Source organism: Amycolatopsis sp. NPDC104863, assembly GCF_055582965.1.
In genome coordinates, this window is record NZ_JBVJOW010000001.1 from 10192 (window position 1) to 122905 (window position 112714).

The 112714-nt window shown below is 72.5% G+C and carries 96 protein-coding genes, 3 pseudogenes and 1 riboswitch (1 of these 100 cut by a window edge); of the genes and pseudogenes, 54 read left to right on the forward strand and 45 right to left on the reverse strand.

Translation table 11 applies throughout. The features are described from left to right. Positions 1 to 118 precede the first annotated feature (118 nt). The 4 genes from ACZ63J_RS00075 (at position 119) to ACZ63J_RS00090 (ending at position 2352) form a co-directional block, all read left to right on the forward strand. Positions 119 to 610 carry a helix-turn-helix domain-containing protein gene (locus tag ACZ63J_RS00075; protein WP_465340100.1) on the forward strand — a complete coding sequence of 164 codons (492 nt, stop codon included), beginning with the start codon at positions 119 to 121 and terminating at the stop codon, positions 608 to 610. 58 nt (positions 611 to 668) lie between these two features. After that, positions 669 to 1352 (forward strand): SGNH/GDSL hydrolase family protein, encoded by a 684-nt coding sequence (locus ACZ63J_RS00080; RefSeq protein WP_465400683.1) that lies wholly within the window; start codon positions 669 to 671, stop codon positions 1350 to 1352. Positions 1353 to 1414: 62 nt separating this feature from the next. Then, positions 1415 to 1747, forward strand: a complete 333-nt coding sequence (gene cmtR, locus ACZ63J_RS00085) for a Cd(II)/Pb(II)-sensing metalloregulatory transcriptional regulator CmtR (RefSeq protein ID WP_465314459.1) — start codon at positions 1415 to 1417, stop codon at positions 1745 to 1747. Beyond that, positions 1744 to 2352 carry a cation efflux transmembrane domain-containing protein gene (locus ACZ63J_RS00090; RefSeq protein WP_465400682.1) on the forward strand — a complete coding sequence of 203 codons (609 nt, stop codon included), beginning with the start codon at positions 1744 to 1746 and terminating at the stop codon, positions 2350 to 2352. Before cmtR ends, ACZ63J_RS00090 begins: the two co-directional genes overlap by 4 nt. Here ACZ63J_RS00090 and ACZ63J_RS00095 read toward each other — a convergent pair. Both ACZ63J_RS00095 and ACZ63J_RS00100 read right to left on the reverse strand, forming a co-directional pair. Further along, positions 2309 to 4408, reverse strand: coding sequence for a prolyl oligopeptidase family serine peptidase (locus tag ACZ63J_RS00095; RefSeq protein WP_465400681.1), 2100 nt, complete (start codon positions 4406 to 4408; stop codon positions 2309 to 2311). The two genes, ACZ63J_RS00090 and ACZ63J_RS00095, sit on opposite strands and share 44 nt — an antisense overlap. After that, positions 4405 to 5631 carry a metal-dependent hydrolase family protein gene (locus ACZ63J_RS00100; RefSeq protein WP_465400680.1) on the reverse strand — a complete coding sequence of 409 codons (1227 nt, stop codon included), beginning with the start codon at positions 5629 to 5631 and terminating at the stop codon, positions 4405 to 4407. Before ACZ63J_RS00100 ends, ACZ63J_RS00095 begins: the two co-directional genes overlap by 4 nt. 173 nt (positions 5632 to 5804) lie before the next feature. On the opposite strand from ACZ63J_RS00100, the gene ACZ63J_RS00105 reads away from it, so the two are divergent. The 3 genes from ACZ63J_RS00105 (at position 5805) to ACZ63J_RS00115 (ending at position 9791) form a co-directional block, all read left to right on the forward strand. Continuing rightward, the gene (locus ACZ63J_RS00105; protein WP_465400679.1) at positions 5805 to 7115 is read left to right on the forward strand and encodes an NAD(P)/FAD-dependent oxidoreductase; all 1311 of its coding nucleotides are present in this window, start codon (positions 5805 to 5807) and stop codon (positions 7113 to 7115) included. Positions 7116 to 7162: 47 nt separating this feature from the next. Further along, entirely contained in the window at positions 7163 to 8383 is a 1221-nt protein-coding gene (locus ACZ63J_RS00110) for a PucR family transcriptional regulator (RefSeq protein WP_465400678.1), read from the forward strand. 115 nt (positions 8384 to 8498) lie between these two features. Then, entirely contained in the window at positions 8499 to 9791 is a 1293-nt protein-coding gene (locus tag ACZ63J_RS00115) for an MFS transporter (protein WP_465400677.1), read from the forward strand. Positions 9792 to 9800: 9 nt separating this feature from the next. Here the strand turns inward: ACZ63J_RS00115 and ACZ63J_RS00120 are convergent, their stop codons facing one another. Next, complete coding sequence (locus ACZ63J_RS00120; RefSeq protein WP_465400676.1) at positions 9801 to 10610, reverse strand: class I SAM-dependent methyltransferase; 810 nt, start codon at positions 10608 to 10610, stop codon at positions 9801 to 9803. A gap of 73 nt (positions 10611 to 10683) precedes the next feature. Here ACZ63J_RS00120 and ACZ63J_RS00125 point away from each other — a divergent pair, with 73 nt between their 5' ends. After that, entirely contained in the window at positions 10684 to 11262 is a 579-nt protein-coding gene (locus tag ACZ63J_RS00125; RefSeq protein ID WP_465400675.1) for a TetR/AcrR family transcriptional regulator, read from the forward strand. On the opposite strand, the gene ACZ63J_RS00130 is transcribed toward ACZ63J_RS00125, so the two are convergent. Next, the gene (locus ACZ63J_RS00130; protein ID WP_465400674.1) at positions 11255 to 11662 is read right to left on the reverse strand and encodes a cupin domain-containing protein; all 408 of its coding nucleotides are present in this window, start codon (positions 11660 to 11662) and stop codon (positions 11255 to 11257) included. The genes ACZ63J_RS00125 and ACZ63J_RS00130 overlap by 8 nt on opposite strands. Before the next feature lie 440 nt (positions 11663 to 12102). Here ACZ63J_RS00130 and ACZ63J_RS00135 point away from each other — a divergent pair, with 440 nt between their 5' ends. From ACZ63J_RS00135 to metF, 4 genes are all read left to right on the forward strand, one after another. Continuing rightward, a complete protein-coding gene (locus ACZ63J_RS00135) occupies positions 12103 to 14973 on the forward strand; it encodes an AfsR/SARP family transcriptional regulator (RefSeq protein WP_465400673.1) in 2871 nt (956 codons plus the stop codon). Next, on the forward strand, positions 14970 to 15230 hold the full coding sequence (locus tag ACZ63J_RS00140) for a hypothetical protein (protein ID WP_465400672.1): 261 nt from the start codon (positions 14970 to 14972) through the stop codon (positions 15228 to 15230). Before ACZ63J_RS00135 ends, ACZ63J_RS00140 begins: the two co-directional genes overlap by 4 nt. 37 nt (positions 15231 to 15267) lie before the next feature. After that, a riboswitch (cobalamin riboswitch) is annotated at positions 15268 to 15504 on the forward strand. 113 nt (positions 15505 to 15617) lie between these two features. Beyond that, on the forward strand, positions 15618 to 17933 hold the full coding sequence (gene metE, locus ACZ63J_RS00145) for a 5-methyltetrahydropteroyltriglutamate--homocysteine S-methyltransferase (RefSeq protein WP_465400671.1): 2316 nt from the start codon (positions 15618 to 15620) through the stop codon (positions 17931 to 17933). After that, positions 17930 to 18853 carry a methylenetetrahydrofolate reductase [NAD(P)H] gene (metF, locus tag ACZ63J_RS00150; protein WP_465400670.1) on the forward strand — a complete coding sequence of 308 codons (924 nt, stop codon included), beginning with the start codon at positions 17930 to 17932 and terminating at the stop codon, positions 18851 to 18853. The genes metE and metF overlap by 4 nt, the downstream gene beginning before the upstream one ends. 23 nt (positions 18854 to 18876) lie before the next feature. Here the strand turns inward: metF and ACZ63J_RS00155 are convergent. From ACZ63J_RS00155 to ACZ63J_RS00165, 3 genes and pseudogenes are all read right to left on the reverse strand, one after another. Beyond that, positions 18877 to 19495: pseudogene (locus tag ACZ63J_RS00155) on the reverse strand (response regulator). A 32-nt stretch (positions 19496 to 19527) separates the two neighbouring features. Next, a complete protein-coding gene (locus ACZ63J_RS00160; RefSeq protein WP_465400669.1) occupies positions 19528 to 20718 on the reverse strand; it encodes a sensor histidine kinase in 1191 nt (396 codons plus the stop codon). An 874-nt stretch (positions 20719 to 21592) separates the two neighbouring features. Continuing rightward, a complete protein-coding gene (locus tag ACZ63J_RS00165; RefSeq protein ID WP_465400668.1) occupies positions 21593 to 23047 on the reverse strand; it encodes an alpha/beta hydrolase in 1455 nt (484 codons plus the stop codon). 213 nt (positions 23048 to 23260) lie between these two features. Between ACZ63J_RS00165 and ACZ63J_RS00170 the strand changes: the two genes are divergently transcribed. After that, positions 23261 to 24502 carry a prolyl oligopeptidase family serine peptidase gene (locus tag ACZ63J_RS00170; RefSeq protein WP_465400667.1) on the forward strand — a complete coding sequence of 414 codons (1242 nt, stop codon included), beginning with the start codon at positions 23261 to 23263 and terminating at the stop codon, positions 24500 to 24502. An 8-nt stretch (positions 24503 to 24510) separates the two neighbouring features. Here ACZ63J_RS00170 and ACZ63J_RS00175 read toward each other — a convergent pair whose 3' ends face one another. Next, entirely contained in the window at positions 24511 to 25431 is a 921-nt protein-coding gene (locus ACZ63J_RS00175) for a LysR family transcriptional regulator (protein WP_465400666.1), read from the reverse strand. A 70-nt stretch (positions 25432 to 25501) separates the two neighbouring features. Here ACZ63J_RS00175 and ACZ63J_RS00180 point away from each other — a divergent pair, with 70 nt between their 5' ends. Beyond that, on the forward strand, positions 25502 to 26437 hold the full coding sequence (locus ACZ63J_RS00180) for an SDR family NAD(P)-dependent oxidoreductase (protein ID WP_465400665.1): 936 nt from the start codon (positions 25502 to 25504) through the stop codon (positions 26435 to 26437). Beyond that, positions 26434 to 27273 (forward strand): SDR family NAD(P)-dependent oxidoreductase, encoded by an 840-nt coding sequence (locus ACZ63J_RS00185; RefSeq protein WP_465400664.1) that lies wholly within the window; start codon positions 26434 to 26436, stop codon positions 27271 to 27273. The genes ACZ63J_RS00180 and ACZ63J_RS00185 overlap by 4 nt, the downstream gene beginning before the upstream one ends. A 3-nt stretch (positions 27274 to 27276) precedes the next feature. Here the strand turns inward: ACZ63J_RS00185 and ACZ63J_RS00190 are convergent. Continuing rightward, positions 27277 to 27531: pseudogene (locus ACZ63J_RS00190) on the reverse strand (IS630 family transposase); the annotation flags it as partial. A 132-nt stretch (positions 27532 to 27663) separates the two neighbouring features. Between ACZ63J_RS00190 and ACZ63J_RS00195 the strand changes: the two are divergent. Beyond that, positions 27664 to 28185: a hypothetical protein gene (locus ACZ63J_RS00195; RefSeq protein WP_465400663.1), complete on the forward strand. Its 522-nt coding sequence runs from the start codon at positions 27664 to 27666 to the stop codon at positions 28183 to 28185. Between the two features lie 85 nt (positions 28186 to 28270). Then, positions 28271 to 29331: pseudogene (locus ACZ63J_RS00200) on the forward strand (IS630 family transposase). Here the strand turns inward: ACZ63J_RS00200 and ACZ63J_RS00205 are convergent. Continuing rightward, positions 29328 to 29879, reverse strand: coding sequence for a TetR/AcrR family transcriptional regulator (locus ACZ63J_RS00205; RefSeq protein ID WP_465400662.1), 552 nt, complete (start codon positions 29877 to 29879; stop codon positions 29328 to 29330). The pseudogene ACZ63J_RS00200 and the gene ACZ63J_RS00205 overlap by 4 nt on opposite strands. A 61-nt stretch (positions 29880 to 29940) precedes the next feature. On the opposite strand from ACZ63J_RS00205, the gene ACZ63J_RS00210 reads away from it, so the two are divergent. Next, a complete protein-coding gene (locus tag ACZ63J_RS00210; protein ID WP_465400661.1) occupies positions 29941 to 30774 on the forward strand; it encodes an SDR family NAD(P)-dependent oxidoreductase in 834 nt (277 codons plus the stop codon). A gap of 84 nt (positions 30775 to 30858) precedes the next feature. Continuing rightward, complete coding sequence (locus tag ACZ63J_RS00215; RefSeq protein ID WP_465400660.1) at positions 30859 to 31245, forward strand: hypothetical protein; 387 nt, start codon at positions 30859 to 30861, stop codon at positions 31243 to 31245. Between the two features lie 80 nt (positions 31246 to 31325). Here ACZ63J_RS00215 and ACZ63J_RS00220 read toward each other — a convergent pair whose 3' ends face one another. Beyond that, complete coding sequence (locus ACZ63J_RS00220; RefSeq protein WP_465400659.1) at positions 31326 to 34439, reverse strand: RHS repeat-associated core domain-containing protein; 3114 nt, start codon at positions 34437 to 34439, stop codon at positions 31326 to 31328. A 224-nt stretch (positions 34440 to 34663) separates the two neighbouring features. Between ACZ63J_RS00220 and ACZ63J_RS00225 the strand changes: the two genes are divergently transcribed. From ACZ63J_RS00225 to ACZ63J_RS00235, 3 genes are read left to right on the forward strand one after another with little or no spacing between them, the layout of a single operon-like run. Then, on the forward strand, positions 34664 to 35644 hold the full coding sequence (locus ACZ63J_RS00225) for an ArsR/SmtB family transcription factor (RefSeq protein WP_465400658.1): 981 nt from the start codon (positions 34664 to 34666) through the stop codon (positions 35642 to 35644). A gap of 37 nt (positions 35645 to 35681) precedes the next feature. Then, positions 35682 to 36146 carry a hypothetical protein gene (locus ACZ63J_RS00230; RefSeq protein WP_465400657.1) on the forward strand — a complete coding sequence of 155 codons (465 nt, stop codon included), beginning with the start codon at positions 35682 to 35684 and terminating at the stop codon, positions 36144 to 36146. 31 nt (positions 36147 to 36177) lie between these two features. Next, a complete protein-coding gene (locus ACZ63J_RS00235; RefSeq protein WP_465400656.1) occupies positions 36178 to 36528 on the forward strand; it encodes a hypothetical protein in 351 nt (116 codons plus the stop codon). Between the two features lie 51 nt (positions 36529 to 36579). Here the strand turns inward: ACZ63J_RS00235 and ACZ63J_RS00240 are convergent, their stop codons facing one another. Then, on the reverse strand, positions 36580 to 37038 hold the full coding sequence (locus ACZ63J_RS00240; RefSeq protein WP_465400655.1) for a glycogen operon protein GlgX: 459 nt from the start codon (positions 37036 to 37038) through the stop codon (positions 36580 to 36582). Between the two features lie 80 nt (positions 37039 to 37118). On the opposite strand from ACZ63J_RS00240, the gene ACZ63J_RS00245 reads away from it, so the two are divergent. The 3 genes from ACZ63J_RS00245 (at position 37119) to ACZ63J_RS00255 (ending at position 41677) form a co-directional block, all read left to right on the forward strand. Continuing rightward, positions 37119 to 37853: a TetR family transcriptional regulator gene (locus ACZ63J_RS00245; protein ID WP_465400654.1), complete on the forward strand. Its 735-nt coding sequence runs from the start codon at positions 37119 to 37121 to the stop codon at positions 37851 to 37853. Between the two features lie 78 nt (positions 37854 to 37931). Next, positions 37932 to 38861 carry a trypsin-like serine peptidase gene (locus tag ACZ63J_RS00250; protein WP_465400653.1) on the forward strand — a complete coding sequence of 310 codons (930 nt, stop codon included), beginning with the start codon at positions 37932 to 37934 and terminating at the stop codon, positions 38859 to 38861. A 56-nt stretch (positions 38862 to 38917) separates the two neighbouring features. Continuing rightward, positions 38918 to 41677 carry an AfsR/SARP family transcriptional regulator gene (locus ACZ63J_RS00255; RefSeq protein ID WP_465400652.1) on the forward strand — a complete coding sequence of 920 codons (2760 nt, stop codon included), beginning with the start codon at positions 38918 to 38920 and terminating at the stop codon, positions 41675 to 41677. Positions 41678 to 41687: 10 nt separating this feature from the next. Here the strand turns inward: ACZ63J_RS00255 and ACZ63J_RS00260 are convergent, their stop codons facing one another. Further along, complete coding sequence (locus ACZ63J_RS00260; protein ID WP_465400651.1) at positions 41688 to 42338, reverse strand: TetR/AcrR family transcriptional regulator; 651 nt, start codon at positions 42336 to 42338, stop codon at positions 41688 to 41690. A gap of 92 nt (positions 42339 to 42430) precedes the next feature. Here ACZ63J_RS00260 and ACZ63J_RS00265 point away from each other — a divergent pair, with 92 nt between their 5' ends. The 3 genes from ACZ63J_RS00265 to ACZ63J_RS00275 all read left to right on the forward strand — a co-directional run bounded on the left by ACZ63J_RS00265 (position 42431) and on the right by ACZ63J_RS00275 (position 47131). Beyond that, the gene (locus ACZ63J_RS00265) at positions 42431 to 43315 is read left to right on the forward strand and encodes an SDR family NAD(P)-dependent oxidoreductase (protein ID WP_465400650.1); all 885 of its coding nucleotides are present in this window, start codon (positions 42431 to 42433) and stop codon (positions 43313 to 43315) included. A 99-nt stretch (positions 43316 to 43414) separates the two neighbouring features. Further along, positions 43415 to 44158: a hypothetical protein gene (locus ACZ63J_RS00270; protein ID WP_465400649.1), complete on the forward strand. Its 744-nt coding sequence runs from the start codon at positions 43415 to 43417 to the stop codon at positions 44156 to 44158. 216 nt (positions 44159 to 44374) lie between these two features. Next, positions 44375 to 47131 (forward strand): AfsR/SARP family transcriptional regulator, encoded by a 2757-nt coding sequence (locus tag ACZ63J_RS00275; protein WP_465400648.1) that lies wholly within the window; start codon positions 44375 to 44377, stop codon positions 47129 to 47131. On the opposite strand, the gene ACZ63J_RS00280 is transcribed toward ACZ63J_RS00275, so the two are convergent. Both ACZ63J_RS00280 and ACZ63J_RS00285 read right to left on the reverse strand, forming a co-directional pair. Continuing rightward, a complete protein-coding gene (locus ACZ63J_RS00280; protein WP_465339988.1) occupies positions 47128 to 47304 on the reverse strand; it encodes a hypothetical protein in 177 nt (58 codons plus the stop codon). The genes ACZ63J_RS00275 and ACZ63J_RS00280 overlap by 4 nt on opposite strands. A 95-nt stretch (positions 47305 to 47399) precedes the next feature. After that, on the reverse strand, positions 47400 to 48188 hold the full coding sequence (locus ACZ63J_RS00285) for a GAF and ANTAR domain-containing protein (RefSeq protein WP_465400647.1): 789 nt from the start codon (positions 48186 to 48188) through the stop codon (positions 47400 to 47402). A 181-nt stretch (positions 48189 to 48369) separates the two neighbouring features. Between ACZ63J_RS00285 and ACZ63J_RS00290 the strand changes: the two genes are divergently transcribed. Next, positions 48370 to 48750: an STAS domain-containing protein gene (locus tag ACZ63J_RS00290; protein ID WP_465400646.1), complete on the forward strand. Its 381-nt coding sequence runs from the start codon at positions 48370 to 48372 to the stop codon at positions 48748 to 48750. Positions 48751 to 48818: 68 nt separating this feature from the next. Here the strand turns inward: ACZ63J_RS00290 and ACZ63J_RS00295 are convergent, their stop codons facing one another. Beyond that, complete coding sequence (locus ACZ63J_RS00295) at positions 48819 to 50324, reverse strand: phosphodiester glycosidase family protein (protein ID WP_465400645.1); 1506 nt, start codon at positions 50322 to 50324, stop codon at positions 48819 to 48821. Between the two features lie 97 nt (positions 50325 to 50421). On the opposite strand from ACZ63J_RS00295, the gene ACZ63J_RS00300 reads away from it, so the two are divergent. Then, positions 50422 to 51261 carry an LLM class F420-dependent oxidoreductase gene (locus tag ACZ63J_RS00300; RefSeq protein WP_465314488.1) on the forward strand — a complete coding sequence of 280 codons (840 nt, stop codon included), beginning with the start codon at positions 50422 to 50424 and terminating at the stop codon, positions 51259 to 51261. Positions 51262 to 51264: 3 nt separating this feature from the next. Here ACZ63J_RS00300 and ACZ63J_RS00305 read toward each other — a convergent pair whose 3' ends face one another. After that, on the reverse strand, positions 51265 to 52158 hold the full coding sequence (locus ACZ63J_RS00305) for an isocitrate lyase/PEP mutase family protein (RefSeq protein WP_465400644.1): 894 nt from the start codon (positions 52156 to 52158) through the stop codon (positions 51265 to 51267). 27 nt (positions 52159 to 52185) lie between these two features. Beyond that, positions 52186 to 53166: a substrate-binding domain-containing protein gene (locus ACZ63J_RS00310; RefSeq protein ID WP_465400643.1), complete on the reverse strand. Its 981-nt coding sequence runs from the start codon at positions 53164 to 53166 to the stop codon at positions 52186 to 52188. Positions 53167 to 53248: 82 nt separating this feature from the next. On the opposite strand from ACZ63J_RS00310, the gene ACZ63J_RS00315 reads away from it, so the two are divergent. Then, positions 53249 to 54103 carry a LysR family transcriptional regulator gene (locus ACZ63J_RS00315; RefSeq protein ID WP_465400642.1) on the forward strand — a complete coding sequence of 285 codons (855 nt, stop codon included), beginning with the start codon at positions 53249 to 53251 and terminating at the stop codon, positions 54101 to 54103. A gap of 1 nt (position 54104) precedes the next feature. On the opposite strand, the gene ACZ63J_RS00320 is transcribed toward ACZ63J_RS00315, so the two are convergent. Both ACZ63J_RS00320 and ACZ63J_RS00325 read right to left on the reverse strand, forming a co-directional pair. Then, entirely contained in the window at positions 54105 to 55676 is a 1572-nt protein-coding gene (locus ACZ63J_RS00320) for an amidase (protein WP_465400641.1), read from the reverse strand. Between the two features lie 55 nt (positions 55677 to 55731). Then, a complete protein-coding gene (locus ACZ63J_RS00325; protein ID WP_465339998.1) occupies positions 55732 to 56226 on the reverse strand; it encodes an ATP-binding protein in 495 nt (164 codons plus the stop codon). A 150-nt stretch (positions 56227 to 56376) separates the two neighbouring features. On the opposite strand from ACZ63J_RS00325, the gene ACZ63J_RS00330 reads away from it, so the two are divergent. From ACZ63J_RS00330 to ACZ63J_RS00340, 3 genes are all read left to right on the forward strand, one after another. Further along, positions 56377 to 57399, forward strand: coding sequence for an LLM class flavin-dependent oxidoreductase (locus ACZ63J_RS00330; RefSeq protein ID WP_465400640.1), 1023 nt, complete (start codon positions 56377 to 56379; stop codon positions 57397 to 57399). An 82-nt stretch (positions 57400 to 57481) separates the two neighbouring features. Next, a complete protein-coding gene (locus ACZ63J_RS00335) occupies positions 57482 to 58402 on the forward strand; it encodes an ABC transporter substrate-binding protein (protein WP_465340001.1) in 921 nt (306 codons plus the stop codon). Between the two features lies 1 nt (position 58403). Further along, positions 58404 to 59729 (forward strand): NtaA/DmoA family FMN-dependent monooxygenase, encoded by a 1326-nt coding sequence (locus ACZ63J_RS00340; protein ID WP_465400639.1) that lies wholly within the window; start codon positions 58404 to 58406, stop codon positions 59727 to 59729. A 403-nt stretch (positions 59730 to 60132) separates the two neighbouring features. Here ACZ63J_RS00340 and ACZ63J_RS00345 read toward each other — a convergent pair whose 3' ends face one another. Beyond that, positions 60133 to 60963, reverse strand: a complete 831-nt coding sequence (locus ACZ63J_RS00345) for a TIGR03620 family F420-dependent LLM class oxidoreductase (RefSeq protein ID WP_465400638.1) — start codon at positions 60961 to 60963, stop codon at positions 60133 to 60135. Between the two features lie 96 nt (positions 60964 to 61059). Here ACZ63J_RS00345 and ACZ63J_RS00350 point away from each other — a divergent pair, with 96 nt between their 5' ends. Further along, complete coding sequence (locus tag ACZ63J_RS00350; RefSeq protein ID WP_465400637.1) at positions 61060 to 61956, forward strand: LysR family transcriptional regulator; 897 nt, start codon at positions 61060 to 61062, stop codon at positions 61954 to 61956. On the opposite strand, the gene ACZ63J_RS00355 is transcribed toward ACZ63J_RS00350, so the two are convergent. After that, entirely contained in the window at positions 61934 to 62302 is a 369-nt protein-coding gene (locus tag ACZ63J_RS00355; protein ID WP_465400636.1) for a VOC family protein, read from the reverse strand. The two genes, ACZ63J_RS00350 and ACZ63J_RS00355, sit on opposite strands and share 23 nt — an antisense overlap. 64 nt (positions 62303 to 62366) lie before the next feature. On the opposite strand from ACZ63J_RS00355, the gene ACZ63J_RS00360 reads away from it, so the two are divergent. Further along, positions 62367 to 62813 carry a MarR family winged helix-turn-helix transcriptional regulator gene (locus ACZ63J_RS00360; RefSeq protein ID WP_465400635.1) on the forward strand — a complete coding sequence of 149 codons (447 nt, stop codon included), beginning with the start codon at positions 62367 to 62369 and terminating at the stop codon, positions 62811 to 62813. Positions 62814 to 63160: 347 nt separating this feature from the next. After that, positions 63161 to 63721, forward strand: coding sequence for a hypothetical protein (locus ACZ63J_RS00365; protein ID WP_465400634.1), 561 nt, complete (start codon positions 63161 to 63163; stop codon positions 63719 to 63721). 60 nt (positions 63722 to 63781) lie between these two features. Here ACZ63J_RS00365 and ACZ63J_RS00370 read toward each other — a convergent pair whose 3' ends face one another. Both ACZ63J_RS00370 and ACZ63J_RS00375 read right to left on the reverse strand, forming a co-directional pair. Beyond that, the gene (locus ACZ63J_RS00370) at positions 63782 to 64384 is read right to left on the reverse strand and encodes a response regulator transcription factor (RefSeq protein ID WP_465340010.1); all 603 of its coding nucleotides are present in this window, start codon (positions 64382 to 64384) and stop codon (positions 63782 to 63784) included. Further along, positions 64381 to 65517, reverse strand: a complete 1137-nt coding sequence (locus ACZ63J_RS00375; RefSeq protein WP_465400633.1) for a sensor histidine kinase — start codon at positions 65515 to 65517, stop codon at positions 64381 to 64383. Before ACZ63J_RS00375 ends, ACZ63J_RS00370 begins: the two co-directional genes overlap by 4 nt. 108 nt (positions 65518 to 65625) lie before the next feature. Here ACZ63J_RS00375 and ACZ63J_RS00380 point away from each other — a divergent pair, with 108 nt between their 5' ends. Genes ACZ63J_RS00380 through ACZ63J_RS00395 form a run of 4 tightly spaced genes read left to right on the forward strand, consistent with a single transcriptional unit; the run spans position 65626 to position 69545 of the window. Beyond that, complete coding sequence (locus ACZ63J_RS00380; RefSeq protein ID WP_465314503.1) at positions 65626 to 66510, forward strand: ABC transporter ATP-binding protein; 885 nt, start codon at positions 65626 to 65628, stop codon at positions 66508 to 66510. Between the two features lie 16 nt (positions 66511 to 66526). Continuing rightward, positions 66527 to 67246: an ABC transporter permease gene (locus ACZ63J_RS00385; RefSeq protein WP_465400632.1), complete on the forward strand. Its 720-nt coding sequence runs from the start codon at positions 66527 to 66529 to the stop codon at positions 67244 to 67246. A gap of 32 nt (positions 67247 to 67278) precedes the next feature. Next, positions 67279 to 68721 (forward strand): alpha/beta hydrolase, encoded by a 1443-nt coding sequence (locus tag ACZ63J_RS00390; RefSeq protein WP_465400631.1) that lies wholly within the window; start codon positions 67279 to 67281, stop codon positions 68719 to 68721. A gap of 50 nt (positions 68722 to 68771) precedes the next feature. Further along, complete coding sequence (locus tag ACZ63J_RS00395; protein ID WP_465400630.1) at positions 68772 to 69545, forward strand: hypothetical protein; 774 nt, start codon at positions 68772 to 68774, stop codon at positions 69543 to 69545. 42 nt (positions 69546 to 69587) lie between these two features. On the opposite strand, the gene ACZ63J_RS00400 is transcribed toward ACZ63J_RS00395, so the two are convergent. From ACZ63J_RS00400 to ACZ63J_RS00420, 5 genes are read right to left on the reverse strand one after another with little or no spacing between them, the layout of a single operon-like run. After that, positions 69588 to 70229 (reverse strand): YopT-type cysteine protease domain-containing protein, encoded by a 642-nt coding sequence (locus ACZ63J_RS00400; RefSeq protein WP_465400629.1) that lies wholly within the window; start codon positions 70227 to 70229, stop codon positions 69588 to 69590. Positions 70230 to 70234: 5 nt separating this feature from the next. Continuing rightward, a complete protein-coding gene (locus ACZ63J_RS00405) occupies positions 70235 to 70666 on the reverse strand; it encodes a hypothetical protein (RefSeq protein WP_465400628.1) in 432 nt (143 codons plus the stop codon). A 2-nt stretch (positions 70667 to 70668) separates the two neighbouring features. After that, positions 70669 to 71196 (reverse strand): DUF2589 domain-containing protein, encoded by a 528-nt coding sequence (locus ACZ63J_RS00410; RefSeq protein WP_465400627.1) that lies wholly within the window; start codon positions 71194 to 71196, stop codon positions 70669 to 70671. Between the two features lie 13 nt (positions 71197 to 71209). Next, positions 71210 to 71665, reverse strand: coding sequence for a DUF2589 domain-containing protein (locus ACZ63J_RS00415; protein WP_465340020.1), 456 nt, complete (start codon positions 71663 to 71665; stop codon positions 71210 to 71212). Beyond that, entirely contained in the window at positions 71662 to 72321 is a 660-nt protein-coding gene (locus tag ACZ63J_RS00420; protein WP_465340021.1) for a DUF2589 domain-containing protein, read from the reverse strand. Before ACZ63J_RS00420 ends, ACZ63J_RS00415 begins: the two co-directional genes overlap by 4 nt. Before the next feature lie 251 nt (positions 72322 to 72572). On the opposite strand from ACZ63J_RS00420, the gene ACZ63J_RS00425 reads away from it, so the two are divergent. The 3 genes from ACZ63J_RS00425 (at position 72573) to ACZ63J_RS00435 (ending at position 74844) form a co-directional block, all read left to right on the forward strand. Further along, positions 72573 to 72848, forward strand: coding sequence for a hypothetical protein (locus ACZ63J_RS00425; RefSeq protein WP_465340022.1), 276 nt, complete (start codon positions 72573 to 72575; stop codon positions 72846 to 72848). A 137-nt stretch (positions 72849 to 72985) separates the two neighbouring features. Continuing rightward, complete coding sequence (locus tag ACZ63J_RS00430) at positions 72986 to 73837, forward strand: phosphatase PAP2 family protein (RefSeq protein WP_465400626.1); 852 nt, start codon at positions 72986 to 72988, stop codon at positions 73835 to 73837. Beyond that, positions 73834 to 74844, forward strand: coding sequence for a YdcF family protein (locus ACZ63J_RS00435; RefSeq protein WP_465400625.1), 1011 nt, complete (start codon positions 73834 to 73836; stop codon positions 74842 to 74844). The genes ACZ63J_RS00430 and ACZ63J_RS00435 overlap by 4 nt, the downstream gene beginning before the upstream one ends. 34 nt (positions 74845 to 74878) lie before the next feature. On the opposite strand, the gene ACZ63J_RS00440 is transcribed toward ACZ63J_RS00435, so the two are convergent. The 3 genes from ACZ63J_RS00440 to ACZ63J_RS00450 form a co-directional block, all read right to left on the reverse strand. Next, the gene (locus ACZ63J_RS00440; protein WP_465400624.1) at positions 74879 to 75679 is read right to left on the reverse strand and encodes a polysaccharide lyase family 7 protein; all 801 of its coding nucleotides are present in this window, start codon (positions 75677 to 75679) and stop codon (positions 74879 to 74881) included. A gap of 187 nt (positions 75680 to 75866) precedes the next feature. Next, entirely contained in the window at positions 75867 to 76316 is a 450-nt protein-coding gene (locus ACZ63J_RS00445; protein WP_465400623.1) for a hypothetical protein, read from the reverse strand. 40 nt (positions 76317 to 76356) lie between these two features. Beyond that, on the reverse strand, positions 76357 to 77466 hold the full coding sequence (locus tag ACZ63J_RS00450; protein ID WP_465400622.1) for an NADH:flavin oxidoreductase: 1110 nt from the start codon (positions 77464 to 77466) through the stop codon (positions 76357 to 76359). Positions 77467 to 77560: 94 nt separating this feature from the next. Between ACZ63J_RS00450 and ACZ63J_RS00455 the strand changes: the two genes are divergently transcribed. Then, positions 77561 to 77932, forward strand: coding sequence for a MerR family transcriptional regulator (locus ACZ63J_RS00455; protein WP_465400621.1), 372 nt, complete (start codon positions 77561 to 77563; stop codon positions 77930 to 77932). Here ACZ63J_RS00455 and ACZ63J_RS00460 read toward each other — a convergent pair. After that, positions 77877 to 78827, reverse strand: coding sequence for an NADP-dependent oxidoreductase (locus ACZ63J_RS00460; RefSeq protein ID WP_465400620.1), 951 nt, complete (start codon positions 78825 to 78827; stop codon positions 77877 to 77879). The genes ACZ63J_RS00455 and ACZ63J_RS00460 overlap by 56 nt on opposite strands. 81 nt (positions 78828 to 78908) lie before the next feature. On the opposite strand from ACZ63J_RS00460, the gene ACZ63J_RS00465 reads away from it, so the two are divergent. Further along, entirely contained in the window at positions 78909 to 79442 is a 534-nt protein-coding gene (locus ACZ63J_RS00465) for a TetR/AcrR family transcriptional regulator (protein WP_465400619.1), read from the forward strand. Here the strand turns inward: ACZ63J_RS00465 and ACZ63J_RS00470 are convergent. Next, a complete protein-coding gene (locus ACZ63J_RS00470; protein ID WP_465400618.1) occupies positions 79439 to 80308 on the reverse strand; it encodes an NmrA family NAD(P)-binding protein in 870 nt (289 codons plus the stop codon). The genes ACZ63J_RS00465 and ACZ63J_RS00470 overlap by 4 nt on opposite strands. 86 nt (positions 80309 to 80394) lie before the next feature. Between ACZ63J_RS00470 and ACZ63J_RS00475 the strand changes: the two genes are divergently transcribed. Beyond that, positions 80395 to 81081: a TetR/AcrR family transcriptional regulator gene (locus ACZ63J_RS00475; RefSeq protein ID WP_465400617.1), complete on the forward strand. Its 687-nt coding sequence runs from the start codon at positions 80395 to 80397 to the stop codon at positions 81079 to 81081. Here ACZ63J_RS00475 and ACZ63J_RS00480 read toward each other — a convergent pair. Beyond that, entirely contained in the window at positions 81071 to 83314 is a 2244-nt protein-coding gene (locus ACZ63J_RS00480; RefSeq protein WP_465400616.1) for an RICIN domain-containing protein, read from the reverse strand. The genes ACZ63J_RS00475 and ACZ63J_RS00480 overlap by 11 nt on opposite strands. Positions 83315 to 83866: 552 nt before the next feature. Between ACZ63J_RS00480 and ACZ63J_RS00485 the strand changes: the two genes are divergently transcribed. Then, complete coding sequence (locus ACZ63J_RS00485; protein ID WP_465400615.1) at positions 83867 to 84106, forward strand: hypothetical protein; 240 nt, start codon at positions 83867 to 83869, stop codon at positions 84104 to 84106. A 418-nt stretch (positions 84107 to 84524) separates the two neighbouring features. Beyond that, positions 84525 to 87359 carry a PQQ-dependent sugar dehydrogenase gene (locus ACZ63J_RS00490; protein WP_465400614.1) on the forward strand — a complete coding sequence of 945 codons (2835 nt, stop codon included), beginning with the start codon at positions 84525 to 84527 and terminating at the stop codon, positions 87357 to 87359. A 54-nt stretch (positions 87360 to 87413) separates the two neighbouring features. Here ACZ63J_RS00490 and ACZ63J_RS00495 read toward each other — a convergent pair whose 3' ends face one another. Continuing rightward, positions 87414 to 87857, reverse strand: coding sequence for a hypothetical protein (locus tag ACZ63J_RS00495; RefSeq protein ID WP_465400613.1), 444 nt, complete (start codon positions 87855 to 87857; stop codon positions 87414 to 87416). A 138-nt stretch (positions 87858 to 87995) separates the two neighbouring features. On the opposite strand from ACZ63J_RS00495, the gene ACZ63J_RS00500 reads away from it, so the two are divergent. Further along, positions 87996 to 89495, forward strand: a complete 1500-nt coding sequence (locus tag ACZ63J_RS00500; protein ID WP_465400612.1) for a serine hydrolase domain-containing protein — start codon at positions 87996 to 87998, stop codon at positions 89493 to 89495. 11 nt (positions 89496 to 89506) lie between these two features. On the opposite strand, the gene ACZ63J_RS00505 is transcribed toward ACZ63J_RS00500, so the two are convergent. Continuing rightward, entirely contained in the window at positions 89507 to 90070 is a 564-nt protein-coding gene (locus ACZ63J_RS00505; protein ID WP_465400611.1) for a hypothetical protein, read from the reverse strand. Between the two features lie 28 nt (positions 90071 to 90098). Here ACZ63J_RS00505 and ACZ63J_RS00510 point away from each other — a divergent pair, with 28 nt between their 5' ends. Both ACZ63J_RS00510 and ACZ63J_RS00515 read left to right on the forward strand, forming a co-directional pair. Then, positions 90099 to 90509: a winged helix-turn-helix transcriptional regulator gene (locus tag ACZ63J_RS00510; RefSeq protein ID WP_465400610.1), complete on the forward strand. Its 411-nt coding sequence runs from the start codon at positions 90099 to 90101 to the stop codon at positions 90507 to 90509. An 11-nt stretch (positions 90510 to 90520) separates the two neighbouring features. Continuing rightward, on the forward strand, positions 90521 to 91570 hold the full coding sequence (locus ACZ63J_RS00515; protein WP_465400609.1) for a hypothetical protein: 1050 nt from the start codon (positions 90521 to 90523) through the stop codon (positions 91568 to 91570). On the opposite strand, the gene ACZ63J_RS00520 is transcribed toward ACZ63J_RS00515, so the two are convergent. The 7 genes from ACZ63J_RS00520 to ACZ63J_RS00550 form a co-directional block, all read right to left on the reverse strand. Next, positions 91470 to 92888, reverse strand: a complete 1419-nt coding sequence (locus tag ACZ63J_RS00520; protein WP_465400608.1) for a caspase family protein — start codon at positions 92886 to 92888, stop codon at positions 91470 to 91472. The two genes, ACZ63J_RS00515 and ACZ63J_RS00520, sit on opposite strands and share 101 nt — an antisense overlap. After that, complete coding sequence (locus ACZ63J_RS00525) at positions 92889 to 93239, reverse strand: effector-associated constant component EACC1 (protein WP_465400607.1); 351 nt, start codon at positions 93237 to 93239, stop codon at positions 92889 to 92891. A 20-nt stretch (positions 93240 to 93259) separates the two neighbouring features. After that, on the reverse strand, positions 93260 to 94471 hold the full coding sequence (locus tag ACZ63J_RS00530; RefSeq protein WP_465400606.1) for a cytochrome P450 family protein: 1212 nt from the start codon (positions 94469 to 94471) through the stop codon (positions 93260 to 93262). A gap of 1 nt (position 94472) precedes the next feature. Then, on the reverse strand, positions 94473 to 95345 hold the full coding sequence (locus ACZ63J_RS00535; RefSeq protein ID WP_465400605.1) for a TauD/TfdA dioxygenase family protein: 873 nt from the start codon (positions 95343 to 95345) through the stop codon (positions 94473 to 94475). 24 nt (positions 95346 to 95369) lie between these two features. Next, positions 95370 to 103853 carry an amino acid adenylation domain-containing protein gene (locus ACZ63J_RS00540; RefSeq protein ID WP_465400604.1) on the reverse strand — a complete coding sequence of 2828 codons (8484 nt, stop codon included), beginning with the start codon at positions 103851 to 103853 and terminating at the stop codon, positions 95370 to 95372. Further along, on the reverse strand, positions 103850 to 107626 hold the full coding sequence (locus ACZ63J_RS00545; RefSeq protein ID WP_465400603.1) for a non-ribosomal peptide synthetase: 3777 nt from the start codon (positions 107624 to 107626) through the stop codon (positions 103850 to 103852). The genes ACZ63J_RS00540 and ACZ63J_RS00545 overlap by 4 nt, the downstream gene beginning before the upstream one ends. A 237-nt stretch (positions 107627 to 107863) precedes the next feature. After that, positions 107864 to 108568, reverse strand: a complete 705-nt coding sequence (locus tag ACZ63J_RS00550; RefSeq protein ID WP_465400602.1) for a glycosyltransferase family protein — start codon at positions 108566 to 108568, stop codon at positions 107864 to 107866. 95 nt (positions 108569 to 108663) lie between these two features. Here ACZ63J_RS00550 and ACZ63J_RS00555 point away from each other — a divergent pair, with 95 nt between their 5' ends. Next, complete coding sequence (locus tag ACZ63J_RS00555; protein WP_465400601.1) at positions 108664 to 109857, forward strand: glycosyltransferase; 1194 nt, start codon at positions 108664 to 108666, stop codon at positions 109855 to 109857. A 4-nt stretch (positions 109858 to 109861) separates the two neighbouring features. Here ACZ63J_RS00555 and ACZ63J_RS00560 read toward each other — a convergent pair whose 3' ends face one another. Next, entirely contained in the window at positions 109862 to 111505 is a 1644-nt protein-coding gene (locus tag ACZ63J_RS00560; protein ID WP_465400600.1) for a beta-1,3-glucanase family protein, read from the reverse strand. Positions 111506 to 111945: 440 nt separating this feature from the next. Here ACZ63J_RS00560 and ACZ63J_RS00565 point away from each other — a divergent pair, with 440 nt between their 5' ends. Next, positions 111946 to 112714, forward strand: partial view of an endo alpha-1,4 polygalactosaminidase gene (locus ACZ63J_RS00565; RefSeq protein WP_465400599.1) — the 5' portion only. The gene runs 59 nt beyond the window's last position; only the first 769 of its 828 coding nucleotides appear in the window; its start codon is at positions 111946 to 111948; its stop codon lies beyond the right edge, outside the window.

The window sequence follows — 112714 nt, forward strand, 5'->3', positions numbered from 1 at the left end:
CGTCTACGGTTTCCCCCCGCGCGCTTCCCGTTCGCCTCTCGGCGGGGAACCGCGGGGGGGGGAGGCGATTTTTTCTTTTTCCCCCCCGCGTCCGCCACACCGACGGAGAGGGGCGATGGTGCAGCTGGATGCCGGTGCCTACCAGCAGATGCTCGGCGAGGAGCTCCGCCGGCTGCGCGAGGAACGCGGCCTGACCCGCCGGGACCTCAACCACCGGCTGCACAGCGACCTTTCGCTGCAGACCCTCGCCACCTACGAGCTCGGCACCCGGCAGTGCTCGGTCGTCCGCCTGGTGGAGCTGTGCCTGGCGCTGGAGGTGTCTCCCGAAGCCCTGCTCGCCCGGGTCGGCGAGCGCTACTTCGGCACCTTCGACGCCACGGAGTCGACCGGGGTCCGGGTCGACCTGCGCCGCGTCGTCCGCGCGCAGCACCAGGACCTGGCGCCGTTCCGCCGCTGGGCCGAGGGCAAGCTCGCCGAGTGCGGCGCCGGCGACGCCCCGCAGGAGGTGCACCTGGACCCCGCGGCCCTGGAGCGGCTCGCGGAGCTCTGCGGGACGACGACCGCGAACCTGCTCACCCGGATCCGCTCCCTGTCCGACCCCGTCGGCTGACCCATCCGGGACGCGCCCGGCGCCGAACTCCCGCGGAGGCGATCGAAAGGACTGTGCGGTGCCGAGGCGGACTTGGTCGGGCCGGCTGCTCGACGTGGCTTCCGTCGTCGTCCCCGGGATCGGCCGGGTCCGGGCGCAGAAGGAGCCGTTCGCGCGGGCCTGGGCGGAGGGCAACCGCACCGCGCTCGGCTCGGGACTTCCACTGTGGGTCGCGCTCGGCGACTCGATGACCCAGGGCATCGGCTCGGCGGAGGTGGGCGGCGGCTGGGTCCCGCGGCTGAACGCCCGGCTCGACGAGCCCTTCGCGGTGGTCAACCTGTCGGCGTCCGGCGCCCGGGTCGCCGACGTCCTCGGCGACCAGCTGCCCCGGCTGCTCGCGCTGCCTTCGCCGCCGGCTCTGGTGACGGTGCTGGTGGGCGCGAACGACATGCTGACCCGGGCTCGCCGCCGCGGAGTCGTGGCCGGCTTCGCCGAACTGCTCGCCCGGCTCCCCGCCGGGCGTTCGGTGGTCGCCACCCTGCCCCAGGGCAACACCGAAGCGCGAGCGGTCAACGCGCTCCTCGACGCCGCGGGAGCCCGGGGCGACATCCGCGTCGCGGACCTGCGCGGCGGGGCACTGGGGCCGCTGCGCGGCAGCCTCGCCGACGACTGGTTCCACCCCAACGACGTCGGCTACGCGCGGATCGCGGGACTCTTCGAAGGCCCGGTGCGCGCCGCGGTGTCCCCAGGCCGGCCGGACTGAAGCCGGCTCAGGCAAAAGAGACCGGTTGTCGTCATGTCAGCGTTCGCTGTACTGTTCTCTGTGTGCTGACCTGTGAGACCCGTGAATCGGCGCTCGCCCGCCTGGGCCGGGCGCTGGCCGACCCGACCCGCTGCCGGATCCTGGTCGCCCTGCTCGACGGCGTCAGTTATCCCGGCCGGCTCGCCGCCGAGCTGGAGCTGAGCCGCTCCAACGTTTCCAACCACCTCGCCTGCCTGCGCGGCTGCGGGCTGGTCGTCGCCACCTACGAGGGCCGCCAGGTCCGCTACGCCCTCGCCGACCGGCACCTGGCCCGGGCCCTGCGCGAACTGGTCCAGGTCGTCCTCGCTGTCGACCCCGCCGAGCCCTGCCTGGACGACGAAGCGGTGGACCGGTGACGTCCGTCGCCGAGGACCGCCGCGTGGTTTTGACCCGGCGGATCCGGCTCCTGGTCGCCGCGACGATCACCTACAACGTCCTCGAAGCGGTCGTCGCGCTCGCCGCCGGCACCGTGGCCTCCTCGACGGCGTTGATCGGGTTCGGGCTGGACTCGGTCATCGAAGTCGCGTCCGCCGCCGCGGTCGCCTGGCAGTTCTCCGGCGCCGATCCGGAAGCGCGCGAACGGACCGCGCTGAGGGTGATCGCGGTGTCGTTCTTCGCCCTCGCCGCCTACGTCACCGTCGAGTCCGTGCGGTCCCTGCTGGGCACGGACTCCGCCGGGCACTCCACGGCCGGCATCGTGCTGGCCGCCGTCTCCCTGCTGGTGATGCCGTTCCTTTCCCACGCCCAGCGCCGCGCCGGCCGGGAACTCGGCTCGGCCAGCGCGGTGGCGGACTCGAAGCAGACGCTGCTGTGCACCTACCTCTCCGGTGTGCTGCTGGCCGGGCTGCTGCTCAACGCGCTGTTCGGCTGGTCGTGGGCCGACCCGGTCGTCGCCCTGGTCATCGCGGCGGTGGCGGTCAGGGAAGGGCGGGAGGCCTGGCGCGGCGACCACTGCTGCTGAGCGGCCGCGGCGTCATCCCCAGTTGTTTCATCACGAAGGCGAGCCACGAGGTGTGCTCCTCGATGGCCACGTCCTTGTCGGTGGCCCAGCCGTGGCCGACGTCGCGCCAGATCCGCAGCAGGACCGGGTTCGGCCCGGCCGTGGCGGCCTGCAGCCGCGCGGCGAACTTGCGGGCGTGCCACGGCGGGCACCGCGGGTCGGTGTCGCCGGCGTCGAGGTAGACCGCCGGGTAGTCGACGCCGTCCCGGACCAGGTGGTACGGCGAAAGCGAGGCGAGCCGCCGGACGTCGTCCGGGTCGTCGAGGTCGGCCAGCTCGAGGTCGACGACGAACCGCCCGTAGCCGTCCCGGGTCGCCCCGATGGCGTCCAGGAACGGCACTCGCGGCACCGACACCGCCCACAGCGCCGGCCGGAGCGTGGCCGCCACCCCGGCCAGCAGCCCGCCGTTCGAGCCGCCGCTCACGGCGAGCAGGCCGGGGCTCGTGACCCCGGTGGCGACCAGGTCTTCGGCGATCGCGTGCAGGTCCTCGTAGCAGTTCTTCTTGTTCTTCTGCCGGCCCTGCTCCCACCACTCGCGGCCGAACTCCCCGCCACCGCGCAGGTGGACGTGCACCAGCACGCCGCCCGCGTCCACAAAGGACGACATCGGGCCGGGGAAGACCGGGTGCCACGGCGCGTTGAACCCGCCGTAGCCGAAGACCAGCGCCGGGCGGGGACGGTTGAGCCGCAGGTCGGTGCGCCGGACGAGGTGGTAGGGGACCCGCGTCCCGTCCGGTGACGTGGTCCAGCCGTCCTCGACGACCGTGTCCGGGATCGTGGTCCGAGGTGCCGACAGTTCGTCCACAGTGGACCCGAGGCGGTGCCGGTAGTAGCCGGCCGACGTCGTCAAGGTCGTGAACGCAAAAGCGTATTCGTCGTCGAGACCTTCGGGGTACAGGGCCATCATCGGGAACGGCAGCTCGACCACGGCGCCGCGGCCGGGCAGCGGCACGTGCCCGGCCAGGGCGCCCTCGGCGGTGAAGATCCGGACCTGGCTGTAGGTGTCGTCCAGCCCGAGGACGTAGAGGTGGTCACCGACCGGCGTCACCGACCTGAGTGCGACGCGGGACTCGGGCACCAGTTCGTCCCAGGTGGACGGATCCGACGGTGTCGGGTTGTCCAGCGCGATCGCGACCACCCGGCCGCGAGGCGCGCCGAAGTCGGAGACGGCGATCCAGCGGTCGCCGACGAGGTGCCCGTACAGGCTGCCCACGGACGCGTCGGTGACGAACGGCCGCCAGACCGGCTCGGGCGACCCGTCCAGGTCGGCCACCGCGACCGGGAGCGGCGCGAGGAGGTGCTGGACGGCGATCGCACGCTTGCCGTCGGTGGAGAACACGACGGTCCGGTAGTCCTGGTCGGGCAGCCACGGCGCGTCGACCGTCGTGGTCTCGCCCGAACCGGGCCGGTACAACAGGACTTCATGGCGCAGGTCGGTGTTCTCGCCGAGCATGGCGGTGTACACGAACCCGCTGGAGTCGGGCAGCCACCGCGCCCCGCCGGTCCAGTTGTCGAGCAGCGGCTGGGAAGGCGCGGGCAGCCGTTCGCCGCTCTCGGCGTCGATCAGGCGGATCGTGTTGCGTTCACTGCCGTCGTCGCAGACGCCGACTGCGATGTACCGCCCGTCCGGCGACGCGGTCACCCAGGAGACGAACGGCGGTTTCCCCGGGTTCTCCTGGGCCGCGTCGAAGAGCACCTCGCCGTCGCCGAAGCGCTCGTCGGAGAGGACCACCCGCGCCTGCGTCGCGCCTTCGGGGATTTCGCTGCGGACCCACCGCCGTCCGGCGGGCGCCGGGTACGACCCGGACCGCGCGGTGAAGAAGTGCCGGACGCTCTCCCGGAGCGTGGCGAAGTGCGGCCAGTCGTGGACGTAGGAGTCGGCGAGGGCGGCCTGCTCGTCCTGCCACTGCCGGACTTCGGTGCTGCTTTCTTCGAGCCACTGGTACGGGTCGGGGAAGTCGACACCGGCGACCCGGACGACGCCCTCCGTCGTGCGGGTCGCGGGGTAGGCGCTCACCGGACGTCCTTGACCACGCGGCCGCGCTGCAGGACGACCTGCACCTGCGAAGGGTCGTCGAAGACGAGCGGGTTCGCCAGGGGATCACTCGCGAACACCGTCAGGTCGGCGAGCTTGCCGGGCTCGATCGTGCCGACCTCGCCGTCGATCCGCAGGACACGGGCGTTGTCCCGGGTCGCCGAGACGAGCGCCTGCATCGGCGACTCGATCTCGCTGCGGAGCACGAGCTCGTGACCGCGGTGGTCCTGGTTCGGCCCGATGTAGTCCGAGCCCGACCCGATGAGCACACCGGCCGCGCGGGCGGCGCGGATGGCGTCGGCCTGGCCGTCGATGACGTCGCCGACGCGTTCACCGATGTGCGCGGGCAGCCCGGCCTCGGTCGAGTCCTTGAGCAGGGCGTGCGCCACGGCCAGTGTCGGCACCAGGGCGACACCCTTCTCGGCCATGTGCGCGGCCATCTCCGCGTCGACCGCCGAACCGTGCTCGACACACTGCGCGCCGGCGTCGATCGCGGTGCGCAGGCCGGCGTTGTTGTGGGCGTGGACCGTCACGTAGGTGCCGCGCGCCCGCGCCTCGGCCACGGCCGTGGCGATCTCGTCGTAGGTGAACTGCGTGTCGCTCAGTTTGTCGTGGCGGGACACCACACCGCCGGTGACGCACATCTTGAGGAAGCCCGCGCCACGGCGGAACGCCTCCCGGGCGTTGCGGCGCACGGCGTCCGGGCCGTCGGAGAGCAGGGACAGCGCGACCAGGCCGGGGATCTGGCGGGCGGCCCAGTCGTCGGCGGAGTCCCACTCCGCGCCGAGGTACCCGTGCCCACCGGTCTGGGCGAGGATCGGTCCACAGTGGAGGATGCGCGGGCCGGGGATCCGGCCGTCCGCGACGACTCGGGCGAGCCCGTCGTCGATGCCGCCGGTGTCCCGCACGGTCGTGAAGCCCGACTCCAGCGTCCGGCGGCAGTTGGCGAACATGTCGGCGGCGATCTCCGCGACCGACAGCTGCCGCGACGTGCTCAGCTTGTCCAGGTCGCTGGACAGGCCCAGGTGGACGTGCGCGTCGATCAGCCCGGGCGTGACGTGACACCCCGAAAGGTCGAGGACGTCCGCGCCGGCGGGTGGTGTCCCGCCCACCGCGGCGATCCGGCCGTTTTCGACCAGGACGGCCTGGCCGGAGACCGGATCCGCGCCGGTCCCGTCGATGACGGTCGCTCCTGCGAGCCACATGCCGTACTCCCGTCCGTGCGTGGGTGACGTCCTCCCACTCTCGGCCGTGACCACCGGCCGGGCCAATTGACATCCGTTGCCCGCTGCAGGCCCGGATCGCGACAGGTGTCGGGCGACGGCGGCCGCCGGACCCCGCACACTGGGTCGCGGGGAGCACCGGGAGGACGTGGACGATGAGCTCGGAAGACAGCGCGGACGTCGTGGTGGTCGGCGCCGGCGTGATCGGGGCGGCGATCGCGCTGGAACTGGCCAGGGCGGGCCGCCGGGTCGTGGTGGTGGACCGCGCGAGCGGCGCCGGGCAGGGCTCGACGAGCGCTTCGAGCGCCGTCGTGCGCTACAACTTCTCCACTCTCGCCGGGGTGACCGCCGCCTGGGAGGCGCACTTCTGCTGGTCGGCGTGGGCCGAGCACCTCGGCCACGACGTCGGCGCCCTGGCCCGGTTCGAACGCAGCGGCCTGGTGATGCTCGACGTCGAAGCCGCGCCGCGGGCCGGCTGGCTGCCGCTGTTCGACCAGGTCGGCGTGCCCTACACGGAGTGGGACAGCGCCACCCTCGCCGAGCGCGTGCCCGGGATCGACACCGGCCGCTACTGGCCGCCCAAGCGTGTCGACGACGAGGCGTTCGGGGCCGACGCCACGGAGACCCTCGGCGGTGTCTACACCCCCGACGCCGGGTACGTCACCGATCCGCAGCTCGCCGCGCTGAACCTGGCCGCGGCGGCCGGGCGGGAGGGCGCGCAGTTCCGGTTCCGCGCGACCGTGTCCGGGGTGGAGTCCCGCAGCGGCCGGGTGAGTGCCGTGGTCCTCGCCGGTGGCACGAAGATCTCCGCGCCCGTCGTGGTCAACGCCGCCGGGCCGTGGTCGGGCAAGCTCAACACCCTCGCCGGGGTCGGGGCGGACTTCACGATCGGCGTGCGGCCGCTGCGGCAGGAGGTCGCCCACGTGCAGGCGCCTGAGGGGTACCACCCGCCCGGCGGTGTCGGCCCGGCGATCGCGGACATGGACCTGGGCACCTACTTCCGCGGTGAGGTCGGCGGCGGCCTGCTCGTCGGCGGCACCGAGCCCGCCTGCGACCCGCTGCAGTGGCTCGACGACCCCGACGACGCCGGCCCGCACCCGACCATGGCCGTGTTCGAAGCCCAGGTGACGCGGGCGGCGCGCCGGCTGCCCGGGCTGCGCGTGCCCAACCGGGCCCGCGGGGTCGTCGGGGTGTACGACGCCGCCGACGACTGGACGCCGATCTACGACCGCACCGAGCTGCCCGGCTTCTACGTCGCGATGGGCACCAGCGGCAACCAGTTCAAGAACGCCCCCGTCGTCGGCCGGCTCATGGCGACGCTGGTCGAGCGGGTCGAGGCGGGCGCCGACCACGACACCGAGCCCGTTCGCTGCAGGGGTGTCCACACCGGCCTGGAGATCGACCTCGGCGCGTTCTCCCGCAAACGCCCGCGCAACACCGGCAGCTCGGGCACGGTGCTGGGCTGAGCGCTCCCCGCTCGGCTACCGTGGGCGGCGGCCGGGAAGGGAGCGCCGTGTCCGATCGCGATCTCCAGTCCATCGTGGACGAACTCGCCGAGCGCCTCCAGCGGTCGGTCGCGATCGACGACCCCGCCATCCGGCTGCTCGCCGCGAGCCGCCACTTCGGGGACGAGGACGCCGTGCGCGTCACGTCCGTCCTCAACCGGTCGGTGCCGCCGGAGATCGTCGACCACATCCTCGCCCAGGGCATCGCGCGCTGGGTCGCGCCCGGTGTGGTCGACGTCGAGGGCGCGATGCCACGGTTGTGCGCGCCGGTGCGGTGCAACGGCATGCTGCTCGGGTACCTCTGGCTGATCGACAAGGACGGCACGTTCACCGACGAGGAGACGGCGGCCGCGGGCGAGGCCGCCGCCACCGCGGGCGCGATGCTGCTGCGCCGGCTGCTGCTGCACGAACGCTCGAAGGCGCGGCAGGAAGGCATCCTGCGCGAGCTCGTCTCCGGCGACCTCGCGGTGCGCACGCAGGCGATCGAAGACCTGCGTGCCGAACAGCTCTTCGGCGCCGAGAGCACCTGCTTCACCGTGCTCGCCGTGCAGGGCCCGGCGTCGGGGACGGCCGCCGCGCCGCAGGAGGTCGCGTTCGAGGCGGCGGTCGAAGACGGGGTCCGCGCGGTCACCGACGACGTCGCGCTGATGGCGGCGAACCGGTCGCGGGCCTGGATCCTGCTCGTCCAGCGCGTTCCGCCGTCCCGCGGCCTGGTCGACGCGGTCGCCGAGCGGATCACCGCCCGCTTCCGGCGCCTCGGCGACGAGACCGCGCGGCCGGTCTTCGGGCTCGGCGGCACGGTGGCGAACCTCGGCGAGGTCGTCACGTCCTACCAGCAGGCGCTGCTCGCCGCACGGGCGGCACTCCTGTTGCCCGGCACCGGGAACCTCGCCCGCTGGGGTGAGCTGGGCCCGTACGAGCTCCTGCTGAAGCTCCCGGCCGAGGACCTGCTCGACGCGTCTTCGGTGCCGGCGCTCACCGCGGTGGAGCAGGAGGACACCCACCACGTGCTGATGACGACGCTGACGGAGTTCTTCGACCACGCCGGGAACATCCAGCGCACGGCCGACTCCCTGCGGGTCCACCGCGCGACGCTGTACCAGCGGCTGAAGCGGATCGAGCAGATCACCGGGTGCAGCCTGGACTCCGGGGACGACCGGCTCGTGCTCCACCTCGGGCTCAAGCTGCGGGTCCTCGCCGCCGCGTACCGCGACCACCCGGGCCGCTGAGGAGCGACGAACGTCGCCTTCCCGTCCCGCCGGACGCGACATCCGGCGATGGCCGGTGACCGGGCCGCCACCGCACACTCGAACGACTCTGGCGAGCACCACCCATGGAGGCGTGATGAGCGTGCTGTCGTCCGATCGGGTCCGCACCACCAAGATGCGGCGAGGAGTCGTGTTCGCCTCGTCGGTGGGGAACTTCGTGGAGTGGTTCGACTTCACGCTGTACGGCTACACCGCCGGGGTCCTCGCCCTGACGTTCTTCCCGCCGGGCGACCGGACCGCCGCGCTGCTCGGCACGTTCGCCGTCTACGGCGTGGCCTTCGTCGCCCGGCCGCTCGGCGCGGTGGTGTTCGGCCGGATCGGCGACCGCCGCGGCCGGCGCAGCGCGCTCAGCCTGTCGATCATCCTCATGGGCGCCGCGACCGCGCTCATGGGTCTCCTGCCGGGATGGTCGTCCGCCGGTGTTCTCGCTCCGGTGCTGCTGCTCGTCTGCCGCCTGGTGCAAGGGTTTTCCGCGGGCGGGGAGTACACCGGGGCGCTGACGTTCACCGTCGAGCACGCGCCCGACGGCCGTCGCGCGTGGTACATGGGCCTGGTCGGGTCGTCCACGATGCTCGGCGCGGTGGGCGCGACGGCGGTGGCGCTGGTGTTCCGGTCGGCGTTCGGCGACCGGTTCGCGACCGACGGCTGGCGGTGGATGTTCGTCCTCGCGGGACTCGTCGCGGTGGTCGGCCTGGTGCTGCGCCTGCGGGTCGAGGAGAGCCCGGTCTTCACGGAGATGCGCGCGCAGGCGGCGCCGGCCAAGCCGTTCCGCGAGCTGGTGCGCGGGCACTGGCGGACGCTGCTGGTGCTGTTCGTGTACTTCGCGGTGCTCGGCCTGCTGACCCACATGTTCCTCGGGTACCTGCCGACGTACCTGAGCGAGGCGATCGGGATGCCGAGCGGCACGGTGCTCGCGCTGACCACGGCGGCGAACCTCGTTTCGGTCCCGGTGACGCTGGTTCTGTGCGTCCTCGCCGACCGCCACGGCCGTCGCGGCCAGGTCCGGCTGGGCGCGGTCGCGGCGGTGGTCCTCGTCGTGCCGGCGTACCTGCTGATCGGCACCGGCAACCCGGTCGCCGTCGTGGTCGCGCTGCTGGCGTTCGTGTTCGCGGTGTGCCTGCTCCAGATGGGCGCGCTGTCGGTGCTCGAGCTGTACCCGGCGAACGTCCGGTTCAGCGGGATGGCGTTGCCGTACAACGTGGCGTACGCGGTTTTCGGCGGCACGGCGCCGTTGGTGAGCGAACTGCTGGTCGACGGAACCGGGGCGCTGATCGCGCCGGCGGTCTACGCGAGCGTCGTGGCGCTGATCGCGTTGCCGGTGCTGGTGAAGGGGATCCCGGAGACGAAGGGCGCGAGCCTGCGCGCGTGAGCGGGCGGGCTACCGGGTCCGGTCGTAGGTGTGCAGGACCATGGCCCGGTGCCCGCCGGGCACGACGTCGAACACCTTGAGGAACGCCGACATCGCGCCGCGGGTGCGTCGTGCCGCTTCACTGACGAGCGAGATCTCGTGGTGGGTGGCGGGTTCCGTGACGGCCCGGGTCAGGTCCACAGTGGACGACCGGAACCCGGCCCCGGCCGCCCGCATCGTCGCCTGCCGCCCGGCGACGCGGGCCACCCAGGGCGCGACCGTGTCCGCGACGACCGCGTGCCGCGGCGCGGGATGGCCGAGGGCGCCGGCGACGGTGGCCCGGACGCCGTCGGGGGAGAGGTACATCAGCAGGCCCTCGGCGAGGACGAGCAACGGCCGTCCGCGCGGGATCCCGGACCACCACCCGGGCTCGGTGACCGACGTCGCGATCGTGGTGACGCCGTCCCGTTCGGGGTAGAGCCGGCGGCGCAGCTCGACCACCGGCTCCTGGTCGACGTCGTACCAGGCGACACCGGGCCCGGGATCGAGGCGCAGCACCCGGCTGTCGAGCCCGCAGCCGAGGTGCAGGACAACGGCGTCGGCGTGCCGGCCGAGGAACGCGCGGGCGGCGTCGTCGATCAGCCGCGCGCGGGCGCAGATCACCGGCAGGTTCCCGGAGAGCTTCTTCATCGCGGCGGGATCGTGCTCGATCTCGCCCAGCAGCCCCGCGGCGTGCTCGTCGCCGAGGATCGGCCACGGCGACGCGGCGTCCTGGGCGTGCAGGTACAGCGTCATGAGCATCGTCTGCTGCTCTTCGCGCAGGGTCACCCGGTCGGCCATGGTCCCGAGCATGCCCCATCCGGCGCGCCCCGGCAGAGCGCCGGACCCGGCCGGGCCGTATTACGATCACCGGATGTCGGAAGGCGGCGGGAGCGAGCGGCGGCCGCTGCGCCGGGACGCCGCCGCCAACCGCGAGCTGCTGCTCGCCGCGGCCGTGACCTCCGTGCTGCGGCACGGGTCCGGCGTCTCCCTGGCCCAGATCGCCACCGAGGCCGGCGTCGGGATCGCCACGCTCTACCGGCGTTATCCGTCGCGGGAGGCGCTGTTCGAGGACCTCCAGAAACGGGCCTTCCGCCTGGTGATCGACCTCGTCAAGGAGATCGAAGCGCGGGACCTCGCCGGCATCGACGCGCTGCGCGTGTTCCTGGAACGCACGGTCGAGCACGGGTCGCAGCTGGTCCTGCCGCACCACGGCGCGCCGGTGTCGCGCTCGGCCGAGACCGCGCGGCTCGAAGGCGAGCTGCACGGGCGGATCTCGGCCATGATCGAACGCGGGGTCCGCGACGGCACCGTGCGGCCGGACCTGGGCCTGCAGGACGTGATCATCTTCGGGTCCATGATCGCGCTCCCGCTGCCCGCGGTCGACGACTGGCCCGCCCGGATGGCCCGGCAGATCGGGTTCTTCATCGACGCCGCGGGCCGCGTCAGCTGAGCATTTCCGTCCGGTAGCGGTCGGCCAGCTCGAGGGCTTTCTCCTGGCGCTCGCGGATTTGAGCGTCGTCCAGCCGAGGCGGCGGCGTCGTCCGGGACTCGAGGCGGTCGCCGACCTCCAGGAAGAACTCCTCCTGGCCGGCCGGGGTGCACAGGCACAGCATGCGGGCGGCGCGGCCGGACTCGTTGCGGAAGAAGTGCGGGGCGTTGGCCGGGATGTTGACGGTCGTGCCCGCGGTCGCGGTGACGGTCTCGCCGCGGAAGGTGAACCGGATCTCGCCGTCGAGGATCGTGAACATCTCCTCGAAGTCGTGCCGGTGCGGCGGGGGCCCGCCGCCGTCCGGGACGTGCATGTCGATCAAGCAGTACCGGCCGCCGGTCTCGGCGCCGGTGACCAGCATCGAGTAGGTGTCGCCGGCGAGGAAGACCTGCGCGACGCCGGGGCGTCGCGGTCCACCACGGTCAGCCGGCGGTCCGGGTCGTCCGGGGGGATCGTCATGAGCGGGTCCTTTCGACCGGGCGAAGTGGAGCCGTGAGTGTCGGATCCGAGCGTAGGCAGATCCGGGAGCCCCTGCAGAACGACGGCGTTTTCCCTCAAGAGAAGTGGAGGAAACGCTATCGTTTGAGCAGTGGACATCCTCGGCCTCGGTCGGGCACGACAACGGCGGCTCGGACCCTTTCTCGCCGCCTGACGGTTCACATGCCGGTCATCGTTGATCTCCTCCCGGTCGGCTCGGGTGCCGGTCGCCGGGGAGCCTGGCAGTGCCCGCTGCAGTCGCACTGCAGTCGCGGGGAACGGGGCCGGTCGAGGTAGTCTCGACCCCGGGAGGAGGGCGTTTGCATGCCCGATGTTCGGTTCGGTGTGCTCGGCCCGCTGACGGTCTGGCGCGGTGGTGACGTCGTCGAAGTGGGCCCCGAGAAGTCGCTTCGGGTGCTCGGGGTGCTGCTCCTGCACGCGAACCAGCGCGTCGACCGCGACCGGATCATCGAGGGCGCCTGGTGCGGAACGCCGCCGAGGAGCGCCGTCAACCTCGTCCAGAAGTACGTCGGGGACGTGCGCCGCTCGCTGGACCTCGACGACGGCTCCCTGCAGACGGTCGGCACCGGGTATCTGCTGCGCGTGGGCTCCGACCAGCTCGACAGCGCCCAGTTCGCCTCCGGGCTCGCGCTCGCCCGCGAGACGAAGAGCGAAGGCGACCTGACCGCGGCCCGGAAGTACCTCGCCGAAGCGATGGCGCTGTGGCGCGGACCCGCCTTCAGCGGCATCGACACCCCCGCGGCGACCACCGAACGCGCCCGGCTGGACGAGTACCGCTTCGGCGCCCTGGAAGACCTCGCCGAGCTCGATTTGCTGCGCGGCGAGCACGCGCTGGCCATCCCCGAGCTGTCCCGGCTCGCCGCCGAGCACCCGTACCGCGAGCGGGTGCGGGAGCTGCTGATGACCGCGCTCTACCGCAGCGGCCGCCAGGGTGACGCCCTCGCCGTGTTCGAGGAGATCCGGCGGCTGCTGGCCGACGAGCTCGGCGCCAGTCCCGGGCACGGGCTGCAGCGCGTCCACGCCCGGATCCTGCGCGCCGACCCCGAGCTCGACCTGGTCACCCCGGCCGCGGACCGGCGGCCGATCGCCCAGCTGCCGGCCGACATCCCCGACTTCACCGGCCGCGCCGGGCCGTTGGGGGAGCTGCGCGGCCTGCTGGCCCAGCGGCGGCTCGCGGTCATCGCGGGCCCGCCGGGCACCGGGAAGTCGGCGCTGGCGGTGCGCGCGCTCCACCACGCGCGGGACGCGTTTCCCGACGGCCAGCTCTACCTCGACCTCGCCGGCACCTCCGAGGTGCCCCGCGACCCGGCGATGATGCTGGCCGAACTGCTGCGCGCGCTCGGCGTCACGGACGCGGTCATGCCGCCCGGCCTGCACGAACGAGCCGCCCTCTACCGGTCGCGGCTGGCCGACCGGCGGATGGTGGTGCTGCTCGACGACGCCGCGGGCGCCCAGCAGGTGCGGCCGTTGCTGCCGCCGTCGGGCGGGTGCGCCGTGGTGGTCACGAGCCGGCAGCGGCTGGCCGGCCTCACCGGCGCCCAGCACGTCGAGCTGGACGTCCTGTCCGCCGAAGACGCGCGCGCCCTGCTGGTCCAGATCGTCGGCGAGGAGCGCGTCGAGCGGGAACCGGAGTCGGCGGCGGCGATCGTCGAGCTGTGCGGGCACCTCCCGCTGGCCATCCGGATCACCGGGGCCAAGCTGGCCGGGCGGCGCGCGTGGACCCTGCGGGTGCTGCGTGACCGGCTCGAGGACGAGTCCCGGCGCCTGCGCGAGCTGAGCGTCGGGGATCTCGACGTGCGGGCCAACTTCGACCTGAGCCTGCGCCTGCTGCCCGACGAGGCCGTCCGGGCGTTCCGGCTGCTGGGCCTGCTGGGGCCGGAGACCCTGCCCGCGTGGGTGGTGGGGGCGCTGCTCGGCGGGCCGGACGCGGACGACGTCCTGGAGCTGCTGGCCGACGCCTACCTGGTGCGGCTCGTGACCACCGACGACGCCGGGCAGCCCCGGTACCGGCTGCACGACCTCCTGCGCACGTACGCGGCGAAGGGCGCGGAAGACCACTACCCGGTCGAGGACCGGCGCGCGGCGGTCGAACGGGTGCTGGCCGCGTGGCTCGCCCTCGCGGAGCAGGCCAGGGATCTGTTCTACCCCAGCCTGTTCCAGCCGACCCCGGGCTCGTCGCCGCGCTGGTCCCCGGACTACAAGGTCGTCGAGGCCATCGCGTGGTTCGACGCCGAACGCGGGACGCTGCTGCGGATGATCCAGCTCGCGGCGGACTGGGGCCTGGCCGGCCTGGCGTGGGAGCTGGCGGCCGCCGCCGTCCCGTACTACGACCACCGCAGCCTCTACCAGGACTGGAACCGCAGTCACCAGATCGCGTTGGCGGCCACGCGAGCGTGCGGCGACGCCCACGGCGAGGCGGCGTTGCTGCAGGGCCTCGGCCAGGTGCACATCTACCTCGACGAGATGGACGAAGCCCGCGACGACCTGGGCCGCTGCCGGGAGCTGTACCGGGACATCGGCGATCGACGCGGTGAAGGACTCGCGCTGGCCAGCCTCGGAACCGTGCACCGGGTTCTCGGCGAGCTCGACGCGGCACTGGCCGTCGACAAGGAGGCGCTGGCCCACCTGGTGGCGTCCGGGCACCGGCAGGCGGAGGCGCAGATCCGCACCGCGATCGGCATCATCGGCTTCGAGCAGGGCACCGAGGACGCGGGCCAGTGGATCGAGCAGGGCCTGCGGACCGCCCGGCAGCTCGGCGACCGGCACCGGCAGGCGGTGATCCTCCGCACGGTCAGCCGCTACCACCTGGGCATCGGCGACACGGCCGCGGCGCTGCACGACCTCACCGAGGCGTTGACGATCTTCACCGAGATCAGCGACGAGCGCTGCGGCGCGTACGCCGACCAACGCCTCGGCGGAATCTACGCGGAGCTCGGCGACCGTTCCCGAGCCGACTCCGCCCTGCAGCGCGCGGCGCACGTCTTCCGGCTCAACGGCGACCGCAGCAACGAAGCGGCGTGCTGGCAACAGCTCGGCGAGCTGGAGAGCGAACTCGGCGACGCACCGGCGGCCCGTCACCACCTGGGCTTGGCGGTAGAGCTGTGGCGGGCCCTCGGGTTGCCCGAGCGCGCGTCAAGTGTGCAAGCCACGCTTGACGCGGTGGCCGGGGGATGACGGAGCTGAAGGCCGGGCTGAACCGGCTGGTTTCGGCCCGGGTGACGGACTTCGGCAGGACGGTGAACATCGCCGAGGTCGGCTTTTCCCGTGGTGGCGTCGAAACCCGGCTGCACGCGCAGTGCCCGTTCCGGCAGGTCACCGAGCGTTTCCAGGCCGTCGAGCACGTCGTCGAGGCGGCGACCCTGGGGCGCGCGGGGACGATGACGCTGGAGTTGACGGACGCCGTCGTGATCGAGGTCTTCCCGGATCCGTGATCCGCTCCGAGCCGCGTTCGCCCCTTCCCGGAGGCGCTACAGTGGCGGGGCAGCTGGTTCGGTCTCCGCGAGCAAGGTGGCGGTGACCGAGGCAAGAGGGAACCCGGTGCGAATCCGGGACTGCCCCGCAGCGGTGAGTGGGAACGACCGCCGTCAGTCTCCGCGGAGACGAGCACTGAGCCCGACCGGCTTGGGAAGCGACGGCCAGTAGGAACCCGGCGCACGCGCCGGACTGCCCGCGAGTCCGAAGACCTGCCCGCTGTGCACCTCACGACCGTGGGGTGCTGGCTGCGACCTCGCGGGCAGGTCATGCCGAGCCGGACCGGAGACGGTCTGGCTTGTCGTGCGCTCCCGCAGGTCCACGCGGACTCGCGAAGGAGAGCCCCCGTGACATCGACCACCCCGACCAGCCGCGCGACCGTGCACGGCTACCCGCGCCAAGGCGCCGACCGGGAGCTCAAGAAGGCGATCGAGGCCTACTGGAAGGGCCGGATCAACGCCGACGCCCTGCTCGGCACCGCCCGTGAGCTGCGGCTGCGGAACCTGACGGAACTGCGCGACGCCGGGATCGACGAGATCCCGAGCAACTACTTCTCGCTCTACGACCACGTGCTGGACACCTCGGTGCTCCTCGGCGCGGTCCCCGAGCAGCACGTCACCGCCGTCCCGGACGCCACGACCCCGGCCGGCCGGCTCGACCGCTACTTCGCCATGGCGCGCGGCACCGCGGACGCGCCGCCGATGGAGATGACGAAGTGGTTCGACACGAACTACCACTACCTGGTGCCCGAGCTCGGCCCGGACACCCGCTTCACGCTCGACCCGGCCAAGCCGCTCGAAGAGTTCGCCGAGGCGCTCGCGCAGGGCGTGACCACCCGTCCGGTGCTCGTCGGCCCGGTCACTTTCCTGTTGCTGGCCAAGGATCCGACCGGCACCGAGGGCTTCCGGCCCCTGGACCTGCTCGACCAGGTCGTCCCGCTCTACGCCGACCTGCTGCGCCGGCTGCGTGAGGCGGGCGCGGAGTGGGTCCAGCTCGACGAGCCCGCGCTTGTCACCGACCAGCCGGCCGAAGTGCTGGCGAAGGTCGCCGAAACCTACGCCACGCTGACCGCCGAGCCGGTCCGCCCGAAGATCCTGCTCGCGTCCTACTTCGACCGCCTCGGGGACGCGTTGCCGGTGCTGGCGTCCTCGGCGGTCGAGGGCCTGGCCGTGGACTTCACGAACAACGCCGCGGCCACCCTCGACGCCCTGGCCGCCGCGCCCGGGATCCAGGACAAGCGCCTGGTCGCGGGCGTCGTCAACGGGCGCAACATCTGGGCCGCCGACCTCACCGCCGCGCTGTCCACCGTCGGCACGCTGCTCGGGCTCGCCGGCTCCGTCGACGTGGCCGCGTCCTGCTCGCTGCTGCACGTGCCGCTGGACGTCGCCCTCGAGACCGATCTGGACCCCGAGATCGCCGGCTGGCTGTCCTTCGCGCGGCAGAAGCTCGCGGAGATCGTCACGCTCCGCCGTGGCCTGACCGAAGACCGCGGCGCCATCAGCGACGTCCTGCAGGTGAACGCCGACCGGCTGGCCGCCCGGGCGGCGTCGCCGATCGTGCGGGTGCCGGCCGTGCGCGACCGGGTCGCCGCGGTCACCGACGCCGACGTGCGCCGCACGAGCCCGTACGGCAAGCGCCGCCAGGCCCAGCAGGACCGGTTGCACCTGCCCGAGCTGCCGACCACCACGATCGGCTCGTTCCCGCAGACCGCCGAGCTGCGCCAGGCCCGCGCGGCCCTGCGCTCGGGCAAGCTCGACCAGGACGCCTACCGCGAGGCGATGCGCGCCGAGGTCCGCGCGGTGATCGCCGAGCAGGAGCGGATCGGCCTGGACGTGCTGGTGCACGGCGAGCCCGAGCGCAACGACATGGTGCAGTACTTCGGTGAGCAGCTCACCGGGTTCCTCGCCACCCAGCACGGCTGGGTCCAGTCCTACGGCACCCGGTACGTCCGGCCGCCGCTGATCGTCGGCGACGTGGCCCGCCCCGCGCCGATGACCGTCGAGTGGGCCACCTACGCGCAGAGCCTGACCGAGAAGCCGGTCAAGGGCATGCTGACCGGGCCGGTCACCATGCTGGCCTGGTCGTTCGTGCGTGACGACCAGCCCGAGGGCGACACCGCCCGCCAGGTCGCTCTCGCCCTGCGCGACGAGGTAGTCGACCTGGAGGCGGCGGGGATCTCGGTGATCCAGGTCGACGAGCCCGCGCTGCGGGAGACGCTGCCGCTGCGCACCGCCGACCGCGCCGCGTACCTGGACTGGGCGGTCGCGTCGTTCCGGCTGTCGACCGCGGGGGTGCGTGACGACACGCAGATCCACACGCACATGTGTTACGCCGAGTTCGGCGACGTCCTGCAGGCGATCGTCGACATGGACGCCGACGTGATCAGCCTGGAGGCGGCCCGCTCGGCCATGGCGATCGTCGCCGACCTCGCGCGCGCCGGCTACCCGAACGAGGCCGGCCCGGGCGTCTGGGACATCCACTCGCCGCGGGTCCCGTCGGTCGAGGAGATCGCCGGGCACCTGCGCGTCGCGGCCGGCGCGTTCCCGGCCGACCGGTTGTGGGTCAACCCGGACTGCGGGCTCAAGACCCGCGGGTACCCGGAGGTGCGGGCCACCCTGGCCAACCTGGTCGAGGCCACCGGACAGCTGAGGGCACGGGCGTGACGAGCACTTCACCGCGGCGGGCGGCCACCCCGCCCGCCGCGGTTCCCGCGCGGGTCCGCGACCGCCTGGCCGCCGGAAAACCGGTGCTCTCACTGGAGTTCATGCCGCCGCGCCCGACCGACGACGCGGAGCGGATCTGGCAGAACGTCCGCAAGCTGGAGTCGCTGCGGCCGGGTTTTGTGTCCGTCACCTACGGGGCGGGCGGGTCCACCCGGGACAACACGATCGCCGTCGCCCGGCGGATCGCCACGGAGACCACGATGCTCCCGGTAGTTCACCTGACGGCGGTGGACCATTCGGTGCGGGAGCTGCGCTCGTTCGTCGGCGCGCTGGCCGACGCCGGGGTGGTCAACGTCCTGGCGCTGCGCGGAGATCCCCCCGGCGACGTCGACGGCGAGTGGGTCCGCCACCCGGAAGGCCTGACGTACGCGAGTGAGCTCGTGACGCTGCTGCGCGAGCACGGCGACTTCTGCGTGGGCGTGGCCGCGTTCCCGCAGCGGCACCCGCGGTCGGTGTCGCTGGAGCAGGACACCGCGCACTTCGTGGCGAAGTGCCGCGCGGGCGCGGACTACGCGATCACGCAGATGTTCTTCGACGCGGACGACTACCTGAGGCTGCGGGACCGCGTCGCGGCGGCGGGGTGCACCACACCGATCATCCCGGCGCTGATGCCGGTCACGACCATGCGGACGATCGCCCGCTCCGAGCAGCTGTCCGGCGCACCGTTCCCCGCCCACCTGGCGGCGCGGTTCGAGGCGGTCGCGGACGATCCCGCGGCTGTCCGTGCGCTGGGCATCGAGCAGGCGAGGCTGCTGGCCCAGCGGCTGCTGGCCGAAGGTGCGCCCGGGCTGCACTTCATCACGTTCAACTTCGCCCTGGCGACCAGGGAGGTGGTCGCCGAGCTCCCGGTGTTCGCGTAGTGCCCTCGTGCGCGGCCGGACCGCTAGCGCACCAGGCCGGATTCCCAGGCCCACACGGCGATTTCCGTGCGGTTGCGGGCCCTGATCTTGCGCTGGATCGAGGCGAGGTGGGTCTTGACGGTCGAGAGCGAGATCGTCAGCTCCTCGGTGATCTCGGCGTTGGTCCGGCCTCTCGCGATCGCCTGGGTGACGTCGAGCTCGCGCTGGCTCAGCGCTGGGTCGGCGCGGCGAGCGCGTCTTCGGGTCGGAGACCCGCTGAAGTGGGACAGCAGCCGCGTGGTGATCGACGGCGAGACCAGCGCCTCGCCGTTGGCGGCCGCGTGCACCGCTTCGACCAGCAGTCCGGGCCCGGCGTCCTTCAGGAGGAAACCGCATGCTCCGGCGCACAGCGCTTCGTGGACCAGCTCGTCGAGGTCGAACGTCGTGACGACCAGCACCCGCAACGGGTTCTCGACATCCGGGCCCGCCAGCCGGCGGGTCGCGGCGAGGCCGTCGACCACCGGCATGCGGATGTCCATCAACGTGACGTCGGGGGCGCAGCTCCTGGGCCAGCTCCACGGCCTGCTGGCCGTTTTCCGCTTCGCCGATGACCTCGATGTCGGCAACGCGCTCCAGGATCAGCCGGAACCCCGTGCGCACCATCGCCTGGTCGTCGGCGAGCAGGACTCGCAGCGTCACCGGGCACCCTCCTCTTCCGGCGGCGAGGCCGCCGTTCCCTTCGGCAGGGGGAGCTCGGCGAGAACGCGCCAGCTGCGCTCCCCGTGTTCCCCGGCCATCAGCGTGCCGTCCAGTGCGGCGATCCGCTCGCCCATTCCGATCAGGCCGTACCCGCCGGGCGCGCGACGCACGCGGCCCGGGCGGAGACCGTCGTTGGTCACTTCGACCCGCAGGTGCCGGCCGTGGTCGGCGGGCTCGACCACCACGGTGACGTGGCGGGCGTCCGAGGCGTGCTTGCGGACGTTGGTCAGCGATTCGAGCACCACCCGGTGGACGGTCGAGACGGTTTCCGGCGTGACGGTGAGGTCCGCCAGGCCGGGCGCGAGCCGCACTGTGACGCCCTCGTCGTCGCCGACTGCGGATTCGATCGTGCCGATCAGGTCGCCGGCGGTGACCGGTGAGGCGTGTCCGGGGCTGCGCAGCATGATGACCAGCCGCCGCACGGCGCCGAGGGCTTCGGTGCCCGCGTGCTCGATCTCCTTGATCAGGTCGCGCTCGGGGCCGTCGGCCAGGATCACGCCGGCGGCCTGGGTGCGGACGACAACCCCGGTGATGTGGTGGGCGACCAGGTCGTGCAGCTCCCTCGCCAGCTCGAGCCGCTCCCGGTTGCGCGCAGCGGCCAGCGCGGCTTCGCGGCGGGCGTCGCCGTCACGGAGGATCAACCCGACCATGACGCTGCACCCCCACAAGAGGGCCCACAGCACCGACACGGTCAGTGACGCGGGCGAATCGCCGTAGCGCAGCAGCGGGGCGAAGGCCATCGCGAGCCCCCCGAGCACCGCGAGCACGGCGGCGAGTGTCCTCGGCAACCGGTGGCACGCCGCCCCGACCAGCAGCATCAAGGCCACGATCTCAGGATCCCCGTCAACCGCGGCGGCCGGTCTGACCAGGAAGCCCACGGCGCTGCCGGCCAGCGAGAGCGCGATCCCCGATGCGGCCAGCACGGCGGTCCGCTCGGGGAAGCGACGCCGCAGCAGCGCGGGCACGGCCAGCGCTGCCCCGATCAGGAAGTAGGAGAGTTCGCCTGCGGGGGCCGGTCCCCGCAGGATCAGGTGGCGCAGGAGCTGGTCGATGTTCAGGCCGGCCAGGACAACGATCTCGGCGATCACCAGACCGCGGACCGGCTTCGGCGCAGTGGTCGGGAGCACGTCGGTGATCGTCCTTCCTGGGTGGATGGCTCGGGTGATCATTCTGACCGGTGGTGGGGAGCGGGACCACCGGCACCCTGTCACCGGCGGGGAGCTCACGCTGGACGGTTGGAGAGTTGGGTTGGGGGTCGTGGTGGTGGGAGTTCGCTGATTCGTTGTGTCACCGGCGGTTCCTGCCTGGAGATGACTGGGTGGGCGGGGTTCAGGGCGGTGGCGGGGTGCGGGACCTGCGGGACCACTCGGCACCATGCCGCCAGCGGCGACTCGGAGCTGGACAGACGGAAGGTCGCCGAGGAGTTCCCGGGGCGGTGGCCGGTGGTGGGCTGCCGGGCCAGCAGCGCCTGCCGCCGGCGGCGACCCGCGCTGGGCGGTGGAAGGTCGCCGATGAGCTGCTATCGAGGGTCGTGGTGATGGGAGTTCGGTGATCTGGTGTGTCACCGGCGGCTTCCTGCTCGGTGATGGCTGGGAACGGTTCGGGCCGGTGGCGGGGCGCGGGATCACTCGGCGCCTTGCCGCCGGCGGTGACTGCGCGCTGGGCGGCCGGATGGTCGCCGACGTGTTGCTCGTCGAAGGTCGTGGTGGTGTAGTCGGCGATTCGTTGCGTGTCGGCGGTTTCTGGCTGGCGATGACTGGGAGCAAGGCGATGGCTGGCGGTGGAGTGCCGGGCCACCGGCACCTGGCACCGGCGGCAGGTGCCGCGCTGGGCGGCCGGATCGTCGCCCACGAGTCCCTCGTCGGAGGCCGCGGTGGCGGGAGCTTGGTGATCCGCGATGCCACCGGTGGCTTCCCTGCCCGGAGGCGACTGGGCGGAAGGGTCCGGGGCGACGGCCGGAGGCGGAGTGCCGGATCATCCGGCACCCCGCCACCGGCGTGCTCACTGAGGTTTGGCCGCGCAAGCCAGGTCGTGGTCTGGGAAGCGGCCCGTGGTCAGGTAGGCCGTCGCCGCGGTGTTGGCGCATTCGTTTGCCACGTATGGGTAGACCCCGTGGCCTCCCGCGTCGACCGTGACCATGCGGGCTCGGTCGCCGAATGCCTGCCGCAGCTGGACTGCGCCTGCCAGGGGTGTTGCCGGGTCTCGCTGGTTCTGCAGCATCAACACGTTTGATGGGCCCTGGTTGCCGATGCGGACCGGTGCTTCGGTGGGTTCCGGCCAGAATGCGCAGGGCTGGACGTTGGCCCCTGCCGCGCCGAACATCGGGTGGCGGAGGCGGTCGACCGCGACCGCGGCCTGGTAGGTGGCCACCGACCTCGGCCACCGTGAGTCGGCGCAGATGGTGTAGTAGCGGCCGGAAATCACGTTGTCCGCGTCGGGGGTGGTGCCGTCGCCGGGCAGCGGGGGGAGTGGACCACCCGTGTCGAGCGCTTGCCAGATCTGGGCCACGAGCGGCATTCCGGCGTTGCTGAAAAGGAAACCGTAGGTGGCCATGCGGAACGACGGGCCGTCGATGCCCTGGGCGGGCGTCTTGTCGAGCCGGGCGGCCAGCGCGAAGTACTTCGCGGTGACCTGCGAGGGTGTGCTGCCCAGGTGGTAGGTGCTGTCCTGGGCGGCGGCGAACTTCGCGAAGTCCGGGAACCGGTCGTCGAAGCCCTGGGCGTAGAGCCGGTCGTTCGCGAAGTCCCACCCGGTCGGGTGCACGTTGCTGTCGAGCACGATCCGGTCGCCGCGCCGCGGGAACAGGGTGGTGTAGACCGCGCCGAGGTAGGTGCCCCACGAGTAGCCGGCGAAGGAGATCTTCTGCTGGCCCAATGCGGCGCGGATGCGGTCCATGTCGCGGGCTACGTCGGCGGTGCTGACGTGCGGCAGCATCCACGCGGTCTTCGAAGCCGCGCATTGACGGGCGATGGCCTGGGACTGCTCGGCCCGCTTCGTCACGTCGGCGGCGTTGCGCGCGTACGGCGGAACGTTGCCGACTGCTTGCTGCTCCGGTGTCAGGTCGCACGTGACCGGGGTGCTGTGCCCGAACCCGCGCGGGTCGAACCCGATCAGGTCGTAGCTGTCCAGCACGCTTTGCGGCAGCTTCGCCGCCGCCAGTTCGGCGGGGAACTTCAGCCCGGCAGAAGGGCCGCCCGGGTTGGTCAGCAGCACTCCGCGCCGCTGCTCCGGGTGCTTGCTCGCCAGCCGGGAGATCGCGACGTCGATCTGCCGGCCGCCGGGATCTGCGTGGTCCAGCGGAACCTTGATCGTCGAGCACTCCAGGCCGGGCGCCGCGGCGTCGGCCGGGCAAGGCCCCCACCGGACCCCGCCCGGCGACGCCCCCGCCGGCACTCCCGCGAGTATTCCGGCCCCCACCACGCCGATCGCGAGCACGATCGACCACGTCTTCCTCATGCGAACCTCTCCTGGCTGCGGGCGGTGAACGCTTTCCATCTTGGTGATCGGGGCTCGGGCGGACATCGATCGCGCGAATGGTTTCGGAGCAGTTTCGTATCGGCCAAAGGGACTAGACACAGAAATCGGCCCGAGTTCCTCCGACAGAACCTCGAATCGTCGCGGCCGGAGAACTACCGTTCGACAGGAAGATCCACGGACGAAGGAGTTCGCATGGACAAGGTGTTCGGCCGTCGCGCCGCGCTGGTCGCCGGCGCGGGAGCCACCGTCGGCCTCGCGGTGCCCGGCCTGGCCCACGCCACCGGAACCGGCCGCGCCGGGTTCACCCTCGACGCGGAAACGCTCGACGGCGGTGAGCAGGTCACGTCGGTCACGCTCGACACGGCCCGCGTCGGGCCGATCGACCCCGCGAGCCTCACCACCGGCACGTTCGGCGTGCACGCCAAGGCCACCAGCCCGATCGGCACCGGCGGCCAGGACATCGGCTACGACCTCGACCGGCCCGTGACGGCCGCGCGGCTCGACCGCCGTGGGAACATCGTGCTCGAACTGCGGCACGGCGAAGGCGAAACCGGCGGCGGAACCCTCGGTTACATCAACAGCAAGAGCCGCAACGTCCGGCTGGACCTGGTCTACACCATCACCCAGAACACGCAGATTCGGCAGCGCCACGGCCGGCCGATCTCGTTCACCGGGTTCACACAAGGCCATCTGGCCAACCCCGAAGTCGACGCTTTCACCTACCACGCCTCACGTTCCGGCATGAAGTACCGGCTGTACTCGCCGCCGGAGCGCCACGGCAGGCGCCCCTTGATCGTCTGGCTGCACGGCGGCGGCGAAGGCGCTTCGCTGCCCGACAACTACTACGACAACGAGACGACCCTGCGCGCCAACCGCGGAGCGCTGGGTTTCGCGACCCGGGAAGCGCAAAAGATCTTCGACGGCGCCTACGTCGTCGCGCCGCAGTGCACGGCCGCCTGGATGGATGACGGCCCGCGTTTCGCCCCGCTCATCCGGGAAATCGCCGGGGACATCCTCCGCACGCGGCCGGTCGACCCGTCGCGGGTGTACGTCGTCGGCTGCAGCAACGGCGGGTACATGAGCCTGAAGATGACCACGGTCTACCCGGGCACGTTCGCCGCGTCGGTCCCGATCTGCGGAGTCGTGGCCGGCCGCGAGGAAGGCGACCCGCCGCTGGTGCCCGACGCCGAGCTGGCCGCGATCCGGACCCCGACCTGGCTGGTGGCCTCCCGCGACGACGACACGGTGGATCCCCAGGCCAACAGCGTCCACGCGCACGACCTGATTCCCCGGTCCGAGCTGACGCTTTACGACCACGTCGTCTGGAACGGCCACCAGTTCCCGGGGCACTGGTCGTGGATCTACGTGGCCCGCAACGACCCGAGCGTCGGCGGCACCCATGTCTGGCAGTGGATGTCGCGCAAGCGTCGCTAGCCGGACAGTCACTGCGCCTGGGCGACCGTTTCCGACGCCGCGACGCGCAACGCGGCGACAACACGCGCAGCCGCGTCCGAGAGGGGCCGCGGCAGGTGGGCGAGCACGATGCGCCGCTGCTCTCCCGGGCCGCCGTGGACCGGCAGCACCCGGACCCCGGGCGGCACCACCGGGTCGAGCGCGCCCGGCACCGTGGTGATGCCGCAGCCGGCCGCGACCAGGTGGAGCTTGGCCAGCCAGTCGCGGGCCGTGTGGGCGATCTCGGGGCGTTCGTCGAGTCCCGGCCACACGCCCAGCACGCGGTCGTCGCCCGAACCCGCGATCCAGCGCTGCCCGCGCAGGTCGGCGACGTTGATGAAGTCGCGGCGGGCCAGCGGGTGGTTCGCCGGCACCGCCACGTGCAGGCTGCGCTCGGTCAGCGTGTGCAGGGCCAGCGCCGGGGTCTCGGTGTCCGGCGGGCGGAACGGCGGCGCCGAAGCCAGCAGGGCCAGGTCGACGGTGCCGGCGCGCAGGGCGCGGACCAGCGCCGGGGTGCCGCCTTCGCGGCTGAGCACCGTGATCGCCGGGTGGGTGCGCCGCAGTGCGGCCAGTGCCCGCGGCAGCAGGGAGGCGCCGGCGGTCGGGAACCAGCCCAGCCGGACCGTGCCCTCCTCCGCGGGCAGCCCGGCGAGCTCGCGGGCGGTCGCGTCCAGCTGGTCGAGCACGTCGGCGGCGCGGCGCACCACGATCCGCCCGGCCGAGGTGAGCCGCACGCCGTCGTGGCGCCGCTCCAGCAACGGCGCGCCGGCCGCGCGTTCCAGGGACGCGATCTGCCGCGAGACCGCGGACTGGGTGTAGCCCAACGCGGCGGCCGCGGCGGTGAGCGTGCCGCGCTCGGCGACCTCGCGGAACACCCGCAGCGCGGTCAGCGACGCATCGGTGAAGGCCATGACGTAACTGCATACCAGGTGTGCGGATCTTTCGCTTTCGGCATGGCCGGACCGGACCTAGCGTGGAGTCATGGACCTGATCAAGACCCCCTTCGGATTCCGCAGCACCGCGGCCGAGGTCGCCGCGGGCGCCGACCTGACCGGCCGGCGGGCCGTGGTGACCGGCGCGTCCTCCGGCCTCGGTGTCGAGACCGCGCGTGCCCTGGCCGCCACCGGCGCCGAGGTCACCCTGGCCGTCCGCGACGTCGAGGCGGGCGACCGCGCGGCCGCGGACATCACCGCGACCACCGGCGCCGCGGTGCGTGTGGCGCCGCTGGACCTCACCGACCCGGCGTCGGTCGACGCGTTCACCACCGCCTGGGACGGCCCGCTGCACGTCCTGGTCGCCAACGCCGGTGTGATGGCCACCCCCGAGAAGTACACGCCGCAGGGCTGGGAGTGGCAGTTCGCCACCAACCACCTGGGGCACTTCGCCCTGGCCACCGGCCTGCACGGCGCGCTGGCCGCCGACGGCGCCGCCCGGATCGTGGTGGTCAGCTCCACCGGCCACCAGCAGTCGCCGGTGGTCTTCGACGACGTCCACTTCGCCTTCCGGCCTTACGATCCGTGGCTCGCGTACGGCCAGTCCAAGACCGCGAACGTGCTCTTCGCCGTCGAAGCGACGCGCCGCTGGGCCCGTGACGGCATCACCGCGAACGCGCTGATGCCCGGCGCGATCTACACGAACCTCCAGCGCCACACCGGCGGCCGCGGCAGCGGCAAGGTCCCGCCCGAGCTGATCAAGACGCCGGAGCAGGGCGCGGCGACGTCGGTCCTGCTCGCGACGTCACCCCTGCTCGACGGCGTCGGCGGCCGCTACTTCGCCGACTGCAACGAGACCGAGACCATCGACCGCCGCGGCGACGCGGCGCCGCTGCACGGCGTCGCCCGGTACGCGCTCGACCCCGCAGGCGCCGAGCGCCTCTGGACCCTGTCGGAAACCCTGCTCGCCAAAGGAATCGCATGACCGGCAAAGTCGCTCTTGTCACCGGCGCCACCCAGGGCCTGGGTCTCGCCCTCGTCGAAGGGCTCGCCGCCCGGCTGTCCACTGAGGACACCGTCTACCTGACCGGCCGCGACGCCGGGAGGGTCGCGCAGTCCGTCGAAGCTCTCCCCGCCGGCGGCGCCCGGGTGCGCGGCGAGGTCCTCGACGTCGCTGATCCGCACGCCACCGACCGGTTCGCCGCGCAGCTGGGGGAGCGGCACGGCGGTGTCGACGTCGTGTTCGGCAATGCCGTCATGCGGGTCGGTCCCGACGACGATCCGCGCGCGGTCGTCGGCGCCTACGCCGAGGTCAACAACTTCGGCACCACCCGGCTGTTGCGGGCGTTCGCGCCGCTGCTGCGGGACGGCGGCCGGTTCCTCGTCGTCGCCAGCTCGTACGGCACGCTGAACCACCTCGCGCCCGCGCTGCACGACCGGTTCGACGGTCTGTCCTCTTTGGACGAGGTCGACAAGCAGGTGGCGGCCTGGCGCGACGCGGTCGCCGACGGCAGTGCCCGCGGCGGCGACTGGCCCGGGTTCGTCAACATCCCGTCCAAGATCGGCCAGGTCGCGGCCGTGCGCGCCCTCGCCGCCGGCCGGCGCGACGACGACCTCGCGCGGGACATCCTCCTCGCCGCTGTCTGCCCGGGCATGATGAACACCCCGACGTCCGCGCTGTGGTGGGACGTGAGTGACGCGCCGAGTCCCGCCCAAGCCGCGGAAACCTTGCTGGACCTCGTGTCCGGGCCGGTCGACCCCGCGCACTACGGCGAGCTGGTCCGCGACGGCGAGGTGGTGCCCTGGGCCCCGTGGCGGTGACGGCTAGTGTCGCGCGTCTGGGGTTCGTTGACGGGTGGTGTGGGGCAGGATCTCGTCGGCGGTTTTGGTCCAGGTGAACGGGTGGCAGCGGTTGTTCCTGCCGTCGATGAAGCTGCGGATCGCGGTGATGAGTTGTTTGACGTTGTCGAAGGATCCGCGGCGGATCGCCTGGCGGGTGATGCCGAAGAAGACTTCGACCAGGTTGAGCCAGGAGCCCGAGGTGGGCGTGAAGTGCAGCGTGATCCTCGGGTTCCGCAACGGCACTCAGTCGAGTAGGTGGCCGCATCGCTCGTAGGTCCACCCGTTCTTCCGGTCCAACCCGCGACCAGCCCAGACACATACTCCCGGGCCCGAGCCCCCTCCCAGTGCCCATCTGGTACAAAGCTACCCATGGACCTCGGGCGCCTGATCCGCGAGTACCCGATCGACAACAGGCGGCGCGGCAAGAACGGGCTTGTCTTACTTGGCACGGGCGTGGTGTTCCTTGCCATCGGCATCCCACTTCTCCTCGCCGACGCCAACCGCACCTACGGACCGGGACAGAGTCCGCCCTCAGGGCCAAACTTCATCGTCGGCGGCCCTCTCGCTCTAGGCCTCCTGGGGATCCTCTTCGGCCTCGTCATGCTGATCCGAGTGCTGCAGACTCGGGGCCACCTGATCGAACTCCACGAGCGGGGCATTGTCCGGCGCACCGGTCGAACCGAGCTGCCGATCCCGTGGGCCGAAATCTCCTCGGTAGCAGTCCAGGGCGAAGAACGGAAAGGACCCGGCCACGCTCTCGGAATCGAATTCCGCTGCGCTGTCGCTTTGCGCAATGGCCAGCGATTCGCATTCACCAGCTATACTGAAAATGCGACCGAGCTGGCAAGGAAGATAGCCTCGGCCGTTCCCGGAGGAACAACTTCGGGATAAGTCACGAGCGCACTCGACCGGCGTCGCGGTACTAGTGTTGTGCGTCGTTAGTTGGTTTATGGTTGCGGGTTTGCGATGATGGTTCATGCCTTCGTCAGTGTTGTTGGTCGGTGACGAGGACCGTGTGGTCCTGGAGTCGTGGGCGCGGTCGCGGGCGATCCGGGCCAGTCATGTCGAGCGGGCCCGGATCGTGCTGGCGGTCGCCGATGGGAACGGGACCGCGGCCACTGCCCGGCTGGTCGGGGTTTCCGTCCGACGGTGATCAAATGGCGCGACCGTTTCGCCGAGCACGGTCTGGTGGGATTGGACGACGAGCCTCGCGCGGGCCGGCCGAAGACCATCGACGACGCCTCGATCATCGCGGCGACGCTCGTGCCGCCGCCGGAGACGTTGGCGGTCACGCACTGGTCGAGCCGGCTTCTGGGCCGGCACCTCGGGATTGGGGACGCGACCGTGGCCCGGGCGTGGCGCAAGTATCACGTGCAGCCCTGGCGACTGCAGACGTTCAAGTTCTCCACCGACCCGGAACTGGAGGCCAAGGTCCACGACGTGGTCGGGCTGTACCTGAATCCGCCGGAGAAAGCCCTGGTGTTGTGTGTGGACGAGAAGTCCCAGATCCAGGCACTCAACCGCACAGCGCCGATGCTGCCGCTGCGCCCCGGGCTGCCGGAGAAAGCCACCCACGACTACAAGCGTAACGGAACCACGATCTTGTTCGCCGCTCTGGAGATCGCCATCGGCAAAGTCACCGACCAGTGCTACGACCGGCACGGCAAAGCAGAGTTTCTCGATTTCCTCAAGAAAGTGGCCAAGGCTTACCCGCGCCGCGAACTCCACGTCGTGCTGGACAACTACCACACCCACAAACACGCCGACATCAACGACTGGCTGGCCAGGAACCCGAGGATCACGCTGCACTTCACGCCCACCTCGGGCTCCTGGCTCAACCTGGTCGAAGTCTTCTTCGGCATCACCCGCCAGGCGATCCGCCGCGGATCCTTCGACAACGTCAAACAACTCATCACCGCGATCCGCAGCTTCATCGACGGCAGGAACAACCGCTGCCACCCGTTCACCTGGACCAAAACCGCCGACGAGATCCTGCCCCACACCACCCGTCAACGAACCTCAGACGCGCGACACTAGAAGCTCTTCACCAGCGCGGTGATGATGCGGGCGGCCGCGTCCTCGGCGGTGGTTCCCCAGTCCCAGTGCGGTTTGTGCAGGCGCAGCGACACGAGGCCGTGGTAGGCCGACCACAGCAGGAGCGCCGAGCTGAACGGCGTCTCCGGGTCGGCCGTCGCGACGAGCTCGACGATCCGGTTCTGCAGCCGCGGGCCGGTGGGCGCGCGGGTTTCCGGGACGGGGTCGCCGCTTTCGAAGAGCAGCTGGTACGCGCCGGGGTGGGCCAGGCCCCAGCGGACGTAGGCCTGGCCGGCCGTCACCAGGCGGTCCGCCTGTTCCGGCGTCGCGGTGATCGCCGCTTCGACGTGCTCGACGAGGTCGGTGTAGACGGCGTCGAGGATCGCCGAGCGCAGGTCGGCTTCCGCGGGGAAGTGCCAGTACACCGCGGACGGCGCGACCCCGCACTCGCGGGCGATGGACCGCAGGGAGGGCACGGCGAGGGCCTGCGGTTCGGCCAGCTTCGCCACGGCGGCGGCGACCAGCTCGGCGCGGAGGTTCCGGGTGACCATCTCGCCATTGAACACGTGTTCAGGTACAGTCCGCTACTGAACACATGTTCAGGAGGTGGCAGTGAAGACGATCTTCGTGACCGGCGCGTCCCGCGGCCTGGGGCGCGCGATCGGCGAGGCGGCCCTCGACGCCGGGCACCGGGTGGCGCTCACCGCCCGCGACCCCGCGTCGGTCGCCGACCTGGCCGCCGCGTACCCCTCGACGGCCGAGGCGCTGGCCCTCGACGTCACGGACCCGGCGGCGGCCGAGGATGCGTTGGCCGCCGTGATCAGGCGTTTCGGGGTGCCGGACGTGGTGGTCACCAACGCCGGCTATTCCGACATCGTGAGCATCGAGGACGCGGATCTGGCATCGGTGCGGGCGGTCGTGGAGACGAACCTCTGGGGTGTCGTCCACGTCGTCAAGGCGGCGCTGCCGCTGCTGCGCGAGGCCGGCCGCGGGCATTTTGTGCAGATCTCGTCGGTGAGCGGCCGGCTGGCGCCGGCGCCGGGGCTGGGCCCGTACGTGACGGCGAAGTTCGCCGCCGAAGGGTTTCTCGAAGCCGTGGCGAAGGAGACCGAGGGGTTCGGGATCCGGGTGACGATCGTCGAGCCCGGCCGGATGGCCACGTCGCTCGCGTCGTCGATGGGAATCCCGGTGGCGAGCGCGCCTTACGCGGATTTGGTCGCGCCGCTCGCGGCGGCCTACGCCGAGGGTGCTTCGGCGGGAACTTCCGCCGCGGCGGCCGCCCGATTTGTGCTCGACGTCATCGGGCTCGACGCGCCTCCGCTGCGGGTGCCGCTCGGGGGAGCGGCGTACGACCGGATTCTCGAGGCCGAGCAGGCCCGGCTGGCCGAGCTGAGCGCGTGGGAGACCTTCACCCGCAGTGTGGACCGGCCGGCCTCGATCGAGTGATTCGCCCGCGCGCGGTAAACCGTGGCTCGGTGATGCGTGTGAACCTCCTGAGTGATCAACATCCGCACACCTCGGGAGGAAACCATGCAGCTACGACGATTCTGCGCCGGCGTGATGATCGGCGGCGCGATGCTGGGAGGCACCGCTGTCGCGGCCCCCGGCGCCACGGCGAGCCCGGTCGAGACGCGGGGACCGGACTCGGTGGCCGGTCAGTTCGAATGCGGTTTCCTCCGGTGCAGCTTCGTCTTCACCAGGAGCCAGACGCGCACCATTTCGACCAGCGCCCTGCCCGGCACCGCGTGCGGCTTCATCCCGTTCCCGGGCAGCGCCGCTTGTGCGGTCAGTTACGCCGTCGCGAACCACGTCGCCAAGCTGGCCATCAGCGAGAACGCGTGCCTCAAGATCACCTACGCCACGGTGGCCCCGTATCCCTCGTGGTACTCCTCGGACGGCGGTTCCCGCTGCAAGTAGGCAGTGGTCCGAAGACGAAGCCCCACGCTGTCCTCTGCGTGAGGGCTTCGCCTTCGGGCTGCAACCGAACCGGCTGCGGGTCAATCGCCGAAGCCGTCCGTTATCCAATGCGACACGACGTTGCCGATGCATCCGCCGGTGGCGCCGACGATCGCGCCGGGAACGCCGCCGGAAAGGGCGCCTCCGACACCGCCGACCACGATGCCGGCGAGGCATGCCCTCGAGGTGTCGGCCGCCAGGCCGGTGGGGTCGAGACGGTTGACGGGATCGCCGCCGACGTACGCATACCGGCTTGCCATGTCGGGCTCCAGGACCAGGCTGACGGGGTCGAGAGCCGTCCAGTTGCCGGTGGCCGGGTCGTGCCACCGGACGCCGTGCCGGAGCCAGCCCGTGGTCTCGTCCAGCAGCCCCTGGGCGTAGCGGAAGGGATTGGCCGCGGAGACCGCGCCGGTGGCCGTGAGCTGCTTTCCGGTGGGGTCGTAGGTGTAAGAGGCCGTTATCGCGCCACTGCTGTCGATCAGGGTGACGGGACTGCTCCGGTTGTCCAGCGCGTAGTAGTGAGTGGTGCCGTCAGGCCGCTGGAAGATGAGCGGTACGCCGGTGGGGTCGGTGTCGATGTAGCTGGTTTGGCCGTTCTTGGTGAACGACTGGAGCATCGGGACGCCGTTGACGTCGCTGCGTCCATAGACGTAGCCGGTCGTGTCCGTCCCGGTGGTGGTCGAGACAAGCTCGTTCTGGTCGCCGCCTGCCCAGGTGTAGGTGCTCGAGGCCGAGCCTTCGGTGTGGGTGGTGGTCTGCCCGGCGGCGTTGTAGGCGAAGGCGCCCTGGGCCGGGTCGGCGGTCCGGTTGCCGGCGGCGTCATGGCCGTAACCGGCGTTCGAGATCTGGTTGCCCGCGTTGTAGGTCAAAGTCTGCGCGGTGGTCCCGTCAACCTTGGCCGTCAGCCTGTTGCCGGCCTTGTCGTAGGTGTAGACGTAGTCGTGACCGCCGTAGTTCGACACCGCTGTGAGCCGGTTGGAGGTGTCGTAGCTGTAGAGCGACACCGCGCCGCTGAGGTTGTCGGTCGACCATCTGATCAGACCGGTGTCGGTGCCGGCCGACGCTGACGGGCACGGTTGTCCCGCGACGCGGGGCGAGTAGCAGAATCCGGTGTCGTAGGCCTTGGTCGCGTCGTTGGACGCCCGCGAGGTCCAGGTCCGCGAAATCCGGCCGCTCTTGTCGAACGCGGTTTTCGTGTGGGCGGCGAAGGTGGTGTGTGCCGCGTTGGTCGTGAACCAGGTGTCGGTGCGCTTGCCGTCGTCGTCGTACGCGAAGGCGGTCTTCTGCCCGTTCGGGGTGGTCATCTCGGTGACCTGGTTCGCCGCGTCGTAGCCGTAGGTGGTGGCGCCGCGCGTGTCGGTCTTCGACGTCAGGTTCCCGGTCTTGTCGTAGCCATAGGACAACGTGCCGCCGCCGGAGGTCGCAGTACGTGAGGTGAGCCGGTTCTGCGCGTCGTAGGTGAAGGTCGTCGCACCCGAGGTGTCGGTGCGGGTGAGGACGTTGCCGGCACCGTCGTAGGTGAACGCCACGTCGGGGGTGCCGTCGGAGTACTGGATGGTCTTGACACGGTCGGCGCGGTCGTAGGCGTAGATGGTGCGCAGCCCGCGGCCGTCGCGGACCGCGTGCAAGCGCCCGAACCCGTCGTAGGAGAGCGCGATCGGCGCGAGGCCCGAGCCGGCCGGCGGGGTCGTGTCGGTGACCTGGTGGTCGGTGTTCGCGGTGTAGTCGGTGACGTTGGTGCGTGGGTCGGTGGCGGTGTCGAGGGTGCCGTCGGTGTTGTAGGCGACCTTCGAAGTAGCGGTCGCGGCCGTGTTGGCCGAGGTGAGCTGGTTCCCGGCGCCGTCGTAGGTGAACAGCTTCGTGTTGCCTTGCCGGTCGGTGCCCCCGGACGGCAGATACTTCGCAGCGCCGGTGTTCGAGTAGGTCGCGGTCGACTTCGCCCCGGTCGGTGTGGTCACGCTGGTCAGTGACTCGCCGGCATTCACCGCCGGGTCGTGCCCGAAGGTGGTGATGCCCCCGGTGCCGCTGGTCGAGGTCGCGATGTCGGTGAACGGGGTGTAGGTCTTGGCACGCCCCCGGCCGAGCGGGTCGGCCACGGACGTCACCAGCTCCTGGGCGTTGAGGAAGTAGTCGGTCTGCGGCCCGGCAGAGGGGATGGCTTCGGTGTTGTTCGGGCTCGCGACCAGTGTCTCGCCTGCGGAGTAGTAGGTGAACCGGGTCGCTGCGCCGCCATCCGGGTTCTCCTGGGTCACCTTCTTGACGCGGTGGGAGGCGTCGTACTGGATCGCGGTCTGCTTGCCGGCTCCGTTGGTGATCGTGGTCAGGTCACCGGTGGTGGGGTCGTAGCCGAACTGCGTGGCCTTCGACGTCGGGTCGGTGATCTTGGTCAGCTTGCCTGCGGTGTAGGTGTAGGTGACGCCGCGCACGGTGCCGTCGTCTCCGGTCTGGCCGATCGTGGCCAGGGCGCCCGACCAGGTGAGGCTCGCCGTCCGGGCGCCCGCGCCGCCACGGGTCGAGGTGACCTGGGACAGCTTCCCGGAGGTGTAGGTGAACGCGGAGGTCTGGGCGTTGCGGTCCTTGATCGTCAGCAGCTGCCCGGTCGTGTCGAAGGTCGACACGGTGTTGGCGTCGTGGTCGGTGATCGTCCAGCCTGACGCGGTCTTCACCATGGCGACCTTGAACTCGGCCGGCGCGGTGTACGCAGTCCCACCGGCGGATTGGAACAGGCCTTCACGGCCTTCGGGCGCGAGGTAGAGCACGGAGTTGTCGGAGTTGAGGACGACTTTGGTGTCCTGACCGACCCTCATCGCCCAGCCGGCGCCCGCTGATCCGGACGGCAGCGCGGCGCCCGAGCCGAGCCGCAGGCTGTTGTAGGTCAGGCCCAGCTGAAGGTCGCCTCGGATCCCCGGCAGGGTCAGGTCGGAGGTGGTGAGCAGCAGGTTGCCGGTGCCGACGTCGACCGACGCGGACACCGTGTCGGAGATCGGGAACGGGATCCGGGTCGCCGACGGACGGGGCCCGGTCATGGTCGGGGTGAGCACCGCGGCGGGACCGGCCTCGGCCGGAGTCACCGCGAGCAGGCTGCCGCACAACAGCAGTGCCGCGGTCGCGGCCGCCAGGGCCGGACGAGGACAAGACGTTCTTCGCGTGGACAAAGGGACTCCTGGTCAGCCGGTGAAGGTCGGGGCTTGCGCGGTCGGCTCACGCCCGGGTGTCCGGGGCGGTTGACGGTCCGACGGGCGATTCACCCGGATGCTCCAGGGCAAGCCCGGCGCCGAAGAGATTCAGCCGTCCCTGAATCCTTTGGTTCCGGGCTCCTCCGCCTGCATGCTGTTCCCCGTGGTCGCAGGGGGCGGCCGCGGCCTGAGGGGGCGGATCCGTGATCGAATTCGGGCTGAGCGTCGACGCGCTGGGGGCCACGCGGCTGGGGTACTCGCCGCTCGGGGAGGTCGCCTGCAGCCTGCGGGCGCTCGGGGACCCCGGCTCCGCGCCGCTGCTGCGGCCGTGGCTGCGGCACGTGCCCGGGCAGGTCGCGGCGGACGACCTGCGCTTGCTGCGGCTGGCCGTCCCCGACAGCGGCCTGGCCCCCGACTTCCTCTACCCGGCCGACGCGGATCCCGGGGTCTCCCTGGACGACCAGCTCGCCGGGCTCGCCGCGTTGCCCTTGACTCAGTACGAAGCCGAGCTCGCGCAGGTGTGGGCGTCCGAGCCCGTTCCGGAGCCGTTGCACGGCGAGAACGGCCGGGCCCGGTTGGTGCAGGCGCTGCGGTCCTACGCCGACCGGGTGCTGGTGCCGGTCCGGCCGCACCTGCGTGCCGCGCTCGACGCCGAGATCGCCCACCGCGCCCAGTGCGCCTTGCGTGACGGTCTCTACGGCGTGTTCACCGACCTGCACCCCGAAATCCGCGTCGACGGCGCGCGGTTGACCATCGCGAAGGGACACCACGCCTGCGCCGGGGTGGCGGAGGCGTCGATCACGCTGGTGCCGTCGGTGTTCGCGTGGCCGCGGCTGGTGGTGGTCAACCGCTCGCCGGACACCGTCCAGCTGCACTATCCCGTGCGCGAGATCGGCCGGGCGTGGCTGGACGTCGGTTCGGCCGGCCGTGGTGAAGACGCGCTGGCCGCGCTGATCGGGTCGACGCGGGCGCGCATCCTGCGTGAGCTCGCGGTTCCCCGCTCGACCAGCCAGCTCGCCCGGCTGCTCGGCGCCAGCCCGGGCGGGACCAGCACGCACCTGTCCACGTTGCGCCGCAACGGCTTGGTCACCGCGGCCCGGGAGGGCCGCAGTGTGCTCTACCGGCGCACCACACTCGGTTCGTCGATCGCCGCCGCGAGCGGCGAAATCGGCGAAGCGCGCTGATTAAACGGAAAACCGGAAAACGACAGAGAGGATCGGTATGCCCTTTTCACGAATTGCCGCGGGACTGACCCTGGCCGCCACGGCGGTGCTGGCGACCGCCGGAACCGCCTCGGCCCTCCCTTACGACGGCACCTGGCGTCCCTACGGCAACACCAACCCGATCACCAGCACGTGGAAGTGCGGTTCGACCTCGGACATCAGCGCGGGCATCAAGGCACAGTCCTGCGCGATCAGGTCGACGGACGGGCGGAGCGTCCAGTCGGCGGTGATCCTGCGCAACAACCGGACCACCGCCTACCGCGCGGACGTGGACGCGCAGCTCTACACCGCCGCGTCCTACCACCCTCTCGGCTCCTGGGCGTGCCGCCCGTCGGGCGTGGCCGCGAACTCGTGGTCGGTCTGCTTCGGAAAGACCCTCGTCAACAACGGACGGGTGTTTTCCGGTGGGCACGTCTACGAAGGCACGGCCACCCACGGGCTCGACCTTTCCCCGAATGTCTGACCCGATGACAAAACCGAAAAACGGAGGTGCCATGAATTCCCTCGTGAAGAAAGCGGCCGTGCTGGTCGGCGCGGCGCTCGCGACGACCGTCGTCGTCGCTTCGCCCGCGTCGGCCGCCGCACCGAGAGCCTTGGCGCGGTGCGCGGGCAGCACTTTTGTGGTCGCGAACTACCCCGCCAACGTCTACAGCGGCTGGAAGAGCTACCGGGTCATCGGCCACGTCGAAAAAGGCGATCTGGTCCGCTGCGCGGAAGGCATCGACCTCGGTCGCCGCTACACGGCGTGCGGCGTGTCCGACGGCAACGGCTGGGTCCGCCTGATCTCCGCCGACAACAAGGTCCGCGGGTGGTCACCGCAGGCGTGCTTCGTCGACCAGAAGTGACCGGCTGATCCTGCGAGGCGCCCGGGAACTCCGGGCGTCTCGCAGGAACGGCTAAGCGGGCCGTGCCGCCGCGAGGACCGCGTCCAGGCTCGGGAGCCAGCGCTGGTGGGGATCCGGCGCCTTGAGCCACTCCGTGGCCGCGTCCGTGCGGTGGGAGCCGGTCGGCAGGGGGAGCAGCGCGCCCCACGCCAGCACCTCGACAGCCTGGGGCAGCGTGTCGCGGGCGGGCACGAGCCCGTCGATCTCCGCGAGCAGCGCCACCCGCCGGCCGCGCTGGGTCGCCCAGGCCAGGACCGGGCCTTCGCAGCCGTTGGCGGCGAGGCGGTCGAGGAGCGGTCCGGTGCCCAGCTTCGGCATCGTCACCGCGCAGATCCCGTTTTCCAGCGCCAGGAACGGGCGCGGGCCGCGCCACTTCACCGACCAGCCGAAGAGACGGCTGTAGTAGGCGTTGACCCGGTCGTAGTCCACGGGGTGGCTCACGGCCGGGTCGAGCTGCTGGTCGAGCGACATCGTCGGCGCCTTCCGCTGGGGTGGGAACCAGCCTAACGGCACTGAGTGCCGCTAGCAACCCCGGCTGCTACCGTCCGGGGATGACCGATACCCCTCGCCGCGTGCCGGCCACCCGGGCCGGGGCGACGCCGGCGGGTCGTCGGCGGCTGCGCCGGGAGCTCGCGGCCGCGGCCGTGGACCTCTTCGCCGCCCACGGTTACGAGGCCACCACGGTCGACGAGATCGCGGCCGCCGCCGGGGTGGGGCGCCGCACCTTCTTCCGGTACTTCGACACCAAGGACGACGTGCTCTTCGCCAACCACGACGAGATCGTGGCGGAGATGGAGGAGGCGTTCGCCGCCGCGGACCCGGCGCGCGACCCGGTGGAGGTGGCCTGCGACGCGGTCGGGCTGGTGCTCGGCTCCTACGCCGCCGAGCTCGACGTGTCGCTCAAGCGGTTCGCGCTGACCCGGACGGTTCCTTCGTTGCGGGACAAGGAGGTCGCGACCGTCGACCGCTACCAGCGCGTGCTCGCCCGCTACCTGCAGGCCCGCTTCGAGGCGGCCGGTGACGAGGCGGCGAGCCTGCGCGCGGCCGTTGCCGCGGCCGCGATCGCCGCCGCCAACAACCATGTGCTCCGGCGCTGGCTGCGCGCCGGGGGCCGGGACGACATCACGGCCGCCGCGACCGAGGCGTTCGCGCTGGTCATGGAAGCTTTCCGGGCGCCCAAAACCGGCGAGGAGGGCACCGTGGTCGCGGTGATGACCACGGCGACGCCCCTGCGCGAGGTCGTCGCCCAGCTCAGCGCGGCGCTGCACGGCGACCGGACGAGCTGACCACTGGCACTCAGTGCCATAGTGGCAAGATCACCCGGCCGGCGGGCAACCCCGGCGACGAGCGGGCGTCCCCCGGACATGAGCCCGAACTCGACGAAGCCGCGCCGCGCCCTTGCCCGGGCCGTCACCCTGCTGGCGGTGGCCGGCGCCGCGGTGGCGGTGGCGGCCGCCCCGGCGACCGCGGCCGGGGACGACCAGGTCGTGACCCGCGTGAGCGAGGCCGACCGCGCCGCGGCGCTGGCCCACTGGACACCGGAGCGGATGCGGCAGTGGGCCGGCGACGACTCCCTGCCCCCGGCCGAAAAGATCGGCCGCGAGTGGACCGGCCCGGTGCCCGCGGGGGTCGGCAGGCTGTTCTTCACCGCCGAACCCGGCGTCGACGAGTCCTGCACCGCGACCGTGGTTCCCAGCTCCAGCAAGGACGTCGCGCTCACCGCCGGGCACTGCGTCAACGGCGGCCTGGACCGCTTCGACAACCCGATCAAGATCGTCAACGTCGTGTTCGTGCCCGGTTACGACCACGGGAAGGCGCCGCACGGGGTGTTCCCGGTCCGGGCCTTCGCCTGGTCCGCCACCTACTCGGGCCCCACCAGCGGCACCGACGACGACGCGGTGCTGGCCCTGGACCCGGTCGGCGGCCGGCACGTCGCCGACGTCGCGGGCACGCAGGACGTCTCCTTCGCGCAGCCACCGTCCCCTGTGGACACAACCCTCCTCGGGTACCCCGTCTCGAAGCTGGCCGGCGGCGAGGCGCTGGTCTCCTGCGCCCGGCCCGCCACCTTCGAGGCCAACTCGGTGAGCTCGGTGTGGAAGACCGGTTGTGACCTCGCCGGCGGCGCCAGCGGCGGCCCGTGGCTGCGGGACTTCGACCCCGCCACCGGCACGGGCACCCTCTTCGGCGTCACCAGCCGCGGCACGATGAACGAGGACCTCGTCACGCTCGACCTCACCAGCGCCGCCTTCACCGATCCGGTGCGGAAGCTCTACGAACGCGCCGGGGAGCTCTGAGCCGCGACCCGGTGGGATAGTGGAGGTCCGAACCTGGGGGAGCAGGGGAGGTCGGTGTGGCGACGCTGGTGCGTCTGCTGGGCGAGGTGGCCGCGCGGGTCGGCGGGCGGGACGTCGAGCTGGGTGGTCCCCGGCAGCGTTGCGTCCTCGCCGCCCTGGCGGTCGACGCGGGGCACGTCGTGCCGGTGGACCGGCTGGTCGAGCGGGTCTGGGGCGCCGACGCGGCGCCGCGGGCGCGGACCACGCTGCACGGCTACATCTCGCGGCTGCGCCGGGCGTTCGGCGACGCGGCCGACCTGGGCATCGTGCGACGCTCGGGGGGTTATGTCCTGACGAGCGGCCCGGACCCGGTCGTCGACCTGCACCACTTCCGCGAGCTGTGCCGGCAGGCCCGCGCGGACGACGGCGATGTCCGGGCGCTGACCGACGCGCTGGCGCTGTGGCACGGCGAGCCGCTGACCGGAGTGGACGGCGAGTGGGCCGACGCCGAGCGCGTCCGGCTGCGCGGCGAGCGGCTGGCGGCGCAGCACGACCTGGCCGACACCCGGCTGCGGCTGGGCCGGGGCGCCGACCTCGTGCCCGAGCTGTTCGCGCGCACCGCGGAACACCCCTTCGACGAGCGGGTGGCGGGGCAGTACCTCTCGGCGCTGCACCAGGCCGGGCGCGTGGGGGAGGCGTCGGAGCACTATCGGCGGTTCCGCGCGCGCCTGGTCGAGGAGCTCGGCACCGACCCCGGTCCCGCGATCCAGGCGTTGCACCAGCGCATCCTCGCCGCCGGCCCGCCGCTGCCGGCCGGTCCCCGCGCGCCGGCCGCCCCGCGGCAGCTGCCGGCGCCGCCCCGGGCGTTCGTCGGCCGCGGCGCGGAGCTGGACCGCCTCGACGCCGTGCTCGGCGACGTTCCGGGCGGGACGGTCGTGATCTCGGCGCTCTCCGGCGCGGGTGGCATCGGCAAGACGTGGCTGGCCCTGCACTGGGCCCACCGCCACGCGGCCCGGTTCCCGGACGGGCAGCTGTTCGTCGACCTGCGGGGGTTCAGCCCGGAGAACGCGCCGATGGCCCCGGCCGTCGCGGTGCGGGGGTTCCTCGACACGCTCGGCGTCGAACCCGAGCGCATCCCGGTCGACCTGCACGCGCAGTCGGCGCTGTTCCGCAGCCTGCTGGCGGGCAAGCGGGTGCTGCTGGTGCTGGACAACGCCGCCGACACCGCGCAGGTCTCGGCGCTGCTGCCGGGCAGCACGTCGTGCTCGGTCCTGGTGACCAGCCGCAACCGCCTGACCGGGCTGATCACCGGCCACGGCGCGCAGCACCTCCCGGTGGACGTGCTGTCGGGCACCGAAGCCCGGGCGCTGCTGACCGACCGGCTGGGCGCGGCCCGCGTGGCGGCGGAACCGGCCGTCGTCGACCGGCTGATCGGGCTGTGCGGCGGGTTCCCGCTCGCGTTGAGCATCGTCGCCGGCCACGCCCACACCCGTCCCGACCTCCCGCTGGCCGCGCTCGCCGCGGAGCTGCACGACCTCGGCCTCGGCGCGCTGGACAGCGAAGACCCCACCGCCAGCCTGCCCGCCGTCCTGTCCTGGTCCCACCGCGCGCTGAGCGCCGCACAGGCGAAGACGTTCGCGCTGCTCGGCCTCGCTCCCGGTCCGGACCTGAGCCTCGCGGCCGCGGCGAGCCTCGCCGGTCTGTCCACAAAGGACACCAGGGCGATGCTGCGCAGCCTCGAACAGGCGTCGCTCGTGGCCCAGGACGCCCACGGCCGGTGGGGGATGCACGACCTGATCCGCCGGTTCGCCGTGACCACCGGCCAGTCCCTGCCCGAGGCCGAACGGGAAACGGCGTTGCGGCGCGTGCTGGACTTCTACCTGCACACCGCGTCCGCCGCCGACAAGCTGCTGTACCCGCACTCGCAGGTGATGCCCCTCGACCCGCCGCTGGCCGGCACGGTGCGGCACATCTTGCCCGACGCGGCGACGGCGTTGGCGTGGTTCGACGCCGAGCACCCGAACCTCCTCACGGCGCAGCAGCTCGCGCGCGGTCGCGGGTGGCACGAGCTCGTCTGGCAGCTGACCTGGGCGCTCAACACGTTCCAGACCCGCCGCGGGCACCGGTACGACCAGCTCGCGGCGTGCCGTGCCGGGCTGGCTGCCACCGAGCACCTGCCCGCCGCCGCGCGGATCCTCGCCCACCGCCTGCTCGGCCGCGCCCACCTCGAGCTCGGCCGACGCGAAGACGCGCTCGATCAGCTGCACCGCGCGTTGGAGCTGGCCGCGAAGCACGACGACCGGGCGACCCAGGCCCACACGCACCGGACCCTGGCGCTGGCGTGGGAGCAGTGGGGTGACGACCGGCGCGCGCTGGAGCACGCCACGCGGGCGCTGGACATCCACCGCACCCTCGGCAACCCGCTGTGGGAGGCGATGGCGCTCAACGCGGTGGGCTGGTGCGAGGCCCGCGTCGGCGAGTACGACCGCGCCCGCGAGCACTGCCGCGACGCGCTGGTCCTGTTCCGCCGCCACGACGACGTCAACGGCGTGGCGGCCACTTTGGACAGTCTCGGGTGGATCGACCACCACACCGGCCGGCACGAGGAAGCCGTCCGGAACTACGAGCAGTCCTTGACCCGGTACCGGGAGCTGGGCGACGGCTACCAGACCGCGACGACCCTGGCCAACCTCGGCGACCCGCTGGTCTCGCTCGGCCGCGTCGGCGACGCGCGGGCGGCGTGGACCGAGGCGGAGGAGCTGTACCGGCAGCAGGGCCGGGACGCGGACGCGGAGCGGGTCCGGTTGCAGCGGAAGGCGGTCGGCCAGCCCGTCTGATCGTGGTCGCTCAGGCGCGCGCCGCGCCGAGGGTGACCGCCGTCAGCAACGTCGTGAGCTGCTCTCGGAAGCGCAGCGCGCTGTGGGCCCAGCGGGGCTCCTCCTCGTACAGCCGGCGCAGGGTCGGGGACGGCCGGGACAGCTGGTACAGGTAGGCCGCGCAGCTCATCGCCGCCGTCAGGACCGTTCGGGCGCCGTCGGGGTCCAGCCCCGCTCCCGTCTCGACCAGGGCCGCCGTCATGACGTCGAACGCCGATGTCGCCGCCGTTTTGTACTGGCGGGCGCGGTCCAGGCGCACCGCGCCCTCCAGGCTGAGGCCGACGTGGGTCTGCAGGTCGCAGAACAGCGGCAGCGCGTCGAGGGACCCGCTGACCACGTCGGCGACCTCGGCGGCGGTCAGGCGGCGGCCGCCGAGGTTGGCCAGGAGGCGGTCCCGCCAGTCGGCCCAGCCCTGCTCGGCCAGCTCGAGGAGGAGCTCTTCGCGGGATTCGAAGTACCGGCGCAGCGCCGACGGGTGCAGGCCGACGCGGTTCGTCACCTCGGTCAGGGTGACCTCGCGCACACCGCGGTCGATTGCGAGCTCGCGCGCGGCGGTCAGCAGGGCGGCTTTGCGGACCTCTTTGTCCTGGTCGGAGCGGGCGCGGCGGCGGGGCTGGGTCACCGCGCCAGGGTAACGCAACGCCTTTGACTTAACTTCGGCCCGGGTCTAGGGTCGAGTTAACGCAAAGACGTTGCGTTAAGAAGGAGCTTTCGATGAGTGCAGTGTTCTTCGTGACCGGATCGTCGCGCGGGCTCGGCCGCCGGATCGTCGAGCAGGCCCTCGCGGCCGGGCACCGCGTCGTCGCGACCGCCCGTGACCCGCGGGCCCTCGACGACGTCGTGGCCCGCTACGGCGACCGCGTCCACGTCGAGCGGCTCGACGTCACCGACGCCGCGGCCGCCGAAACCGCGGTGGCGAACGGGGTCGCCGCCTTCGGCCGGCTCGACGTCGTGGTCAACAACGCGGGCCAGGGCGACCGGGTGTCCCTCGAGGACACCACCCTCGACGTCTTCCGCCGGCAGATCGAGACCAACTTCCTCGGCACCGTCTACGTCACGAAGGCGGCGGTTCCCGTGCTGCGCCGGCAGGGCGGCGGCCGGATCATCCAGATCTCGTCGGTGGGTGGCCGCGTCGGCAGCCCCGGGATGACCGCCTACCAGTCGGCGAAGTGGGCCGTCGGCGGGTTCACCGAGGCGCTCGCCGCCGAGGTCGCGCCGCTGGGCATCAAGCTCACCGTCCTCGAGCCGGGCGGGATGCGCACCGACTGGGGCGGCGTGTCGATGGCGACGCCGGCCATCAGCGAGCCCTACGAAGCGACCGTCGGCGCCTCGGCCCGCGCGATGGCCGACTTCGAGGAGCACGCCAACAGCGACCCGCGGAAGGTCGCCGACCTCGTGCTCACCGTCGCCGGGCTCGACGAGCCGCCGCTGCGCCTGCTCGCCGGGAGCGACGCCTACGAGTTCGGCCGCGAGGCGTGGCAGCACCGCGTCGACACCGACGCGAAGTGGGCCCACCTCAGCAGTTCGACCGACCACGACGAGGCCGGCGGCGCCTGGCGCGGCCAGCGCGGGGTGAGCCTGCCCGACGTGCGGGCGTGACGCCGTCGGGTGGTCGAGGTTCCGGATGGCCCCCGGGTGGGTAGCCCACAGGTGTGAGGCTGCAGGCGCCGCCTGCTGCGACGAGTGAGAGGTGATCACATGAGCCAGGGCGACGCCCCGGTCGGGCGATCGGTGAAGACGGCGGCGGCCGGGGTCCGGGATCTGGCCGCGGAAGCCGCGCGGGTGGGGGCGGCCGCGGCCGCGCGGGCGGTCGAGATCACCGACCGGAAGCTGACCGAAGGCGCGGACGAGCTCGCGAAGGTCGGCCGCGCGGCGACCAAGGACTTCGACAAGAGCACGAAGTCGTCCCGCCGCGAAGTGCGCGCGAACTCCGTGGCCGCGCGCGACGAAGTGCTGTCCCGCGCGGTGAACCTGCGCGACCCGGGCCGGAAGGCGGCGCTGGCGGTCGCGGCCGTGGCGGGTTCGGCGGGCGAGTCCGGCCGCAAGCGGCGGAAGGCCGTCGCGACGGCGAAGCGCGACCTCGCCGTCGCGCTCGAAGAGGCGAAGAGCGCGGCGCGCGGTGAACGCTCCCGCAAGTCCCGCTGGCCGTGGCTGGTGGCGCTCGGCGTGGTCGCCGGCGCTGTGGTGGCCGTGGTGCAGGTCCGGCGGTCGAACCCGTTGGTGGAAGCGGACTCCGTGCCGGCGCCGGCGCCGAACGCGACCACCACGCCGGCCGGGACGACCCCCAAGCCGGCCACGCCGGTGACCCCGGCGGCCCCGGTCGCCCCGGTTGCCGAGAAGCCTGTCGAGCCCGCGAAACCGAAGCCCGCCCAGCCGAACGGCAAGCACACCGAAGGCGCGAACGGCCACACGGCCGCCCGCAGCCAGAACAAGGCCAAGTAGGCAAGCAGGCACCCGCCGACGGGGCGTCGCACCGGGAATCCCGGTACGGCGCCCCGTCGTCGTGCGTGGACCCGGTGTTCCGCCGAGCGGGACGGGGCTCCGGCGAATCCCCTGGTCAGCGTCGTCCCGCCGGTTCGCGGGGCCGGCGACCCGTGCGCTAGGTTGGAAATTCGCCGTTCGTGCGTGCGTTTGAGGGGGCAAGGCGTGGTCTCGATGATGCGCTTGCTGGGGGAGGTCGACCTGCGGGCCGGCGAGGGCACGGTGGACCTCGGGCCGCCGAAGCAGCGTTGTGTCGCGGCCGTGCTGGCCGTCGAGGCGGGCCAGGTGGTTCCCGTCGACCGGCTGGTCGAGCGGGTCTGGGGCGCCGACGCCCCGCCGCGGACGCGGACCACCCTGCACAGCTACGTCTCGCGCCTGCGGATGGCGCTGGCCGGGGTCGACGGGGTCGCCGTCGTGCGCCGGTCCGGGGGTTACACCCTGGAGATCGACCCGGACCTGTTCACCGTGGACCTCCGCCTCGGCCGCGAGCTGCGCGCGGCCGCCCGGACCGACCAGGAGGGGGCGCCGGCGCTGCTCACCCGCGCGCTGGCGTTGTGGCGGGGCGACGCCCTCACCGGGCTGGCGGGGGAGTGGGCCGAGGCCGAGCGCGAACGGCTGGGCCAGGAGCGGCTGGCGACCTGGCAGGACCTCGTCGACGCCCAGCTGCGGCGGGGCCTCGGGGAGGACCTCGTCGTCGAGCTGGCGGCGCGCACCCGGGAACACCCGCTGGACGAGCGGACGGCCGGCCAGTACCTCATGGCTCTGCACCAGGCCGGGCGCACCGCCGACGCGTTGCAGCACTTCCAGGTCGTCCGCGAGCGCCTCGCCGAGGAGCTGGGCGTGGACCCCGCCGCCGCCCTGCAGGAGCTGCACCGGCAGCTGCTGGTCGCCGAGCCGCCGCCGGCCCCAGTCGCGGACGCGGGGGAGGCGGCGCCGCCCCGGCAGCTGCCCGCCGCGCCCGCGTCGTTCGTCGGCCGGAGCGCCGACCTGTCCAGTTTGGACGGTCTGCTCGCCGGTCCCGGCCCGGCCGGCACGGTGGTCATCTCGGCCATCGCGGGCGCGGGCGGGATCGGCAAGACGTGGCTGGCGCTGAGCTGGGCGCACCGGCACGCCGGCCGGTTCCCGGACGGGCGGCTCTTCGTCGACCTGCGCGGGTTCAGCCCGGAGGACGAGCCGATGGCGCCGGCGGTCGCGGTGCGCGGGTTCCTGGACGCGCTCGGCGTGCCGCCGGGCCGGATCCCGGCCGAGCCGCACGCCCAGGCGGCGCTGTTCCGCAGCCTGGTCGCGGGCCGGCGGATGCTGCTGGTGCTGGACAACGCCGCGTCCACCGCCCAGGTCGTCCCGCTGCTGCCGGGCAGCCCGGGCTGCACCGTCGTGGTGACCAGCCGCAACCGGCTCTCGGGCCTGATCACCGGGCACGGCGCCCGGCAGCTGCTGCTCGACGTGCTGACCGACGAGGAAGCCCGCGCGCTGCTGGCCGACCGCCTGGGCGCGGCCCGGCTGAGCGCCGACCCGGCCGCCGTCGAGCGGCTCATCCGGCTGTGCGGCGGGTACCCGCTGGCGCTGAGCATCATCGCCGGGCAGGCCCACACCCGGCCGCGCCTGCCGCTGCCGGTGCTCGCGGACGAGCTGCAGGACCTCGGCCTTGGCGCGCTGGACGACGACGACCCGACGGCCAGCCTGCCCGCCGTGCTGTCGTGGTCGTACCAGCGGCTGTCCCCGGAGCAGGCCACGATGTTCGCGCTGCTCGCGATCGCGCCCGGCGCCGACCTCACCCTCGCGGCGGTGGCGAGCCTCGCGGGGTGCTCGCCCGCCGGCGCGCGGGCGCGGCTGCGCGGCCTGGAGGACGCGTCGCTGATCACCCAGGACGTCCGTGGCCGTTACGGCATGCACGACCTGATCCGGCGCTACGCCACCGACATCGCGCAGCGCGACCTGACCGGCGACGAGCGTGACGCGGCGCTGCGCCGGGTGTTCGACTTCTACCTCCACACCGGTTTCCACGCCGAACGGGTCCTCGCGCCCTACCGCAGCCCGATCCGGCTCGATCCGCCCGCGCCGGGGACCACCCCCCAGGCGCCGCCGGACATCACCGCCGCGATGGCCTGGTTCGAGGTCGAGTACGAGACGCTGCTGGCGGCCCAGCAGCTGGCCGTCACGCTCGGCCGGCACCGCGACGCGTGGCAGCTGGCCTGGGTCCTGACCACCTACCACTACCGGCGCGCCGACCGGGAGAAGCGGCTGGCGGTGTGGCAGGTCGCCGCGGACGCCGCCCGGCGCCTCGAAGACCCCGAAGCGCACATCGTGACCTTCGCGCACCTCGGCTACGCGCTCGCCGACCTCCGGCACTACGACGAGGCAGCCGACCACCTGCACGCGTCGCTCACCCTGGCCGAGCGGCACGGTGACCTCGCGGGTCAGGCCTACGCCCAGCACACGCTCGCGCAGGCCGCGACGTACCAGGAGGACTACCGGACCGGGATCGAGCACAGCCGCCGGGCGCTGGAGCTGTTCCGGGCCCTCGACGACTCCCTGTTCGAGGCCATCGAGCTCAACCAGCTCGGGTGGCTCTTCTGCTGCCTCGAGGAGTTCGGCCCGGCGCAGGAGCACATCGAGGCCGCGCTCGCCCTCGTCCGGCGGCACCCCGCGCCGTCGAACGAGGCGCACGTGCTGGGCAACCTCGGGTACATCGACCAGCACACCGGCCGCCACTCCGAAGCGCTCGGGCACTACGCGGAGTCGCTCGCCCTGCTTCGGGAGGTGGGTGACTCGAAGAACGTGGCGCTGGCGCTGGACTGGATCGGCCAGACCCACCGCAGCCTGGGCGACGAGGAGCAGGCCCGGGCGGCGTGGCTCGAAGCGCTCGAGCTCTACCGGGAACAGGGCCGTCACCAGGCCGCCGACCGCGTCCAGGACGAGCTCGACGGGCGTTAGCGCGCCGGTGCACGGCGTGCGACGGCGGCCAGCGCGCCGGCGCCGGCCAGGAGCACGAGCGCCAGCAGGAGGTGCCACAACGCGCCGAGCCGGACGGCCAGCACGACGTTGACCAGCCCGAGCACGGCGTACACGAGCGCCAGCACGCCCAAAGCCGGTCTCCTGGCTGCCATGGTGATCCGTCCTGCCGGGGTCCACGGGGAATCGGACCGCCGGGGGCGGGTGTTACCGGGCCGGCGTCAACCGATGCGAGGTCGATGCGGGACGCTCAGCCGGCGGGCAGGTCGATCTCGGTGTGCCGGGCGGCGAGCGTGCCGGCCAGCTCGGCCAGCTTGACGTTGAGGTCCTGCGACGTCCGCCGGAGCACGTCGAACGCCTCGTCGGCCGTCACCCCGCGGCGCGCCATGATGATGCCCTTGGCCTGGCCGATGACGTCCCGGCTGCGGATGGCCTCGCGCAGGTGGGTGGCCGCCAGCTCGGCGCGCGTCACCGCGTCGGTGCGGGCGATGGCGAGGGCGGCGTGCGTGGCCAGCAGGAGCAGGACGTCGCGATCGGCTTCGTCCAGGGCGTTCGGGGAGCGGCCGTAGACGTTCAGCGCGCCGGCGGAGCGGCCGGTCGGCGGCCCGGGAATGAGCGCGGTGGAGAGGACGGAACCGACCCCGAGCTCGACCGCGCCGGGCGCCCAGCGGGGCCAGCGCGGCTCGTCGGTCAGGTCCGGCGCGATCGCCACGGCCGGCCCGGCCGGTTCGGCGGCCTCGACGCACGGGCCTTCGCGGAAGCGGTACTGCAGCAGGTCGAGCTCGACGGCGACCTCGCCGGTCTCCGCCGGGGTGTGGAACCGCCCGTCCGGGCCGATCAGGGTGAAGCTCGCCAGGTCGGCGGCCGGCACCATGAGGGTGGTCGCCTCCAGGACGCGCCGCAGCACGTCCTCGACGGTGGGCGCGGTGAGCAGGCTCGCCGTCAGCTCGGCGAACTGCCGGGCCAGCGGGCCGCTGCCGGGTGCCTCGGCGGCGGCGAAGGCCGCCTTGTCCTGCTGCCATTCGTCATCGGTGGTCATGGCCGTTCTCCCTGGTGGCGCTGCGGGGAAGACGGCTGGCTTCTCAACCATCGCGAGCCCCAACCTAACCCGTCCGGGCTGCCGGTCGCCACGACCCGGGTCCGCCACGGTTGGCAAATCGATGACAAATCGATGCAAGCCGCCTAAGGTCGGGCACCGACCAGCCCGAAGGAGATCTCCTGTGCCCGACGACGCCCCATTCCCGCTGACGGTCAGGGTGCGCACGGTGCCCGAAGCCGTCGTCGTCGCGGCGGACGGCGACCTGGACCTCGGCACCGCCCCGGTGCTGCGCGACCAGGCCCGCGAAGCCCTCGACGGCACCCCGGGCGCGCTCATCGTCGACCTGGGCGGCATCACGTTCTGCGGTTCGGCGGGACTGCAGGTCCTGGCCGAGCTGGTCGCGGCGACGGAGGCGGCGGACCTGCCGTTCGCGGTCGCGACCGACCGGCGCGCGGTGCTGCGCGTGCTGGAGCTCACCCGGCTGGACGGCCGCCTCAGCGTGCACCCGACGGTCGCCGAGGCCCAGGCCTGGATCCGCGGCCGGCGCCGTCACTTTCCCTGAGAAAGAGGCGTTCGAACGCTCGGTGCGCGTCACTTTCCCCAGGAAAGATGCGCCGCCTCACGCGGATTTCACGGCTGGGAGCGCCGGGGGAGGACCAGCAGCGCGTCGCCGACCGGCCGTTCTCCCGTGGCGTCCGACGGTGAGCTCACCAGCTTGCCGCCGATCGCCATCGCGGTCGAGCCGCCGCCGTCCAGGTTGATCGCGGTCACCGCGCCCAGTCGCGCCAGCAGCTGCGCGCCCTCGATCAGCGACAGTCCCTCGCTGTACCCCGGCTGACGGCCGTCGACCGTCACGACCAGCAGGCGGCCCTGGCGGTCGAGCCCGACCATCGTGCGCGGGTTGCGCTTGACCCCCCAGCCGTACACGAAGGACGGGTCACCGGGGTGCACAACCCCGTCCGCCGCCGCGTTCACCATGATCCGTCCATTGTGGACCAGCCATGGGCCGCCGTTGACCACGCCGGCCGGGTGGGCCGGGCGGGCGCCCTCGAACACGCGGGTTTCGACGCGCAGCTTCGCGCCCGGCCGGGCGTGCCCGGTCAGCCACGTCGCCGCCGTGCCGATGCCCTGCACCGTGTGGCCGCCCGCGGGCACCTCGCCGCCGGCCGGGCGCACCGCCGTCACCACGTCACGCGCGTCGAGCACCGCCTCGACACCGTCGCCGGCCGGAGTCGGCGTGCCCAGCTGGGGCGTGAACAGCACCAGCTCGTCCGGGTGGGTGCACGTCGTGTCCTGCAGCGGGCGGTCGGTCGGGACGTCGCCGGGCTCGCCGCAGTTGCGCACGATCCCCGGCTTGCGGTTGACGCCGTTGACCGCACGGCCGCCGACGGTCACCACCGTCCGCGGGACGCCGATCGACGGGCGGTCGCCGAGGAAGAGGGCGGGCCGCCCGGTGGTCGCTTCGCTCTGCAGCCGGCCCTGGTAGACGCCGACGCCGGCCGGCTCGCCGGGGATGCCGTCGCGCGGGTCGATCACGAAGAACCCGCCGTTCGTGCCGACGAGCGCGCCGGCCGCGGCCGCCAGCGCCGACGTCGTCCGCCGTCCCGACACCGATTCGCCGTGGGACGCGACGACACTTCCGGTGAACCGCCGCGGATCGACGACGGCGACCCGCACGTGCTGCGGCCCCTGGGCCTCCGGGCCGTCCTGGCCGGTCCACTCGACCGTGGTGGTGAAGCCGGTCATCGCGCTCGCCGTCGCGGCGGCCTGCGCGCGGTCGGCGAAGGAGCCGACCCGCACCCGCCAGCCGAGGGCGCCCCGCGGGGTGTCGGCGAAGGCAGGCCAGTCGACGCGCTCGGCCCGCGCCGCGAAACCCTTGCCGCGCAACGAGGTCACCAGCGTCTCGGCGTGCTCGCGGCTGCCGAGCGCGGACGGCGGCGCGTCCGGGTCGGGGCTCGACCCGCCGGGGACCAGCACGGTGATCGTCCACGTGTTGTTTCCGGTGCCTTCGCCGGTCACCGTGGTGTGGACGGTGACGCCGGGCGCGAGCGTGTCGTCGCCGGCCGACGCGGGCGTGCCCAGTGCGACGGTCAGCGCGGCGGACAGGGCCAGCGCGGCGGGGAGCTTCGTCTTCACGCGAGGCAAGCTACCCCGGCGGGGTGGACTTCTCCCCGGTTCCGGCCGAACTTCCGGTGTACGGCCCTGGAGGAACTCCAGGTTTACGATCGTGATCATGCGATTCGCCATCAAGACCTCGCCCCAGAACACCGTCTGGGCCGACATGCTCGCCGTCTGGCAGGCCGCCGACGAGATCGAGCTGTTCGAATCCGGCTGGACGTTCGACCACTTCTATCCCATTTTCTCCGATTCGACCGGGCCGTGCCTGGAAGGGTGGGTCACGCTCACCGCGCTGGCGCAGGCCACCAAGCGGCTTCGCCTGGGCACGCTGGTCAGCGGCATCCACTACCGCCACCCCGCGCTGCTCGCGAACATGGCCGCGACGCTCGACATCGTCTCCGGCGGCCGGCTGGAGATCGGCATCGGCGCCGGCTGGAACGAAGAGGAGTCCGGCGCCTACGGCATGGAGCTCGGCACGGTCAAGGAACGCAGCGACCGCTTCGAGGAGGGCTGTGAGGTCCTCGTCGGCCTGCTGACCCAGGAGACGACGACCTTCAAGGGTGCGCACTACCAGCTGACCGACGCCCGCTGCGAGCCGAAGGGCGTGCAGACTCCGCACCCGCCGATCTGCATCGGCGGCAGCGGTGAGAAGCGCACCCTGCGCACGACCGCGAAGTACGCCCAGCACTGGAACTTCGTCGGCGGCACCCCCGAGGAGTTCGCGCACAAGCGCGACGTGCTGCACCGCCACTGCGCGGACATCGGCCGCGACCCGGCGGAGATCACGCTGTCCTCGCACGTCCGCCTCGGCCCGGACGCCGACTACGCCAAGGTCGCCGCGGAAGCGGAGGCTCTCGGCGAGGTGGGCCTCGACCTGGCGATCGTCTACCTGCCGCCGCCGCACACCCCGGCCGTGCTGGAGCCGCTGGCGAAGGCGCTCGAGCCGCTGCGCTGACGCTCAGCCGTTGCCGTAGGTTTCGCCGATCTCGTTGACCTCCTGAAGGCCGACGAGATCGGCGAAACCGGTCAGCCCCGGCAGGTCCCGCACCACACCGGCCGGCGTCCCGTCCCGGGCGATCCGCCCGAGCACAGCGCGCATCGCCTCGGTGGCGGCCAGCAGTGTCGAAACAGGACAGATGACGAGCCGGAAACCCAGCTCCCGCAAGCGGTCCCGGCCCAGCGGCGGGGTCTTGCCGCCCTCGGCCCAGTTGAACAGCAGCGGCACGTCGCGGAAGACGTCGGCAACCCGTTCGATCTCGGCTTCGGACTGCAGCGCCTCGACGAAGAGCATGTCGGCGCCCGCGTCCCGGTAGCGGCGGGCCCGGTCGATCGCCGCGTCGAGTCCTTCGACCGCGCGGGCGTCGGTCCGCGCGATCAGCAGGAAGTCCGGGTCGTGCCGGGCCGCGACGGCCGCCCGCACCCGGTCGGTCATCGTCTCGGCCGGCACCACGCGCTTGCCTTCCAGGTGCCCGCAGCGCTTCGGCGCGACCTGGTCTTCGAGGTGGATCGCCGCGACACCGGCGGCTTCGTACTCCCGCACCGTGCGGATGACGTTGAGGGCGTTGCCGTACCCGGTGTCCGCGTCGGCGATCACCGGCACCTCGACGGCCGAGCGCAGCCGCCCCGCGGCCTGGACCATCTCGGTCATCGTCAGCAGGCCGACGTCGGGCCGGCCGAGCAGCGACGCTGTTGTGCCGAACCCGGTCAGGTAGACGGCGGGGAAACCGGCCGCCTCGACCAGCCGTGCGCTCAGGGCGTCGAACGCGCCCGGCGCCACGACGACCTCGTCACCGGCCAGCAGCTCCCGCAGCCGCGCGGGACCGGGCACCCGCGGCGCCAGCAGATCGGCCACGACGATCACCTCCTGGCGCCACCGTACTCACGTGCCGAGCAGCTCCGGGGTGAACAGCTCCTCGACCGTCCACCGCCGCGAAGACAGCCCTTGTTCGTGGTGGTAGCGCAGGTAAGTCTCCAGCGTGGCGCGGTTGACGGCGACGCCGTAGGGCCACCAGTCCGCGCCGAACTCCGCTTCGTTGCGCTCCACCAGCGCGTTCATCCACGGCACCATGGTCTGCACCTCGTAGAGCCGCCGGGCGCTGCGGTAGCGGTCGGCCGCGGTGTCCTTCGCCGTGGAGAAGACGCGGTAGACGTCACGGGCGAGGCCGGGCACCTCCGCCAGCAGGTCCCGCCGGACGACGATCGTGTGCATGATCGGGAAGATCCCGGTGCGCCGGTGGTAGTCACGTTCGAGCGGCTCGAAGTCGGGGAACAGCCGGACGACGTCCGGTGACCCGTCGAGCACGCACTGCGGGACGTTCGCCGTGAACAGCGCGTCGATCTCGCCGGTTTCGAGCATCGAGTTCAGCGTCCGGCCTTCGGGCGCTTCGGACACGTCGAGGTCGTCCGGGTGCGGGTGGGGGATGAAGCCGAACGGCCGGGACGGGTGCTCGAGGCCGCCGATCACCCAGCGGTTGCGGCGGGGCTCGAAGCCGTGCTCGTCCATGAGGATTCCCTTGGCCCACACGCCGGAATCCTGGCCGTACGTGCCGAACTCGCCGATGGTCCGGCCGACGAGATCACCCGGACCGGTGATCCCGGACCCCCGGTGGACGAAGACGCACGAATGGCGGAACACGCGGTTCGGGAAGATCGGCAGCGCCACGTACGGCAGGTCCTCCTCGAGCAGGCGCAGGTAGAAGGTCAGGCCGAGCTCGGCGATGTCGTACTCGTGCCCGCTGATCGCGCGTTCGAAGATGTCCGGCAGCGTGGGGGCGGATTTTGCGGTGAACCCGGGCTCGGGATCGTCGAAGAGCGCGCGGGTCGTGTCGTACTCGTAGCAGCCGATCGTCAAAGGGGTCATGCCTTCGATCGTCGGCCGCCACGGCCCGGGGTGTCCAAGTCCGGCTCGGTGAACTCGATACCGCGCCGGTATCGTGTTCGGGGTGGACCTGCGCTCGCTCCGGTACTTCGTCGCGGTGGCCGAGGAGCGGCACGTCGGGCGCGCGGCGAGCCGGCTGCACATGACCCAGCCGCCGCTCAGCCGGGCGATCCGGCAGCTGGAGGACGAGCTCGGCGTCACCCTCTTCGACCGCACGCCCAAAGGCGTCACGCTCACACCGGCCGGAGCGGTGCTCCACGACGAAGCCGCGGCGCTGCTGGGGCAGGCCGACCGGATCCGCGGCCGGGTGACGGCGGCGGCCGGCGCCGCGACCCTGGCGATCGGGACCCTGGCCGACGCGGCCGAGCACGTCGGCGGCCGGCTGGTGACGCTGTTCCGGGCCCGCCACCCGCACGTGACCGTGAGCGTCCACGAAGCCGACCTCGGCGACCCGACGGCGGGGCTGCGCGCCGGGCTCGTCGACGTCGCGCTGACCCGGACTCCCTTCGACACCACGGGGTTCGGCACGCACGTGCTGCGCTCGGTGCCGGTCGGCGTGCTCATGCGCGACGACGACCCGCTGGCCGGGCGGGACTCGGTGGCGTCCGCCGACCTGGCGGGCCGCCGCTGGGTCCGGCTCCCGGACGACACCGACCCGGCGTGGACGGCGTACTGGACCGGCGGCGCGCCCGGGGACGCGGCGCCGGTGCTGCGGACCGTCCAGGAGTGCGTGCAGGCGGTGCTGTGGAACGGGACCGCGGCCCTCGCGCCGGTCGACCAGCCCCTGCCGGCGGGATTGCGGGTCGTGCCGCTGGCGGGGCGGCCGCCGAGCGACCTGGTCGTGGCGTGGCCGGAGACCGGCCGCAGCCCGCTGGTGCGCAGCTTCGTCCGGATCGCCGCGGACAGCTACCGGCGCTGACTCACCCGATCGTGGGCAGGTAGGCCGGCGCCCGGCGGGCCGGGGCCGCGCGTTCGAACGCCGCGGCGAGCGCGAGGACCCGCGCGTCGGCCCAGCGGCCGGCGAAGAACGACACGCCGATCGGCAGCGGGCCCGCGAACCCGGCGGGCACCGAAACGTTCGGGTAGCCGGCGACCGCCGCCGGGGTCGACGAACCGAGCACGAACGCGTCCCCGGTGCCGTACGTCGTCTTCCACGCCGGACTGTTGGTCGGGGCGACCACGGCGTCCAGGTGGTACCGGGCGAGCGTCTCGTCGATCGAGCGGCGCGCCAGGTTCGTGGCCGTCGCGCGCTGCTCGCGGTAGACCGGGTCGCTCGGGCCAGGGGCGGCCGCCGCCTGCTCGAACAGCTCCTGGCCGAACTTCGACAGCTCGACCGGGTCACGCCGGTTGAAGGCGATCAGCTCGCTCAGCGTCGCCGGGTGACCCGGCCGGTGCGTCAGGTACGCGTTCAGGTCGCGCCGGAACTCGGTGAGCAGCGCGGGGGACTCCGCCGCGCCGATCCGGTCCTGGTAGGGCAGGTCGACCTCGACGACGGTCGCGCCGCGTGCGGCCAGCGTGCGGACGGAGTCCTGGACGACGCGGTCGACGTCGGCGTCCAGACCGGCCAGCCGCCAGACGCCGATGCGGGCGCCGCTCAGGGCTCCCGGGCGCAGCAGCGCCGCGTAGTCGCGCGGCTGACCGGCGGGAATGGCGGCCGTGGCGGGGTCGGCCGGGTCGGGTCCCTGCAGGACGGACAGCGTGACGGCGGTGTCGACGACGTGGCGGGCCATCGGCCCGGCGGTGTCCTGCTCGGCCGAGATCGGCACCACCCCGGTCCGGCTGACCAGGCCCAGGGTCGGCTTCTCGCCGACGACGTCGTTGGCGCCGGCCGGGCACACGATCGAGCCGTCGGTCTCGGTGCCGATCGCGACCTGCGCGAGGGTGGCCGCCACGGCCGCGCCGGACCCGGAGGACGAGCCGCACGGGTTGCGGTCGAGGACGTACGGGTTGTTCGTCTGGCCGCCGATCCCGGACCAGCCGGACGTCGAGTGCGTCGAGCGGAAGTTGGCCCATTCGGACAGGTTGGTCTTGCCGAGGATGACGGCGCCGCCGCGTTGGAGCCGGTTCACGAGCGCCGCGTCGGCGGCCGGCCGCGTGCGCGGCAGTGCGCGTGACCCGGCCGTGGCCGGCAGGGTCCGCGTGTCGATGTTGTCCTTGAGCAGCACCGGGATCCCGTCCAGCTGCCCGAGCGTGTGCCCGGCCCGGCGGCGGGCGTCGCTGGCGGCCGCCGCCCGCAGCGCGCCGGGGTCGACGGCGACCACCGCGTGGACCTTCCGGTCCACGGTGTCGATGCGCTCGAGGTAGGCCGCGGTCAGCCGCACGGCCGTGAGACCGCCGTGGTCCATCCGCTGCTGGAGCTCGGGAATGGTGGCCGCGTCGAGGTCGAACCCCAGCGCGGGGCCGGCGGAAGCGGAAGCGGGCGCCGGGACGACCAGGCATCCGGCGAGGGCGGCGGTCACGGCGGCGGAGCGCAGGCGCATCACGGCGTCCATGCCACTCCTCGCCCCGGCGGCGGTCAACCCCTCGTTCGTCGGGGGCGTGAGTGGATCAGGACCGCAGCGCGGCGGGCCGCCAGATCATCGTCACGCGGGTGCCGCGCTCGCCGGTGTCGACGGTCGCCTGGTCGGTGACCTCGTCGATCAGGCGCAGCCCGCGGCCGCCCGAAGTCAGCGGCGCCTCGCCGACGCGCTTGACGGCGCCGCCGCGGCCGGTGTCGCTGACGACGACGGTGACCGTGTCACCCGCCCAGTCCGCGTACAGCCGGGCCCAGCCGCCGCCCTCGGGATAGGCGTGCGCGGCCGTGTTGGCCAGTGCCTCGTAGGTGGCCAGGACGACGTCGTAGCTCGTGTCTTCGTCCAGGGGAAGCTCGTCGAGCCAGGCGGTCAGCTTCCGGCGCAGCACCGAGATCTCGCCGGACTCCGCGGGCACGAGCTCTTCGAAACTCGTCCGCACCGCCGGGTCGATCGGCGTGCTCGCGCCGACGCCGGCGGGCTCGCTGTCCGTGTCGCTTCCGGTGCTCGGTTCCGGAGTATGTCGATGCACGATGTACTCCTCCCTGTCTCCGCTCGGACCCCCCATGGCCTCGGGCTTCGTGCAGGCTGGGTACCCAGCGTCCGCGTTTCCCATTCGTGATGTCGGCCGCGTCTCGTCCCTTGCGGAATCAAACCCGGACGTCGAGCGCTTGCACGGTGCGTGAAGAAGATCGGTTTTCTGTCATTCGGCCACTGGTCGGCGGGCGCGTACTCCGAGACGCGGTCGGCGGCGGACTTCCTGCACCAGTCGATCGACCTGGCGGTCGCGGCCGAGGAGCTCGGCGTCGACGGCGCGTACTTCCGCGTGCACCACTTCGCGCGGCAGGCGGCGAGTCCGTTCCCGCTGCTCGCGGCCATCGGCGCGCGCACGTCGAAGATCGAGATCGGCACCGGCGTGATCGACATGCGCTACGAGAACCCGCTCTACATGGTCGAGGACGCGGGCTCGGCCGACCTCATCTCCGGCGGCCGGCTCCAGCTCGGCATCAGCCGGGGGTCCCCCGAGCAGGTGATCGAGGGCTGGCGCTACTTCGGCTACGCCCCGGCCGAGGGCGAGACCGACGCGGACATGGCGCGTGACCGCACCGAGGTCTTCCTCAAGCTGCTCGAAGGCGAGGGTTTCGCGCAGCCGAACCCGCGGCCGATGTTCGCGAACCCGCCGGGGCTGCTGCGCCTCGAGCCGCACTCCGAGGGCCTGCGCGAGCGCATCTGGTGGGGCTCGGGCTCGAACGCGACCAGCGTCTGGGCCGCGAAGCTGGGCATGAACCTGCAGAGCTCCACGCTCAAGGACGACGAGACCGGCGAGCCCCTGCACGTCCAGCAGCGCAAGCAGATCGAGGCCTACCGCGAGGCGTGGAAGGAGGCCGGTCACGAACGGGAGCCGCGGGTGTCGGTCAGCCGCAGCATCTTCGCGCTGACGAACGACCTGGACCGGGCCTACTTCGGCCGGGACCGCAACTCACGCGACCAGGTCGGCATGATCGACGAGAACACCCGGGCGATCTTCGGCCGGTCCTACGCCGCGGAGCCGGACGAACTGGTGCGGGAGCTCGAGGAGGACGAGGCCGTCCAGGCCGCGGACACCCTGCTGCTGACCATCCCGAACCAGCTCGGCGTCGACTACAACACCCACGTGCTGGAAAGCATCCTGACGCACGTCGCCCCGGAGCTCGGCTGGCGCTGAGCGGAATCCCAGCATGTGGTTTCTGTCGGTGGTGCTGGTTAGGGTTCCATTCGTTCGATCCGTGGAACGAGGAGAGTGCGTCGTGAGCTGGAGCCGGAAGATCCGAGCGGCCGTGCTGGTGGGTGTGGCCGCCCTGGGCCTGGCCGCGTGCGGCGGCGGGGGCAGCGACCAGCCCGCCGCGCAGGGCAAGGGCGGCGCGCCGATCGTCGTCGCGTCGTTCAACTTCACCGACAGCCAGATCCTGGCCGAGATCTACGCCGCCGCGCTCCAGGCGAAGGGCTACCCGGTCACGAAGAAGCTGAACCTGGGGTCGCGGGAGCTGATCTACCCGTCGCTGAAGTCCGGTGAGCTCCAGTTCATCCCGGAATACCAGGGATCGGCGATCACCACCGGGTTCGGCGCGGAGCCGGTGAAGGACGCGAAGGGTGAGCACGAGCAGCTGGCGAAGCTGTTCGAGCCGAGCGGCGTCTCGCTGCTGGACTTCGCCGCGGCCGAGGACAAGAACACCTACATCGTGAAGGCCGACCTGGCGAAGTCGAAGGGCCTCGCGAACATCAGCGACCTGAAGAAGCTCGACAAGGTCGTCCTGGCCGGCGGGCCGGAGTGCGAGAAGCGGCTCACCTGCTTCAAGGGCTTCACCGACGTCTACAAGCTGACCAACGCGTCGTTCCAGACCGTCCAGGAGTTCGGGCCGCGGATCCAGCAGCTCGACTCCGGAGCCGTGACGGTGATCCCGGTGGACTCGGTGAGCCCGCCGGCCGGCGACGCGAAGTACGTCGCGCTCAAGGACGACCTCAGCATGGTCCCGACGGAGAACGTGGTGCCGGCGGTGAACAAGAAGGTGCTCGACGAGCGGGGCCCGGACTTCGCGGCCGTGGTCAACGCCGTGAGCGCGAAGCTGACCACCGACATCATGCGCGACCTGAACAAGCGTGTGGACTCCGACGGTGAGCAGGCGGCGGACGTGGCGAAGGACTGGCTGTCGCAGCAGGGGCTGGCCTGAGATGGCGGACGCGGGACAGCTGCACTTCAACGCGTTCATCTGGCCGAACGGCTACCACGAGTCCGCCTGGCGCGTGGTCTCCGACGACGTGCGCGGTGTGCTCGGGCTGCCGTACTACGCCGAGATCGCGCGCATCGCTGAGCGCGGGTTGATGGACACGATCTTCCTGGCCGACAACATCGCCATCGCCGAGTACCGGGCCACGCACCTGCCGCAGACGCAGTTCGACCCGATCTCGGTGCTTTCGGCGCTGGCCGCGGTCACCAGCCACATCGGACTGATCGGGACCGGCTCCACGACGTACAACAAGCCGTGGGAGCTGGCCCGCCGGTTCGCCACGCTCGACCACCTCAGCGGCGGCCGGGCGGGCTGGAACATCGTCACCACGATCACCCCGCTGGCCGCGGCGAACTTCGGCGAGCGCGCCCATCCCGACCACGCGGACCGGTACACACGCGCCCACGAGTTCGTCGACGTCGTGACCCGAGCGTGGGACAGCTGGGACGACGACGCGGTGGTCGGCGACCGCGAGCGTGGGGTGTGGGCGGATCGCGCCAAGCTGCACGCGCCCCGTTTCCACGGCGAGTTCTACGACGTCGAAGGGATCTTGCCGTTCCCGCGTTCCCCGCAGGGGCGGCCGGTGCTGGTCCAGGCCGGCCAGTCCCCGGCCGGGGTCGCGCTGGCCGCGCGTTTTGCGGAGCTGGTGTTCTCCGGGCCGCCGTCGCTGGAGGCGGCGGTGGCGTTCCGAGCGGACCTCCACGCCCAGGCGGCGGCCGCGGGCCGCGACCCGGGCCAGGTCCTCGTCCTCCCGGCGCTGATGCTGACCCTGGGTGGGACCGAGGCCGAGGCGCGGGAGCGCGCGCAGCGGCTGGAGGACCTGTCGAGCCCGGAGTTCCGCTGGCAGAACGTGCTGTACACGGCGGGCCTCGACCCGGACGGCTACGACCCGGACGTGCCGCTGCCGGCGGAGTTGTGGAGGGGCTCGGCGAACGTGTCGAGCCGCGCGGAGCAGCTGTTCGCCGCTTCGCGGGCTCAACCGTCGGCTTCGCTGCGCGAGGTGGCTTCGCAGCTGAAGAGCGGCGCCGGGCAGTTCCATTTCGTGGGGACGCCGGAGCAGCTCGCGACGCACGTGCTGGAGTGGCAGGACGCCGGGGCTGTGGACGGGTTCACGATCATGGGGTCGACGCTGCCGTACGAGTTGACGGCGTTTGTCGATCATGTGGTGCCGATCTTGCAGAGCAAGGGCCGGTTCCGGACGGAGTATGAAGGGTCGACCTTGCGTGACCACTTGGGACTGCAGCGGCCGGCCGCGGGAGGTGCGGGCTAGGGAACGACTTCGGTGGTTGGGCGCGGTTGCCGGGATCGGGTTTGACTGCGCGGGGTGCGCTAGCTGGCTGAGCGCTGAAACCGGCTCGCGACTGCTTGCGGCATGGTGGTCGGGTTGGCTGCTGCCGGGACCGGTTTCGCTGGCTGCGCGCGGAGTGCTGAGCTGTTGGCACCGGGGAACCGCTCGGCAGCCGCGCGCGGTGCGCTGGTCGGTCAGTCGCCGGGATCGGTTTCGGCGGCGGCGCGCGGTGTGTCGATCGGTTGGGCGCCGGGGAATGGCGTCGGCGGCGCGCGGAGTGCCGTTCGGTTAGGCAGCAGGGATCGGCTTCGGCAGCTCCGTGCGGTGCGCTGATCGGTCATGTGCCGGGATCGGTTTCGGCGGCTCCGCCCGGCGCGCCGATCGGTCAGGCGCCGAGAACCGCTTCAGCTACTTCGCGCAGCGTGCCGATCAAGTCATCCCCGAGCGGATAGATCCCCACATGGTCCGCACCCGCGTCGCGATGCGCTGCCACGCCCGCCGCGACCGCTGCCGGGGTGCCGTGCAAAACCAGCGCGTCGATCAAGCGGTCGCTGCCCGTGCCCGCGAGGTCCTCGTCGGTGAATCCCAGCCGCCGGAGGTTGGCCGCGTAGTTCGTCACCTGCAGAGCCGTTCCCGGCGGGGCCGACCGCGCGATCGCCCGGGCGCGCTCGACATTCCCTTCCAGCAAAACGAAATGGCCGGGCAACAGCAGTTTCCCCGCTCCGAGGATCTCCCGGGCCCGGCGGGTGTGCTCGGGGGTCACCAGGCACGGCACCGTCCCGGCCGTCCGGTCCCGGGCCAGCCGCAGCATCCGCGGGCCGAGCGCGGCGAGCACCATCCGCCCGGCCGGCACCCCGGCCGCCGTCAACGCGTCCACATAGGACACCAGCTTCTCGTACGGTGACACATACTCGGCGTGGACCTCGCGGTGACCGATCCCCACCCCGAGCACGAACCGACCCGGGTGGCGCGCCTCGATGCGGTGGTACGAGGCCGCGACGATCGCCGGCTCGGCGGTCCAGGCGTTCACCACGCTGGTGCCGACCACCAACCGGGTGGTGGCGTCGAGCAGCTCCTCCGCCTGCGCGAGGTCCGGCGGGGGAGAGGCGTCCAGCCACAGCGTCCCGTAACCGGCCTTTTCGAGCTCGACGGCGCCGTCCGGCGTGACTTCGTCTTCGCGCAGGTGCGCGCCCAGCACGCCCAATTCGATGGTCATGCCCCGACTTCAGCACGACGCCGTCCGGTGAACCAGATCCGAAACCGACGCGCAGCGATAACCTGATGACATCGTCGAAGCCACGCAGGAGGAACGGTGGAACTTCGGACCCTGCGGTACTTCGTGACGGTCGCCGACGAGCTCCACTTCGGCCGGGCCGCCGAGCGGCTGCACATCGCGCAGCCCGCGGTCAGCCGCCAGATCGCGCGGCTGGAACGGGAGCTGGGCGTCCGGCTGCTCGACCGCTCGCCGCGGCGGGTTCGGCTGACCGCGGCCGGGCGCCGGGTGCTCACCGCGGCTCGGGACGCGCTTGCGGCCGCCGAGCGGGTCAAGGTTGCCGCCGGTCTGCCGGCGGGCGCGTTGCGGATCGGGACGGCCGCCGGGCTCACCGCCCGGCTGGAGCGGGGCATCGACACCTTGCGGCGGACCGTGGCGACCCTCGACGTCGTGCTCGTCGACCTCCCCGTCGCCGCCCGGCTGGACGCCCTGCGCGAGGGTGACCTCGACCTGGCGCTGGCCCGCGGAGTGCATTCGGCGCCCGGGCTCAGCGTGCTGCCGACGTGGACCGAGCCGCTGCTCGCGGTCGTCTCCGCCCGGCACGCCGCCGCGGGCCGCGCCACCGTCGGCCTCGCCGGCTTGGCCGGGAGCGCCCTGCGGATCCCCTCGCGGCAGCTCGACCCGCCCCTGCACGACGCCGTCACCACCGCGCTGCGCGACGCCGGGATCCGCCCGCGGCTCGGCCGCCCGGCCGGCACACCCCGGGACACCGTCGTCGAGGTCGGCTCCGATCCGGACAGCTGGGCGGTGCTGCCCGCCGGGCAGGTGGGGGAGATCGGGTCGGCCCGGGTTCGCGCGATCGAGCTGGAGCCGCCGGTGACGATCACCGGCAGCGTCGTGCTGGCGGACGACGTGCCGGGCCAGTGCGCCTCGGCCCACGTGGCGGCCTTCCGCGACGCCGAGACCGGGGCGGTCAGCCGCGGTCGTGGAGCGTGACGTGGTAACCGTCGGGGTCGGCGAAGGTGAACGTCCGGCCGAAGGGGCCGTCGATCGGCGCTGAGACGATCTTGTGGCCGTCGGCGGCCAGAGCGTCGTGAATGGCCTGGACGTCCGTGGCGTGCAGCCAGATCGCGGCACCGATCCCGGGCTGGGCGACGGAGGCGAGATCGGTGCCGGGAACGACGTCGCGGAGGGCGAACGCGATCGGCTTCGTCTCGAAGACCACGGCGTGGGGAGGTCCGGCCGGCGAGCGGACCAGGCCGAGGTACTGCTCGTAGAACGCCTGCGAGGCGGCGAGGTCGCGTGCTTGGAGCGAGAGGAAGTCGGGGCCGGTGGCGGGCATGGGTGCTGCTCCTTTTCGTCGTGTCAGTCTTCTGACACGGGCGACTCTATGTCAGAATGCTGACATGAGTCAAGACGGTGTCGACCTCGAGACGTCACTGGGCTACCTGCTGAAGGAGGCGTCGAGCGCCCTGCGCGCGGCCATGGAGGCCGTGCTGCGGCCGCTCGGGATGACCGTGACGCACTACTCCTGCCTGGAGCTGCTGGCCCAGCGGCCGGGCCTGTCGAACTCCGAGCTCGCCCGCGGCGCCTTCGTGACGCGGCAGTCGATGAACGTGCTGCTCCAGACCCTGGAGCGGGACGGCTACGTGACCAGGCCCACGGAGGCGCCCGTCGGGAAGGTCCTGCCAACGCGGCTCACGCCCCGCGGCCGGCGGAGCCTCGAGAAGGCGACCGTCGCGGTCCGGTCCGTCGAGATCAGGATGCTGGCCGGGCTGACCGAGGCTGATCAGGCCGGCGCGTCGAAGATTCTGCGGAGCATGATCCATTCCCTGCGCGACGAGAACCGGTGACGCGGGAACGCCGGGTGATCACAGTGCCGACATTCGGGTGCAACGGCGGGCGTGCATTCGGTTCAACGGGAGCTGGGAACATTTTTCCCGGTCTGTCACATCCGGTCGAAGTGGACTGTCCTCTTGCGACGATCCGGAGGCTCCTCATCTCGATAAACGTGCTACAGTAAGGAAAATCGACCCGGAAAACCGGCGGTCGCAAACGACCCGGCGCCGGATCGGTTACGGCGCGAACCGATGTCGATCAGTTGAGATTGCTCACCCGGGTAATTCGCGCCGATCGTGTTTCTCGTCGCCGTTTTGGTGGATCCCTGGAGCGTCCCATTCCTCCGTCGAAGGAGCCCACCATGAGAGTCAAGAACACCGGCCGCGCGGCGATCATCGCCGTGCTCGTCACGGCGCTGGTCGCCCTCTTCACCGGCGCGGGCACCGCGCTCGCCGCTCCCGCCCCGGCCGCGCCGCCCGTTCCGGCGCTGGCCACCCCGCTGACCGGCACGTTCACCGACGCGTCGGGCGGCACCGGCACCGCGGCCGGCACCTTCACCCCCACGGACTTCGTCGCCGACGGCAGCACCCTGCTGGCCAACGGCGTCGCCGACGTGACGATGACGGACTCCGCGGGCCGGCAGGTCGGCACCGAGTCCCGCGCGGTCAGCGTGCCGGTCGGCGTCGCGGCGGCGTCCTGCCAGATCCTCGACCTGGTGCTCGGGCCGCTCGACCTCGACCTGCTCGGCCTGGTCGTCCACCTCAACCAGGTGCACCTGAACATCACGGCCGAGTCCGGCCCCGGCAACCTGCTCGGCAACCTGCTGTGCGCGATCGCCGGCCTGCTCGACCCGGGCCCGCTGTCCAACCTGCAGGCCCTGGTCAACCTGCTGAACCAGATCCTCGCCCTGCTGCGCGGCTGACCACCTCGGCCGCGATGACGGATCGGCTCACTCCAGGTGGGCCGATCCGTCGCAGGCGGGTCAGAGCCAGTCGTGTTCCCGGGCGTAGCGCGCGGCTTCGTGGCGCGTCCGGGTCTGGGTCTTCTGCATCGCGTTCGACAGGTAGTTGCGCACCGTGCCTTCCGCGAGGTGCAGCTGGCCCGCGATGTCCGCGACCGAGAACCCCTCGCGCGTCGCCCGCAGGACGTCGATCTCGCGGTCGGTCAGCGGGCAGTCGTCGACGACGGCCAGCGCCGAGACGTCCGGGTCGATCCAGCGCTTGCCCTCGTGCAGCGCCTTGATCACCGACGTGATGTGCGCCGGTTCCGCGGACTTGCTGACAAAACCCTGGACGCCGAGCTTCAGCGCCTTCCGCAGCACGCCGGGCCGCGCGTGCCGGGTCAGCATCAGAATCACCTGCTCCGGCCGGGAACGGCGGATTTCCGCGACCGCGCCCAGACCGTCCACCCGGGGCATCTCGAGGTCGATCACCAGCACGTCGGGCCGGTGCTCCAGTGTCGCCCGCACCGCGGCCGCGCCGTCTTCCGCCTCGGCCACAACGGTGATCTCGCCTTCGAGCGGCAGCAGGGACGCCAGCGCCTTGCGGAGCAGGACTTCGTCGTCGGCCAGCACCACCGTGGTCATCGGGCCTCCTTCCACCGCGGGAACGCGGCCGCCGTCACGAACCGGCCGTCCCGCTGCTCCACCTCCAGCTCACCGCCGTTGTCGGCCAGCCGCTGCTTCAACGTCGCGAGCCCGTTGAGCTCGGGCGGTCCGGCCTCCGGCACCCCGTCGTTGACGATGGTGATCCCGGACGCGGTGAGCGTGATCCGCACCTGCCGCGCCTGGGCGTGGCGCAGGATGTTGGTCGTCGTCTCGCGCAGGACCTGGCCGAGCAGCTCGCCCGCCCGGGCGTCCACTTCGGCCTCGCGGTCGACGCGCACGTGGATGCCCGCGGCTTCGAAGAGGTTCTTCGCGTTCTCCAGCTCGGCGGACAGGTTGAGCCGCCGTTGGGCGTAGGCGAGCTCCTTGGTCTGCACGATCGTGTCGCCGACGAGGGTGTGCACCTCGCGCAGCTCCTCCTTGACCCGCTCGAGGTCGCTGTCCACCAGCTTTTCGGCCAGGGCGACCTTCAGCTTCACCACGTGCAGCGTGTGCCCCTGGATGTCGTGCAGGTCGCTGGCGAACCGCATGCGTTCGCGGACCACGGCGAGGTCCGCCTCGCGGTCGCGCGACTGCTCCAGCTCCGCGACCAGGTCGTAGAACCGCTGGCTGACGAACATGAACGCGGTCGAGACCACCACGGCGGCGGCGGGGATCGCGACGTACTGCAGCAGCCGTCCGCCGGTCCTGTCCGGGTACATCAACGGGTTCGCGGCGCCGAACGCGGCGACCAGCGCGGCCAGCCCGGCCAGCGACGCGACGCGGTGGCGGGGGAGCGGCGGGATGAGGAACGAGCCCACGATGGACAGCCCGTAGAACGCCGCCGTGTCGTCGCTCAGCGCGCCGGCGAGCCAGACCACCGCCGTCACGGCCAGGCAGGGCCGGGCGACGCGGATGAAGTCGCCCGCGGTCCAGCGCTCCGCCGTCGCCAGCGCGGCCGCCAGGCCCACCCCCTGCAGCAGGACGTGCCACCACGAGCGGGCGGTGAGCACCAGCATCAGCACACCGACGATCGCCAGCGGCGGCACCGTGGTGACGAGGTTCAGCCGGCGCAGCCGCTCCTGGACCGCACCCCCGGTCCAGGACGTGCGGCGCGCGATCGTGGGCACGTCCATGACCCGAGACTAACGGCCTGGGCGGGCGCCACCAGTGACACCGCGTCATGTCTTGGGGTGACGTGGTCACACTGCCGGGCGGGCGGGCGAACCGCTGGAATTCGGGGCATGTCCACGACACCCGTCATCGACGTAGCCCGCCTGAACCTCACCTACGGCGGATTCCACGCCGTCAAAGACCTCTCGTTCCAGGTGGAACGCGGAGAGCTGTACGCGCTGCTCGGCACGAACGGCGCCGGGAAGACCTCGACCCTGGAGACCGTCGAAGGCCACCGCGCGCCGACCTCGGGCACCGTGCGGGTCTTCGGGAAGAGCCCGCGCGACCGCGCCGCCGTCCGGCCGCGGATGGGGATCATGCTGCAGGAGAGCGGCTTCTCCCCGGACCTGACCGTGCGGGAGTCCGTCGCGCTGATCGGGCGGCTCACCGAGCGGACCGACGACGTCGGGCGGGTCCTCGGCATCGTCGACCTCACCCGCAAGGCCGGCACGAAGGTGTCCCAGCTTTCCGGCGGCGAGAAGCGGCGGCTGGACTTCGCCACCGCCGTGTACGGGACGCCGGAGCTGATCTTCCTCGACGAGCCCACCACCGGCCTCGACATCCAGTCCCGCGACGCCCTCTGGGACGCCGTCGACCGGCTGCGCGAAGCGGGCTCGACGATCGTGCTCACCACCCACTACCTCGAAGAGGCGCAGCAGCGCGCCGACCGCATCGGCCTGATGCACCAGGGCGCCTTCCACCGCGAAGGCACCGTCGCCGAGCTGACGCGCACTCTGCCCTCGAACATCCACTTCGGACTCCCGGCCCATGCTCCGGCGCCGCCGTTGCAGGCCACGCGCGGCGAGGACGGCAGGTTCCTCATCGAGACCTTCGCGCTGCAGAAGGACCTCCACACGCTGCTCGGCTGGGCGCGGGACAACGCGCTGGAGCTGCGCGGGCTCGAAGCCGGCCCGACCCGCCTCGACGACGTCTTCCGCGCCATCGGCCACTCCTGAGAAAGGGACCCTTCCCATGCTTTCGATCGCTCGCGGAGAGCTGATCCAGATCTTCCGGAACCGGCTCGTGCTGGTCACCGCCCTGCTGCTGCCGCTCGCCTTCAGCGCGTTCCTCATCTACCGGCACGAGCTGTTCGAGGAGGTCGGGAGCGTCGGGTACATCGCGACGCTGGCGCTGTTCTTCGTGCTCGGCATCGGCCTCTACACGACCACGGTGACCACGCTGGCCTCCCGCCGGCAGAACCTCTTCCTCAAGCGCTTGCGCTCCACCGCGGCGGGCGACACCGGCATCCTCGCCGGGCTGCTGGCGCCGATCACCACGATCACGCTGGTGCAGGTCGCCGTGATCCTGGGGGTGCTGGCCGGCGTAACCAAGCGGCCGGACAACCCGCTCCTGCTGGTCGTGGCGGTCGTCGTGACGGTGGTCATGATGCTCGCGCTGGGGCTGGCCACGGCCGGCCTGACGAACTCGCCCGAGCACGCGCAGGTCACCACGCTGCCGCTCAGCGTCGGGGTCATCGCCGTGGCCGGCTGGGTCGGCGCCACCGGCACGAGCGAGCTGACCCTGCTCAAGCGCCTGCTGCCCGGCGGCTCGGCGACCGAGCTGGTGCTCAACGCGTGGAACGGCGGGGTCGCCTGGAGCGACTCGCTGGTCCTGCTCGCGCCCACCCTGGCCTGGGTCGTCGTCGCGATCACCCTGGCCTCCCGCCTGTTCCGCTGGGAACCGCGCCGGTGACCACCGGCGTGCCGAAGATCGAGGGGAAACCGATGCGAAAAGTGTTGCTGGTGACCGTGCTCACCGCGACCGCGCTGACCACGGCGGTGGTGCCGGGTGCGGCCGCCACGGCCACGGGGCTGAAGTGGGGTGCGTGCCCCGCGGACGTCGCCCCGTTCCCGGGCCTGCAGTGTGCCACGCTGCAGGTGCCGCTGGACTACCGGAACCCGGACGGCCGCAAGATCGACCTGGCGGTGTCGCGCCTGGCTAGCCCGAACCCGGAGAAGCGGCGCGGGGTGCTGCTGACCAACCCGGGCGGCCCCGGCGGGGAGGGCCTGGACTACCCGGGCGTGCTGACGATCCCGCAGCTGCCGTCGCCGCTGCCGCAGAGCGTGCGGGACTCCTACGACATCATCGGGTTCGACCCGCGCGGGGTCGGGCACAGCACCCCGGTGACCTGCGACCTGACCCCGGCGCAGATCGCGCGCGGCAACCTGCCGTACGCGAACGGCCCGGCGGACGTGCTCGAGCAGGCCGAGGTCGCGAAGGCCGAAGCGAAGCAGTGCGCGACGTCGAAGTCCGGCTGGATGCTGCCGTACGTCACCACGGCGAACACGGCACGGGACATGGACCGCATCCGCGAAGCGCTCGGCGAGTCCACAGTGTCCTTTCTGGGCGCGTCGTACGGGACGTACCTGGGTTCGGTGTACACCACGATGTTCCCGCGGCGCAGCGACCGGTTCGTGCTGGACAGCAACCTCGGCCCGGGCGGCTACGACATCACCGCGATGCGCGCGTTCGGCCGGGGCATGGAGGAGCGGTTCCCGGACTTCGCGAAGTTCGCCGCGCCCGGCCTGGGCCTCACCCCGGCACAGGTGACGGCGAAGTACCACGAGCTCGCGGCCCGGCTGGACAAGGCGCCGGTGGCGGGCATCGACGGTTCGGTGTTCCGCGGCATCACCTTCAGCGACCTGTACTCCGACGGGCAGTTCCGGGAGCTGCTGGCGGCGTGGAAGTCGCTGGACAAGGGCGAAGAGCCGAAGCTGACGGCCGAGCCCCCGAAGACGGACAACGTCCTGGCGGCCCGGTTCTACGTGCTGTGCGGGGATTCGAGCTGGCCACGCTCGGTGGCGGGCTACCAGGCCGACGTCGCGGTCGACCGGATCCGCTACCCGCTGATCGGCGCGGCGTCGGCGAACATCGCGGCGTGCGCGTACTGGCCGTCGGCGCCGGTGGAGCCGAAGGTGCGGATCACCGACCGCGGGCCGTCGAACGTGCTGCTGGTGCAGAACGAGCGTGACCCGGGCACCCCGCTGGTCAACGCCCGCAAGCTGCGCCAGGCCTTCGGCGACCGCGCCCGGATGGTGACGATCGACCAGGGCGGCCACGGCGCGTACCTGTTCGCGGCCAACAAGTGCGGGAACAGCGCGGTGACGGAGTTCCTGGTGACGGGGAAGCGCCCGCCGGCCGACCGCTTCTGCGCGGCCGAGGGCTGAGGGTACTGTCGTGCGGACGTCAAGGCGGCCGGCCCGGGGGAGGGGTAACGATGTTGATCGCACTCAAGCGGGACACCATCGGCCGGGAAGCCGCCTTGCCGTCCGCCGCCGGCATGCTGCGCCGGGCGATCGAAAAGTGGGGCTCGGGCCGGGACGGCATCCCCGGCGTGGCGATGTTCGACGTCCACCTGGACCGGATCGGCGGGTCCCACCGCCTGGATGCACTGGTGTTCATGCCCGCCCGGGTCCTGGCGATCCAGGTGACCAGGATGACCCGCAGGCAGTCCGGGCCGCTCGTCGTTTCGGAGACGGGGCAGTGGCTGGTGGGGAGCGAGCCGCTCGCGTTCCTGGGGAGCGAATGGGCGCCGAACCCGGCGAGCCGCCTGAAGGCGGCGGTCGGCGCGGTCCGGCATGCCGTCGGCGGACTCACCGAGAGCGGCGCGATGTTCGTGACCGGCGTAGCCGTCCTCCTGCCGAGGGGGACCGGGGTGCAGATGGGAGGCACCCGGCCGCACGGCAGCGCCAAGCTCGTGCTCGGCATCGGACACGACCTCCGGACACTGCTGAGGAGTGGCAACGCCGGGTCGGTCTGGTCGGCCGACGACGTCGTGAAGGCGTGTGAAGCGCTGTCGCTCGGCGATATCGCGCCGTCTCGTGAAGCGCTGATCGCGGACGGGTTTCCGGAGGTCGCGCGCATGCCCGCGCGGCCTCCCGCGAACCCGCGGTCCGGGCGGCCGTGGGGCCTGATCGTCGTGGTCACCCTGCTGTGCGTGGCCGGTCTGGTCGCGGCGATCGTCGTGGGGCAGGTCTTCCACGGGCAGTGAGCGTCCGCGCCGCGAGCGAACCGCTCGCGGCGCGGGCTCGCGTCAGCCGGTGAAGCTCCACAAGATATAACTGTCGTGCAGGTCCATCCCGTGCGTCCGGTACGCCGCGCCGATCGAGACCAGCAGGGTGCGGAGCTCGCTCTCGGAGCGGGCGTCGAACTCGCCGATGTTCGGGTCGAACAGGCGGACGTGACCGCGGCCGTCGCGGTGCAGGCCCAGGGAATGGCCGCCCGAGCCGCCCTTGATCGACAGGATGAAGGCGCTCGACCGGCGGTCGAACGCCGCGCTGACGATCTTCTCGGGCTCGTCGTTCGGCTTCACCGAGGCGAAGCCCCACTGCGCCGACGCCGTCGTGTCGCGGATGACGAACCCGAGGCCCGCCGCGGAGAGCGCTTTCTCCGTCGCCGCGTCGACCACGAACCGCGAACCGGCCACCCGTGCGTACTCCGCCTGCAGGTCGACCGCCTGGGACAACCTCGTCGCCGCGGCCAGCAACGGTTCGGCCACCGTGCCGCGGTTCGTCCAGTAGTCCTCGCCGCGGGCCTTCGCCGCGAGCCACTGCACCACCAGCGCCCGGCAGACGCCGTTGCCGATGGCCACGCGCTCGCGGGCCGCTTCGGCCGACTGGTCGAACTCCTGGACGCCGGAGCCGGCCACCTTCGAGCTGATCTTCTGGTACTCCATGGGTTTCACCTTCCTTGTGTGATGGGCAAAGCAGTTCCCGGGCCGCGGACGCGGGTGCCGGCCGCGACCACGACCGCGTACCGGCGGCGCCGGCGCAGCGGGCAGAACGGCAGTTCCGCCGTCGTGCCGCGGACGACCACCGAGCGGACCGTGACGCCGCGGCGGACGAGCCGGACGACGTAGGCCGCCGCGTCCGGCACCGGCGCCCAGCGAGCCACCAGCCGGCCGGCCCGGCGCCGGACGGACCCGCACGCGGGCGCGGGCACCGGATCGCTGGACACCCGGGCGGCGCCGCCGTCGACCGTGATCCGCACGGCACGGGCGCCGTCCGGCGCGGTGACCCAGAAAGCGGCCTCCAGCACCCGCATCGGGGCCGCGCCGAACTCGCCGTTCAGGTCGCGGAACAGCGTCCGCAGCCCGTCGGCGACCGGGTCCACGGTCATTCCTTCGGCCGCGGGACCGCGGTGACCGACTGGGCCATCAGGTCGAGCACGCGCGCCAGCGCCTCCGACGGCGGAGCCGACGACGCGCGCAGGTCGACCGTGTACTTCGCGGTCTTGTCCGTGTCCCGGGTGTTTTCCCGCTGGGCCGCGGGTTTCGCGAGCACCTGCGGGGTGCCCTCGTCGGTCGGCGCCAGCGACCGGACCTCGAGACTGAAGTGCGTCTCGAAGGTGTCGATCCGCAGGCTGGGCACCGAGACCAGGGCCAGCAGCGGCAGCGAGACGTGGACGTCCTGGGCCACGACCGCCGGCTCGTCCGCGGTGCCCGGCCGCTCGGCCGGCCGGCTGAAGGCGAAGTCGACGGTCCGGACCGCGCCGTGGTCGTCGACGCCGACCCGGCGCACGAAGTCCGCCGACGCGTCGGCGAGCGCCTCGGCCGCCCGGGCCGCCGAGACGACCGGCGCGGCGATCAGCTGGTCCAGGGACAGGGTGTCCGCCGGGGGGGCCGGCGGTTCGGGTGCCGTCACGGCTGTTCTCCTTTCACGGCACGTTGTTCGTGGTCATCCGGTCGAGCAGCCGCGCGAACGCCTCGGGGCGCTCGCCGGTCTCGAAGGTGACCTTGAACTGGGCGAAGTCGCCGTCGTCCCCGGCGCCCAGGGACGCCAGCAGCGGCGCGGTGGCGGCCGGGTCGCCCGGGGTGTCCGGAGCGGCGCCGAGGCCGAGCAGCCGGGCCCGGAAGCTGACGGTCAGGTCGTGGATCCGCAGCGGGTGCGGCGGGGCGAGCGCGAGCACCGGCACCTGGATCTGCTGGTCTTCGGCCTCGGGCAGGGTGCCCGGGATCGTGACCGGCAGCAGCTGCGGCGCCCGGGTGTCCCCGGACGCGTCGAGCGTGTGCCGGCGCAGCTGGCGGACGTGCTCCTCCTCGGCCAGCCGCTGGGCGTCGAGCACCGCGTGATGCAGCGACCGGAGGATGGCCGCCACCGTCGGCTCGCTCATTTCGCCGCGACCGCCTTGTCGGCCGGCTTGTCCGGCACGACCGTCGTCACCGGGGCGATCGACGTCGCCATGATGTCGAAGACCCGGGCGAGGCCTTCGGGCATCGCGTGGTTGGTCGCCTTCACCGCCACGTGGTACTTGGCGGAGTTGTCGGAGCTGCGGGTGTTCTCCTGGTGGGTGGCGACCTTGCCGTGCACCGACACCGACAGGCTGAACGGGCCGATCCGGCCCTCGCCCTTGGCGTCCAGCGAGGCCTCCACGTCCTTGCTGTCCTTCGACTGCTCGGCGGACTTCACCTCCATGTCGAACGCAACGTCGACGGTGTCCACCTGCAGGTTCGGCACCGGGACCATGGACAGCAGCGGCACCGACAGGCTGACGTCCTCGGTGACGGCCTGCCCGTCCCCGCCGGCGTCCCCGGTGGGCGGGACCTCCCGCGGCCGCTGGAAGGCGAACTTGACCGTCCGGAGCCGGGCGAAGCCGGCCGCGTCGGTGACCGGGCCGTCGGCGGGCCGGTCGAAGCCGACGGTGTTGATGTAGGTGGCGGTGGAGTTGGCGAGCATCACCTGGGCGTTGCACGCCGCGGTCAGCGGGCCGCCGATGAGCGATTCCATCGGCAGTCCCTGGAACTGGTCGGACATCTTTTCGAGAGCCATGGTTTCCTCCGTCGAAATCGGGATTGGTAAAACGGAACTGTAAGCGCGAAATCGCGTTCCGCCGCCATTGTTCGCCGTATCGGACCAATTACATGATTGTGTTTGACGATTTCACGTGAAAACGTCAAAGCGCTTTCCTGGTGTCGTTCCAGGTCACCCCCGGTGTCACTCCAATGGCCGTCTGGTCATTCCCGGCCCACATGATCAGACTCGAAAGGTGTGATCGACCGTGCCGACTAAAAGAGGGCGAAATGGCCAGCAGAGAACGGGCAGGCGACGCCGGGGACCCGGCCGCCTGCGATCCGGAGGACCTGCGGATCCTCACGGCCGAAACCGTGGCGGCGCACCGTGTGAGCGTTTATCTGCACCCCGACGACGCCCGGGTGCTGCGCCAGGGCCGCGTCGACGACGGCGCGGACGTCAACACCCGGATCCGGGCCCTGCTGGCGGTCTACCGTGCCGACGACCGGGTCCGCGAGCGGGTCGACGCACTGGCCCGCAGCGCCTCACGCCGCGGACGGCACTGAGCCGATCGGGCCGGACCGACCCGATCGGGTGACGGCCGCGCACCGTCCGTCGTGTTGGTTCCGGGCCGCCTTCGGTGTACTCCTGACGGCGGCGCCCCATTGCGCCGTCCGGAGCAGCACTTCTCGGAGGAGGTCCGGTGGTACCCGCTCGCCGCTGGCTGGTCGTCGCGCTCGTCTGCGTCGTCGTGGCCGTCGCCGTCTATTTGCTCGCCGTCTGGACGGTGCCCGGCCAGGAGCTGGAGAACGCGGCGTTGCGCGGGGCCGACGAGGCCGCCGCGGGGGACCGGGCCGTCGCCGACGAAGGACTGGGCCGGATCACCGTCTACTCGCTCGCCGCCGCCGTCGTGCTGGTCATCCTGGCCGGCCTGGTGCGCCGCCGCCCCGACCTCGCCCTCGCCGCGGCCGGGGTGATCGTCGCCGGGCAGCTCGTGACGCAGGTGCTCAAGCGGTTCGTGCTGCCGCGGCCGCGGCTCGTGCCGCTCACCGGGCACTACGCCGGCAACAGCCTGCCGAGCGGGCACACCACGATCGCGATGACCGTGCTGTTCGCCGCCCTGATCGTCGTGCCCTACCGGTGGCGCGGCGTGGCGCTGTTCTTCCTGCTGTCCTGGGCGGTCGGCATCGGCGCGTACACGGTGACCGCGAAGTGGCACCGGCTGTCCGACACCCTGGCCGCCGACGCGATCGCCCTCGCGCTCGCCTGCCTGGCCTCGTGGTGGCTCGCGCGCCGCGGAGCCGTGCGGCGCCACGAAGGCAAGCGCCGGATCCCGCGGGTCGTCGTCGTCACCTTCGCCGCGCTGGGCGGCCTGGTGTTCCTGGCCCTCGGCGGGGTCCTGCTCGGCGCGGCGCTGACCCAGGGCGGCTACGAAGCGACGTTGCGGGACAACACCTACGTCGTCTACCTGGCCGCGAGCTCGTTCGCGTCGGCCGGTTCGGTGGCGGCGGCGCTGGTGTTCCTGGCGACGTGGCGACGGCTGGAGGCCGGGTGAACCCCGCGCTCTTCCCGCTCGCGGCGGCCGTCTTCTGCTTCGCCGTCTTCCTGGTCAGCTTCCTGCTCGACCGCCGGAAGCTGCGCAACGGCTTCTACCTGTTCTTCGCGCTCGCGTTCTTCGGCCTGGCCTTGCTGGCCCTGCTGGCGTCGATCTCGCCGGAAGCCGCGGCGATCGTCGGGTTCGGCCTGCTCGCCCTGGTGCCGCTCACCGTCGTGGTGCTCGCGGTCTTCCTGATCTGCAACGGCGTGACGATGCTCCGCCGCGAAGGCCGCCGGCCGGCGAACCTGCTGTCGCTGGCGGCCGGGCTGGGCATCGTGGCGCTCGTCGTCTTCGGGGTGGTCGTCGGGCAGCTCGGCTGGGCGCCGCTGGAAGTCGTCCGGGACAGCGTCGACGGCATCGTCGCGTACCTGTCGTTCCTCTTCGTCTGTTTTCTGTTGTACTCGCTCGTCTACGGCCGGGTCCGCAGCCGGCGGCCGCTCGACTTCGTCGTGGTGCTCGGATCCGGGCTGCTCGGCGGCCGGAAGGTGCCGCCGCTGCTGGCCGGCCGGCTCGACCGCGGCCAGCGGGTGCTGGACGCCGAACGCGCGAAAGGCCGCTCGCCGCTGCTGGTCACCTCCGGCGGGCAGGGGCCGGGGGAGGAGGTCCCCGAGTCGCACGCGATGGCGGACTACCTGGTCGACCGGGGCGTGCCGCGCGAGCGGATCGTCCTCGAAGACCGGTCGCGGACCACGCGGGAAAACCTGTCCTACAGCGCGGAAATCATGCGCGCGCGGCACCCGGGTTACCGGTGTGTGGTGGTGACCAACAACTTCCACGTCCTGCGCGCGGCGTTGCTGGCGCGTGCGGTCAAAGTGGACGGTCAGGTCGTCGGCGCGCCGACGGCGTGGTACTTCTGGCCCAGCGCGACCCTGCGCGAGTTCGCCGCGATCCTGGTGGACCACCGGATCCTGAACTCGGTTGTGTGCGTGATGATCGTCGCGGCCAGCGTGCTGAAGGCTACCTAGCCCGCCGCCCGGTCCGGGCGGCGGGCCGGCGGGGTCAGCTGTGCGAGACGGTCAGGCCGTAGAACGCGACCCGGGCGCCCTTCGTCGTGCTGTCCGAAGAGGACTGGTTGTACGAGCCCGCCTTGAAGTACTGCTTGTACGCCTTGAACGACGACGGGATGCCGTAGTGCGTGGTGCTGCCGTTGACCGTGAGGTCGATGGTGTTGCCGCCGGAGATGCCGATCGTGTAGGTCCAGGTCTTGCCGATCGCGACGTGGCCGACGGTGTGCGGGGTCTGGCCGCCGTCGGGGGAGTTCTCCGTGCCCAGCACGATGTCCCCGCTCGCGCGGTAGTACAGCTCCAGCAGGGGCTTGGTCGACGACCCGCCGGTGCCGAGGTGCACCTGGCCGACGCAGACGTTCGACGTCACCGACACCACGCGCAGGGTGGCGCTCAGCTTGTGCGACCCGCTCAGCGACCAGTTGGCGGCCGACCCGCTGCGGTTCATCTCGCGCAGCTCGGAGCGCGCGTAGTTGGAGTTCGGGGTCGTGACACCCTTTTCCGGCGCCCAGAAGGTCATCGCGCCGTCGCGGGTGTCGGTGTAGAAGTAGCTGTCCTGGAAGCCGTTCGCGCCCTGCAGGCGCGAGGAGGAGATGGTGGTCGGCGACCCGGGTGACCCGACCGGCTCCTGCAGCTGCCAGACGCCGAGGTCGAAGTTGCCGCCCGGCGCCTTGGCCGGATCGGCGAGGACGCTCTGGCCGATCGCACCGCCCGAGGGGCCGGCGAGGGCGGGCAACGCGGTTCCGGCGGCCAGGGCCGGAACCGCCAGCAGGACGAGCATGGCACGCACGCGCATCGTGGGTGTCCTTTCGCGACGAGGACCGGAACGGAGCGTGAGCACACTCCGTCCCACCATTCGTTCACGGGTGTGAATAAATGGTCTGGACAACCCGGCGGCGAAACTGAAGGTTAAGAGGCGGCTCGCATCGTGTCAAGCATTGACAGGGTCCGCTGGAAGCGTTTACCGCGCCGGCCGCGAGCGCTCACGGGTTGTCGGGCGAGAAGGTGACGGCGCCCGCGCCGTCGTGGCCGTTGATCTTGCTGTGCCAGGTCAGCGTGTATCCCTCGCCCCGCCGGCCGGTGACGGTGTAGTCGACATCGCCCGCGGTGGACGTCGCGGTGAACGTGCCGGCCGGGGTCCACGTGCCGCGTGAGATCTCCTTGTCGCTGTTCTTGGTGAGCCAGCGGCGGACGTCGTCGGGGGTGGCGGTGAGCGCGACCCCCGCTTCGACCACCGTGTGGTCGGCGTAGAACCGCAGGTACGTCCGGCTGTTGTCGGCCGGGTCGCCGACGTAGAGGCCGTCGGCCCGTGGGCTGAACCCGCTCGCCTCGGTGGGGCTGGGCGCCGACGACACGATCTCGCCGGACGTCGACCCCGGGGCGCAGGCCGTCAGCAGGAGGAGCGCGGCGGCGAGGGCTGGGGTGGCCTTCATGGGTGACCACCCTAGCCCGGCCGCTGGGCGCTCACCGGTCCTAGTGGCGGGTGCCCAGCGCCGCGGGGGTGAAGGGCGTGATCTCGGTTTCGCGGCCGGCCAGGACCTTCGACGCCCACGACGGGTCGGCGAGCAGGGGGCGGCCGACGGCGATCGCGTCGAACTCGTCGGCCTCCAAGCGGTCCAGGACGCCGTTGATGCTCGTCGCCGTCGCGGTTCCGCCTGCCGTGAACTCCGTGTCGAGGCCGATCGAGCCGACCGTGATCGCGGGTTTGCCGGACAGCTTCTTCGCCCAGCCCGCGAGGTTGAGGTCGGAGCCGGCGAACGCGGGCTCCCAGAAGCGGCGGGTCGAGGCGTGGAAGGCGTCGGCGCCCGCGTCGGCGAGCGTGTCGAGGATGACGCCGAACTCCTCCGGTGTTTCGGCGATCCGGGCGGTGTAGTCGTTCATCTTCCACTGGGAAAGCCGGACGACCACGGGGAAACCGGGCGACACCGCGCGGCGGACCCCGGCGACGACCTCGGCGGCGAACCGGGTCCGGGCGCGCAGGTCGCCGCCGTAGCCGTCGGTGCGGTGGTTGGTGCCCGCCCAGAGGAACTGGTCGATGAGGTAACCGTGGGCGCCGTGCAGTTCGACGCCGTCGAAGCCGAGGCGTTCGGCGGCGGCCGCGGCGTCCGCGAACGCCCGGACGACGGCGTTGATGTCGCCCTGCGTCATCGTCCGGCCCGGCTCGCCGGGGCTCCCGTCCGCGGACACCGGCACGCCGGACGGGCCCATGGCGGGCGCGCCGGGGTGCGGCACCGGCCCGGGCCTGCGCGTCATGCCGACGTGCTGGAGCTGGGGGAAGATCACGCCGCCGGCCTCGTGGACGGCGTCGGCGACCCGGGACCAGCCGGCCAGGGCCGCGTCGCCGTAGAAGTGGGACACCTGGTCGTGCTCGCCGGCCGACGGGTGCCCGACGTAGCTGGCCTCGGTGATGATCAGGCCGACGCCGCCGGCCGCGCGCCGGGCGTAGAAGGCGGCGACCTCTTCGGTCGGAACGCCGCCGGGGGACTGCGCGCGGGTCATCGGGGCGAGCGCGATCCGGTTCGGGACGGTGAGCTCGCCGAGCGTGAGCGGGCGGGACAGGAGGTGGTCGGCACGGGTGGTCACGGGGATCTCCTTCAGGTGAGTTCCCTGCTACGCTAAAACCTCACGTGGACGTGAGATTCAACCTCGAGTGCGGCAGATCACTTCGGGAGCGGGGATGCGGATCGGGGAACTGGCCGAGAAGTCCGGCGTGAGCGTGCGGGCGCTGCGGTACTACGAAGAACGCGGCATGCTCGTCCCGGAGCGCAGCGCGGGCGGGCACCGGCACTACACCGACCGCGGGGTGCAGCTGGTCTGGCTGATCCAGCAGTTCTACGCCGCCGGGCTGTCCAGCAAGTCGATCCTGGAGATCCTCCCGTCCGTCGACACGGGCGAGGCGACCCCCGAGGCGCTCGCGGTGCTCGTCGCCGAGCGCGACCGCATCGACCGCCAGCTGGCCGAGCTGACGAGCACCCGGGAGAAGCTCGACCACGTCATCGCGAACGCGTCGGCGGCGTCGTGCTCGCACGAGTGCCGTCCGGAGGAGTGAGCACGACGAGCTTTCCCCGCCGTGGCCCGGTTTCCGCGGCGGTGTGGGCGCCGGCCGTGTCCTCGAGCGGGAAGACCGCCTGCACGGGCACGCGGAACGAGCCCTCGGTGAAGAGCCGCGCGGCGACCGCGAGACCGTGCCGCCCGTCGGGCTGGCCGCCCAGCGCGCCGACCGACATCCGGACGCCGTGCTCCGGCCCGCTGAAGTCGGCGAGCGTGACGACCGACGACGGCGAACCGGTCAGCGCCACCAGTTCCGGGAGCGAGCCCTTTCCGGCGACGTCGAGGGCGGCGTCGACCGGGCCCGGCACCCGGCCGGGCAGTCCCGGGCCGTAGGGGACCGGTGTCGCGCCCAGCCCGGCGACGAACTCCTGGTTGCCCGGCGCGGCCGTGCCGACCACGCGGGCGCCGCGGGCGAGGGCGAGCCCGACGGCGAGGCTGCCGACCCCGCCGGAAGCGCCGTCGACGAGCAGGCTCGACCCCGCGCCGACGCCGAGCAGGTCGAGCGCGCGGGTGGCCGTCTCGATCCCGGAGGCCGCCGCGCCCGCCTGCGCCCACGGCATGGCCGGCGGTTTCGGCGTCCAGAAGGCGAGCACCGCGAACTCGGCCGTCGCGCCACCGAGCCGGGCGAGGTCGACCGAGCCGAAGACCTCGTCGCCGACCGAGACGCCGTCGGCGTCCGCCTCGTCGATCACCCCCGCCGCGTCGACACCGGGAACGTGCGGCAGGGAGAGAGGCGAGCGTGACTTCCCGGCGCGGATCGCCAGGTCGACCGGCGACACACCGGCCGCGCGCACGCGGATCCGCACCTGCCCCGGCCCGGCGTGCGGCTCCGGCAGGTCGCCGACGGACAGGACACCGGGCGGGCCGAACCGCTCGAACCGGGCTGCGAACACGTTTCACTCCAGGGAAGTTCCGGCGGACTGGTGGTGTTGACGCTAGGAGTGACCACCGGAGGCCGGGGCGAAGTGAGAGCCGTGCACGAGCAACTGACGCAGAACCGGCGGGCGGACGCCGAGCGCAACCGCCGTCACCTGGTTTCGGTGGCCCACACGACGTTTTCCCGGCTGGGCACCGAAGTCCCGGTCCGCGAGATCGCCCGGCGCGCGGGCCTGGCCCCCGCGACGGTGCACCGGCACTTCCCGTCCCGCGACGACCTGGTCGCGGCGGTCTTCGCCGAGCAGGCTTCGCGCTGCGCGGGACAACTGAGCGCGGCGCTGGCCGACCCGGACGTCCGGCGGGCGCTGACCCGGACGTTCCACCGGTTCGGCGAGTGGCAGGGCCCGCTCACGGACGCGATGCGGGCGAACCCGGCGTACGCGGTTTTGGCCCGTGAGCACGGTGAGGTTTTCGCCCGGCTGGTGGACCGCGCGCGCGAAGCGGGCATCCTGCGGGCACCCGCCGAAGACGTCCGGCTGGGCCTGCAGGCGTTGACGTCGGTGCGCGCGTCCCCGGGAGACGCGGTGCGACGCCTGACCGGTGTGGTGCTTTCCGGCCTGCTGACCCCCTAAGCCGATTCTCGGCGAACAAGCGCTTCGAGCACCGAACGCGCCGAGGTCGCCGGGCGGCCCAGGAGCGTCTCGAGCGCCGGGTCGGTGACCGCCATCTCGCCGGCCCGGGCGGCGCGGAACATGCCGAGGGTGAACTCGGCCGCGGCCGCGGGCATCCCCTGCCCGGTGACCGCCGCCGTCCACTCCTCGTCGTCGACGACGACGCGCTTGATCGTGCGGCCCGTGTGGTCGCCGACGATGTTCGCGACGTCGGCGAAGTCGAGCAGCTCGGGGCCGGTCAGGGGCGGGGTCGGCCCGTCGAACGCGCCGGGGCGGGTCAGCACGAGCGCGTCGGCTTCGGCGAGGTCGTCGTGGGCCGTCCAGGAGACCGGGCCGTCGGCCGGGAGCCGGAGCTCGCCCGTCCGCAGCGCGTCCGCGAGGTAGTACTCGAACGTGCTCGCGTAGAACCCGTGCCGCAGCGCGGTCGAAGCGACTTTCTGGGCCGCCAGATGGGCTTCCGTGGCCGCGTGCTGCCGGCCGGGGTCGAAGCGGGAGTCCGCCGAGGCCATCTGGTGGCTGGTGTACAGCACGCGCGACGCGCCCGCCCGGACCGCGGCGTCGATCGCGGCCTGGCTCGCTTCGGCAGCCTGCGGGCCGCGGATCGCGGCCGAGACGACGAGCACCTGGTCGGCCTGCTCGAACGCAGCGTCCAGCGTGGCCGGGTCGGTGAAGTCCCCGGCGCGGACGCGGACACCCCGGGCGGCGAGCCCGGCGGCGGCGCCGGGGTCGCGCACGCTCACCCCGACGGTGTCCGCGGGCACGCGGTCGAGCAGGTTTTCGACGATCCGGGAGCCGAGGCGGCCGGTGGCGCCGGTGACGACGATCATGGGTTCTCCTCTGTGAATCACTGGTTCGCTTTCGACGATACCACTGATTCGAACCAGTGGTATCGCGATCCTGATACCATTGGTTCATGCAGGGAGAGTCCGCCGTCGACGTCCGGTCCGGGATCATCGCCGCCGCGGCCGAGCTGCTCCACGACGACGGGGCGCGGGCGGTGACCACCCGCGCGGTCGCCCAGGCGGCGGGCGTGCCGCCGCCGACCATCTTCCGGCTCTTCGGTGACAAGGACGGTCTGTTGCGGGCGGTCGCCGAGCACGTGATGGCCGGCTACGCCGCGGGCAAGGCGGAGCAGGCCGCGGGGGAGAACGGCGACCCAGTCGACGACCTGCGCGCCGCGTGGCGGGCGCACATCGCGTTCGCCCTCGCCAACCCCGAAGTCTTCCTGATGCTCGCCGTGCCCGGTCGCCTGCGGGACTCGCCCGCGACGGCGGCCGGTGCCGAGGTGCTCCGCGCCCGGGTCGCGCGGGTGGCCGCCGCGGGTCTTCTCGCGGTGCCGGAAGCGCGCGCGGTCGACGTGATCCACGCGGCCGGCACCGGCGCCGTCTTCACCCTGCTCGGCCGCCCGGAAGACCGGCGTGACCCGGCGCTGGCCGAAGACCTGCTGACGGCCGTCCTCGCGACCGTGCTCACGTCGGTGCCGGCGCCGCCGGCGTCCGATCCGGGCGCGGTGGTCAACGTGTTCCGCGCGGTGATGCCGGAGCTGGCCGTGCTCACCGACGCGGAACGCGCGCTCCTGGCGGAGTGGCTCAGCCGCTGACCGACCACCGCTGGCCGTCGGCTCCGGCGCCGGCCTGCTGGGTGACGCGGGCGCCGTCGGCGGCGGACGCCGTGGTCAGCGTCAGGCCACTGTGGACGGACGTGAGCGTGACGGTGCCGTCGGCGCGCCGGACGGCGGTCCAGTGCTGGTTGTCCCCGCCGGTGCAGGGCCACTGGATGACGGCCGCGCCGGCCGTCGTGCGCCCGCCGTCGACGTCCGCGCACAGGCCGGACTCGGCACTGCGCAGCTCGTAGGACCCGTCCGGCTGCCGCGTGAAGGTCCAGCGCTGGTTCGTGCCGCCGTTCGGGGTCCACGTGACCAGCTGCGTCCCGCGCGCGGTGCTGTGGCCGGGAACGTCCAGCGCCTTGCCGCCCGCCGTGAGGACGTGGGTGCCGTCCAAGCCACCGGAGGTGCCCACCGGCGTGATGGCGAGCGTCTGCTGCGCCGCGGTGCGGCCGCCGCCCACCGCCGAGCCCGTCCGGTCCGTCCAGTGGCGGACCGGTGTCGTCTCGGCCGCCTGCCCGGTGGTCACCGGCAGGCCCAGCACCAAGCCGCTGTAGCGGTTGACCAGCCGGTAGGCGCCCGACGGGCCGGGAACGACGAACCACTGCTGACCCACGGCCGGGCCGCCGGCGCCGGCCGCCGTCACCGTCGGCGCGGTGCCCCACGCCCGCGTCGCCACGGAGGAGGAACCCACGCCCAGGAGGTGCCCGCTCGCGGCGTTCGTGATCCGGTACGAGCCGTCCCCGTTGCCGGTGAACGTCCACGCCTGCGCCGCGGACCCGTCGCCGGCCGCGACCGACGTCGTCGCGGAGCCGCCGGCGACCTGGGCGAGCACCCGGCCGGCGCCGTCGGCGATCCGGTAGGTCTTCGCCGGGTCGAAGGGGACCGGCGCGCGCCGCGGGTTGTCGATCGAGACGTCCACGTACTCCCCGGAAGCGTCGCCGGAGCAGCCGAACGAGCAGTAGGCGCGGAAGTCCTTGCCGACGATGGTGGAGCTGGTCTTGTTCGCGGAGTCGACGAACCACCGGTACCAGGACGCGGTGTGGTAGCCGCCGGTGGTGCCGATCGGGAACCACTTCTGCGTGGCCAGGTCGTCGGTGGCGTAGTACTGCTGGGGCGCGTTGCCGCTCTGGTCGACCGCCTGCGGCTCGCCGATGTAGAGGCCGAGGTAGGCGTTGTAGGTGATGTCCATGACGAACAGCGGTGAGGTCGCGGGCATCTTGCCCGCCGCGACCTGCTGGTCTGCCGTGCCGGCGTTGGCGGGGTTGTACTCCTGGGCGGGCGGGGTGTAGCCGGCGGGGTTGTCCGTGCCGGCCGGCACCTGGTTGCTTTCCTTGCCGCCCACACCGGGTTCGGTCCAGGCGCCGTCGTACCACTTGCGCCAGGAGCCGGGCGCCATCTTCGAGGCGATCGGCGCGCGGGCGACGTGGGCGTAGAACGCTTTCCAGCTCCCGTTCTTGTCGACCACGCGCGAGCCGTAGAAGACGTAGAAGTACCCGGAAGCCGCGTCGACGTAAAGGCGCTGGTCGCCGTCGCCGTAGTAGTAGGTCTGGTTCGGGAACGCCGTGGTGTCGCCGCGCCGGGTGCTGTGCGGCGAGGTGAGGACGTGGGCCTTGATCGTCCAGGTCCGGCCCCGGTCGGTCGAGACCGCGTAGTCGATCGCGTCGTAGTGCAGGCCGTCGCCGAACGGCTGCGGCGTGAACTCGTTGTGCACCAAGCCGTACCAGTCGCCGGTGTCCGGGTCGACCCAGGTGCCGACGAGGTCGCAGTAGTTCTTCTGCGCGTACCGCGACCCCGAGGGCGCGGCGGTCGACTCCGCGCCGGTGGGGCTGGTGTTGCAGCGCCAGGTGGTGTTGTTGTTGCGGTCGTCGGGGTTCGCGGGGTTCACCGCGTCGCTGACGGCGTTCCTGGTGAAGCTGTCGAAGTCGCGGCCGCTGTAGAAGTCCCATTCGCGCGGGTCCGTGGCGCCGTAGAGGGCGGCGGACTGCTGGAAGTAGAACGTGCCGTCACGGTCCACGTACGGGGATGCGGGGGAGTCGGTCGGGGTTGACCACGGGTGCGTCGCGCCGACGGAGACGGTGTAGCCGTCGGTGGGCGGTGTGGCGGTGGGCGGTGTGGCGGTGGGCGTGGCGGCGGCGGGTGTGGCGCCGCTGACCAGCGCGGCCGCGGCGACGGCGGCCAGGAGGGCGTGCGAGCCGCGCCGCGCGCGGGACGACCGGTCAGGACGCATCGGAACTCCTCGATCTCCGCACGGGCGGGTGGTCGGCGTGCTCGCAGTCTGCACGAAGATGCACAAAGTCGCAAGAAACTACTCGCAATCAATCAACATCAGTCATGGGGCGTGATCGGCGCGCCGGTCGTCGAGGGTGGGGTGTCCGCTGCGGGTGCCCGGACGTCGGCCCGGGGGAAATCGCCGATTTTCTTGGTGGAAAACGAAAGTCCGGCTATTCGTGTCGCGTCCTGGTCGCGGGTGGATGTCCGGTTCGACGAATTCGACAGTGGTTCCCGGCTGGCCGGCGTCTGGCTCCCGATCGCTTGCCTGGACTGGGAATGTGAAGAAGTTTTTGGCGTCGGGACAGTTTTACGAAGGGGCACAAAAAGGCAACAACTGTGCATCTCACTCTTTCGAGTGGATTGATGTTCACGGCGAGTCAGAGGTGGTCAAACTGGTAACTCCGATGGCGGATTTCACGACTGTCGGGACGTCTCTTGTTCGCGATCGGTCACCGGGTGTGGCTGGTCCCAGGCGGAAGGGTCGGTGTCCGTGGGAGCTCATGGTCCGATGTCCCTGGTCACCCGGCAGCGGGTCGCCGGCGCGCGGGTCCGTCCCGCCGTCCGCAACCGGTGGCTGCTGTTCGCCCTGGTGGTCCTGGCCGTCGTCCCGGCCGACGAGGGCGGCGGCGCGTGGGCGATGGCGGGAGTCTTCGCTGTGGCGGTCGCCGTGGCGCTGGCCCACCGCGCTCTGACTCGGGCGGCCGCGAAGGTGCAAGCCGCACTGGACGACGAACTCGACACGCGTTAGCCCGGCGGGGCGGGGCGCCTCTGGTCGCGAGGCTGAGCCAGGTTCCGGCGCGCCCGGTCCCGACCCGGCCGACCTGGCCGACTCGGCCGACTCGGCCGGCGCGGCTCCGGTGGGATCTGTTGCGAGGCCCGGCCGACCCGGCACCGGGGCGCCGCGGTCCGGTGGTGAGGCTGATCCGGCCGGCGCGGCTGCAGCGCGCTCCGGTCCCGGCTCAGCCGATGCAGCTCCGCCGCACCCCGATCCCAAGTCAGGCCGCCCCGGCCTGACCCGCCTCCACCGAAACGCGGGGTGCGGCACCCGACCCGCGTGGTGCTTTCCGGCCCACTGCCCCATTAGTCACAAAACGGTAAATATGCCCGATCAGGTGCAACCGGACTACCCATTCAGGCGATAAACGACCGCCTGGAAGGGGGCCGGTATGACTTTGGGAAGGCTCAGAGCGCTAAGACACACTGTGGTGGCAGCCCTGCTGACCGGGGCGTTACTGCCCGTCATGTCCACCGGGGTCGCGGACGCGGCCCTTCCGCAGGGATTCGTGCTGAGGGACACCGACACGGGGCTGGGGCAGTACCAGCTGACCGACTTCGGGTACCTGCCGGACCAGTCCGTCGTCGCCACGGCGAAGGACGGGCGGGTCCAGTGGGTCCCGGCCACCGGGACACCGCGGACGCTCGCGACGCTGCCGACCCGCGTCATCGGCGACCTCGGCCTGGTCGGCGTCGCCGTCGCGCCGGACTACGCGACGTCGCGCAGTGTCTACCTGACGCGGTCGCTCGACGTCGGCAGCGGTTTTGTCATGCGGCTGTCGCGGTTCACCGTGACCGTGGACGCGGCGGGCGCGCCGACCGGGCTGACCGGTGAGCAGTCGCTGTTCGAGGTGCCGGGCATCCACAACGTCCACGGCATCAACGGCGTCATCGCCGCCGCGGACGGCACCTTGTGGACGTCCATCGGGGACAGCGGTGACTTCACGCAGGTCGACCCGGGCGCGCTGCGGGCGCAGGACGTCAACCAGCCCTACGGCAAGATCCTCCACTTCACCCCCGACGGCAAGGGTGTGCCGGGGAACCCGTACTACGACGCCGCGAACCCCTCGTCGACGGCGAGCAAGGTGTACGCGCGCGGGTTCCGCAACCCGTTCCGGTTCAGCATCGACCCGAACCTGGGCCTGCCGGTCGCCGGTGACGTCGGCTGGAACACCTGGGAAGAGGTCGACGTCGTCCAGCGCGGCGCCAACCAGGGCTGGCCGTGCTGGGAGGGCAACCACCCGACGCCGGGGTACACCAGCCTCGCGGGGTGTGCCGGCGTGGCGAACCAGCCGCCGATCTTCGAGTACCTGCACGGCACCGGGGCGATGCAGGGCAACAGCGTCACCGGCGGCATCGTCTACAACGGATCGAGCTACCCGGCCGCCTACCGCGGCTCGTACTTCTTCGGCGACTACGTGACGCACAAGATCTGGACGATGAGGTACGACGACCAGGGCAAGCTCACGCAGGCCCCGCAGAACCCGCCGCCCTTCACCGACATCGGTGGTCCGACGAGGTTCGCGGCCGCGGCCAACGGCGACATCGTCTACTCGGACATCCTGACCGGGAAGCTGCGGCGGCTGACGTACACGGCCGGCAACACCGCGCCGGTGGCGAGCGCGTCGTCGACCACCGACCCGGACACCCGCACGGTCTCCTTCGACGGCTCCGCGTCGGTCGACTACGACAACGACTTGCTGAAGTACGACTGGGACTTCGGGGACGGGAGCACCGCGGCCGACGCCGGCCCGAAGGTGAACCACACCTATGCAGCGGGCACGGAGTCGTTCACGGCGAAGCTGACGGTGCGCGACCCGCTGGGCGCCACCGGCACGACCACGGTCGTGGTGGCGCCGGGCAACCACAGCCCGGCGCTCACGGTGACCACGCCGGGGGACACTGCGACCTTCGCGGTGAACCAGCAGGTCGGCCTGAGCGGCACCGCGACCGACGTCGAAGACGGCGCCTTGCCGATCACGTGGACCACCGCGGTCCGGCACTGCCCGAGCGAGGCGACGTGTCACTCGCACCCGGGTGTCGGGGGGACGGGCGCGAGCTTCGCGCAGCCGTTCACCGATCACCCGGACTCCCGCATGGAGTTCATCGCGACGGTGACCGACAGCGCGGGTGTGGTCACGTCGAAGACCTACGTGGCCCGGCCGCGTGAGCACCGGATCACCTTGGTCGGCACGCAGCCCGCGGCGCTGAGCATCCCGGTGGAGGGCGGGGTCAGCTCCGCCATGGTCACCGAAGGCGCCACGTTCGACGTCGAGGCCGCACCGCTGGGCACCGACGGTGTCTCGAAGTTCACCGGCTGGCAGGGCGGTCCGACGAGCACCACGTGGGTGGTCACCGTCGGCACGACCGACCTGACGCTGACGGCGAACTACGCGACGCCGATCGACCAGCGCTACGACGGCGACGCCGCGTTGCGGACCAAGCTGGGCGCGCCTACGGCGGCCGAGGTCACCGACGGCACGGTCCACTACCGCACGTACGTCAACGGCCGGTTGTACTGGAGTGCCGTGGGAGGCACGAAGTTCATCACCGGGCCGGTGCGGGACAAGTACCTCACCTTCGGCGGGCACGCCAAGCTGGGGCCGCCGACGACTGACACGGCGTCCACTCCGGACGGTGTGGCGCAGTACAGCCACTTCACCAACAACGGGAACATCGGTTCGATCTACTACACCGCGGCGACGGGTGCGCACGCGGTCTACGGCGAGATCCGGAAGCGGTGGGCGGCGCTGGACTACGAGCGCGGGCTCGGCTACCCGACCACGGACGAGGGCGGCACGCCGGACGGTGTCGGCCGGTACAACCACTTCGTCAAGGGCAGCAACGTCGGGTCGATCTACTACACGGCCGGAACCGGCGCACACGCGATCTTCGGTGAGATCCGGAAGAAGTGGGCGGCGCTGGACTACGAGCGCGGCCTCGGTTACCCGACCACGGACGAGGGCGGCACGCCGGACGGAGTGGGCCGGTACAACCACTTCCGGCTCGGCGCGTACGAGCACTCGATCTACTACACGGTGGCCACGGGTGCGCACGCGGTGAAGGGCGAGATCCGCAAGCGCTGGGCGGCGCTCGGGTGGGAGCGGTCCTACCTGCGCTACCCGACGACCGACGAGTACGTGTCGGGAGGGGTGTACCGCAGCGACTTCCAGGGCGGTTACATCACCTACACCGTCGCGGGCGGGGCAGTCGACCGCCCTTGGTGACAGCTGAGTGAACGAAAGGCGGCCCGCCTCCGGAGGTTCGGAGGCGGGCCGCCCTCAGCTTCGCGGCCAGATCTTGACGTTCCAGACTTCCCGGTAGACATCGGGATCGCCGTCCTCGGCGATGTTGTGGGAGCCGATTCGAGACGCGCGAAGGCCGTAGTCGCCCGGCTTCGGGAGCGCGACGGCCTTGTCACTGGGCGACGCGTTGATACAAGCGATCATGACTCGGCCGTGGGTGGTGTGGAAGACGCGGTCCTCGGCCGACTCCGGTGCTTCGCCGGGAGCATGGGGCCAGATCTCGAGGGTGACCTCGACGGAAAGCGCTCGGTCCGAGGTGTGGAACAAAGCGCCGCCCGGTCCGGCGACCACCAGCCAGTCCGAGCCGGGGAGGGGCAGATCGCTGTAGCGGTCGTCACCGAACACGTCGAAGACGGCGAACTGCGAGTGGTCCACCGGGATCGTCACGGTGTGCACCTCGGACGGTCCTGGACCGGACATGCACCCTCCCCGTTCGCCTGGCTCGAGAGCCAGGATAGAGCCGCCTCCCAGGGACCCCGGTGACACCCGACCTCCCCGCGCCGGGGGATGATCTCGTGCCGAACGGGCACCCGTTCGTGGCACCCGGCGAGGAGAGGCATGCTCGACGACGTGATGGGGGCGCTCGACACCGTCCTGCCCCGGCTGGCGGCGGTCACCGGCACGCCCGGGGTGGCCGTCGCGGTGGTGACCGGCACCGAGCTGCGCACCGCCGCGACCGGGTTCGCGGACCTCGGCGCCGGCACGCCGATGACCGGCGAGACGGTGGCGCCGGCCGGGTCGCTCACCAAGCCCGTCACGGGCCTGGCCTTCATGCAGCTCGTGGAGGCCGGCGCGCTCGGCCTCGACACGCCGATCGACCAGGTGCTGCCCGCGGGGCTGCGCGGCCCCGACCCCGCGCCCGTCACCGCGGCCATGCTGGCCGCCCACCAAGGTGGTTACTACGGCGACATCGTCACGGCCACGGCACACGCGGCACCCGCCGAACCGGTCCTCGACTACGTCCGGCGCCGCCACGAAGCCGGGCGCGCCGTGGAGTACGGCGGCGCGCTGCCGCTGGTGACAAAACCGGGCCCCTACTCGTATTCCAGCTTCGGTGTCGGGGTGCTCGGCGGCGCCGTCGAGCACCTGACCGGCGAACCCTACGGCGCGCGCGTCCACGAGCACGTGTTCGCGCCGGCCGGGATGACCGCCACGAGCGTCGAGGACGGCACGAGGAACCCGTGGGCGACCGGCGCGGCGGACCGGACCGGCGACCGGGCGACCGGGTACATGGCCTTCGGCGACTGGTGCCTGCCGAGCCCGCCGCTGCGCACCTCCGCCTACCCGGGCGTCGGAATGCACACGAGCGTCGCGGACGCCGGGCGGCTGCTGCAGTCCTTGCTGCGCACCGCCCGCGGCGACCACGGTCTCGTCCGGGCGGAGTCGCTCGCGGCCATGGTGACGCCGCGGGTCGCGCGCCCGAGCCACGGTGTCCGGTCGTTCTCCGGCCTGACGCTCGAGCTCGCCGACCCGGAGCTGGGGCCGGACTGGTGGTGGGGGCACACCGCCGCGTTCCCGTGGGGCTTCTGGTGGGAGGCCCGGGTCTGGCCGCACCGCGACCTCGCCGCCGTCGCGGTCGGCAACCGGTGGGACATGGCCCGGTTCCACAACCCCGCCACCCGCAGCGCGCCGGGCCTGGCCGTCGAGTGGGCGGGCCGCTGGGCCGTGTCCGGCGTCCCGGAAAGCCTCCCGGACATGGACGGGCGGCCGCGCTGGACCGGGCCCCGGCCCACCCCGGAAACCTCGCGCTGGATGGGCATTCTGGCCGGGGAACGCACCCACGGCCTGCTCGGCGTCACCGACCCGCTGCCGCCCGCGACACTGGCGGCGATGACGGACGGGGCGCGTTGCCTCGGCGACGCCGCCCCCGGCGGCTGGGACCCGGACGCGTTCGCGCGCGGGCTGGAGCAGGCGCGCGCGGTCGCCCCCGATCCGGACGCGCTCGGCGCACTGGGCCGCGACCTCGGTCCCGCCGCGGCGCTGTGGATGCTCGAGTGCGGGGCGTCGAGCGCCGACTTGACGATGCCGGTCGGCGCTTTCGCCCGCGCGCCACGCTGAGCGCTCGTCCGCTACCCGCGGGTCCGGCGATCGACCGCCAGCCAGTTCGTTTCCCACGTCGTGCCGCCGTCGGCCGAGAAGGCCTGCTCGAACCGCGCCTCGTCCGGACCCGGCCGGAAGATCAGGAACCGCACCTTGATCGGGCGGCCGGCGAGCTGGTCGTCGCCGTAGAACTCACCCGTGCCGTTGTGGAAACCGCCGTACACCGCCGGGGTGAGGAGGCCGTCGCGGAGGTTGACGAAGGTCAGGCTCCACCGCTGGGCCTGTGGTTCGTACAGGCGCATGTTGAGCGCGTTGATGCTTCCGTCCGGCCCCGAGACCGCGAACTCCACGACGTTCGCCCGCCGGTCCATGAGCGGGCGTACGGTGCTGGTGCCCGCGAACTGCAGCCACGTGTCGGCGGATGCGGAGAGCGGCTCGGCGAGGACCCGCACCGTGCTGCGCCAGGCGCCGATCTCCCAGTCGAAGTCCCGCTGGCCGCTGGGCGGTGTTGCCGCGCCACCGGACGCCGCGGTCGCGACCAGCAGGAGGGCGGAAAGGACGGCGATCAGGATTCGCTTGTATGGCACGGTCATGGTCCGACTATCGGAGGGGAGCACCGCCGTGGACAAGAACGCACCTTCAGGTAACCCCGCACGCCCGAACCCGCTGCCCGGCTGCCCGATGGCCGCGGCGTTCGCGGCGGTCGGCGGGAAGTGGAAGCTGACTCTGCTCTACTGGCTCGCCCACGGCGAGTCCCACTTCGCCGGCCTCCGCCGCCGCGCCACGCCGATCACGCCCAAGGTGCTCGCCGAACAGCTGCGCGAGCTCGAAGCCGACGGGCTCGTCGAGCGCGTGGTGACCGGCCCGGTCCCGGCCCGCGTCCTCTACCGGCTCACGCCGTACGGGACCACGGTCCTGCCGGTCGTCGAAGAGGTCCGGGTGTGGGGCGAAGCGCACCTGCGACACACCCGGAGCGAGGCCGCCCCGGACCCGGCGATGAGCTGCGCCGACGCGGTCGTGTTCGCCGGGTAGGCTGACCCGTCGTGATCAGGGCTGGGCTTGTTGTGGTCGTCGCGGGCATCGCCGGGTTGCTCGCGCACCTCGTTGTCACCGTTCCGCCGGGCAGCACCGGGGTGGTCACGGGCGGGTCGTGGGCCGCCATCGGCATCGGCGGCCTGCTGACGCTGGCCGGGATCGCCGACTTCTTCGAGCTCGGCTTCGGCGTTTTCCCCCTGGCCATCGGGATCGCGGGGATCGTCGCGCAACGCGTAACGCACTTCACCGATGCGATGAAAGCGCCGCAGCCGCTGCTGGGGATCGCGGCGGCGACGCTGATCGGCGTCGGGGTGCTCGCCGTGTCCTTCTCCGAAGGCGTGGACGACGCGATCGTCCGGCTGCCGTTCTTCGCCGCCGCCTCACTGCTCAGCGACATCTTCGTCGACTTCGGTCCGGGCTGGGACGAGGTGCTGAACCTGAGCACCGCGGTCCTCGCCGTCGCCGCGGCCGTCACCGCGGTGGTGCTCTTCACCGAGGACGGCTTGCGCGACGTCGACCTCGCGGTCGACCACTACAGCAGCCGGCTGCTGTCGGCGGCGGTGGGCGGGGCCGGCCTGGCGGCGGTGCTGATCACCGTCATGGCGACGTTCGATCTTTCCGTGTTCGCCGACGTCCTGCTGACGGCGGTGGCGGTGGCCGGCGGGTACCTGGTCGTGCCGCTGCTCGTGGCCTTCGCGCTCTACTGGCTCGCCGGGAGCCAGCTGATCGAAAGCGTCCCCGTGAGCGCGGTCGAGAACGCGGTGGGCGCCATGAAACGCCGGGGTGCGGGGATCGGCGCGCTGGCCGCCGGGCTCGTCGCCGTGGCGGCGCTGGTCACGCTGTTCTTCTGGGGGCCGCCGGGCTGGCTGCTGGTCGTTCTCCTGGTCACGGCGGTCATCGCGGCCGCGGCCGCCGGTTGGGGCGGGTATCGGGCCGTCACCGAACTGGCCCCGCTCATCAGGTCGGCGGCGACCCCGGGCCGGATCGCCGTGGTGCTGGAAAATCTGCGCCGGTCGGACCCGGTGTTCCGCCTTCTTCCCGGGGCAGGAAGGCCCTGACCCCGGCGGCCAGCGCGGGATCCGCCCGCCGGTCGCGGAGCACGCCCCGGGCGATCAACTCCGCCTGGTCGTGGTGGCCGAGGCCGGCGAGCTCCCGGACGGCCTGGACGCGCAGCGCGGTCGGCAGCTCCGCGGCGGCGAGCAGCATGGCCATCGCAACGCCCCAGAGGTGCCGGGCCTGAACGTCGGTGACGTCGGTGGTGGCGCCGACCAGGTCGTCGGTGTCCCACGTCGGGTCGTCCCACGCCCGGCCGCTGTCCAGGTCGGTGCGCAGGCGCTTGACCGCGGTGAGCGCGCGGGCGATGTCGGGTACCCGCAACTCCCGCAGGGCGCTGTGGGCGAAGAACGCCTGACCGGCGCGGGCCAAGTCCGTCAGGAACCGCAGCCGGGCGAACACGGGCCAGCTCGGATGCCCGGCCGCCGCGGCGAGCGCGGTGATCGTGGTGCCACCCCGGGGAAAACCGCTCGCGAGCGCGTCGGCTTCGGCGATGGTGTGCAAGGGCGACGGGGTGCTCCGGGGCTGCGGCGGCGGGGTGGCCGGCGGACTCGGCGTCGGCGCCGGCGGGGTGGCCGCCGGACGGTGTGCCCGGTTGCGGACCAGGGCGAACTGCCCCACCGAGTCGCTGTGCACGATCTTCGGCTCGGGGTGGTCGCGGTCCCGCATCCGGCGGCGCAGCTGCTGGTAGACCGTGAACACCGGCAGCACGGGCCCCTCGCCGGGCAGCCCGTCCCGCAGCACCTTGATCAGCTCACCCGAGAAGACCGTGTGCCGCTCGCCTTCGACGAACAGGGCCGCCAGGTGGCGGGGCGCCGAGGCGAGGCCGCACATGCCCCTCGTCTCGATCTGCTCGAGCACCCCGGACGCCTCGTCCGACATGACCTGGCCGAAGGCGCGGCCGGAGTAGCAGCAGTCCACGATGAAGATCTTGATCGGGGCCGGGCTCTCCTTGACGGCCCGGCGCAGCAGGTCGACCCGCAGTGAATGGTGCTCCTTCTCGGCCTCGAAGGTGTCACTCGTGGCCAGCAGGAGCTCGCCGTTGACGTCGACCAGTCCGTGGCCGGCGTAGTAGACGAACAACGTGTCCTCGGCGGTGCGGCACCAGCGCGCGATCTCCAGCCCCGCGTCGTCCTTGTGTCGCGGGTCGACCATCGTGCGAACGTGCTCCGGCCGGAAGCCGCCGAGCCCGGGGTCGGCCAGGACGGCGGCGAGGTCCTCCACGTTGGCCCGCGCCTGCGTGATGTCGGTCAGCCGCGGATCGTCGTACCGGGCGGCGCCGATCAGGATCGCCTTGGACTTCTCGGGGTCGGCCAGGCGCATTCATTCCCCGCCGAGCTGCTTGGCCAGGGCCGCCGCGGTGTCGTTGAGGTCCTTCAGCGCGCTCTTGTGGACGTGCTCGCCCTTGAGGACGACGGTCTTGTCACCGGCCTTGACCGTGATGTCGACCTTCATGCCGCGCGTTTTGAGGTACGCCACCAGCGCCGTGGTCATCCCGGTGAACCCGCTGGTGACCACGAGCGACACGGTGTCGAGCGCCGGACCCATCGTGCCGGCGCCGCCGGCCTGGTCGTGCAGGCGCACCTGCCCCGGGAAGTCCTCCTCGAGCCAGCGCTGCAGGCCCAGCGCGTCGTCTTCACCCTCGACCGTGAGCAAAACCGTGGTCCCCGTCACGCCTCGTATCCTAGTGCGGCTCAGCGGAGGTGGACCTCCAGGTCGACCCGGTGCCGCCCGCGTGGCAGCGGTACCCACTTCGGCTCGGCCACCGGGGTCACCGCCGGGAAGCGGTCGAACAGGCTCCGCAGCGCCACCTCCGCCTCCACCTTCGCCAGGGCCACGCCCAGGCAGAAGTGCGGTCCCCAGCCGAAGCCGACGCCGCCCTCTCGGCCGCCGTGCTGGGCCTGCCAGCGCACGTTCGCCGTGTGCGGGTTGGCGAACTGCGCCGGGTCGCGGTTGGCCGCGCCGAGCACCACCTGGACCGCGTCGCCCGCGGTGATCTGCACGCCGGCCACCTCCAGATCCGTTGCCGCGTAACGGAGGCGGGCCAGCTGGACCGGGCCGTCGGTGCGGACCAGCTCGCGCACCGCCGCCGGCCACAGCTCCGGCTCCGCGCGCAGCAGCTCGCGCTGGGCCGGGTCGCGCATGAGCGCGAGCGCCGCGTTGGACAGCATGTGCGCCATCGTTTCGTGGCCCGCCAGCACCAGGAACACCACCAGCGCCACGGCGTCGACGTCGGTCAGGTCGTCCTGGGCGACGACCTGGCTGAGCAGATCTTCCCGCGGTTCGGCGCGGCGCCGGTCCACCAGCGCGTGGCAGTACGCGAACATCTCGCCCAGCGTCGGCGTGATCCGCGCCGGGTCACCTTCGACCAGCACCTTGCCCCAGCGGTACCAGTCCGCCCAGTCCGCTTCGGGCACCCCGACCATTTCGCACACCACGGCCATCGCCAGCGGGTACGCGTAGTCGGCGAGCAGGTCCGTCGTCGCGCCGCCCAGGCCGTCGAGCAGGCCGTCGACGATCTCCTGCACCCGGGGACGCAGCGCGGCGACCCGCGACGCGCTGAACGCGTGGCTGATGCTGCGACGCAGGCGGGTGTGCTCGGCGCCGTCGAGGCTGAGCAGGCTCGCGCGCAGGTACGGCAGGTGCTCCGGCGGCGTGCCGAGCGCGAGGAACGCCTCCTCCTGCGTCTGCGCGCCCTGGCCCGGCAGGCCGGTGGGATCGTTGCGCACGGCGGGATCGGACAGCACCGCGCGGGCGGCGGCGCTGCCGGTCACCAGCCAGCCCTCGCCGCCGCCGGGCAGCCGGGCCCAGCAGACCGGCGCCTCGGCGAGGACCCGGTCGTACCCGCACATCGGGTCGCCGAGGACGGCCGGGTCGGCCACGTCCACCACAGGTTCGGACGACATGTCAGCCTTTCAGCGGGCCGCCGTTGATCGCGACGCGGTGGCCGAAGCGGGTGTGCGGGTAGTAGTCGTACGTCGCGTGGTGCTGGACGCAGCGGTTGTCCCAGAACACCAGCGTGTTCGGCTCCCAGCGCACGCGGCAGGCCAGCATCGGCCGGTTCGGCACCATCGAGAACAGCAGGTCGAGCACGGCCTGGCTCTCGTCGGCCGACAGCTGGGGGATGCGCGAGGTGTAGGCCGGGTTGACGTACAGCAGCGGCCGGTCGGTTTCCGGGTGCCGCACGACGATCGGGTGCTCACTCGACGGCGGCTCGTAGCCTTCCGGGATCTTGTGGCCGCGGAAGGCGTGCGCGCCGTCGTGGATCGCGGTCAGGCCCGCCAGCAGCTCCTTCAGCTTCGGCGACAGCATGTCGTACGCGAGGTGCATGTTCGCGAAGAGCGTGTCACCCCCGCTGCCCGGCTCGGGCATCCGCGTGATGTGGAGCATCGAGCCCAGGGACGGCTCGGCGTCGGCGGTGCCGTCGGCGTGCCAGCCGTTGCCGAACACGTTGGCCGACTCCGGCGCGGTCGCGACCTCGAGGATGTACGGGTCACCGTGCTCGGGCGGCGGGTTCACCGGACGCAGCTCGCCGAAGCTCGCGGCGAGGCGCTTGTGGTCCTCCACCGTGATGTCCTGATCGCGGAACACCAGCACGTGGTGGTCGAGGAACGCCGTCTTCAGCTCGGTGAGCTGCTCGTCGGTGAGCTCCCGGGTCAGGTCGAGGCCGGTGACCTCGGCGCCGATGATCGGGGTCAAGCCCCGCACCGCCAACGTCCGGAAGTCGCGCGCCGGCCGCGTCGTGATCCGCTTGACGGCGTCGAGTTCGTACTGCTCCATGGTTTCCTTTCTTCCCTGTGGGTCTCACAGTCCGAGGGCCGCGGCCACGGCGGTGACGTGCGGCGCGCGCACGATGCCGTAGTGGGTGGCGGGCAGGGCGTGCCAGCGGCTCGGTTCGGGCAGCAGGGGGCGCCAGCCTTCGCGATCGCCGACCGGCAGGCCGGGCTCGGGTTCGGTGGCGAGCCAGACGTGGCTCGGCGTCGCGGCCAGGCGCGGCAGCTCGTGCCCGGCCATGCTGCGCAGGTTGGCCCGGCACGCGCGGGCGAGCCGCCGCGCGTGCTCGCCGGCGGTGCCGCTCGAAGCGCCGAGTTCCCGCTCGAACACCGCTTCCAGCTGCGTGTCGCTGTAGTCCGCGGCGCTCGCGCCGGGCGGCGGCGGGTCGATGAGGTGCAGGGCGCGCACCGGCTGCCCGGCCGTCTCGGCTTCGGCGGCCATGCCGGTCGCGACCCAGGCGCCGAACGACCACCCGGCCAGCTGCCAGGTCCGGCCGGGGAAACGCTTCTGCAGCGCCGTGTAGTAGCGGCGGGCCCGGTCCGCGATCGGCCAGCCGGGCGGTTCCGGCCGGCTCAACGCCGGGTCGGCGATCACGCAGACGCCGAGCTCGGGGTCCAGGGCCTCGACGAGCGGGCGGTACGCGTGGACGTCCCCGCCGACCGGGTGCACGAGGCACACGACTTCCGGCTTGGTCCCCTCGCGCCAGACCTGCACCACGACTTCGCCGGTGTCGCCGGCTTCGGAAAGCTTCGCGAGCAACGCCGTCATCGTCACCTCGGGCCCGAGCCACGCGAGGTCGAGGTCGACGCCGTAGAGCCGTTTCACGGAGTCGATGACGTCCAGCAGGGTCAGGGAGTCGGCGCCGAGGTCGTACAGCGGCACGTCCGGGTCGAGCTCGGCGACACCCAGCAGGGCGCGGACTTCCTCGGTCAGGTCGGCTTCCGCCGGTTTCGCCGTGATCTCCCGCTCGTGGAACCTGCGGGCCGTCTCGAGGCCGGTCGTCGCGACGAGGACCTGCGGGAGGCCCGTGGTCAAGGCGCGGGCGAAGGTGCGGCGGCCTTCTTCGTCGCTCAGGCCGACCGCGAGGTGCGCCTGGTGCTGTATGTCGGTTTCCAGTGCGGTGACGGCCATTCCGGTGTCACGCCAGACGTCCCAGTCGATCGAGAGGCGGGCGGTGGGGCCGTCGCGGTGGGCGAGGGCGTCGAGGAACCCGTTGGCGGCGGCGTAGTCCAGCTGGCCGGTGCCGCCGAACCGGGCCGACAGCGACGAGCAGTAGACGGCGAACGCGGGCTGGTGGTGTTCGATCAGCTGTTCCGTGAGCAGGGCGCCGGCGAGCTTGACGTTCTGCGTGCCTTCGCCGCGGGTGGCGATCAGGCTGCCGGTCGGGACGCCGGCCGCGTGGACGATCCCGGTGAGGGGTTCGCCGAGTGCGGCGTCGACCTCGTCGGCGGTGATCGTCGTGACGTCGGCGGCGAGGAGCCCGACGCGGTCCGCCCAGGGTTTGAGCGCTTCGGGCAGGAAGGGGTTGCGCGCCAACAGGACTACCCGGCCGGTGGTGCGGGTGAGCAGCTCTTCGGCGACGGCGGTGCCGATGCCGCCGGTGCCGCCGAGGACGAGGTGGGTGCCGTCGCCGTGGCCGGGTTCGCCGGGGGTGACCGGCGTGCTTTCCTCCGTCCACCAGAAACCGGCCCGGAGCGCGACCCGGTCCGGCGGGGGCGGGCCGGTGAGGAGGTCGGCGAGGCGGTCCAGGGTGGGGTCGGGCAGGTCGACCCAGTGGCCGGGGAGCCCGCTCTCCTGCGGGCCGATGGCCGTGATCCCGGCGAGCAGCCCGGCTTCGGGCCGCGTGACGGCGGTGTTGGCGGGCGCCGCGCCGTTCGAGATCCACCAAGTCCTGAGTGGACGGTCGTGGGCGGCCCGCACCAGAGCGGCGGGGGTGTCGAGACAGGCCCAGGTCGCGCGGGCCAGGGAGTTCTCGCCGAGGGGGCCGGTGATGGTGAGGGGGAGGGTGTGGAGCCAGTCTATGCCGGTGTCCGGCAGGGCGGCCAGGACCTGACGGAGGTCCGCGACGTCGGCCGGGTCGGCCTCGAAGGTGTCGGGCCCGAGGCGGGCGAACGCCGCCGCGGCGTGGACCCGGACGACACGCGGGTAGGCGGCGTCGAGCGCGGGGGCGGTCAGCGGTCCTTCGCCGGAGATGACGAGGACGCGATCGGTCGTGGCTGCGGTTGTGGCTCGCCGGAGACGGACCCAGGTGGGCTGGTGGAGCCAGTCGCTTTCGGGCAGCCGCGAGGCGGCGGCTCGCCGCGGGAAGTCGAAGTCGCGGACGGCGAAGGCAGGCGGCGGGAAGTCCCACGGCGCGGGCGCGGAGGAGCGGCCCCAGTCGACGGCCGCCCCGGCCACCCAGGCAGCGGCCAGCTCGGCCGCACCCGGGGCCGTCCCCGAGCTTTCACGTGAAAGCTCGGCACCGAGAGCGGAGCTTTCACGTGAAAGCTCGGAGTCGGGCACCTCCAGGGGCTCGGCGGTGCGCAGCCAAGCCACCGCCGCGGTCGCGTCCTCGCACACCGCCGCCATGCGCCAGCGAGCCTCCGGGCGGCCCGACTGCAGGTGGCGGAGAACGTCCACATAGGACTCCGGGTGCGCGGTCAGGTAGTCCGCCACCCGGGCCGCCGTCAAGCGGAGCGCGGACGCACTGCGTGCGGAAAGCACCAGGCACCGCACCGGTTCGGGCGCCGGAACCGCCGCCGGGCGGACCGACTCCAGCACCACGTGGGCGTTCGTCCCGCCGATGCCGAAGCTGCTCACCCCGGCCACCCGCGGGCCCGCGGGCCACGGCTCCGCCCGCGTCGGCACGCGGAACGGCCCCAGGTCCAACGCCGGGTTCGGCGCCCGGAAGTCCACCGTCGGCGGCAGCACGCCGTGGTGGAGGGCGAGGGTCGCGCGGATCAGGCCCACCACGCCCGCCGCCGCGCCGAGGTGGCCGATCTGGCTCTTCACCGACGACAACGCGCAGCCCGTCGACTCCGGCATCGCCTCGCGCAGCGCCGCCACCTCGATCGGGTCGCCGAGGCGGGTGCCGGTTCCGTGCGTCTCCACGTACCCGACGTCGGCGCCGGAGCGTCCGGCTCGCCGGAGCGCGGCTTGGACGGCCGCGCGCTGCCCGGCCGGCGACGGCGCGCTGTAGCCCTGCTTCACCGCGCCGTCGTTGGTCAGCGCCGAGCCTGTGATCACCGAGTACACCGTGTCGCCGTCGCGGCGGGCCGCCGAAAGCGGCTTCAGCACCACCACACCGACGCCACTCCCGCCGACCGTGCCGTCCGCGTCGTCGCTGAACGGCCTGCAGTGCCCATCCGCCGAGAAGATGTGCTGCGGCCGGTACCGGTACCCCTCGGCCAGGGTGACGTCGACGAGCACGCCGCCCGCCAGCATCACTTCCGCCTCGCCGCCGCGCAGCATCCCCGCGGCCTGGTGGACGGCCACCAGCGAGCTCGAACACGCCGTCTGCGTCGTCAGCGCCGGGCCGGTCAGATCCAGGTGGTACGCGACCCTCGTGGCCAGGAAGTCCTTCTCGTGGTGCAAAGCGAGCTGAAAACCGTCCGGCAGCGCGGCCGGGTCGGCCGAGCGCAGCATCTCCTGGAAGTACGTGTTCTCCCCGCACCCCGCGATGAGCCCGACCCGGTCCGACCGGGTGACCCCGGCGTGGGCCAGCGCTTCGACACACGCCATCAGCAGCTGCCGCTGCTGCGGGTCCATCAGCGCCGCGTCCCGGTGGCTGATCCCGAAGTGCTCCGGGTCGAACTCCAGCGGCCCGTCCAGCAGGCTGCGCGCGCCGACCAGGCCGTCGGCGGCCGGGAACTCCTGGATGCCCCGGCGGCCGGCGACGACCAGGTCCCAGAACGCCGCCAGGTCCGGTGCGCCGGGCAGCCGCACCGCCATCCCGACGACGGCCACCGGCTCGTCGGCCGCGGCCTCGGAGACGACCCGGGCCGGGGCCGGGCTGCTTTCGAGGTGCCGCGTCAGGTCTCGCAAAGTGACGTGCTCGAAGAGGTCGGCCGCGGTGAACCGGTACCCGGCTTCCGCGCAGCGCAAGTGGAACCGCATCAACGAAAGACTGGTGGCGCCCGCGGCGAAGAACGTCTCGTCTGGCCCGATCGACGCGCCCGTCACCTCCTCGAACAACGCCGCCAGCTCACTCGACGGCGGTGAGGCTCGGCGCAGATCCGTGCCCGGCGCGAGGGAAGCGGCGTCCCGGTCGAGCTTCCCGCTGGGTGTGCGCGGCAGAGCGTCGACAACGCGGAAACGGTCCACTCGCGCGTGCGGCGGCAGCAGCGGCGCCAGATGATCAGCCAGCTCCGAAGCGGACGGCGTCCGGCGGCACTCCAGGAACGCGGCCAGCCGGTCGCCCTCGGGCACGACCACCGCGTTGACGACGTCCGCGTGCCGCAGCAGCGCGGCTTCGACCTGCCCGAGCTCGAGGCGGTACCCGCTGAGCTTGACCTGCCGGTCGGCCCGGCCGTCGAAGTGCAGCAGCCCGGCGCGGTCGAAGTGCGCGAGGTCGCCGCTGCGGTAGTACAGCTCCGGCAGCTCGGCGAACTTCTCCGGAGCCGCGTCGCCGAGGTAACACCGGTTCGCCGCGAGACCACCGATGAGCAGCTCGCCGACCTGCCCCGGCGGCAGCGGCGCGCCCGAGGCGCCGGCGACCCGCAGCACCGCGTTCGCCACCGGACGCCCGATCGCGGGCCGCTCGGGCCATTCCGCCGGGTCGCCGTCGAGGGTCAGCGCGCTCACGACGTGGGTCTCGGTCGGGCCGTAGTGGTTGTGCAGCCGCGCGCCCGGCAGCCCGGCGAACCAGCGGCGGATCGCCGGGGTGCACACCAGCTGCTCGCCGGCGGTGACGACGTCCCGCAGCCGCGACGGGAACCGCCCGAGCCGGACGCCGTGCTCGGCCAGCAGCTGCAGGGCGACGTACGGCAGGAAGATCCGTTCGATCCCGGCGGTGTCCAGCTGGGCCAGCAACGCCGGGACGTCGTGCCGCCACTCCGGACGGACCAGGTGCAGCCGCCCGCCGCCGCAGAGGGTCGTGAAGATCTCCTGGAACGACACGTCGAACGACAGCATCGAGAACTGCTGCGTCACCGCGGGCGGCGCGTCCTGCCACTGCAGCAGGTTGGCCAGCGTGCGGTCCGGGACGCGCACCCCCTTCGGCACGCCGGTCGAGCCCGAGGTGAACAGCGTGTAGAGCGGCCGGCCCGCGTGCCGGGCCGGGACGTCCGGGACCGGCCCGTCGGTGAGCGTGACGAACCGCCGCTCGACGTCGGTCTCGAAGTCCTCACCCGGGGCGAGCAGGACGCAGCGCGGCCGGACCTGGCCGAGCACGTCCCGCAGCAACGCCGGCGGGTACGCGGGATCCAGCGGCACGGCGATGATGTTCAGCCGGGCGAGGGCGAGCAGCGCGACGACGTGTTCGGCCGACGGCCGCAGGTACAGCGCGATGTCGGTGGCGTCCGTGGGCAGGGTGGCGGCCAGCCGGGCCGCGTGCGCGTCCAGCTCGGCGTAGGTCAGCGTGGTCTCACCGGTCAAAGCCGGGGCGTCGGGCGTCCGCGCCACCTGACGCGCGAAGCCTTCCGCCACGGTCTCCCACGTCAGCTCCGCTGTGTCGCCACGGCCGTGGTCGCGGTGGTCCGGTGTCTGCGCGTCGCCGTGCAAGGCGCGGTCGAAGACGTCGCCGAGAGCGGTGATTTCGGCTTCGGTGAAGTGGCCTTCGCCGTACTCCCACAGGCAGTCGAAGCCGCCGGGCCGTTCGACGACCGACAGCGTGAGCGCGCACTTCGCCTCGGCCGCCTCGATCCACTGTGGACTGACCGAGCAGCCCGGCAGCCGCAGCGCGCCGAAGTCGGTGTTCTCCAGGACGAACAGGTAGTCGAACGCCGCGTACCCGGGATCGAGGTCGGCGAAGGCGACGTCCTGGCCGTCCAGAGCCGCGCCGGACGCTTCGCCGAGCCGGCGGAGCTGGGAGCCCAGATCTTCGTCCGGGTCCACCGTCAGCGGCAGCCGGACGGTGTTGGCGAACATCCCGACACTGTCTTCGAACTCCCGCACCGGCCGGTTCGCCACCGGCGCGGCGATCCGCGGCCGGGTCCGCCCGGTCACGGCGTAAAGGCTCCAGGCGAACACACCGAGCAGGAGCTGGAACCGGGTCAGGCCCAGCTCGCCTGCCCATGCGTCAACACGCTCGTGGTCGATCCGGGTTGTGTGCAGCCGCCCGGCCAGGGACGCTTCGCCGAGTGGCTCGGCGTCGTCGGTCCGGTCGGTCAGCCGGTCGCGATAGCCGGGGGAGGCGAACCAGCGGGACTGCCAGGCGGCGAAGTCGAGCGGGGTGTGCGTGTCCGGTCGTGGCGGTTCGCCGGACAGCTCGCGGAACAGGATGTTGAGCGACCAGCCGTCGACCGCGATGTGGTGCAGGCACAGCAGAAGCGTGCCCTCGGGCCGCCAGGCCGCGCGCAGCAGCCGGCCGGAAGCGAGGTCGAACGGCGCGGTGAAGAAGTCGCCGGAAGGCTCGGTCCACGGGTCGTACGCCGGGTTCGGCACCTGGCGCAGGCCGTCGGGGGTCGCCTCGAACGCGGTCCGCAGCGCCGGGTGCCGTTCCACGAGCGCCCGGACGTCGCGGCGCAGCGCCTCGACATCCGGTGCGCCGGTGACCTCGAAAGCCAGCGGCACGTGGTACGCCGTCGAAGCCGGATTCCGTTGCTGCAGCAGCCAAAGCCGTTGCTGTTCGCTGGTGGCCGGGGCCGTCGTCGCGGTTGTCGGCGGTCCCACCGGGGGATACAACACGTGCCCGGCGGAGGAGACGGCGGCGGCGAGCTCGGCGAAATTTCCTCGCTGCACCAAGGAAGGCGGGAGGTCCGCGCCCCAGCGTTCCCGGATCGCGAACCGCAGCCGCAACGCCTTGAGCGAGTCGCCGCCCGACCGCAGCCACGTGTCGCCGGGACGAAGATCCGGGATGCCGAGGACGTCGGCCACGACGTCCAGGACTTCGCGCTCCCACGCCGTCGCGTCGCCGCCGGTGTCCGGTCGCCACGGCGGGAACCCGCCGGCCAGCAGCGCGGCTTCGTCGACCTTGCCGTTCGCGTTCCGGGGCAGTTCGCCGAGGCGGAAGACGTGGTGCGGCCGCATGTAGACCGGCACGGTTTCGCTCAGATGAGCGTCGAAGGCGTCGAAGGACAGGTCTCCCGCCACGACGAACGCGAGCAGCTCTGCGGTGGCCGCGCGACGCACGGCGACGTGGGCCTGCCGGATCTCGGGGTGCGCGAGCAGGCGCTGCTCCAGCTCACCCGGCTCGATCCGGAACCCGCGGACCTTCACCTGCCGGTCGGTCCGCCCGGCGTAGGCGTACCGCCCGCCCGGCAGCACCCGCACCAGGTCGCCGGTCCGGTAGAACCGCGCACGGCCGTCGTCGAACCACGGCAGCCGGACGAACCGTTGCCCGGTCTCCGTGGGCAAACCGCGATAACCGAGCGCGACGCCGGCGCCGGAGAGGTACAGCTCGGCGATCTCGCCTTCGGTGGCGACCCGCTCGTCCGGCGTCACGGCGACCGCGCCGGTGCCGGGCAGCGGACGGCCGATCGGCACCACGTCCCCGTCGAAGCCGCGCGGGATGGCGTAGCTGAGGGCGAACGTCGTCGTTTCCGTGGGCCCGTAACCGTTCTGCAGCCGGGTCGGCGAGTCCGGGTTGGCCCGGTACCAGCGGCGGATCAGGGGCGCGTTGAGCTGCTCACCGCCGATGACGACCCGGCGGACGGTCGCGAAGCTGCCCGGTACGGTCTCGGCGACGGCGTTGAACAGCGTCGCGGTCACGAACATCGTGTCGACGCGCTCGCGGACCAGCGCGTCGGCGAACGCCCGCGGGTCCCGCACGGTCTCGTCGTCGAGGATCACGCAGGTGCCGCCGGTCAGCAGCGGGACCCACACCTCGAAGCTGATCGCGTCGAACGCCGGGTTGGCCAGGCAGGCGAACCGGCTGCCGGCGTCCAGCCAGCCGGGTTCGGCGAGCCGCAGGACACCCGCGTCCCGCACCTCGACGCCCTTGGGCCGCCCGGTCGTGCCGGAGGTGTAGAAGAGGAACGACGCCGGCGCGGGTTCGGCGGGCAGGCCGGGCGACACGGTCGTGGCCAGGAGTTCGGCCGGTGTGACCCCGGGCAGCTCGTCGCTGACGACGGCGGCCGCGCCCGCGTCGGCGAGGATGACGTCACGGCGTGCGGGCGGGCTCTGCCGGTCCAGCGGCACGACCTGCGCGCCCAGGCGCAGCACGCCCAGCATGACCTGCACCAGCTCCGCCGAGCGCGGCAGGCCGACGGCGACCGCGTCACCCGGGCCGACCCCGAGGCGCGACAACGACTCCGCGACGGCCGCGGCGCCGGCGTTCAGCTCCGCGTAGGTGAGCCGCCGCGCGCCGTCGGACACGGCGACGGCGTCCGGGTGCCGCAGGGCCCGGTCGTGGACGCGGCGGGCGAGCGACGTCATCGGGCCGCCAGCTCGGCCGTGATCACCTTGGCGACCAGCGGCAGCGCGTCGCTTTCGAGCATGTCCCAGTGCCCGCAGCCGGCCGGGACGACCTCGAACTCCCCGCGGACGCGGCGGCGCCAGAACTCCGCGGTGCCGGGGATGGTGTCCTCGCCGACGGCCTGCACGAACACCACCCGCGCGCCCGATTCGCCGGGGTCGTGCTCGCGCGCGGTCAGCCGGTTGTGGTTGTACGTGCGGTGGTAACGCTCGATCTGCGCGTCCTCGATGCCCGGGTACATCCCGTTGAACCGCACCAGCTTCTCGCGGAACTCGGCCGCCGGCACCGGCTCGATCGCCGCCTTCGCGGCCGGGTCGTCGGTGGCGGTGGTGTCGAGCAGGACAACGCTGACGCGCGGGTGGTGCTCGGCCAGCCGCCGTCCCATCTCGTAGGCGACCAGGCCGCCGTAAGACAGTCCACAAAGGACCAGCGCCTCGCCGGGCCGCGGGTCGACGAGCCGCAGGTACTCCTCGGCCATCGCCTCGACGCTCGGCAGCAGCTCTTCGCCGGGATTGAGCCCGGGCGACTGGATCCCGGCCACGCCGGCGTCCTCGGGCAGCTCGGCGCTGAGCGGCAGGTAGCAGAACGCCGTCCCACCGGCCGGGTGCACGCAGACGACGCGCGCCTGACCGGCGCCGCGGCGGAACTCGATCAGGCTTCCGCCCTCCGGCGGGGTGTCCGCACGCAGCAGCGCGGCCTGCGCCTCGATCGTCGGGTGCACGAGGACGTCGCGGATCGGCAGCTCACGGCCGAACTCCGCGCCGATCGCGTGGGCCAGCTTGATCGCCGAGATGGACGTGCCGCCGACGTCGAAGAAGTCGTCCGAGACGCCGATCGCGGGGTGCAGCAACAGGGTCCGCCAGATCCGGAGCAGCGCCAGCTCGACGTGGTCGCGCGGAGCGGCGGTGTTGACCGCCGCGGGGGCCGAAGCCCGGGCGTGCGCCAAGACGGCGTCGCGGTCGAGCTTGCCGCTGCGGTTCAGCGGCAGCCGGTCGAACTCCGCGAACACCGACGGGATCATGTAGTCCGGCAGCCGCCCGGCCAGCGCGGCTCGCCACTCGTGCGGGGTCTGGGCGCCGCCCACGACCCCGGCGACCAGCCGGGGCTCGCCTTCGCGGTCCACCAGCACGGCGGCCTCGCGGACGCCGGGGACGGCCAGCAGCGCGGCCGTCACCTCGCCGGGCTCGATCCGGAACCCGCGCAGCTTGATCTGGTCGTCGCGGCGGCCCGCATACTCGGCTTCGCCGTCGGAGAGCCAGCGGGCCAGGTCGCCGGTGCGGTACATGCGCTCGCCGGGGACGAACGGGTCCGCCACGAACCGCTCGGCGGTCAGCCCCGGCCGGTGCAGGTAGCCGCGGGCCAGGCAGTCGCCGGCCAGGAAGACCTCACCCGCGACGCCCGGCGGCACCGGCCGCAGCCGCTCGTCCAGGAGGTACATCCGCGAACCGGGCAGCGGCCGGCCGATCGGCGCCGGGCGCTCCAGCGGCCGCGGGTCGAAGTGGGCGGTGGCGTAGAGCGTGGCTTCCGTCGGCCCGTACCCGAAGCAGATCCGCAGCCCGGGAACCGCTTCGGCGAACCGCGCGAGCGCGGCCTCCGACAGGGATTCGACGCCGGTGAGGACCTGCCGCAGCGCGAGCCCGGCGACGCGGGTTGGGTCTTCGTCGATCCAGCGGACGTACGCGGGCGGCAGGAACGCCTGCACCACCCGGTGTTCGCGCAGCCACGCCATCAGCGCCGCGGGGTCGGCTCGGACGTCCTCGGGCACGACGTGCAGCACCGCGCCGGTCGTCAGGGGGAGCAGCAGTTCGTGCACCGAGGCGTCGAAGCCGATGCTCGACCACGCCGACGTCGCCTCGCCGGGCGTCGGGCCGAAGCGGTCGAGCCACTGGTCGAACAGGGCGAGGACGCTGTGGTGCGGCACGGCGACACCCTTGGGACGCCCGGTCGAGCCCGAGGTGTAGATGACGTAGGCCGTCTCCCGCGGGCCGGTGGCCACCGGGGTCCGGGTCTCGTCGCCTTCGGCTTCCAGCGCCCGGACGTCGTCACCCAGGACCAGCACCGGGCGCGCGTCCTCGAGCATCGCCGCTCGCCGGGCTTCGGGCTGGGCCGGGTCGAGCGGGAGGTAGGCGGCGCCGGTCTTCAGCACGCCCAGCACGGCGACCACCAGCTCCACCGACCGTCCACTGAGGACGGCCACGACCTCGCCCGGTCCGGCCCCGCGGGCCCGCAGGGCGTTCGCCAGCTTCGTGGTGCGGCGGTCCAGCTCGCCGTAGGTGAGGGTCCGGCCGTCGCAGACGAGCGCGGGGGCCTCCGGGGTCGTACCGGCGTGACTGGTGAACCGGTCGACCAGCCCGCCGGGCCGGCGGTTCGGCCGGGGGCCGGTGCTCCAGGCGGTGAGGATCTCGTCGCGCTCGGCGTCGTCGAGGAGCTCGTAGCTCGTGACGTCCGCGTCCGGCCGGGTGGTCAGCTGGTCGAGCAGCCGGACGAGGTACCGGGCGTAGCGCTGCGCGGTGGTGGGGTCGAAGAGGGCGACGGCGTAGTCGAGGTGCCCGGCGACGTCGCCGTTTTCGTCGGCCAGGCCGAGCGCGAGGTCGAACTTCGCGGGCGCGTGCTCGACGTCGACCGAGGTGACAGCCACGTCCGGCAGCTCCAGCAGGTCGTGCATCGTCGGCACCCAGGCGAACATCGTCTGGAACAGCGGGGTGTGCGCGGGGCTGCGCGGCGGGTTGACCAGCTCGACGACCCGCTCGAACGGCAGGTCGACGTGGTCGAGCGCGCCGCGCAGGGCCGCGCGGACCTGCCGGAGCAGGCCGGCGCCGGTGGGGGAGCCGCCCAGCTCGGCGCGCACGGCGATGGTGTTGACGAAGAAGCCGAGGGTGGCGGGGTGGTCGCCCCCGCCGCCGCCCCGGTTGGCGGTGGGGACGCCGACAACGATGTCAGTTTGGGCGGAAAGCCGGGAGAGCAGCAGAAACCAGCAGGTCAGGATGGCGGAGTAGAGCGTGCCGCCGTGCTCGCGCGCCACCGCCTTCACCCGCGCGGTGAGCTCCGGCCCGAGTGCCAGCGGCACCCGGCCGCCGCGGTGGTCCTGCCGCGCCGGGCGCGGCCGGTCGGCGGGCAGCTCCAGCACCGGCGGGACGCCGTCGAGGCGGTCCCGCCAGTACGCCTCGTGCGGCGCCGGGCCGGGGCCGGCGAGCCAGTCCTGCTGGGCTTGGGCGTGCTCGCGGTACGGCCGCGTTTCCGGCAGGGAAGCCGGTTCACCGCTCATCTGAGCGGCGTAGAGGATCCCGAGCTCACGCAGCATGAGCGTGCGCGACCAGCCGTCGAAGACCGTGTGGTGGACGGTGATCAGCAGGACGTGGTGCTCGGCGCCGTCGGCCAGCAGCCGCGCCCGGCCGAGCGGCGCGCGGGTCAGGTCGAACGCCTCGAACGGGTCGGTGCGCCGCAGCTCGGCCGCCCGCTCCGGCCGCCCGGTCACGTCGGTGACGGTGACCGGGAAGCCGTGGCCGGCGGGTTCGACGATTTGCACGGGCCGGCCGTCCTCGACGGCGAACCGGGTGCGCAGGGCTTCGTGGCGGTCGGCGAGAGCTTCGAACGCGCGGCGCAGCGCGTCGCGGTCCAGTGGGCCCCGCAAGGTGAACGCCATGGCCTCGTTGTAGGCCGGGCCGGCCCCGTCCAGCTGGGAGACGGCCCAAAGGCGCTGCTGACCGGACGACAGCGGTGCGGTCACCTGCATCGAGGACGGCCTTTCCGGGCAGGGCGGGCAGCCGAGGTCGGGGAAACGCTCTCTGTCTGTCCGGACCGTTGCCAATCCGGCCAAAAGCAGGCCGATCCTCAAGCGGTACTCGACTATCGTTACGAAGCCATTCGGCCGTGGCTGTGGTCGGATTGGCAACGAACGGCAGAGTAACACCACACCTTCGGGTGATCACGAGTCGTGGCGCAAGTCTGCCCGGAAGTCTCCGCCGGAGCGTCAGCCCGCGACTGTGTTGTAGTTCACGATCCGCTCCACCATCAGCGCGACCGCGCCGGCCAGCGGGCTGTCCGCGTCCCGGCGGGCCACGTCGGGCAGCCGGTGCGCCTCCTCCGCGGTGACCGCGACCATGCCCCAGCACGCGTTGAAGCCCGCCGGGTCCGCCGGCTTCTCGGCGGCCGCCGCGACGGTCGCGGCGTCGCCTTCCCCGCTGACGGTGAGCGCGCCCGTCAGCCGCAGGGCGTCGGGATCGCGCTCCTCGGTGGCCACCACACTCCAGCCGGTCTCCTTGGCGCGCTCCACCGCGGTGCCGAGGCTGCCGGTGCTGCCCGCGCCGCTGACAACGATGTCAGGGAGCACGAGGGCCACCGGTCCCGCCGTCATCGGCAAGGCCGACCGGATCGCTCCGTCGAGCCCGGCCTGCAGCGATTCGTCCTGGTAGACGAAGACGATCTGGAAGGTCTGGGCGTACCGCTCGAGGTAGCGGACGGTGTCGAGCTTGTGCGCCCGGAACACGACGACCAGGCGCACGTCGAGCCCGTTTTCGGCCAGTTCGACGGCGGGCGCCAGGCTGCGGTCCAGCACCGTGACGCCGGGGGTCAGGCAGTGCAGCTCCTTCGAGTAGGGCGCTTCGAAGCGCGTCGCGAATCCGGCGCACGGCAAGACGATCGAGACATCGGGGGTGGTCACGGACGAACTGCGCATCGAGGACTCTCTCCGTGAGTGGGATCGGGAACCGGGCGGGGAGCTCCGTACACTCCTGCCGCACCGTAAGGGAAGATCGGCGGAAGTGGGGCGGAATGCGGGTGCTGCTGGCCACGTACGGGACCCGGGGCGACGTGGAACCGCTGGTGGCGCTGGCGGTCCGGCTCCAGGAGCTGGGTGTCGAGACGCGGATGTGCACCCCGCCGGACGAGGAGTTCGCCGAGCGGCTGACCGGCCTCGGGATCGAGCCGGTGCCGGTCGGGCTGTCGATGCGGGCGTTGATGAGCGGGGAGCAACCGCCGTCGGCCGCCGAGCTGTCCCGCTACCGCAACGCCGTTGTCGAGGCCCAGTTCGAGGCGTACCCGAAAGCGGCCGATGGCTGTGCCGCGCTGGTGGCGGCCGGGCTGGCGCAGGTCGGCGCGCGGTCGGTGGCCGAAGCTTCGGGCATCCCGTACTTCTACGCGACCTACGCGGCGGTCAACCTGCCCTCGCCCCACCACGCGCCGCCGCCGCGGCCGGGCTGGCCGGAGCCGGAGACCACCGGCAACTGGGCGTTGTGGGAGCGCGACGCCGACCACGCGAACACGCAGTTCCGCGAAGCGCTCAACGGCCACCGCGCGGCGCTCGGCCTGCCGCCGGTGGACAACGTCCGCGACCACGTCTACAGCGAGCGGCCCTGGCTCGCCGCCGACCCGGTCCTGGGGCCGTGGCCGGATACCCCGGGGCTCGACGTGGTCCAGACCGGCGCCTGGTACCTGCCGGACGACCGCCCGCTCCCGGCCGACCTGGAGAGCTTCCTGGCTGCGGGCCCGCCGCCGGTCTACGTCGGCTTCGGCAGCATCCCGCCGGCGCCGGGCATCGTTTCCCGGGCCGTCGAAGCGATCCGCGCGCTGGGGCACCGCGTGCTGGTCTCCCGCGGCTGGGCCGACCTCGACGTGCCCGACTGCTTCGCCATCGGCGAGGTCAACCACCAGCGGCTGTTCGGTCAGGTCGCCGCCGTGGTGCACCACGGCGGCGCGGGCACCGCGCAGACGGCCGCCCGGGCCGGCGTGCCGCAGCTGGTCGTCCCGCTGCCGATCGCGGACACCCCGTACTGGGCCGCCCGGGTGGGGGAGGCGCGGGTCGGCGTGAACCTCGACGGCGCGACCGCCGACACCGAGTCGCTGACGGCCGCCCTCGAAACGGTCCTGGGAACCGAAACCCGGGCGCGGGCCACGGCTTTGGCCGCCCGGATGCGCACCGACGGCGCGGCCGTGGCCGCCCGCCGGCTGCTCGACACCGTGGGGTGAGCGGTCACCGGGTGAAGGTGAACCAGTTGATGTTGACGAAGTCCGCGGACCCGCCCCCGAACGTCAGGTAGAGGTCGTGCACCCCGGTCGCCGCGCCGACGACGTTGGCCGGGACCGTCTGCCACTGCTGCCAGCCGCCGTTGTTGGCGAAGTCGATCTCGGCGATGACCGGCCCGTTCACGCTGTCCAGCCGGGCGAGGATCGCGCCGCTCACCCCGGCGGCCGCGCCGGAGGCCAGGCGGGCGACGAACTGGCGTGGTGAGCCCGAGCCGAAGTCGACACCGGAGTACTTCAGCCAGTCCCCGCCGGCGATCCAGCCGACGTCGACGCCGCCGCCGGTGTCGCCGCACGCCTCGTTCTGCGTGCCGCTCTGCGCGCTGTAGGACTCGGCCTGGATCGTGGAGTACGCGCCCACGCCTCCGCCCGGCGGCGGTGTGGTGCCGCCGCCCGCGCCCGGGCCTAGAGCGACGGTCCAGGACGTCGGCGCCGGGTCCTGCAGGTGGCCGTCGACCGGCTGGGCGCCGGTCGGGCCGACGTCGTCGTACGGGAAGGCGTAACCGATCGACGCGTGCTGGTGGACCAGCCGCGCGTAGTGGTTCGTCGTCGCGTCTTGGTAGTACTGCGAAGGAGCGACGCCGTCGGGCTGGTTGTTGCCGCCGCCGACCAGCAGGCTGCTGCGGTTGAGCGCGGCGGCCAGCCGCGCGGCGACGGCCCCGCGCGCGTCCCCGCCGGAGTTGTACAGCGGCCCGCTCGCGCAGCCGAAGATGTCCACCGCACTGGGTTTCGTGAACGGGACGCCGTTGGTGTTGAGACCGGCGAACACGAGCGTGTCCCCGCTGACCGTGCCGGTGTAGGAGCCGATGGCGCCCTGGCCGTTGACCGTCAGCGGCGTCGAGCGGTAGTGGTCCCAGACCGCGTTCAGGTAGTTGTTCCAGTAACCCCCGAAATCGACGGGGGAGTGCCCGGGCGCGAGCAGCCGCACCACTTTCCCGGACGCGTCGGTGACGACCAGCCGGTCCCACGGCGCGCCGTCGGTCGAGTGCTGGGCGCGCAGCCCGTCGGCGATGGCGGCGAGCGCGCCGTCCGGCAGCGGGCTGACCGACTGCGCGCCGGCCGCGCCCGTGGTGGCCATGGACACCGGCAGCGCGACCATGTCGACGTAGCTGATGTTGGCGTAGAGGTTCGCGCTGTTGTAGGTGAACTCGCAGAAGGTCCAGTTCGTCTGCCAGTTCGGGTCCGAGCTGGTGAAGCCGGGCTGCACCAGTCCGGGCCCGGGGTTGACGAAGAACTGGATCTTCTTGTCCGCCGAGAACCAGACGCGACCGCCGATGATGTAGTCGTTCAGCATCACCGTGACCTGGGATCCCGAGCCGCTCAAGGGAATCGCGTAGTCGGGGATCGGCGTCACCGGTGAAGAGGGGTTGGGCAGCCGCTGGAACCGGCCGTCGGCGGTGACAAAACCGGGCCAGCCCGAGGTGTCGGCGCCGCTGACGTAGGCGTAGACGGTGCCGTTGCCGGAGTTGTTCTTCAGGGTCAGCGGCAGCGCGGCGGCGGCCCGCGCCCGCGGCGCGGCGAGGGCGGACCAAAGCGGTGTGCCGGCCGCGGCGGCCACGAGCCCCGCGGTGACGAAGGTACGCCTGGAAAGCATTGGCACCTCCTGGGAAGGGGCGGATGCCATGTGGTCCAGACCCTTTATCCGCCGGTGGCCGAACGGTAGGTACGCGCCCCGGCGCGGTCAACGCCCGGCGGGCCGGGTCGGGTACGAACGTCCCTCGAAGCTGCCCTTTCGGCGCAGCGGGGCGCGGCCGCCGGTGTTCGGACGTCCCGGCGGCGGACGAGCTCGGCTTGCTGCCCCTGTCACGACGCTCAGCGACCCGAGGCAGGCCGTCCGCCGTGCTCGCGAGTGCGTGATCGTCGCTCCAAGCGATCAGCATCGAGCACTTGACATGCGCGGACTTGCTGGTTTTACTTCTCGGCACGTCGGCGTGGTTCTGTCCCGGCGTGAGAGGTACGCCCAGCCGGTATGTCGGCCGCCGCCGCGAGCCCGGACTGAGTCGCCAGGACGTGCACGGCGTCCGAGGCGGGGTCGTGCCCACCATCATCCGGAGACCGATGATGCCCTTCTCCCGCACCCGGTTCCTGACCGTCGCCGCGTGCTCGGCCGCGATCCTCGGCGGCAGCGCGTGCTCGGCCGCCGCCGCGCCGGCCGCGGCGCCCACGCCCCCGCCGGTCAAGGCGGGCTTCGACTACCAGATCGGCGGCGCCTACACCCCGGCCGCCGACGTCAAGGTCGTCAGCCGCGACCACACCGCCCAGCCCGCCGCCGGGCTCTACAACATCTGCTACGTCAACGCTTTCCAGGCCCAGCCCGGCGCCGAAGGGGAGTGGAACGACCTCCTGCTGCGCGACGCCGGCGGCAAGGTGGTCGTCGACGAAGACTGGGGTGAGGCCCTGCTCGACCTCCGGACCGCGGACAAGCGCACCCGCGTCGCCGCGAAGGTCGACACCTGGGTCGACGACTGCGCGGCCAAGGGCTACCAGGCGATCGAACCCGACAACTACGACAGTTTCACGCGCTCGAAAGGACTTCTGTCCGACAGCAACGCCCAGGCCTACATCCGCCTGCTGTCCGCGCACGCCCACGAAAAGGGCCTCGCGATCGCGCAGAAGAACACCTCCGAGCTGGCCGGTCAGCGCCAGGCGAACGGGCTCGACTTCGCCATCGCCGAAGAGTGCGGGCAGCAGAAGAACTGCGGTGAGTTCACGCCCGCGTTCGGCGACCACGTGATCGTCATCGAGTACATCGACAGCGGGCTCAAGACCGCCTGCAGCCGGTGGAGCTCGCTGAGCATCGTCC

What these genes read in the sequence shown, in the direction of transcription:
- ACZ63J_RS00100 (WP_465400680.1), bottom strand. Translation starts at nt 5,631, where the DNA reads ATGTGGCTCGCAGGAGCGACCGTCATCGACGGGACCGGCGCGGATCCG.
- ACZ63J_RS00105 (WP_465400679.1), top strand. Translation starts at nt 5,805, where the DNA reads ATGAGCTCGGAAGACAGCGCGGACGTCGTGGTGGTCGGCGCCGGCGTG.
- ACZ63J_RS00115 (WP_465400677.1), top strand. Translation starts at nt 8,499, where the DNA reads ATGAGCGTGCTGTCGTCCGATCGGGTCCGCACCACCAAGATGCGGCGA.
- ACZ63J_RS00120 (WP_465400676.1), bottom strand. Translation starts at nt 10,610, where the DNA reads ATGGCCGACCGGGTGACCCTGCGCGAAGAGCAGCAGACGATGCTCATG.
- ACZ63J_RS00125 (WP_465400675.1), top strand. Translation starts at nt 10,684, where the DNA reads ATGTCGGAAGGCGGCGGGAGCGAGCGGCGGCCGCTGCGCCGGGACGCC.
- ACZ63J_RS00130 (WP_465400674.1), bottom strand. Translation starts at nt 11,662, where the DNA reads ATGCTGGTCACCGGCGCCGAGACCGGCGGCCGGTACTGCTTGATCGAC.
- ACZ63J_RS00135 (WP_465400673.1), top strand. Translation starts at nt 12,103, where the DNA reads ATGCCCGATGTTCGGTTCGGTGTGCTCGGCCCGCTGACGGTCTGGCGC.
- ACZ63J_RS00140 (WP_465400672.1), top strand. Translation starts at nt 14,970, where the DNA reads ATGACGGAGCTGAAGGCCGGGCTGAACCGGCTGGTTTCGGCCCGGGTG.
- ACZ63J_RS00165 (WP_465400668.1), bottom strand. Translation starts at nt 23,047, where the DNA reads ATGAGGAAGACGTGGTCGATCGTGCTCGCGATCGGCGTGGTGGGGGCC.
- ACZ63J_RS00170 (WP_465400667.1), top strand. Translation starts at nt 23,261, where the DNA reads ATGGACAAGGTGTTCGGCCGTCGCGCCGCGCTGGTCGCCGGCGCGGGA.
- ACZ63J_RS00175 (WP_465400666.1), bottom strand. Translation starts at nt 25,431, where the DNA reads ATGGCCTTCACCGATGCGTCGCTGACCGCGCTGCGGGTGTTCCGCGAG.
- ACZ63J_RS00180 (WP_465400665.1), top strand. Translation starts at nt 25,502, where the DNA reads ATGGACCTGATCAAGACCCCCTTCGGATTCCGCAGCACCGCGGCCGAG.
- ACZ63J_RS00185 (WP_465400664.1), top strand. Translation starts at nt 26,434, where the DNA reads ATGACCGGCAAAGTCGCTCTTGTCACCGGCGCCACCCAGGGCCTGGGT.
- ACZ63J_RS00195 (WP_465400663.1), top strand. Translation starts at nt 27,664, where the DNA reads ATGGACCTCGGGCGCCTGATCCGCGAGTACCCGATCGACAACAGGCGG.
- ACZ63J_RS00205 (WP_465400662.1), bottom strand. Translation starts at nt 29,879, where the DNA reads ATGGTCACCCGGAACCTCCGCGCCGAGCTGGTCGCCGCCGCCGTGGCG.
- ACZ63J_RS00215 (WP_465400660.1), top strand. Translation starts at nt 30,859, where the DNA reads ATGCAGCTACGACGATTCTGCGCCGGCGTGATGATCGGCGGCGCGATG.
- ACZ63J_RS00230 (WP_465400657.1), top strand. Translation starts at nt 35,682, where the DNA reads ATGCCCTTTTCACGAATTGCCGCGGGACTGACCCTGGCCGCCACGGCG.
- ACZ63J_RS00235 (WP_465400656.1), top strand. Translation starts at nt 36,178, where the DNA reads ATGAATTCCCTCGTGAAGAAAGCGGCCGTGCTGGTCGGCGCGGCGCTC.
- ACZ63J_RS00240 (WP_465400655.1), bottom strand. Translation starts at nt 37,038, where the DNA reads ATGTCGCTCGACCAGCAGCTCGACCCGGCCGTGAGCCACCCCGTGGAC.
- ACZ63J_RS00245 (WP_465400654.1), top strand. Translation starts at nt 37,119, where the DNA reads ATGACCGATACCCCTCGCCGCGTGCCGGCCACCCGGGCCGGGGCGACG.
- ACZ63J_RS00250 (WP_465400653.1), top strand. Translation starts at nt 37,932, where the DNA reads ATGAGCCCGAACTCGACGAAGCCGCGCCGCGCCCTTGCCCGGGCCGTC.
- ACZ63J_RS00265 (WP_465400650.1), top strand. Translation starts at nt 42,431, where the DNA reads ATGAGTGCAGTGTTCTTCGTGACCGGATCGTCGCGCGGGCTCGGCCGC.
- ACZ63J_RS00270 (WP_465400649.1), top strand. Translation starts at nt 43,415, where the DNA reads ATGAGCCAGGGCGACGCCCCGGTCGGGCGATCGGTGAAGACGGCGGCG.
- ACZ63J_RS00275 (WP_465400648.1), top strand. Translation starts at nt 44,375, where the DNA reads ATGCGCTTGCTGGGGGAGGTCGACCTGCGGGCCGGCGAGGGCACGGTG.
- ACZ63J_RS00280 (WP_465339988.1), bottom strand. Translation starts at nt 47,304, where the DNA reads ATGGCAGCCAGGAGACCGGCTTTGGGCGTGCTGGCGCTCGTGTACGCC.
- ACZ63J_RS00285 (WP_465400647.1), bottom strand. Translation starts at nt 48,188, where the DNA reads ATGACCACCGATGACGAATGGCAGCAGGACAAGGCGGCCTTCGCCGCC.
- ACZ63J_RS00300 (WP_465314488.1), top strand. Translation starts at nt 50,422, where the DNA reads ATGCGATTCGCCATCAAGACCTCGCCCCAGAACACCGTCTGGGCCGAC.
- ACZ63J_RS00310 (WP_465400643.1), bottom strand. Translation starts at nt 53,166, where the DNA reads ATGACCCCTTTGACGATCGGCTGCTACGAGTACGACACGACCCGCGCG.
- ACZ63J_RS00320 (WP_465400641.1), bottom strand. Translation starts at nt 55,676, where the DNA reads ATGGACGCCGTGATGCGCCTGCGCTCCGCCGCCGTGACCGCCGCCCTC.
- ACZ63J_RS00340 (WP_465400639.1), top strand. Translation starts at nt 58,404, where the DNA reads ATGGCGGACGCGGGACAGCTGCACTTCAACGCGTTCATCTGGCCGAAC.
- ACZ63J_RS00345 (WP_465400638.1), bottom strand. Translation starts at nt 60,963, where the DNA reads ATGACCATCGAATTGGGCGTGCTGGGCGCGCACCTGCGCGAAGACGAA.
- ACZ63J_RS00355 (WP_465400636.1), bottom strand. Translation starts at nt 62,302, where the DNA reads ATGCCCGCCACCGGCCCCGACTTCCTCTCGCTCCAAGCACGCGACCTC.
- ACZ63J_RS00360 (WP_465400635.1), top strand. Translation starts at nt 62,367, where the DNA reads ATGAGTCAAGACGGTGTCGACCTCGAGACGTCACTGGGCTACCTGCTG.
- ACZ63J_RS00365 (WP_465400634.1), top strand. Translation starts at nt 63,161, where the DNA reads ATGAGAGTCAAGAACACCGGCCGCGCGGCGATCATCGCCGTGCTCGTC.
- ACZ63J_RS00370 (WP_465340010.1), bottom strand. Translation starts at nt 64,384, where the DNA reads ATGACCACGGTGGTGCTGGCCGACGACGAAGTCCTGCTCCGCAAGGCG.
- ACZ63J_RS00375 (WP_465400633.1), bottom strand. Translation starts at nt 65,517, where the DNA reads ATGGACGTGCCCACGATCGCGCGCCGCACGTCCTGGACCGGGGGTGCG.
- ACZ63J_RS00380 (WP_465314503.1), top strand. Translation starts at nt 65,626, where the DNA reads ATGTCCACGACACCCGTCATCGACGTAGCCCGCCTGAACCTCACCTAC.
- ACZ63J_RS00385 (WP_465400632.1), top strand. Translation starts at nt 66,527, where the DNA reads ATGCTTTCGATCGCTCGCGGAGAGCTGATCCAGATCTTCCGGAACCGG.
- ACZ63J_RS00390 (WP_465400631.1), top strand. Translation starts at nt 67,279, where the DNA reads ATGCGAAAAGTGTTGCTGGTGACCGTGCTCACCGCGACCGCGCTGACC.
- ACZ63J_RS00395 (WP_465400630.1), top strand. Translation starts at nt 68,772, where the DNA reads ATGTTGATCGCACTCAAGCGGGACACCATCGGCCGGGAAGCCGCCTTG.
- ACZ63J_RS00400 (WP_465400629.1), bottom strand. Translation starts at nt 70,229, where the DNA reads ATGGAGTACCAGAAGATCAGCTCGAAGGTGGCCGGCTCCGGCGTCCAG.
- ACZ63J_RS00415 (WP_465340020.1), bottom strand. Translation starts at nt 71,665, where the DNA reads ATGAGCGAGCCGACGGTGGCGGCCATCCTCCGGTCGCTGCATCACGCG.
- ACZ63J_RS00420 (WP_465340021.1), bottom strand. Translation starts at nt 72,321, where the DNA reads ATGGCTCTCGAAAAGATGTCCGACCAGTTCCAGGGACTGCCGATGGAA.
- ACZ63J_RS00425 (WP_465340022.1), top strand. Translation starts at nt 72,573, where the DNA reads ATGGCCAGCAGAGAACGGGCAGGCGACGCCGGGGACCCGGCCGCCTGC.
- ACZ63J_RS00440 (WP_465400624.1), bottom strand. Translation starts at nt 75,679, where the DNA reads ATGCGCGTGCGTGCCATGCTCGTCCTGCTGGCGGTTCCGGCCCTGGCC.
- ACZ63J_RS00445 (WP_465400623.1), bottom strand. Translation starts at nt 76,316, where the DNA reads ATGAAGGCCACCCCAGCCCTCGCCGCCGCGCTCCTCCTGCTGACGGCC.
- ACZ63J_RS00455 (WP_465400621.1), top strand. Translation starts at nt 77,561, where the DNA reads ATGCGGATCGGGGAACTGGCCGAGAAGTCCGGCGTGAGCGTGCGGGCG.
- ACZ63J_RS00470 (WP_465400618.1), bottom strand. Translation starts at nt 80,308, where the DNA reads ATGATCGTCGTCACCGGCGCCACCGGCCGCCTCGGCTCCCGGATCGTC.
- ACZ63J_RS00475 (WP_465400617.1), top strand. Translation starts at nt 80,395, where the DNA reads ATGCAGGGAGAGTCCGCCGTCGACGTCCGGTCCGGGATCATCGCCGCC.
- ACZ63J_RS00480 (WP_465400616.1), bottom strand. Translation starts at nt 83,314, where the DNA reads ATGCGTCCTGACCGGTCGTCCCGCGCGCGGCGCGGCTCGCACGCCCTC.
- ACZ63J_RS00485 (WP_465400615.1), top strand. Translation starts at nt 83,867, where the DNA reads ATGTCCCTGGTCACCCGGCAGCGGGTCGCCGGCGCGCGGGTCCGTCCC.
- ACZ63J_RS00490 (WP_465400614.1), top strand. Translation starts at nt 84,525, where the DNA reads ATGACTTTGGGAAGGCTCAGAGCGCTAAGACACACTGTGGTGGCAGCC.
- ACZ63J_RS00495 (WP_465400613.1), bottom strand. Translation starts at nt 87,857, where the DNA reads ATGTCCGGTCCAGGACCGTCCGAGGTGCACACCGTGACGATCCCGGTG.
- ACZ63J_RS00500 (WP_465400612.1), top strand. Translation starts at nt 87,996, where the DNA reads ATGCTCGACGACGTGATGGGGGCGCTCGACACCGTCCTGCCCCGGCTG.
- ACZ63J_RS00505 (WP_465400611.1), bottom strand. Translation starts at nt 90,070, where the DNA reads ATGACCGTGCCATACAAGCGAATCCTGATCGCCGTCCTTTCCGCCCTC.
- ACZ63J_RS00520 (WP_465400608.1), bottom strand. Translation starts at nt 92,888, where the DNA reads ATGCGCCTGGCCGACCCCGAGAAGTCCAAGGCGATCCTGATCGGCGCC.
- ACZ63J_RS00530 (WP_465400606.1), bottom strand. Translation starts at nt 94,471, where the DNA reads ATGTCGTCCGAACCTGTGGTGGACGTGGCCGACCCGGCCGTCCTCGGC.
- ACZ63J_RS00535 (WP_465400605.1), bottom strand. Translation starts at nt 95,345, where the DNA reads ATGGAGCAGTACGAACTCGACGCCGTCAAGCGGATCACGACGCGGCCG.
- ACZ63J_RS00540 (WP_465400604.1), bottom strand. Translation starts at nt 103,853, where the DNA reads ATGACGTCGCTCGCCCGCCGCGTCCACGACCGGGCCCTGCGGCACCCG.
- ACZ63J_RS00545 (WP_465400603.1), bottom strand. Translation starts at nt 107,626, where the DNA reads ATGCAGGTGACCGCACCGCTGTCGTCCGGTCAGCAGCGCCTTTGGGCC.
- ACZ63J_RS00550 (WP_465400602.1), bottom strand. Translation starts at nt 108,568, where the DNA reads ATGCGCAGTTCGTCCGTGACCACCCCCGATGTCTCGATCGTCTTGCCG.
- ACZ63J_RS00555 (WP_465400601.1), top strand. Translation starts at nt 108,664, where the DNA reads ATGCGGGTGCTGCTGGCCACGTACGGGACCCGGGGCGACGTGGAACCG.
- ACZ63J_RS00560 (WP_465400600.1), bottom strand. Translation starts at nt 111,505, where the DNA reads ATGCTTTCCAGGCGTACCTTCGTCACCGCGGGGCTCGTGGCCGCCGCG.